Genomic DNA, 111,588 nt, shown 5'->3' on the forward strand with positions numbered 1-111,588 from the left:
GACTGGCCGGCGGAGAACAACCCGCTGGTCAACGCCCCGCACACCATGGCCGACCTGATGGACGCACAATGGGAGCGCCCCTACTCCCGTGAACTCGGCGCCTTCCCCTCCGAGGCGACCCGGGCGGCCAAGTACTGGCCGGCGGTCAATCGCGTCGACAACGTCTTCGGCGACCGGCAGCTGATCTGCTCCTGCCCGAGCATCGACGAATACCGTGACTGAAGGACGCGATTGAACGACGCGGCCGAACCGTCGAGGCGGCGCCCAACCGGCGCCGCCTGATCGTCAACGCCGGATCACCAACGTTCGTTCACCAACGCCTGATCTGCAACGCCTGATCTGTAACGCAAAGGGCCCCGCTTCGGCGGGGCCCTTTACGTCATGGCCTCGATCCCCTTCTCTCCGATCGAAGCCCTCTGGCGTCGTGTCAGCTCTCGATCGCCTCGCCATAGCCGAGGCGCTCGTGGCGGCGCTGCTCGCGGTAGCCCTCGAGCAGGCGCACATAGCGGCGCGGCATGTGCGCGCCGGCGCGACTCACCAGGTAGAGGTACTCGTGGGAGGCGTGGGCCAGGGAGAGCGCCTTGACCTGGCGCTGCCAGGGCGAGGTCTCCAGCACCACCCGCGAGACCACGGCGAAACCCAGGCCCCGCGCCACCGCATCCAGCACCATCCCCACCTCGTTGGTGAAGCCCTGGCGCGGGAAGTGGCTCATCGAGCGGAAATCGGGGAAATTGGCGCGCAGCAGCGCCCCGGCATGATCGTCGCCGCCCGGATAGTCGATCACCCCGAGCGCCATCAGGTCGCCCAGCCCGCTGCCGGCGAAATCCGCCGGCACCACCAGGCAGAGCGGCTCCTGGTGCCAGGGCTCGCAGTCGAGCTCCGGATGGCGCACCGGGTCGGTGACGATGCCGAGGTCGTGACGCCCGGAGAGCACGTCGGCGACGATCTCGCCGTTGAAGGCGAAGCTGTAGCTGACCGTGAGACCCGGCTGCATCTGCTGCTGGCCGAGGATGAACGGATAGAGCATCAGCCCGACGCTGCCCGGCGAGGCGAGGCGGCACTCGCCGCTGTCCAGGCTGTCGTTGTCCAGGGAGTGACGGAACTGCTCGTGCTCGGCGAACAGCTTGAGCGCGTAGTCGTAGGCGCGCCGACCGGCCTCGGTGAGCACGAAGCGACGCCCCTGGCGATCGAGCAGCGACTTGCCGAGATACTGCTCGAGCTTGCGGACGTGCTGGCTGACGCCGGGCTGCGTCATCTCGAGACGCCGGGCGGTACGCGTGAAGCTGCCGGTCTCGACCAGCGTGATGAAGGTGCGAAAATAGCGGGCGTTGAACATGGGATGTCACGTCGAGGGCAATGGCCGGGCAGCGATGATTCTACCAGCTCGCCGCCGGGGCCGCAGCGCTGCCCGCCCGACGGCGGCCGTGGTAGCATCGAGGCACGACCAATCCGGCCATGACGACAGGGAACGCCACGGATGCCCGACACCATTTCCACCACCATCTCACCGGAAGGCAGCCTCGAGATCCTCTCCCAGCAGGAGGTCGAGCGGCTGCACGATACCTCCCGCAGCGGGCTGCACGACCTGCTGCGCAACTGTTCGCTGGCGGTGCTCAACTGCGGCAACCTCACCGATGACGGCCTGGCCCTGCTCGAGACCTACCCGGACTTCGATATCGAGGTGCAGCAGCAGGATCGCGGCGTACGCCTGAAGATCACCAACGCCCCCGCCGAGGCCTTCGTCGACGGCAAGATGATCCGCGGCATCCGCGAGCACCTCTCGGCGGTTCTGCGCGACATCGTCTACGTCTACAACGAGATCCAGACCCGTCATCGCTTCGACCTGAATACTGCGGAAGGCACCACCAATGCGGTGTTCCATATCCTGAGAAAGGCCGGCACCCTCAAGCCCGGCCGGGATCCGAGCCTGGTGGTCTGCTGGGGCGGGCACTCGATCTCCCGCGAGGAGTACGACTACACCAAGTCGGTGGGCTACCACCTGGGGCTTCGGGAGCTCGACATCTGCACCGGCTGCGGGCCCGGCGCCATGAAGGGGCCCATGAAGGGCGCCAACGTGGCCCACGCCAAGCAGCGGCGCAGCCAGGGCCGCTACCTGGGGGTCTCGGAACCGGGCATCATCGCCGCCGAGGCGCCCAACCCCATCGTCAACGAGCTTGTCGTGATGCCCGACATCGAGAAGCGCCTGGAGGCCTTCGTGCGACTGGGCCACGGCATCCTGGTCTTCCCCGGCGGCGTGGGCACCGCCGAGGAGATCCTCTACCTGCTGGGAATCCTGCTCCACCCGGACAACACCGACATGGAGCTGCCGGTCATCTTCACCGGCCCGGCGAGCGCCGCCGATTACTTCAAGCGCATCGACGAGTTCCTGGTCTACACCCTGGGCGAGGAGGTACGCCGGCACTACCGCATCATCGTCGACGATCCCGTCGAGGTGGCGCGCGCCATGCGCATGAACATCGATCGCGTTGCCGAGTATCGCCGCAGCCGCCAGGACGCCTTCTACTACAACTGGCGCCTGACCGTGGCGCGCAACTTCCAGGAGCCCTTCGCACCCACCCACGAGGCCATGGCGAGCCTGGCGCTCCACCGGGAGCAGCCGGTGCACGAGCTCGCCGCCAACCTGCGCCGCGCCTTCTCGGGCATCGTCGCCGGCAACGTCAAGGAGCAGGGCCTGCGCGCCATCGAGGCCCATGGCCCCTTCCGGCTGCACGCCGAGCCGGAGCTGATGGCGCGCCTGGACGAGTTGCTCTCCTCCTTCGTCGATCAGGGACGCATGAAACTCGCCGGCGATTACGTGCCCTGCTACACGCTGGGCTAGCGCCGAACGCCGCTGGCTCATTTCATGACGGCATCGACAAGAAACCCGCCAAAAGGCGGGTTTCTTGTCTCTCGCGACCGGCATGGCGAGCCCACCTGCCGAGGTGGCCGGAGGCCGTTGCTAGGCGCTCACGGGACGCCACCACAGCCAGACCGCATGCAGCAGCAGGCCCAGGGTAGCCCCGTGAGAGGCGATCAGCTCCCAGCCGAAGAAGTCGCTGGTCAGGGCGTGCCAGGCCGTCATGCCGACCGCCCCCATCCCCAGGCAGAGCACCAGCCGCCGCACCAGCCCCGGCAGGCGCTTGCGCGCCTCGTCGCCGAGCATCCGCCACTGCACCAGGGTCGCGAGGGCGACCACGGCGAGGGCCATCAGCATCAGCGACTGGCGCGTCTCGAGACCGGCGGCCAGATAGCGCGGCAGGGTCGCCAGCATGAGCACGCCGAGCCCCAGCAGCAGGCTGACGCGCTCCGCGCTCGGTGTGGCGCCCATCTCAGGCCACCTTCAGCTGCTGGGCGTCGATCCACTCCTCGACCCAGGGCAATGCGGCGTCGTCGGCCATGAAGGTCTCCATGGCGTCGACTTCGAGGCGCTCACCGAGCCGCTGGGCACCCTGTCCCTCGAGCAGTTCGTCGAGGTAGCGTCCCGCGCCACAGAAGGTGTCCCCGTAGGAACTGTCGCCCAGGGCGATCAGGCCGTAGCGCAGGCTGCCGAGGCCGGGACTCTGTTCCTCGAGGGCCCGGGCGAACGGCACGATGTTGCCGGGCAGATCGCCACTGCCGGTGGTGGAGACGCAGAACAGCGCCAGGTCGGTGGGGGTGCCGATGAGGTCGTCCAGGGTCGGCTGGTCGAAGATCGCCACCTCATAGCCGGCCTCCTCGAAGAGCGGCTTGACCTGTTCGGCGACGTCCAGGGCGCCGCCATACATGGTGCCTACGATGATCTTGAGCATGGGCATGTCATGGATTTACCTGAGAATTTCACTCGGATATTAACATGAGGGTGCGGCATGGGGCCACGCCGGGATGACTGCCCTGGCCGAGGAGTCCGAGTATAATGGTCGGACATTCGCCCTTCCTGCTAGGAGAGACCATGCGGCATGCCTTCGAGACCTGGATCACGCCGATCATGATCGGCGCCCTGATCCTCTTCATGTGCTTCATCATCTGGGATCTGGCCAAGCAGTCCCAGGCCGGACGCTTCGGCACCATCATGCTGTTCGTGGTGCTGGGCGCCGGGATGCTGGGCTATGTGCTGAAGGTGGTGATCACCTGGACACTGGAGAGCGGCGTCGGCGTCTAGCCCTTGCCCTACACGGCGCCATCGGAGCGCCAGCGCAAAGACGCCACTCCGGGGAGTGGCGTCTTGCATGACGATCGGCGCTTTCAGTGAACCTCGCCCTCGTACCCTTCGACCTGGCTCTTGAGCTTCTGACCGGGCCGGAAGGTGACGACGCGCCGGGCGGAGATGGGAATCTCTTCGCCGGTCTTCGGATTGCGACCGGGGCGCTCGCGCTTGTCGCGCAGATCGAAGTTGCCGAACCCCGACAGCTTGACCTGCTCGTTTTCGCGCAGACAGCCACGGATCTCCTCGAAGAAGGCCTCCACCATGGACTTGGCCTCGCGCTTGGAGAGGCCAAGCTCGGCGTGCAGATGTTCGGCCAGTTCCGCCTTGGTCAACGCACCCATGTTGTCGTCCTCGTGGCGCTGGTCCTGCCGATCGCTTGAGCGAGCCTCGCTTGCGTGCGCCGCCGTATCACGCGACGTGGTCATGAACGCAGCTCGGCGCCCAGATGCTGGTACGATTCCGCGACGATGGCATCAACCAACTGATTGATTTCCTCGTCATTAAGCGTGCGCGATGGATGCTGCCAGGTCAAGCCCAGGGCCACGCTCTTGCGCCCCTCCGGCACGCCCTTGCCCTGATAGACATCGAACAGGTGCGAGTCCACCAGCCACTCGCCGGCCTGGCCGCGAAGGGTGTCCAGCAGCGACTGCACCGGCAGGTCGGCATCGACCAGGAAGGCCAGATCGCGACGCACCTCGGGATGGCGCGACAGCGGCGTGAAGGCCGGCACCCGACCCTGGGTGAGCGCATCGAGGCGCACCTCGAAGAGCAGCGCATCGACCTTGAGGCCCAGCTTGGCGCGCACCGCCGGGTGCAGGGTGCCGATCCAGCCGGCCTCCTCGCCACGGTGCAGGATGCGCGCGCACTGCCCCGGGTGAAGCGCCGGATGCTCACCCGGCTCGAAGCGCCAGGCCTCGGGCTCGCCGAGGGCCAGCAGGCTCTCCAGGTCGCCCTTGAGGTCGAAGAAGTCGACCGCCGCCTTGTCGCCGGACCAGCCCTCGGGCTCACGGGGGCCGCAGACCAGCGCGCCGAGCATCGGCAGCTGGTGCAGGTGGTCGAGCTCGCCGCGGAACACCAGGCCGGTCTCGAACAGCCGTACCCGACTCTGCTGACGGTTCAGGTTATGCTGCAAGGCACGCACCAGGCCCGGGAAGAGGCTCGCACGCATCACCGACAGGTCGCTGGAGATGGGGTTGGCGAGCGCCGGCGAGACGGCCTCGGGATGCAGCGCCTGCTGCAGGTCCGGGGCGACGAAGCTGTAGGTCACCGCCTCCTGGTAGCCGCGAGCGACCATCTGGCGACGCAGCCGGCCGAGCGGCGTGTGGGCCTCGTCGGCCGGGCGCAGCGCCAGGCGCAGCTGGGGACGACGCACCGGCAGCCGGTTGTAGCCGTGGATCCGCGCCACCTCCTCGATGAGGTCCTCCTCGATGGCGATGTCGAACCGCCAGCTCGGCACCTGCACCGCCCAGCCCTCGTCGATGGCCGTGACGCCAAGCCCCAGGCGCTCGAGGATCTCGCTGACCTCGTCACCCGGCAGCGACTTGCCGAGCGCCTGCTCGAGACGTGCCTCACGCAGCGTCGTCTGGCGGGCGCCGGGCAGGTGCGCCTCGCTTGCCACCTCGACCAGCGGTCCCGGCTCGCCGCCGGTGATCTCGAGCAGCAACGCGGTGGCGCGCTCGGCGGCCTCGCGGGCGAGTGCCGGGTCGACGCCACGCTCGAAGCGGTGGGAGGCATCGGTATGCAGGCCATAGCGACGGCCCTGGCCGGCCACGGCCAGCGGCGAGAAGAAGGCCGACTCGAGGAAGATGTCCCGGGTCTCGGCCGACACGCCGGAGTGCTCACCGCCCATGATGCCGGCGATGGCCAGCGGGCCGCGCTCGTCGGCGATCACCAGGGTGTCGTCAGACAGCGTGATCTCCTGGCCGTCGAGCAGTACCAGGCGCTCGCCTTCCCGTGCCAGCCGCACGATCACGCTGCCGTGCAGGTTGGCGCGGTCGAAGGCGTGCAGCGGCTGGCCGAGCTCGAGCATCACGTAGTTGGTGACATCCACCACCGGGTCGATGGCGCGGATGCCGCTGCGGCGCAGCCGCTCGACCATCCACAGCGGCGTCTCGGCGGTGACGTCGACGCCCTTGATCAGGCGGCCGAGGTAGCGTGGGCAGCGCTCACCATCCTCGACGCGCACCGGGAAGGTCTCGTCGTGGACGGGCGCCACCGGGGAAAGCCCGGGCCCTTCGACCGCCAGGCGGTTGAGCACCCCCACCTCGCGGGCCAGGCCCTTCAGGCTCAGGCAGTCGCCGCGGTTGGGGGTGAGGTCGACCTCGATGGTGTGGTCGTCCAGCCCCATGAAGCCGCGGAAGTCCTCGCCCACCGGCGCATCCGCCGGCAGCTCGAGGATGCCCTCGGAGGTCTCCTCCGCGAGGCCGAGCTCGGAGGCGGAGCAGATCATGCCGCGTGACTCGACGCCGCGCAGCTTGGCCTTCTTGATCTTGAAGTCGCCGGGCAGCACGGCGCCGACCCGGGCGAAGGGCACGCGCTGGCCCTCGGCCACGTTGGGCGCGCCGCAGACCACCTGCACCCGCTCGCCGCTGCCGTCGTCGACCTGGCAGACGTTGAGCTTGTCGGCGTCCGGGTGCGGGGCCTTGGCCACCACCTGGGCGACTACCACGTCGCTGAAAGTCGCGGCCACGGGCTCCACGGCATCGACTTCGAGGCCGGCCATGGTGATCTGATCGGCAAGCGCCTGAGTGGAAAGAGCCGGCGAGACCCAGTCGCGCAGCCACTGTTCGGAAAATTTCATGACAACTCCTGTGTTCTGCGTATCCGGTGGTCGATCAGGCGAACTGGCGCAGGAAGCGCAGGTCGTTGTCGAAGAACAGCCGCAAGTCGTTGACACCGTAGCGCAGCATGGCCAGGCGCTCGGCGCCCATGCCGAAGGCGAAACCGGTATAACGCTCGGTATCGATGCCGGAGTGGCGGAACACCTCGGGGTGCACCATGCCGCAGCCCATCACCTCCAGCCAGCCGCTGTGCGAGCAGACTCGGCAGCCGTCGCCCGAGCACATCACGCACTCGATATCGACCTCGGCCGAGGGCTCGGTGAAGGGGAAATAGGAGGGGCGGAAGCGCACCGAGAGATCGTCGCGCTCGAAGAAGGCGTGCAGGAAGTCCTGGATGGTGCCCTTGAGGTCGGCGAAGCTGACGTCCTCATCGACCAGCAGGCCCTCGACCTGATGGAACATCGGGGTGTGGGTCAGATCGGAGTCGCTGCGATAGACGCGGCCCGGGCAGACGATGCGGATCGGCGGCTCGGCCTCCTTCATGGTCCGCACCTGCACCGGCGAGGTGTGGGTGCGCAGCAGCCGGGTGGCGTCGAAGTAGAAGGTATCGGCCATGCCCCGCGCCGGGTGATGGGCGGGAATATTGAGGGCCTCGAAGTTGTGGTAGTCGTCCTCGATCTCCGGACCGACCGCCACGTCATAGCCGATGCGCGTGAACAGCGCCTCGATGCGCTCCAGGGTCAGGGTCACCGGGTGCAGGCCGCCGCTGGGCTGGCCGCGCCCCGGCAGGGTCACGTCCAGGCGCTCGGCGGCCAGGCGCGCTTCCAGCGCCGCCTTCTCCAGCGCCTGGCGGCGCTCGTCGAGTTCCTGGCCGAGCGCCTGCTTGGCCTGGTTAATCCGCTCCCCGGCGGCCGGGCGCTCCTCCGCGGGCAGCTTGCCGAGCCCCTTGAGCAGGGCGGTGATCTCGCCCTTCTTGCCGAGATAGCGGACACGCAGCTCGTCCAGCGCGGCCAGGCTCTCGGCGGCGTGGATGGCGTCGCGGGCCTCGGCAACCAGAGTGGGAAGGTGGTCCATCCGTTGAGCTCCGAAGTCTTTCAAAGAAGTCTTTCAAAAAAACAGGGGAAGAGCGGCTGCTCTTCCCCTGCGACGATCACGGACCGGCGGCGCGACACGAGCCGCTCACCGGCCAGGGTCGACTCCCTTACTGGGCAGCCTTGGCCTTCTCGACGATGGCGGCAAAGGCAGCCTTCTCGTGAACGGCCAGATCGGCCAGCACCTTGCGGTCGATCTCGATACCGGCCTTCTTCAGGCCACCGACGAAGCGGCTGTAGGACAGGCCGTGCTGGCGGGCACCGGCGTTGATACGCTGGATCCAAAGGGCACGGAACTGACGCTTGCGCTGGCGACGGTCGCGGTAAGCATACTGGCCGGCCTTGATGACGGCCTGCTTGGCGACGCGGAAGACGCGCGAACGGGCACCGTAGTAACCCTTGGCCTGCTTGAGAATCTTCTTGTGACGACGACGTGCGACGACACCACGCTTGACGCGAGTCATGGCTATCTCCTGACGTTAGAGGGGTTCACCCGGGAAGTTACAGAGTCGGCAACATCCGCTGGATGAGCGGCTTGTCGGCGGCATGGATCTGCTTCATCCCACGCAGCTGGCGCTTCCGCTTGGTGGACTTCTTGGTCAGGATGTGGCTACGGAACGACTGCTTGTGCTTGAAGCCGTTGGCCGTCTTCTTGAAGCGCTTGGCAGCGCCGCTGTTGCTCTTGATCTTCGGCATGAGACTAACTCCGCTCGAGGTTTTTTCAGAAAATTCGGGGCCGCCGGAAGGCACTCTTGCCTTCCGGCCGTTGGACGGGCCGTCGAATCACTTCTTCTTGGGGGCAATGATCATGATCATCTGGCGCCCTTCCATCTTCGGGAAGGACTCCACGGTACCCAGCTCCTCGAGGTCGTTGGCAATCCGTTCCATCAGCTTGCGGCCGATGTCCTGGTGCGCCATTTCACGACCGCGAAAACGCAGGGTGACCTTGCCCTTGTCGCCACCTTCGAGGAATCGAATCAGGTTCTTCATCTTGACCTGATAGTCACCCTCGTCGGTGCCAGGCCGGAATTTCACTTCCTTCACCTGGATCTGCTTCGTCTTCTTCTTCTGAGCAGACTTCTGCTTCTTCTGCTCGAAGACGAACTTGCCGTAATCCATGATCTTGCAGACGATGGGATCGGCGTTGGAAATCTGTACGAGGTCCATTCCGGCCGCTTCGGCTCGTTCCAGCGCCTCGCTGGTGGGCACGACGCCCAGCTGTTCGCCGTCGCTGTCGATCAGGCGAACCTGATCCTCGGTAATGCGCTCGTTCATCGGGGGGCGTTTATCCTGAACGCGCCCTCTAGGGTTGCTTCTCTTGATGGTTCCGTCTCCACTATCGCTTGGAAGATGTCGCTATTGCCGTTCGGTCTGAATCCGCTCGATGAAGGCGTCTACCGTCATCGTCCCGAGATTCTCGCCGCTGCGGGTGCGCAGGGCCACCGAGTCGGACTCGACTTCCTTATCTCCCACCACCAGGAGATAGGGGACCTTCTGCAACGTATGCTCACGGATTTTAAAGCCGATCTTCTCGTTCCTCAAGTCCGACTTGACGCGCAGACCGACTTTCTGCAGCCGTTCGACCAGCGAAACGGCGTAATCACGCTGAGCATCGGTGATGGTCATGACCACCGCCTGCTGCGGCGCCAGCCACAGCGGCATGGCCCCGGCGTAGTGCTCGATCAGGATGCCCAGGAAGCGTTCGAAGGAGCCGAGGATCGCGCGATGCAGCATGACCGGCGTCTTGCGCGCGCCATCCTCGTCGACGAACTGCGCCCCCAGGCGACCCGGCAGGTTGAAGTCGAGCTGCAGGGTACCACACTGCCAGACACGGTTGAGGCAGTCGCGCAGCGAGAACTCGATCTTGGGCCCGTAGAAGGCGCCCTCCCCCGGCTGCAGCTCCCAATCGAGACCGGTGGCGTTCAGGGCCGCCTCGAGACCCGCCTCGGCGCGATCCCACAGGGCAGGCTCGCCCATGAAGCCCTCGGGGCGCGTGGAGAGCTTGAGTTCCACGTCGTCGAAGCCGAGCTCCTTGTAGACCTGCAGGGTCAGGGCGATGAAGGCCTCGGCCTCGGCCTGGATCTGCCCCTCGGTGCAGAAGATGTGCGCGTCGTCCTGGGTGAAGCCGCGCACCCGCATCAGGCCGTGCAGCGAGCCGGACGGCTCGTTGCGATGGCAGCTGCCGAACTCGGCGAGGCGCAGCGGGAGGTCGCGATAGCTCTTCAGGCCCTGGTTGAACACCTGCACGTGGCAAGGACAGTTCATCGGCTTGACCGCGTACTCGCGCTTCTCCGACTCCGTGGTGAACATCAGCTCGCTGTAGTGCCCCCAGTGACCGGAGGCCTTCCACAGCGAGAGATCGACGACCTGAGGCGTCTTGATCTCCTGATAGCCGTGCTCGATCTGCACGCGGCGCATGTACTGCTCGAGCGCCTGGTAGATCGTCCAGCCGTTGGGGTGCCAGAAGACCATCCCCGGGGCCTCTTCCTGGAGATGGAAGAGATCCATCTTCTTGGCCAGCTTGCGGTGGTCACGCTTCTCGGCCTCCTCGAGGCGCTTGAGGTAGGCCTTGAGCTGTTTCTTGTCCCCCCAGGCGGTGCCGTAGATACGGGTCAGCATGGGGTTCTCGGCGTTGCCGCGCCAGTAGGCCCCGGCCAGCTTGGTCAGCTTGAACGCCTTGAGGTGCCGTGTATTGGGCACGTGAGGGCCCCGGCACATGTCGAGGTATTCCTCATGATGATAGAGACGAATGGTCTCTCCCTCGGGAATACCGCGCACCAGCTCCTGCTTGTAGGGCTCGTCGCGATGCAGGAACTGCAGCATGGCATGATCGCGATCGACATACTCGCGCACCACGTCGTACTCGTGATCGATCAGCGCCTTCATGCGCGCCTCGATGGTCTCGAGGTCCTCGGGAGTGACCGAGCGTCCGAAGTCGACATCGTAATAGAAGCCGTCCTCGATCACCGGACCGATGGCCATCTTGGCGTCGGGATAGAGCTGCTTGACGGCATGGCCGATCAGGTGGGCACAGGAGTGGCGAATGACCTCGAGGCCCTCCTCGTCACGAGCGGTGAGGATCGCCACCTCGGCGTCGTGATCGATGATATCGGCGGCATCCACCTGAACACCGTCGATCTTGCCGGCCACACAGGCCTTGGCGAGACCGGGACCGATACTCTCGGCCAGCTGCATCACGCTGAGGGGTTCGTCGAAGGTTCTCTGACTGCCGTCGGGCAGGGTCACGATGGGCATGAAGGCTTCCTTGTGCGCAGTGGTGATCCATACCAGGGATCACGTGTCGCCAGACGAATGGTCGTGGTCTGAAAGACGCATAGCCTAGCAGAAGCGCCCCCGGTGGCGCCACGGGGGGAGTGGCCAGGGGGACGACACCGTGACACGAAAGAAGGCGCCCGCAGGCGCCTTCTCTCGTACTCGCATCACGCCCCGGGGACCGGGGCGGTGGATCGGGTCAGGGCAGGATCACTCCCACTCACCCAGCTCCACGCGACGGTTCTCGGCGCGGCCAGCGTCGGTCTCGTTGCTGGCCACCGGCTGGGTCTCGCCGTAGCCGATGGTGCGCATGCGATCCATCGAGACGCCCTGGCTCGCCAGGTAGTCGGCGACGGAGTCGGCACGACGCTGGGAGAGGTCCTGGTTGTAGCTGTCGCTACCCACGGCATCGGTGTGGCCTTCGATGCGTACACGAACGCTCTCGTTGGCACGCAGCTTCTCGGCGACACTATCGAGAATGTCCTCGGCGCCCATGGTCAGGACGGCAGAGTCGAACTCGAAGTTGACGTCGCGCAGCACCAGGTCTTCCTCGCAGCCCAAGGCGTTGACCTCGGCACCGGCCGGGGTACCCGGGCACTGGTCCTGATAGTCCGGCACGCCGTCACCATCGGAGTCCAGCGGGCAACCCACGGCATCCACGGCCACGCCGGCCGGCGTGCCCGGGCACTGGTCGTCGGCATCGTAGACGCCATCGCCGTCGGTATCGCGCGGCGCCTCCACGGGCGTGCGGTTGGGCTCGGCACAAAGCAGGCCGCCGATCACGGCGCCAGCGGTGCCGCCGATGGCTGCACCGCTGTCCTCGTCGGACTCACCGCTGGTCGCGTAGCCGATGCCGCCGCCGATCAGGCCGCCGGCGAGGCTGCAGACGAAGGGAGATTGATACCAGGCACGGTCAGAGGACACGCCGCTGTCCATGCTGGAGGATTGTGACCCCGAGCTAGCACAGCCGGAAAGCCCGACCACCAGCGCGGAACCAAGCAACAAACCAGTCGTTGATTTTTTCATGCAAGACTCCTTCTTCTTAACTACATCCCGGCACGGCAAGCAGTGCCATGGCCAGGGGGTTCCGAGGAATGAACCGAGGGAAACGGCCCCCGAACCGCTTCCTGCACTCTCCAAGAAAGCACGTAAAGCCTTTCTCGGCCAGTTCCAGGCACGGCGGCTAGCGCATCCCATGCATATTAGCCGTCAACGTGAAGGGCCAAGCTTGCCGCAGAGCCTGGTCGGTTGCAATCGTTGGATGGCCTCGCCTCGGGGTGTCTCTGCCGTCGCGACGTAGCTGACAATCAGTGCAGACTGCCCGGCCATCCGCGACGAAATTCGATCACCGCCGTCGCGGCCTTGAGCACCGGTTCGCGCATCTCATCCTCGACCGCCAGACGCTCACGGTCCTCCTGGAACCGCGCCTTCGGCGTCAAGGCCTTGCGGGCGGCATGGGTATGCAGGTGCTGGGTACGGCGGTGAACCTCGTCGAAGGCCTGGAAATCGGGGCGCTTGGTCAGGTCCTGATCGAGAATCTCCAGCAGCACCTTGCAGCGCCAGGAGCCCTCGGTGATGTCGACCTGCTCCTGGGCCAGCGCCGAGGCCACCATCTCGAGATTCTCCAGACAGTTGTCATGGGCACGCCGAAGCTCCTCTTCCCGGAAGGTCCGACGCCGGCGCACTTCCTTCCAGAGCGTGAAGGCATAAGCCCCGAGACCGGCGATGATCGCCAGCCCCAGGCCGAGGAGTATGAGGGCCAGGGTCGAGTTCATGGGCTTGTCCCGTATCGGTTCGTGTCAGGGGCCTTCATTCTACACGCCGCCCGGCGGGGCCCGAAATCGCCCTGCTCCGGGCCGGCGAGGCAGCGCGAACTGCATGCCGCAAGAGTCGGCAGGCGGCCTGCGCCTTGGGTAGAATTGCCCCTTCACCCACCGTGCATGGAACGATGGAACGACGATGCCCACACTCGACGACACTCAGACCACGCCCTCGGGGCCATCTCTCTCAGCGCGGATCGGCCTGTGGCTGGGCCCGCTCTGGGTGCTGCTGACCCTGCTTGCGCCGGCCCCCACCGGCATGTCCGACCCGGCCTGGGCCTGTGCCGGCCTGGCGCTGCTGATGGCCACCTGGTGGTCGACCGAGGCCATTCCGATCCCCGCCACGTCGCTGCTGCCGCTGGCCCTGGTGCCGGCGCTGGGCATCGGCGACATGAAGGAGACCGCGGCCAGCTACGCCAACCCGATCATCTACCTCTTCCTCGGCGGCTTCCTGCTCGGCATCGCCATGCAGCGCTGGGCCCTGCACCGGCGCATCGCCCTGCACGTCCTGCGCGTGGTCGGCCACCAGCCACGTCGCCAGATCGGCGGCTTCATGCTGGCCACCGGCTTTCTCAGCATGTGGGTCTCCAATACCGCCACCGCCATCATGATGCTGCCCATCGGCATGTCGGTGATCAGCCTACTGGACGACGCCGACCCGGCAGAGCTCAACCGCTACGCCACGGCCCTGCTGCTGGCGATCGCCTACTCCGCCAGCATCGGGGGCGTGGCGACCCTGATCGGCACCCCGCCCAATGCCCTGCTGGCCGGCTACCTGGCCGAGGACCGTGGCATCGATCTGGGCTTCGCCCAGTGGATGATGATCGGCCTGCCGATCAGTGCGGCCATGATGGTCTGCGCCTGGTGGTGGCTGACGCGCCGCGACTTCAACCTTGAGGCCGGTGACGACAGTGCCGGCATGGTGAGAGACGAACTGGCGAAGCTCGGCCGGATCGGGGCACCCGAGCGCCGCGTGGGCATCATCTTCCTGCTGGCGGCGATGACCTGGATGCTGCGGCCGCTGCTCAACGATGCCGGCATCGACTGGCTCTCCGACACGGGCATCGCCATCATCGCCGGCATCGCCCTGTTCCTGGTGCCGGCGGGCCGCGACGATGGCTCACGCCTGATGGACTGGGACGCCGCCAAGGAGCTGCCCTGGGGCATCCTGCTGCTGTTCGGGGGCGGGCTGGCACTGGCCGGGGCCATCAGCCACTCGGGGCTGGCGGAGTGGATCGCCCAGCAGCTCGGCATCTTTGGAACCTTTCCCCTGCTGGCGATGGTCGGCGTGGTGGTGCTGGTGATCATCTTCCTCACCGAAGTGACCTCCAACACCGCCACCGCGGCCGCCTTCCTGCCCCTGCTCGGCGCCCTGGCCCTATCGCTGGACATCTCCCCCCTGTTGATCACGGTGCCCGCGGCGATCGCCGCCAGCTGCGCCTTCATGATGCCGGTGGCCACGCCGCCCAATGCCATCGTCTTCGCCACCGGTCGCATGAAGATCCAGTCGATGATCCACGCCGGCTTCATGCTCAACCTGATCAGCACGCTGGTCGTGACCCTGATGGCCTACTTCCTGATCCTCGCCTTCTGGTGAGAGATCAATCGCTTGGACACGCAGAGAGCCCGGCCGCCAGGCCGGGCTCTCTTCATCTGGGCTCCAGACATCCGCGCTGGTGTCGTTCCGGCACGGCTCGCCGCCTGACTCAGCCGGCGAGCATCCAGGCCTCGGCATAGTGATCCAGCAGCAGCACGCCGAACACGCCCAGGATATAGCGGATGGAGAACCAGAAGGCCGCCAGCGGGGCCTTGGGATCCCGGCCGCGCCAGACCCGCCAGTTCCAGACCATGAAGCGCGCGTTGAGGGCCGTCACCCCGACGAGATAGAGCGCCCCGCTCATGCCGATGGCGAACGGCAGCAGCGTGACCGCCACCGTCAGCCAGCCATAGAGCCAGACCTGCAGGCGCGTGAACGCCTCGCCGTGGGTGACCGGCAGCATCGGCACGCCGGCCCGGGCGTACTCGTCGCGCTTGTGGATCGCCAGCGCCCAGAAGTGCGGCGGCGTCCAGGCGAAGATGATCAGCATCAGCAGCAGCGGCTCGGGGCCGAGCTGTCCGGTGACCGCCGTCCAGCCGAGCAGCGGTGGCGCCGCCCCGGCGACCCCGCCAATCACGATGTTCTGGGGCGTGGCATGCTTGAGGAAGGCGGTATAGATCAGCGCATAGCCGATCAGCGACCCCAGGGTCAGCCAGGCCGTGAGCGGGTTGACCTGCCAGGCCAGCAGTCCGATGCCGCAGACCGAGAGCAGCGTCGCCCAGCCAAGCGCCAGCCCCGTGGGCAACCGCTGGGTCGCCAGGGGACGGCCCGCGGTGCGCAGCATCAAGGCGTCGAGGCGGCGATCGACCACGTGGTTGAAGGCCGCCGCGCCACCGGCCGCGAGGCCGATTCCGGCCAGGCCGAAGATCACCGCCGCGGCTCCAGGCAACGGTGCGGCCAGCAGCATGCCGACCAGGGTGCAGACCAGCATCACCGCTACCACCCGGGGCTTGCACAGCGTGTAGAGATCCCGCCAGCTCCAGCCGGCGAGCGGACCGACCGCGGCACGTTCCATCACGATCTCAGACATGAGCCCACTCCTTCTTCGTTTCCGAACCCTTCGCCTTCGTTGCGGCGACACCCTGCGCCACACTCGACCAGCGCCAGTGCCACAGGGCGAGCGTCATGGCGGCCACCAGCGCCACCGCGCCGGCGGTATGCAGCAAGGCAAGCCATAGCGGCAGCCACGCCAGCACGTTGGCAATGCCCAGCCCCAGCTGCACAACGAAGGCACCGATCAGCAACGCCAGCCAGGGGCGCATCCCGGCCGCGTGGCGATGACGCTTGGCCAGCAGCAGCAGGCCGAGACCGAGCGCCAGGGCGCCGAGCCGATGCCCGACCTGGATGGCGCTGCGCGCCTCGGCATGCAGCTGCCCGTGCAGGTAGTTGGGCCCCACCGTCTGGGTCAGGTGGAACCCCTCGCTCCAGTCCAGGCTCGGCCACCACTGACCGTTGCAGGTGGGAAAGCCCTGACAGGCGATCCCGGCATAGTTGCTCGAGGTCCAGCCGCCGAGTGCCAGCTGGGCAACGAGAATCACCAGCGCCACCCGCCACAGAGGGGTCAGCGGCCGCGGGCGTCCGCGCTGCTGCTCGCCGGGCCGGAAGCGCCGCAGGCGCAGGTGAAGCCAGAGGAAGAGCACCATCACGCTGAGCCCGCCCAGCAGGTGCAGGGTGACCACCTGGGGCCACAGCTTCAGCGTGACGGTGAAGGCACCGAAGGCGCCCTGCATCAGGATCACGCCGAGCAGCGCCAGGCTGGTACGCCATGGATACCCCGCCGCGCGGCGCCAGCGAGCGCCCAGCACGATCAGCGTGATCACCAGCAGCCCGAGCAGGGAGGCGAGATAGCGGTGCACCATCTCCACCCAGGCCTTGGCCGACTCCAGCGGCACCGCCGGCGAGTGAGCCAGGGCACGATCGGCATCCGGCACCACCAGGGCACCGTAGCAGCCCGGCCAGTCGGGGCAGCCGAGGCCCGCATCCACCAGCCGCGTCCAGGCGCCCACCAGCACCACCAGGGCGGTGAAGATCACTCCCGCGAGACTCAGCCTCACCAGCCAGCGACGGCGGGCCTCCAGGCGCTCGACTCGCTCATCCCCGACCATCGGCAGCGTCTCCCGAGGCTGGTTCGCTCACTGCGGCGTCGCCCGCGCCTGTCGTTTCCCGGGCCGTCTGGGCCGGGTCTGTCTCCGTGGTGGCCGTGGCATACTTCGCCAGGGGTGACTCGGGATTGAGACGCAGCAGGCGGCGCAGATCGGTCAGGACATCCGAGGCCGCCACCCCGGGGCCGTAGCCGAGCACCGCGCGCCCCTCGGGATCGAGAATCCACAGACGATGAGCGCCGCGCCACTCGGCCGCATCCGTCCACTCCGCCACGGCGGCCCCGGGCAGCGGCGTGCCGTCGCCGCCGATCCGCAGGCGACTGACCCGGTCGGCCTCGCGCCCCAGGGCGCGATGCAGCCGCCACCAGCGATCGGCGTCCTCGCCGCAGGCCTCGCCGCAGTCGAAGACCAGCAGCCAGTCGCCCTCCCCGTCCTTCTCCACCGCCGTCAGCGGCCACTGCGCAAGCCTGGGCAGCTTGGGCTGAAGCTCGCCGTGGGCGGTGCGACCCTCGGGGATGCCCAGGCGCCACTGCACCATGCCCCAGGCCAGCACCACGGGCAGCGCGAAGATCGCGAAGAAGGCCAGCAGCTTCAGGCGCTGGCGTCCGGAATGGGTCATCGGGAAGGCTCCTTGCTCGGGGAGGGGATCGAGTCGGGCCGCGCGAGGCGACGCGCGCCCACCAGCATGATCACCAGGGCAGCCAGGGCGAGCCCCCACCACTGGACGGCGTAGCCCAGGTGGCGGGCCGGCGGCACGACGCTGGGTTGCCACCAGGAGGCGAGGTGGCCAGGCCCCTGCTCGAGGTGCAGCCAGCCGTCATGGGCGAAGCGGTCGTCGAGACGCCAGGCCGCGAGATCCATGCGCTGCAGGCGATTGCCCTCGCGATTGGGGCCATAGAGGGGCGCCGCATCGCCCGACGCCTGCCAGCGCCCTTCCAGTCGAACCCTGCCATTGGGCGTCTCGACCCTCGGGTCGTCCCGGGTCGGGCCGGTCGCCAGGAAGCCCCGCTGGATGAGCCAGAGCTGGCCCTGCTGATCGCGAAAGGGCGTGAGGGGCGCCACGCCGAGCTGCCCCTCATGGGTGCGGTTATCGAGAAACAGCGTCTCCTCGGCCAGATACTCCCCGCGCAGCACGACGCGGGCGCCGGGCGGCGGGGTCTCGGTCGGCGATTCCAGTCGCGGCGCCGCCTCAAGGCGCGCCAGGTACTCGCGCTTGTCGGCGGCCCGCTCCCACTGCCATAGTCCCAGAGCGAGACCCGCCATCACCAGGCAGGACCAGAATCCCCACCAGCCGAGCAGACGCGCCGGAAGTCGGCGACGATGCCGCTTCGCTGCCGACGCTTTCATGGAGCCGTGAATGTTACTCAAGATAATGATTGCTCTCGTCTTTCTCGCCATGGTGATCAGTCTCGCCGCGGGCGCCGGCTTCCTGATCCGGGACGGGGGACGCTCCCGCCGCGTCCTGGTCTCGCTCAAGCTGCGCGTGGGCCTGGCGACGCTGCTGCTGGCCCTGCTGTTCTTCGGCTTCTATCTCGGCGACCTCGGCGCCTGAGGGGTTCAAAAGACATAGACGAAGGTGAAGAGCCCGATCCACACCACGTCGACGAAGTGCCAGTACCAGGCCCCCGCCTCGAAGGCGAAGTGATCATCGGCGGTGAAGTGCCCGCGATACACGCGCCATAGCATCACCGCCAGGATGATGGTGCCGATGATCACGTGCAGGCCGTGAAAGCCGGTGAGCAGGAAGAAGGTCGCGCCGTAGATCCCGGCCTGCAGGGTGATCCCGTAGTGCGCATAGGCCTCGTAGTACTCGACCCCCTGAACGGTGATGAAGGTGAGGCCCAGCAGCACCGTGACGGTGAGCCAGAAGCGGGCGCTGTCGCGAAAACCCTCCTTCAGACCTTCGTGGGCGATGGTCAGCGTAATGCTGGAGCTCACCAGGATCAGGGTGTTGACCAGCGGCAGATGCCAGGGGCTGAAGGTCTCACTCGGGCCCTCGATGCTCGCATCCGGCGGGTTCAGCAGCGGCCAGGACGCGGTGAAATCGGGCCACAGCAGCGAGGCCACGCCCTTGGCGCCCTCCCCGTCCAGCCACGGCAGCGCGAAGGTACGCACGTAGAAGAGCGCGCCGAAGAAGGCCGCGAAGAACATCACCTCCGAGAAGATGAACCAGCCCATTCCCCAGCGGAAGGAGCGATCCATCTGGGCATCGTATAGCCCACCCCGCGACTCGCGGATGACATCGCGAAACCACAGCGTCATCACCGCGAGGATGGCGAGCAGGCCGACCACCATCACCGGCATCCCCGCCAGGCCGTGCACCAGCAGGGTGCCCGTGCCGATCATCATCGCCCCCAGCGACAGCGATCCCAGGATCGGCCACTTGCTGGACTCGGGTACGTAGTAGCTGCCACCACTCATGCGCTATCTCCTTCTGTGATCGGCCCACGGAGCGCGACCTCGGACTGCGTCGACGTAACGGGATAGAGGGTGTAGACCAGGGTCACCGTCTTGATATCAGCAGGCAGATCCCGGGTCAGCTGGAAGACCAGGGGCGCCTTCAACCGCTCGCCGGCCGTCAGCTGCTGCTCCTGGAAGCAGAAGCAGGTCAGCTTGCGCAGATGCAGCGAGGCCGCCGACGGCGAAACGCTGGGCACCGCGCGAGCACGGGTCGTCTCGTCACCGTTGTTGCGGAAGGTGAAGAACACCTCCTCGCGCTGCCCGGGATGCAGGCGGATCTGGCGGGTGTCCACCTCGAGATGCCAGGGCAGGCCCTGACTGCCCCGGGTAATGAACTGCACCGTCACGGTTCGCGAGGCGTCGACCTCCTGCTCCACCAGCGGCTGGGCTCGCGCGCTGGTCTTGCCGTTGAGGCCGGTCAGATCGCAGAAGACGTCGTAAAGCGGCACCAGGGCGAAGGCGAAGACGAACATGCCGGCGAGCACCACCAGGGTGCGCATCACGGTGCGCCTGACCCCTTCTCGGCCCGCGGCCTGCTCATCACGGCTGCTCATGGCTGCCTCCTCTGCCCGTGCGGGCTCGCTCAATGCTCGCGGGGGTGAAACGTCGGGGGCGTCTCGAAGGTGTGCAGCGGCGCCGGGCTCGGCACGCTCCACTCAAGATCCTCGGCCCCCTCCCAGGCCTTGGCCGGTGCCTTCTCACCGCCGCGCACGCACTTGATGATCACCAGCACGAAGAGCAACTGGGAGGCACCGAACAGGAAGCCACCGAGACTCGAGGCGAGGTTGAAGTCGGCGAACTGCAGTGCGTAGTCGGGAATGCGGCGCGGCATGCCGGCCAGCCCCGAGAAGTGCATCGGGAAGAAGGTCAGGTTCACGCCGATCACCGACAGCCAGAAGTGCCACTGCGACAGGCGCAGCGGCGGATAGTGGCCGGTCCATTTGGGGAGCCAGTAGTAGGCCCCGGCGAGGATCGCGAAGAGCGCCCCGGGCACCAGCACGTAGTGGAAGTGCGCCACCACGAAGTAGGTGTCGTGGTACTGGAAGTCGGCTGGCGCGATGGCCAGCATCAGCCCCGAGAAACCACCGACCGTGAACTGCACCACGAAGGCCAGGGCGAACAGCATGGGCGGTTCGAAGCTGATCGAGCCGCGGAACATCGTCGCCACCCAGTTGAAGACCTTCACGCCGGTCGGTACCGCGATCAGCATGGTGGTGTACATGAAGAACAGCTCGGCCACCAGTGGCAGGCCGACGATGAACATGTGGTGCGCCCAGACCATGAAGGAGAGGATCGCGATGGCCGCCGTGGCGTAGACCATGGAGGCGTAGCCGAACAGGCGCTTGCGAGAGAAGGTCGGAATGATCGCCGAGACGATGCCGAACGCCGGCAGGATCATGATGTAGACCTCGGGGTGCCCGAAGAACCAGAACAGGTGCTGGAACAGCACCGGGTCACCGCCGCCGGCGGCATTGAAGAAGCTGGTGCCGAAGTTGATGTCCATCAGCATCATGGTGATCACCCCGGCGAGCACCGGCATCACGGCGATCAGCAGGAAGGCGGTGATCAGCCAGGTCCAGACGAACAGCGGCATGTCCATCATGCGCATCCCCGGCGCCCGCAGGTTGAGGATGGTCGCGATGATGTTGATGGCCCCCAGGATCGAGCTGATGCCGGCAAGGTGCAGCGACAGGATGAAGAAGCTGGTGGAGGGCGGCGCGTAGGTGGTCGAGAGCGGCGCGTAGAAGGTCCAGCCGAAGTTGGGCCCGCCCCCCGGCATGAGCAGGGTCGAGAGCAGCAGCAGGAAGGCCACCGGCAGCAGCCAGAAGCTGAAGTTATTGAGTCGCGGCAGGGCCATGTCGGGGGCGCCGATCTGCAGCGGCACCATCCAGTTGGCCAGGCCAACGAAGGCCGGCATGATCGCACCGAACACCATGATCAGGCCGTGCATGGTGGTCATCTGGTTGAAGAACTCGGGCTGCACCAGCTGCAGGCCGGGCTGGAACAGCTCGGCACGCACCACCAGGGCGAAGATCCCGCCGATGAAGAACATGGTCAGGGAGAAGAGCAGGTAGAGCGTGCCGATCTCCTTGTGGTTGGTGGTCAAGAGCCAGCGCATCAGCCCGCGTGGGCGAGCATGCCCGGCCTCGGCCATGCCACCGGCGGTGGTTGTGCTGTACTGCGGAGTCGGCTTGGGTGGCAGGTGGGAAGCCATCGGACATCTCCTGTTGGCCGTCACGAAAGAGGAGCGGAAGAGCCGGTCATTCGCCCTGGGCGGCGAGGCGCTCGGCGATCTCCGACGGTTGCACGGCGTCACCGGCCTCGTTACCCCAGGCGTTGCGCTCGTAGGTGACCACCGCGGCGATCTCGACAGGGCTGAGCGTGTTGCGGAACGCCGGCATGGCAGAGCCCGCCACGCCATCGATCACGGTGCTGATGTGGCGATCCCGCTCGCCCAGCAGCGCCTGGTTGCCCGCCAGCGCCGGGAAAGCCGGCGGACTGCCACTGCCATCCGGCTGGTGGCAGGCGGCACATACCGCGCCATAGGTCTGCTCGCCGCGGGCCATCAGCTCATCCAGGCTCCACTCGCGGTCGGCGCTCATCGCCTCCTGCTGGGCCGCTTGCTTGCGCTGGGCCATCCATTCCTCGAAGCGCTCCGGCTCGACGGCCTCGACCACCACCGGCATGAAGCCGTGGTTCCGACCACAGAGTTCGGCGCACTGACCGCGATAGATGCCGGGCTCGTCGATGCGCACCCAGTTCTCGTTGACGAAGCCGGGCACGGCATCCTGCTTGACGGCGAGATCGGGCACCCACCAGGAGTGAATGACGTCGTCCGAGGTCAACAGCAGACGCACCTTCTGACCCACCGGCAGCACCAGGGGCTCGTCCACCTCGAGCAGGTAGTTCTCGCCCTTCTCGCTGGTGCCGCTGATCTGCTCGCGCGACGTGCTCAGGTTGGACGTGAAGGCGACATCCTCGCCCAGGTAGTCGTAGCGCCAACGCCACTGCTGCCCGGTGACCATCACATCGAGGTCGGCTTCCGAGGGGTCATACATGGTCTTGAGAGTCGCGGTGGCGGGTACCGCCATGGCCACCAGGATCAACAGCGGTATCGCCGTCCAGATGACCTCCACGCTGGTGTGCTCGTGGAAGGTGGCGGCCTTGGCGCCGCGCGAGTGGCGGTACCGGAAGAGGGAATAGAACATCGCCCCGAAGACGATCACCCCGATGACCACGCAGATCCAGAAGATGATCATGTGCAGAGAGTAGATATCGCGACTCACCGCGGTGACACCCTCCGGCATGTTCCAGCCGTTGGCGAGCGCCATCGGGGTCAGGGCTGCCAAGCTCCCCACTCCCGTCATCCACACAAGCAGCCAGCGCATCGGCGCCTCCTCGATCATTGTTGTATTAGTCAGCGCTTGAAGGAGTATAGAAGAGCGCAACCGTTCTTCACGCATACCACCCCGGCGAGATAAACGCGGGCGTCAACGCTTGCGATCAGCGCGCGGCCATCACCGCCACGAAGGCCACCAGCAGCACGAACAGCAGCCCCAGGATCACCCCCGCGACGATGAAGGTTCCGGGTCGCTCGGAGCGAAAATCTTCACGGCGGCGCTCGTCTTTCTGCACGCCCAGAAAGGCTGCCAACACCGACTTGATCGCCTGCCACATCACCGTTCTCCGCTGCCGTGTCGAGACCTGCCTCTGACCCTAGCTCAGATGCGCGCGAACAGGCGTGAGGGCATTTCACGCTGGCACCGAAAAAAGGCCGCAGGCGAGCTTCGCTGCAACGCACCATCGCCGGATAGTCTTCTATACTCCAAGAGCCCGCAGACACGACGTGGCCTACCATCCGCCCGCCTGGAGGAGACCAATCATGACCCAGCACGATGACACCGCGACCAATCCGGCGCTGGCCGCCGCGGAACCGATGATGGAGTGGTGGCAGAAGCAGTGGAGTCAGGGCGTGACGCCCATGGCGCGCATGCAGCTGGCCTGGATGCAGAGCATGGCCGAGGCCATGCAGTTCGAGGCCCAGTTTCTCAAGACCCTCGCCGAGAGCGGCCAGAAGATCGCCGAATCCTTCGAAGGCGAGCCCCCGCAGACTCCGGCCGAGATGCAGCAGCGCTACCAGGCGTTGATCTCGGAGCTCACCGATGCGCAGATGGATCGCATGAAGAAGGCCGCAGAGCTGTCACACGACTTCCGGCGCCGCGTCTGGGAAGAGCTCTGACGGCGCGAGGCTCATCCCACGCCGAGAAGGCCGGTGATCAGCGGCAGCAGGAAGGCCGTCACCAGCCCCGAGAGCCCCATGGCCAAGCCTGAGAAGGCGCCAGCGACGGCGCCCATCCGCGCGAAGGCGTGAGCGGTGCCGAAACCGTGTGCCGCGAGCCCCATGGTGAAGCCCTGAACGGCCGGGTCGGTGATGCGCAACAGCCGCAGGATCCAGGGGCCCAGGGCGCAGCCGATGGAGCCGGTCAGCAGCACCAGGCCGGCCGCCAGCGAGGGAATGCCGCCGATCTGCTCGGCGATGCCCATGGCGATCGGCGACGTCACCGAGCGGGGGGCCAGCGACAGCAGCGTCTTGGTATCGGCGCCGAGCAGCATGGCGAGCCCGAGCGTCGTCGTTACCGCCGTGAGCACCCCCGCCCCACAGGCCAGCAACAGCGGCCACAGCAGACGGTAGACGCGCTGGCGATGGTCATACAGGGGGATCGCCAGGGCCACCGTGGCCGGCCCCAGCAGGAAGTGGATGAACTGAGCCCCCTCGAAGTAGGTGGCATAGTCCATATCCACCAGCAGCAGCAGCACGATCAGCATCGCGATGGCCAGGGTGACCGGATGCAACAGCGGCGTGCCGCCCACGGCGCGATTGATCCTGACCGCCAGGGCGAAGACCAGCAGCGTGGCCAGCAGAGAGAGCAGCGGATTGCCGGAAAGATAGACCCACAGCTGATCGAAGGAGGCGAGGTTCATGCGTCCTCCTCTGCCCGACCGCCGTGCGCGGCGTTGCGGCGCTGCAGGCGTTCGAGAACCCAGGCCGTCACGGTGAGCGTCACCGCCGTGGACACCACCAGGGTCACTGCGATCGGCAACAGGTCCGCACCGATCAGCTCGAAATGCACCATCAGCCCGACCCCGGCGGGCACGAACAGCAGCGTCAGATAGCGCAGCAGCCCCTCCCCCGCCAGGCGCAGGCATGAAGGCACCTTGCCGCGCACCAGCAGCGCCACCAGCAGGATCACCATGCCGATCACCGGCCCCGGTATCGGCAACAGCAAGCCCTTCGCCAACAGCTCCCCCGCGAACTGGCACGCCAGGAGCATGCTCATTCCCATGATCAGCGGCATCGTGTCTTCCTTTTTGCGGCTCCCGGGGAGCCCTTCCTCGTTGCCGATAGTGTGACAGAACCTGCGTGATCCGGGGACCTCACGCACCTGCTGGCCAAGCGATTGAAAAGAAAGCGCAAAAAGGACTTTTCATTTTCCGCGAGCCGCGCTAGTATACGCCTCGTTCTCGGGGGCCAGGCAGCAAGGCCAACAGACCCGAAAACACCGTCGGAGCGTGGCGCAGCTTGGTAGCGCGTTGCAATGGGGTTGCAAAGGTCGCAGGTTCGAATCCTGTCGCTCCGACCACGAACATCAAGAGAAACCGCCACTTACGGGTCATGCCGGGTGGCGGTTTTTCGTTGTGGCTTCCATGGGTTCCCTATGGCGGCCATCAAAACGTCGTCGATGCTACCTGAGCGAGACGGCCGGCGCTGTCGATGGCCACAGGCCGGACCTGGATCCCGGCATCGCCGCGTAGCCGAGCATAGGCGCGCCGAGGTCGGGGCCAGACTGCACGTGAAAGCGGCGGCGATGTGCAAAAAGTGCCAACGCCCTGGCCGCTATTTGCTGTTTCGCTTCATGGTTCGCAGCAACTCGTTCTGCTCCCTCAGCAGGGCAAGAATTTCTTCGTTCTGTGCCTGCAGTCTCGGCATGACCGTCGATATCACTCTCGGCGGCGCATCCTCGGGCATGGCCTTCATCATCCGCTCGAACATCGAATGATGCATGCTGCCCGGGGCGCACTCCCGTGTCTTGCGGTGAGTCAGAAGACAAGCCCCTGCGGCCAGTGCCGCGCAAGACAGCACGGCACCAATAGATTTGCGGTGCATCTGCATCTCCGTGTTTTCCTGGGCCCAAGCATTGGAGTGGCCGTGGCAGCATCGTCACTCCTGTCGCCCAGGCGATGGCTGAGACAACATGCGCATCGCCCAGGGTCGCTTCTCCATCCGCCCGCGGCGTGCCACCCTCCTGATCCCGACGTGAGACACCGATGGCTCATTCACACTACCGGCGTTTCGCGCCCGTGTTTCTGAATCCCGGCAAGCGTGCGGTCTGGCAGGGTCATGGGCCGACTTCAAGCCGGTTTTCCCCCGTCATCGAGGAAGTCGACGAAACAGCGCCCCTTGCTCGCCAGGGGCTGACGGTGAGCATTCACCGCTATAGAGCGGCATCGGCTCGGGCGCATGCCGAGCCAGGATGACACGCAGTGCTCCTGCCTTGATCGCGGGGCCGGAAATGATAGTGGGCAGCAGGGAGATGCCAACGATCTCAGCTTCAACCAGCACGTCACCGTTGTTGCTCACCATATCGCAGCGCCGTGATGAGGCTCTCGGCTCGATCACCACCTGGAAATCGTCTCGCAGGCCGCCAGTTCCATGTAGCTATAGCGCAGATCACGATGGGCTTCGAGATCTTCCAGACGCCGCGGGGTGCCGCGACGCTCCCGGCAGGCCGGCGACGCGCACATCAGCAGGCGTACCGCCGCGATTCGCCTGGCGCTCAGCGAGAAGATGTTCAGGTGGCCGATCCGCAACGCAACATCGAAGCCCTACCCCGACGATATCGCCCTTGCGATCGATCAGCTGCGGGTCGATGTCGACGGCAGGATGGGCACGCTGGAAGTCACTCAGCAGCAGGGCCAGGGGGCGTATGGCGAAGCTCACCAGCGCACTGATCCGCAGCCGCCCTCTGGAGTGGATGTGCAGGTCACCGAGTTCGAGCTCCATGTCATCGGCGTCGTCGAGCACAGACGGGTGAATCATAAGCGGGTCCACGCCACCCAGGCCGTCATTCGGGAGATACGCGCCAGCGCGGAGAGCCTCTCCGACACCATGCGATAGCTCTGACGGCCGCCTAACCTCAGCGCGAGTCGTCGAGTGCCGTCAGGAACGCCTCGGCGGGCTGGGGGCGCGCGAACCAGAAGCCCTGCCCCATCTCACAGCCCATGGCCGCCAGGCTGACCGCCTGCTCCGGCGCCTCGATCCCCTCGGCAACCACCCGGCAGCCCAACCCATGGGCCATGGCGACGATCGACTCGACCAGCCGGTGGCTCTCGGCGTCTTCCAGCAGGTGGGTCAGGAAGCTGCGATCGATCTTGATGGTGTCGACCGGCATCCGCCGCAGGTAGGCGAGCGACGAGTGGCCGGTACCAAAATCGTCGATCGCGATGCTGACCCCCAGGTCGGCCAGCTGCTGGAGCTGCTGCAAGGCCGCCTCCAGGTCGGTCATCACGGCGGACTCGGTGACCTCCACCTCCAACGCCGCCGGGGGCACGTCGTGGCGCGCCAGGGCCTTTTCCACCTCGGCGACGAAGCCCGGCTGGCAGAGCTGGTGGGCGGAGACGTTCACGGCGAGGCTGAACGCCCGCTCGACGCGACCCGCTCGCCGCCAGTGACTCAACATGGCGAGAGCAGACTCCAGCACCCAGGCGCCCAACGCCAGGATATCGCCACTCGCCTCGGCCATCGGAATGAACTCGGCCGGCGAGACCGTCCCCAGCGCAGGGGGCGTCCAGCGCACCAGCACCTCGGCGCCAGAGACCCGCCCCGTGCCGAGTGCCACCTTGGGCTGGTAGTGAAGCGAGGTCTCGCCGCGCTCGACGGCCTGGGGCAACGCCTGGCGCAACTGCAGGCGTCGCTGTTCGGAGGCTTCCAGCGCCGGGCTATACACCTGAATGACGCTTCCCTGTTGCGCGTGGGGCACCGCCAGTGCCGCCATGTGCACCAGCCGCTCCGGCTCCAGATCGTGTCCGCCGGCAACGCCGATCCGGCCATCGACCTGCAGCCGCAGGCCGCAGGTGGCCAGGGGGCGCTTGAGCTGCCCGCAGACGCGTGCCGCCAACAGCTCGAGCTCGGCGGTCGAGGTCCGGGGCTGAATCAGCAATAGCTCATGGCTGCCCCAGACGCCGATCACGCCCTGCTCCGGCAGGGCGGCCTCCAGGCGCCGGGCCAGCGCGTGCAGGAAGGCCTCGGTCACCCGGTGCCCCTGATAGCGCATGATGGCGTCGATCCCCTCCAGCACGATGAACAGCACGCCCGCCTCGATGCCGTCTCGCTGCCACTCGCCGAGCGACGCGGTGAGCCCGCGGCGGTTCGGCAGCTTCGTCACCGGGTCGGTGCAGGAGAGCCGCTCCAGCTCCTCCGTGCGCTCGGCCACCAGCCGTTCCAGCGTATAGGCCTGCTCACGGCGCCACAGGTAGCGGCTCTGGTCGCGCAACGCATTATGAATGCGTGCCAGCACCTCGTCGTGGTCGAACGGCTTGGTCAGGAAATCGCGCACGCCCATGGCAAGCGCCCGCCGGCGGGTCTCGTCGTCGACCTGGGCGGTCAGCACGATGGTGGGCGGCGCCTCGACGCCGAAGGCCTCCTGCAGGCCCTCGAGCACCGCATAGCCGTCCAGGTGAGGCATGCGGATATCCAGCAGCAGCAGGTCGGGCACCTGCGCCCGGCAGTACGCGAGCACCTCGCGCGAGTCGGTGAGTCCGGCGACGTGCTGATAGCCATGATCCTCCAGCAGGTCCTGGAGCAGCTCGATGTTGACGGCATGGTCGTCCACGACCAGCAGCCGCTTGTGGTAGAGGGCGGGATCAGAAGGCATCCACATTTCCTTCCAGCAATGAGAGGTGGCGGGTGAGGGTCGCAGAGAACGACACGAGCTCGAGGGGCTTGGTCAGGTAGTCGTCGAACCCCGCCGCCAGGCCGCGCTTGATGTCGCCCGGCATGGCGTTGGCGGAGAGCGCGATCACCGGCAGCGATCGTGGTAGCTGCCGCAGTCGCTCCAGGGCCGCATAGCCGCTCATCCCCGAGAGGTTGAGATCCATCAGCACCAGGTCCGGCGGCCTTGCCTCGATCTGCGGCAGGGCGAGCTCGGCGCTGGGGTAGATGCGCAACTCGCAGGCCGGCCACTGTGCGAAGACATCCTCCATCAGGCGCTGGTTGGCGGGATTGTCCTCGATATAGACGATCCGCGCCGCCACCTCGTCCGACGTGCCGGCCCCCGCCTCCACCTCGGCATGGCTGACCGCGGGTTGGCCGTTTTCCGTCAGCGCCAGACGGCAGTGAAAGGCGCTGCCCTGCCCTTCTACGCTCTCGACCTCGATCGCGGCGCCCATCGCCTCGAGCAGCTGGCGCGTGATGGCAAGGCCGATGCCGGTGCCCTCTATGCCCTGATGCTCCGCTCCCAGCCGCTGGAAGGGCTGGAAGAGCCGCTCCAGATCCTCGTCACGCACGCCCTGACCGTTATCGCGCACGGTGACGCGAAGGCACTCCTCCTCCTGGGCGGCCTCCAGACACACCCAGCCGCCCGCGCGATTGTATTTGATGGCGTTGCTGAGCAGGTTGAGCAGCACCTGCTTGAGCCGTGTGTAGTCGGCGTAGACCGGCGGCAGCGGGCCGCCGATCCGCTGATGGATCACGACGCCGTGGGCCTGAGCCGTCGCTTCCAGGGCGTTCGCTGCATCGTCGGCCACCTCGGCCAGCGAGATCGCCTCCATGGAGAGGCTCAGCTGGCCAGCCTCGACCCGGGCCAGGTCGAGGATCTGGTTGATCAGCTCCAGCAGGTGCTGGCCGCTGCGCTCGATCTGGGCGACCTGGCGCTGCTGGCGCGCCTCCAGCGGGTGACGCTTGCCGCTGCCCAGCAGCTGGGCAAAGCCTAGGATCGCGTTCAAGGGCGTGCGCAGCTCATGACTCATCGACGAGAGGAACTCGCTCTTGGCGCGATTGGCCTGGTCGGCGCTGTCCCGTGCCTCGGAGAGGGCCGCAATATAGCCCTCGCGTTCCGCCATCTGCCGATAGAGGTTGATCAGCAGGGCGCAGGTCGCCGTGAAGGGCTGCAGCCACTCCAGAAGTTCCTGATCATAGCGACGACGTCCGTTGGCGATGGCGAACATCCCGATCAGGCGCCGGCCATCGAAGATCGGCACCCCCAGGTAGTTGTGCAGCGGTGGGTGACCGGGCGGGAAACCGCTGCGATTCGGGTGGCCATCCAGATCATCGGTCATCACCACCTCGCCATGGGCAAACACCCGGCCGAGCAGCGAAGCGGGGTTGGAGAGGGTCATATCGCCGCTGCGCAATCGCTCCATCAGCAACCGCGACTCCTCGTTCCAGGAGAGGTCGGTGATGGCGTGGATCTTCAGCGCCGGCACGCCCGCGTCCTCGATCACCTCGCCGATCAGGGCGTAGTCGCTGTCGGTGAGCTCGCGCAGCGCCTCCATCAGGAAGTCCCACAGCCGGTGACCCGACATCAGCGCCTGGTAGTCAGTGATCCCGCGATGCAGCACGCGAATCAGGCTCGCCTGGCGCACCGCCTCGGTGGTGTCCCGGGCCACGCCAACCACGCCGCGAATGGTGCCGTCGTCATCCCTCAGCGGCCCGAGCTGCAGGTCGTGATACCGGCCCTGCAGGGGCGGCAGCGACACACGCTGCGGCGCGCCGCTGGCGATCACCTCCGCTTCGGCGGCATCAACGCGCGCCTGAAGCTCATCGGGCAGTTGCGGCGACTCCTCGTCGACTGCCGTGCCGGAGGTGCCCTCCAGCAGCGACAGGCAGGCGGTATTCGCGGCCAGGTAGCGCCCGCTGCGGCTGCGGGCATAAATGGGATCGCTACTGCCGTCCAGCACGGCGCGCAGCAGCTGGCGCTCCTTGGCCAGCCGATCGCCGGCCTCGGAGAGGCGCATGTTCAGCGTTACCAGCTCGCGCTGCTGGGCCTCCTGTGTCACCTGCAGTCGATGCTTTCTCAGCAAGGCTTCGGCCTGGCTGGCCAGGCGTTTCAACAGCTGGCGGTCGCGCGCGGAAAACTGCCGAGGCCGGATATCGATCAGGCAGAGGGTTCCCACGGCATGCTCCCCATCGGGAAACAGCGGCTGTCCCGCATAGAAGCGGATACCGGGCTCACCGATGACCAGGGGATTGCCCCGGAAACGTTCATCCTCGCCGACATCCGGCACCACCAGTGGCTGGCCTGCGGCGATGGCATGGCCACAGAAGGAGACCTCCCGCGACGTTTCGCGGACCTCCAGTCCGGCACAGGCCTTGAACCACTGCCGGTCCTCGGCGACCAGCGAGACCAGTGCGATGGGTACCTCGAAGAGCTCTCGCGCCAGCTCGACCAGCTGGTCGAAGCCCGCATCGGGTGCGGAATCGAGGACGCCCAGCGCCGCCAGGGCGGCCAGGCGGGCGGCGTCATTGTCAGGAAGGGGGGGCTTCTGCATGAAAGCGCTCACGATCAGGCGTTAGGTAGTTATCGGCCTAGTAATATATCCGGCTTGAGCACCGGCCGATCCGTCGGCTCAGCGTCCCATGCGCCGTGCCTGCTTGCGCTCGTACATCGCCGCATCGCAGAGCTGCAAGACAGTATGTGTATCATGCTGCCGCGGGGAGGTCGCGATCACCCCCACACTGGCTCCCGGATAGTCGATCAGATCGTCGCAAGCGTGAAACTCGCCCGCCGTCAGGCCCTCGAGATAGCGCTTGAAGGCATCGAGCGCCGCCGCGGAATCGGCTTCGGCCTGGCGCACCACCACGAACTCATCGCCTCCGTAACGGGCGACCAGATCATCTGCACGGCAGCCCGCCTTCAGGCGGTTGGCCATCTCGATCAAGAAGCGGTCGCCGGCGTCGTGCCCGAAGCGGTCATTGATGGCCTTGAAGCCGTCCAGATCGATAAAGGCCACGTGCAGCAGCCGATCCTCTTGGGCTGACTGGTCGAGGCGCTGACCCAGCTCATGCAACAAGGCTCGGCGGTTGGCGATGCCGGTCAACGGATCCGTGTTGGCATGCTGCGCCAGGGTACGGTTCTCGGTGGCCAGCAGATTCAACAGCCGCTCGCTCTCGATATAACGCGAGATCAGCTGACCAAACAGCGTCAAGTACTGCTGGGCCTCCGCCGTTACCGGGATCGCCTCATCGCTCGCACCGCACAAGGTGCCATAGAGGGCATCGTCGATCAGGCGGATGGGCTCGCTCAGATAAGTCTTCAGCCCCAATTCTCGCGCCGCCGCGGAATCGCCCCAACAGGAGGCGACGTCCTGGGTATAGCGCCTGCCTTCCAGGACGGCCCGTCGACACAGCGTGTCCTGCCAGGGCACCGTCAGCCCTTCCGGGATGATCAGGCGTCCGGTGTTGCGGGCATAGATCACGGTCTGCACCTGACCAATTTCATCGATCATCGTGAAGTAGGTCGAGTGCAGCCCGGTGACCTCTTCCAGCAGCTTCAGCAGTGGGCGGACTACCGCCTCCAGCCGCGTACTCACCTCCGGGGCGACCTCGAGGCGCTTGAGCACCGCTGCCAATCGCTTGGCATGTCCCGTCATGGCAGATCCTTGTGATGATCTTGCATAAGTTGCCCCTGCACCTGGAGCGTTGCGGTCACGCTGACGGTTCAATGCATGCCGCACGAGGAACATATCGAGGGTCCGCGATTAAGTGGCGACAGTCGTCTAGATCGCGTTTTTCGGCCTTCCACCTGCCAGGATGGCGGGCACACACGATGAGCAGAGCGGCGGCGTGACTACACGGACAATATCAGGGGCCAGACGGAGTCGCGACCGCGTACTGGCAGAGTGTTGTCAAGCAACGAGATAGGTTATCGGCCAGTCGCGAAAATGCTTTAGGCCACCGTGCGTAGCGGAGATAGGGTAAATGGCACTGAAGAATGATAGGTGTCGGGCGAGATGTCGCCGTCCTGCACGGTGGGCTCCCAACAGCAACGGAACGGACGAATACACTGAGGATATGAGACGCCAGACGCATCCAAGAGGACAACGTCTGACGGCCCGTCATGAGGAGGATCGAGCGCCTCCAAAACACTCAATAATCAACGTCGGCAACGGCTCGGTTGCCGAGCTCCGGTCCAGGCGTTTCAGGGTAATTCGCCGGTGCCCGACACTCTCAGCTACCGCCCTTGGTGGTGGGCTTCAGGGAGGCGGTGGCTTTAGCTTCCTTGTCCGCTTCAGCGGCTTCCTCGAACTTGGCACCCTCCTGCTCCTCGGCTTTCGTGTTTTCCTCGGGCTTGTCCTTATCCTCGGAATTGGCCTCTTCCTCGGGCTTGGCGTCTTTCTCGGCGGCGGCCGCGGCTTCGGCCTCCTCGGCTTCTTCCGCCAGGTCCGCCGCGGGGTGGAGCGGCTCGCCCTCCTCATCCTGCAGCTGGTAATCGTAGGCCGCCTGGAGACCGGACTCTTCCTCGGCCTCTTCCTCTTCGGCCTGGGCGATGTAGCCAGGGTAAAAGGGCGAGAGGATGGCAAAGAGAATGCCCAGCGCGGAGAACATGGAAAACGCCGTGGCGTAGCCGAAGCTGTTCACCAGCGAGCCGACGACCGGCGAGCCGGTCGCCTGGCCCAGCGAGACCGCCATGAAGGGCAGCACCGGCCCCACCGCCAGCCGACCCGGCAGCAGGCGGATGCCGGTCATCAGGTATAGCCCGGTCAGACTCATGTAGGCCAGGCCGAAGACCAGCGCGGAAAAGGCCGCCAGCACCGTCTGCGCGGGGCTGGCCGCGAGCAGGGCCAGGCTCGCGGAGAGCATCATCAGCATCAGCGAGTGCGTGATGGGCGGATTGTTGCGATCGGCCAGGTCGGCCACCACGGCACCGCCCAGGCCGGCGATACCCACCGCCAGCCACAGCCAACCGGTCGCGCCGGACGGCAGACCGCCGAGGGTGACCACCAGGTCGGGAGCGAAGATCCAGTAGGCGGCGGAGACGAAGCCCATCACATAGGCGAACAGCGAAAGCCTGACGAGACGCGACCATGGCAACTCGTTGAGCGGCGGCGGTGGTGCGGCGTTGGCCGGCGTGATCCTCGACACCGAGGGCAGGAAGAGCCAGGCGGCAACCACCCCGGCACCCGCCAGAAGGGCGAAGGAGATGTACGCGAGACGCCAGGCGCCGGCCATGAACAGCACCGTCGGCACGGCCACGATCACGCCGATGCTGGTCCCGGCGTTCATGACCGAGCTGACACGCCCGTGCAGCGAGCGTTTCACCAGAGCCTGCATGGCGGCCGTCAGCGCCGGCATCATCAAGCCGGTGCAGATGCCGCAGGCGAATACCCCTGCCCCGAGCACGAGTGCACCGGGCGCCTGACTGATCAGCGCCAGCCCGGTAACGCCGAACGCACCGGAGAGCACCGCCGCATTACGAGCACCAAAGAGGTGGGTGACGAGCGGCGCGATCAGCGTCGCCAGCAGGAAACTGATCAGCGGCAGCGCGCCGATGATACCGATCACCGACGGCGTGAGGCCCAGCTCCTCACGGATGGGAGGGACGAACAGACCGAAGGCGAAACGCGCGAGGCCATAGCTGATCGCGATCAGCGCCGCGCCAAGCAGCGCGAATTCCGTGCTGGAGGGTGACCTCATACGACTTCCTCCATTCTCGTCATGAGGATGCTGGCTCGTGTCATGTTCAGGCTTCGTTCCCTGCGCGCGAATCCCGCCCGCGGCTGCTCGATATGGTTATTGGCGTTGATCACCATCACTCCCTCACCTTCTGGATGCATAGGTACGCTGCAGCAGTCGAGAGCAGCAGACATGGGCAGGCAGACCGTGCTCGGCTCACCGGTCAAGGTAGAGCAGAGGACGCCATACCGGCATTGAGCACGCCACCCACGGTATCAAACACAGCCTAGAGCTGACGCCAACAGTACATATTGATACATCATCCAATGGTTGAAGGACCGGTATTGCGATCGGCAACCTGTTGAACACGACGCCCCCGGGTCGTCATCCGCACCTCCAGCTTGTACATCGCGCTAGCCGGGTATAGCTTTTTCTTGCCACCCCCGCTGCACAGGATTCCCGCATGTCGGCAAAAACTGCTCCCCTGCCCGACCGCGTGACCCTCGAGGCCCTCGGCGACTGGTTGCGGGTCGGCCGGGCGTCCAGTGTCGACGTTCCCACCGTCGAGGTGCGCTCGATCGACCAGGGCTACTACCTGGTGCGCCTGCACCATGAAGATGGCGTCAGCCAGCTGGTCGACGCCGACGGCCAGGCCAGGCCAGGCGCTTCACCGGCATCCAGTGGGCGAGCCGGGCGCTGTAGCCGCTCGGCCTCACCCACGGCGTACTGACCTGGGCCGAGGTCACCGACGAGATGATCGGCCTGCCGGCCGTTCCCAGCGACCCGCAGAGCGTGCTTACCCACGGCACCCGGGTGGCCTTCCAGACCCGCTAGCGTGTCTGTCTCACATATCTGTCTCGCCGCCGATCGCCCCTTCCCGCCCCTTCCCGCCACTTCCCGCCACTTCCCGCCGGGCGCCTCCGGGTAGCCGGATCGCCGCCTTGCCCCTATTCTCATGCCAGTCCCCGCCATTCGGGGGTGGCATCATCATCTTCAATAATTGGCATTTTGGATCGTCATCTATATCAATAACAACTGGCTATGTGTCTCTGATACGCTACTTCGGTTTTCGCGCCCCAACCCCTGACACTGCCCCGCACGCGGTGCCGACGCCGTACGCCCCCCGGCCGCCCCGAGCGATGTTGCGGGCCGGCATAGAGGCAAAGAATAAAGGAGACGTCGATTGGAACTGTTTCAGTACGCCCTGGATAACCTGGAGCTCCTGTTATCCCGCACGATCGAGCACATCTCGCTGGTGGGCGTGGCCGTCGGCATCGCCACCCTGACCGGGGTGCCGATCGGCATCGCCATCACCAAGAACGAGCGCGCCGCCCGGACCGTGCTCTACATCGCCTCGATCATCGTGACGATCCCCTCCATCGCGCTGTTCGGGATCATGATCCCGATCCTCTCGCTGATCGGTCAGGGCATCGGCTACCTGCCCGCGGTCATCGCGGTGCTGCTCTACTCGCAGCTGCCGATCATCCGCAACACCTACACGGCGATCAACAACGTCGACCCGGCCCTGCGCGAGGCCGCCCGCGGCATCGGCATGAGCCCCAACCAGCGCCTGCTCATGGTCGAGATCCCGCTGGCCGTGCCGGTGATCATGGCCGGCGTGCGCACCGCCGTGGTGCTCAACATCGGCGTGATGGCGATCGCCGCCTATATCGGCGCCGGGGGCCTGGGCACCTTCATCAGCCGCGGCATCTCCCAGTCCGATCCGCGCCAGCTGATCATCGGCGCCGTGGCCGTCAGCGTGCTGGCGATCATCGTCGACTACTCGCTGCTGGCCCTGCAGAAGCGCCTGACGCCCAAGGGCATGGAGCGCGCCGCCGCCACGGCCTGAGCCGTTCCTGCGCCACGCTCCGTCGATCAGACGCCACTGCCCGATCCGTTAACGCTGCTGACCTGACAAGACGGCCACCCCGACAAGGCCGCCGCCCCAGACAAGGACCGCTACATGATTCGACTCGATAACCTGACCAAGGTCTTCGACACGCCCAAGGGCGCCGTGACCGCCGCCGACCACATCAGCATGGAGGTGCCGACCGGCGAGATCTGCATCCTGCTCGGCCCCTCGGGCTGCGGCAAGACCACCACCCTGAAGATGATCAACCGCATCATCCGCCCGACCTCCGGCAAGGTGTTCATCAACGGCGAGGACACCACCAGCCTCGATACCCAGGATCTGCGCCGTAACATCGGCTACGTGATCCAGCAGATCGGCCTGTTCCCCAACATGACCATCGAAGAGAACATCACGGTGGTGCCCAAGCTCCTGGGCTGGAACAAGGCGAAGTACAAGGAGCGCGCCCGGGAGATGATGCGCATGATCGCGCTGGAGCCCGACGCCTTCCTCAAGCGCTACCCGAGCGAGCTCTCCGGCGGGCAGCAGCAGCGCATCGGCGTGGCCCGGGCGCTGGCCGCCGACCCGCCCGTGATGCTGATGGACGAGCCCTTCGGCGCCATCGACCCGATCAACCGGGCGGTGATCCAGGATGAGTTCCTGAAGATGCAGCAGGATCTCAAGAAGACCATCATGTTCGTCAGCCACGACATCGACGAGGCGATCAAGATGGGCGATCGCATCGCCATCTTCCGCGCCGGCAAGCTGGTGCAGTACTCGCAACCCGACGAGCTGCTCGCCGCGCCCAAGAACGAGTTCGTCGAGTCCTTCCTCGGCGAGGACCGCGCCCTGAAGCGCCTCAACCTGGTCAAGGTGCGCGATCTGGCCAGCGACGAGATCGGCCTGGTGCGCCCCGACGACACCCTCGAGACGGCACTGGCGCGCATCGGCGACTACGGCTACCAGAACAGCATCGTGATGGTGAACGCCAAGCGCCAGCCGGTGGGCATCATCAACGCCGCCGTGGCCCGCACCACCAAGGGCCACTGCCGCGATCACTTCCAGAGCGTGCCGGTGGTGGTGAGCCTCGACGACGACCTGCGCAAGGTCGCCTCGCTGATGTTCTCCAACGACATGACCTGGGTGCCCTGCGTCGATGACGAGGGGCGCATCGTCGGCCAGATCACCCAGCGGGCGATCACCCACCACCTGGGCTCGCGCTATCGCGCCCACTCCGGGCCCGACGCCGCGGCCAGCGAGACGTCACCGTCATCATCGGCCAGCGAGGAGTAAGCCCATGCCGACGCTGAACCTCTCCGGGGCCATGCGCCTGCTGGTGCTCGTGGCGGTCTTCATGGCCGGGATCTGGAGCCAATCCAGCGGCGTGATCGACGACTTCATCTTCTATCTGCCGGATATCCAGTTCCTGGCGGTGCAGCACCTGTGGCTGACCGCCATCTCCGGCAGCCTGGCGATCCTCGTCGCCATCCCGCTGGGCATCGTGCTGTCGCGCCCCAGCATGGCGCGGGTCGCCGAGTCCGCGATGCAGGTGCTCAACGTGGGCACCACCATCCCGACGCTGGCCGTGCTGGCGCTGTCGATGAGCTTCCTCGGCATCGGCACCGTGCCAGCCGTGTTCGGGCTCTTCGTGGCGACGCTGCTGCCGATCACCCGTAACACCTACACTGGCCTCAAGGGGGTCTCGCCGGCCCTCATGGAGGCCGCCGCGGGCATCGGCATGTCGCCCGCCCAGCGCCTGCTGAAGGTCGAGCTGCCCAATGCGCTCTACGTGATCTTCGCCGGCATACGCACGGCGCTGGCCATCAACGTCGGCACCGTGCCGCTGGCCTTTTTGATCGGTGCCGGGGGCCTCGGCGAGCTGATCTTCACCGGCATCGATCTTTACGATCCGGTGATGATGCTCTCCGGCGCCATCCCCACGGCCCTGCTGGCGGTGGTGGTCGACATGCTGATCGCCGTCACCGCCTTCCTGCTAGTGCCGCGAGGCGTGAACCCGAGCCGGGCCTGACCCGCCCGGCGCAGTACCCGACACATCGCGATGTGCGGCAGCGAGATCGCCGTATCGAGACAACACGATTCATCACGACCGGCCACGAGGCCGGTACGCAACGACCCGGCAATCACAACAAGGAGCGACTCCATGAAGACTCTGATGACCCTGCTCACCGGCGCCGCACTGGCCGGCAGCCTGACCACCGCCCAGGCCAACGAGATCGTGGTGGGCGGCAAGAACTTCACCGAACAGCAGATCCTCGCCAGCATGACCAGCCAGTACCTCGACGCCCTGGGCTACGACGTCGAGAAGCGCTCCGGCATGGGCTCCGCGGTGCTGCGCCAGGCGCAGGAGAACGGCCAGATCGATCTCTACTGGGAGTACACCGGCACCTCGCTGATCAACTACAACGACGTCACCGAGCGCCTGTCACCGGAAGAGACCTATTCGCGCGTCAAGGAGCTCGACGCCGAGAAGGGTCTGGTGTGGCTCGAGCCCTCCGAGGCCAACAACACCTACGCCCTGGCCATGCGCGAGGACGACGCCGAGGAGCGCGGCATCGAGTCCCTCTCCGACCTCGCCCAGGCGGTCAACGAGGAAGAGGAGCTGACCTTCGCCCTGAACGCCGAGTTCTACGCCCGCGAGGACGGCTGGCGCCCGCTGCAGCAGGCCTATGACTTCCGCATCGGCCGCGGCGACGTCAAGCGCATGGACTCCGGTCTGGTCTACCAGGCGCTGCGCGACGGCCAGGTCGAGGTCGGCCTGGTGTTCGCCACCGACGGACGCATCCCGGCCTTCGACTTCCGCGTGCTCGAGGACGACCAGAACTACTTCCCGGCCTACGCCCTGACCCCGGTGGTGCGCGAGGAGACCCTCGAGGCCAATCCCGAGCTCGCCGAGCAGATGAACACCCTCTCCGGCCTGCTCGACGACACCACGATGTCCAACCTCAACGCCCAGGTCGACGTCGAGAAGGTGACCATCGAGCGCGTCGCCGAGAACTTCCTCGAGGAGAACGACCTGCTGTGATCGGCGTTTGAGCCAAGGCTCGTCCTCATCGCCTGATCGCCACGAAGGCCGCCTGCGGGCGGCCTTCTCTCTGTCAGCACCGTTTCCACCCGCCCGCTCGCGAGTCGACCGCCATGAATGAGTTCACCCACCTCGAGCCCACCCCGCACGAAGCTGGCCCGCTGGAATGGATGCACCGGGTCGATCTCTCGACCCTCGACGATGCCCATCTTCATCAAGCCAAACGCTGTCTGCTCGACCTGCTGGGGGTCGCCGCCGGCGCCACCCGCACCCCGCTTGCCGACAAGGCCGCCCGCTTCGCGACCACCCAGCACGGTGGCGAGCGTCCGCTGCTGTTCGCTCCCGGTCACGCCTCGCCCAGCGGGGTCGCCCTGCACGGCGCCTGGCTGATCGATGCCCTGGACGCCCACGACGGCCAGGTGCTGACCAAGGGCCATGCGGGCGTGGCCCTGCTGCCGGGCCTGCTGGCGCTGCCGGAGATCGACACGCTCTCGGGGCGCGACTTCCTGGCCCTTCTCGTCGTCGGTTACGAGATCGCCACTCGGGCCGGCATCGCCCTGCATGCCACGAGCCCGGACTACCATACCTCGGGTGCCTGGAATGCCCTGGGCGTGGCCGCGGTGGCGGCGCGCCTGCGCGGTGTCGATGCCGAGACCCTGCATCATGCACTCGGCATCGCCGAATTCTATGGGCCGCGCAGCCAGATGATGCGCTGCATCGATCATCCGACGATGCTCAAGGACGGCTCCGGCTGGGGCGCCATGACCGGCCTCTCGGCGGCCCTGCTCGCCGTGGACGGCTTCACCGGTGCACCGGCGCTGACCTTGACCGCGCCGCAGGCGTCCGCCGTCTGGCGCGATCTGGGCTCGCGCTGGTACGTCCATGAGCAGTACTTCAAGGCCTACCCGGTCTGCCGCTGGGCCCAGCCGGCGGTGGAGGCCGTGCTTGCCCTGGCCGGGGAGATTCGCGATCCGGCGCGCATCTCCCGCATCGAGATCGTCACCTTCCATGAGGGCAAGCGCCTGCATGTCACGCATCCCGAGACCACCGAACAGGCCCAGTACAGCCTGCCCTGGTCGGTGGCCTGTGCGCTGGGTCGCGGCAGCGTGGATGTCGCCGGCGTCTGCGATGAGCTCGATGCCCCGGACCTCAAGGCGCTGGCCGGCAAGGTGGAGATCCGAGAGGACGACGCCTTCAACGCCCGCTTCCCCGCCGAGCGTTGGGCCCGCGCTCGTCTGCATCTCGACAGTGGTGAGGTCCTCGAGAGCCCGGACCTCGAGGCCCGCGGCAACCCGGACAGCCCGCTCACCGATGCCGAGGTGCTGGCCAAGTATCGGGCGCTGGCCGAGCCCGTGCTGGGTGAGCGCGCGGCCAGGCTTCGCGACGTGGTGATGAGCCTGGAGACACGCCCGGCAAGCGAGCTGCTGGCCCTGCTGGGCGCACCTTGAAGCACCGACGGCCGGGTGCGATGATCCGCGCCGTCCCCTTGCCCGCCCGGTGGCCGACAGGCCCCGGCTGATCCCCTAACCCCGCCATAGCGAGACTCGACCATGCACTATCAGGACCACCTGCGTGTCGGCGCCGCCCAGATCAACGCCGCCCTGGGCGATGTCGATGCCAACCTCGAGCGTCACCGCGAGATGATCGCCCAGGCCCGCCAGGCGGGACTGGAGTTGCTGGTGTTCCCGGAACTCTCGCTGACCGGCTACAGCCTCGGCAACCAGGTGATCGAGCTGGCCTGTCCCGCCCACGACCCGCGGTTGACCAACCTCGCCCAGGAGGCCGGCGAGATGCAGACGGTGGTCGGCTTCGTCGAGGAGGCGAGCCCCGGCGAGTACTACAACGCCCTGGCGATCCTCCAGCACGGCGAACTGCAGGCGGTGCATCGCAAGCTCAACCTGCCCACCTACGGCGGCCTGGAGGAAGGCAAGCTCTTCACCCACGGCAGCGAGTTCACCCAGGGCACCGTGCAGCCGGGCTGGTCGGCGACCTCGCTGATCTGTGCCGACCTCTGGAACCCGGGGCTCGTGCATGCCGCCCTGCTGGCACGGCCCGCGGTGCTCTGCGCGCCGATCAACTCGGCCTCGGGCATCGTCAGCGAGGACTTCTCCAACGAGCAGAACTGGTCGGTCAACCTGCACTTCTACGCCATGACCTACGGCACCCCGGTGATCATGGCCAACCGCTACGGCCCCGAGGGCGAGAGCCACTTCTGGGGCGGTTCGCGCATCCTCGGCCCGCGCGGCGAGATCCTGGCCCAGGCCGAGGATCGGGAGATGCTGATCGAGGCGACGCTCTCGCGCACCGCCATCGCCCGCGCCCGCTTCGAGCTGCCCACCCATCGCGACGCCGACACGCCGCTGGTGCGCGACCTGATGGCCGGCTACCGCTGAGCCGAGCGATGCGGCCGGCTTAGGACGGCTTTCGACCGGCGAGGGAAACTGCTAGCGTAGTAGCGGAACCCGCTCATACAGGAATGTCGAATGGATACCTCGGTCAACAACGTCGTCGCCCAGTCCCAGGCACTGTCGCAGGCGCAGACCGCCCAGCAGGCCCAGATGAAGATCTTCAAGGAGGCCCTGGACAACCAGCAGCAGCAAGTCACGGCGCTGCTCGATTCGGCCGCCATCAGCCCGCAGCTTGCCAACGAAGGCAGCGTCGGCACCCAGATCAATACCTACGCCTGAGCGTCCCTCGCGCCGCCGCCCGGCGGCGCGAATCATGCCAGGCTCGCTCGTCTCGAGCGCGCCCGGCATCTCACCTCACTCCTCCCGCCGCCCCGGCATCACGTTCGCCCGTCTCGCGGCGCCTTTTCGCTCGTCCTCTCCCTGCGGCCTCCCGCGCAGTCTCGCCCGGCATCACTCCACACGCGGCAACAGGCCTCCCTCGAACGTGAACACGCGCTGGCCTTGGGAATCCCTGGATATCGACCGATCCTTGGGCAGCAATAACCTGCTATTTCCCGATGATCGACGGAATATCTCCACGCGAATGACGATATTTTCAGTGATCCTTGCCATTTATTCTTAATCATGAAGAATGACGCCCCGAATTCATCGCGCATACGGGCAATCACGACACCATGGACCTCACCCTCCCCTCGTTCTTCACGGACCTCGTGGCCGCCGGTAACGGCCTGATCTGGGGCAGCCTGCTGATCTACCTGCTGATCGGCGCCGGCCTCTACTTCACCGTCATGACCCGCGGCATCCAGTTCCGCTACTTCGGGCACATGTTCAAGCTGCTGCGCCACTCCCGGGAGGCGGACGGCGGCATCTCCTCCTTCCAGGCGCTCTCGACGAGCCTGGCGGCCCGGGTCGGCACCGGCAACCTGGCGGGCGTGGCCGTCGCCATCTACTTCGGCGGCCCCGGCGCCATCTTCTGGATGTGGATGACGGCGTTGGTCGGCATGGCCACCAGCTTCGTCGAGTCGACCCTGGCACAGGCCTACAAGGTCGACCACGGCGACCGCACCTTCCGCGGCGGCCCGGCCCGCTACATCGAGCGCGGCCTCGGCTCGCGCTGGCTGGCGGTGGCCTTCTCGGTCTGCCTGATCATCGCCTTCGGCCTTGCCTTCAACAGCGTGCAGTCCAACTCCATCGCCCAAGCCATGCAGGAAGCCTTCGCCCTACCCACCTGGAGCGTCGGCGTGGCGCTGGTCGTGGTGGTCGCACCGATCATCTTCGGCGGCCTCAAGTCCATCGCCCGGGTCGCCGAGCTCGTGGTGCCGCTGATGGCGGTGCTCTACCTGCTGCTGGCCGTGGTGGTGGTGCTGCTCAACGCCGCCGAGCTGCCCGCGGCGCTGATGACCATCATCAAGAGCGCCTTCGGCCTCGAGCAGGCCGCCGGCGGCGCCATGGGCTACGCCGTGGCCCAGGCAATCATGAACGGCATCAAGCGTGGCCTCTTCTCCAATGAGGCGGGCATGGGCTCGGCGCCGAACGCGGCCGCCACCGCCTCCACGCACCCGAACCATCCGGCCGCCCAGGGCTTCGTGCAGATGCTCGGCGTCTTCCTCGACACCCTGGTGATCTGCACCGCCACCGCCGCGATCATCATCATGGCCGGCCCGGAGCTTCTGGCGAGCGATGAGGCCAACGGCATCCAGCTGACCCAGATCGCCCTCTCCCAGCAGGTCGGTGACTGGGGCGGCCAGTTCATCGCCATCGCGATCCTGCTGTTCGCCTTCACCTCGGTGATTGCCAACTACTCCTACGGCGAGTCCAACATCGAGTACCTGGCCGGTCCCAAGCGCGCGGCGCTGGCGATCCTGATCTATCGCCTGGCGGTACTCGCCATGGTGATGATCGGCGCGGTGGCGAGCCTCACGCCGATCTGGAGCTTCGCCGACCTCTCCATGGGCCTGATGGCACTGATCAACCTCGTGGCCATCCTGCTGCTCTCGCCGATCGCCTTCGCGCTGTTCCGCGACTACGAGCGCCAGCTCAAGGCCGGCCAGGAGCCGAGCTTCGACCCCGACCGGTTCCCGAAGCTGGCCGACAAGGTCGACCGTAAGGCCTGGCCGGGTAGCGGCAAGCGCGACTGACGCGCTTTCCCCACCGCAAACGAAAAACGCCACGGCAGAGCCGTGGCGTTTTCGTTGGGGTGACGGGCGTGTCGCGATCGCGGCGCGATCAGTCGCGGCGATAGCTGCCGACCAGGCGGTTCATGCCCAGCAGGTGCGGCTCGAGCTTCTCCAGCAGCTCCGGCAGGCTCAGCCCCTCGGGCAGCTCGGTGGCCGTATCCAGCGCCAGCACCCAGAAGTAGTAGAGGTGCACGCCGTGGCCCTCCGGGGGCATGGGCCCGCCGTAGCCGAGGCTGCCGGTGTCGTTGACGCCGGGGGTGCCCACCGTGGTGGCCTCGTCGAGCGCGGTGACCTCGGCCGGCAGGTTGTAGAGCAGCCAGTGCACGAAGCCGTAGCTGCCGTTTTGCACCAGCGGGGCATCCGGGTCGTGGCAGATCACCGCGAAGCCCTTCGTGCCCTCGGGGGCGTCGCGCCAGGCGAGCGCCGGCGACACGTTCTCCCCCTCCCCGGTGTGGCGGGTGGGAATCGCCTCGTGGTGGGCAAACGCAGTGCTGGTGAGCTGCATGCTCGAGGGTGCAAAGGCCATAGGGCAACCTCCTCTGTCGACGTGTCGGATAAACGGTCGAGCGTCATGGCAAGGCCACGACGCTCTACTCACTGCATGATGGTCGAAGGCGACGGATTCAACCCGGGCGACCAAACTCCAGGCACCCTGGCGCCCATATCCCCCGGACTCTTTCGCTCCAGCCCTCTTCGAGCTGCACCCGGCCGGGGCGGATCAAGGCGTGAACTCGCCTAGCATCCGCAGGGTATCGACCTTCAACCGATCCTCCTCCATGGCTTGCCGGGCCTCGTCGGAGGCCATGAAGGCCTGGAAGCGCTCCATGTCCGGCACCTCGAGGATCAGCCCCACCGAGTTCGGATGCTCGGGGTTCTTGAAGGTGCGGGCGGAGACCCCGATCCGGGCGAACATCTCGTGGCGGCTGCCCGGCCCCTCCCGCCAGGCCTTGGCCCAGTGCTCGCCATCCTCGACCTCGTGAAACACGATCAGCGTAGCCATCGCTTGTCACTCCTATGACGCGTATGACGCGAACGCCACGTCCCGACGGCGACGCCGTAAGGTATCCGACCGTGCCGGCCGATGCCGGCAGGCCGGGGGGCATCCAGGCGCCGCCGTCGTCATGGCTAGCCCAAGAATAGGCCGCCGCCCCCGCCGTCGCCTCGGCCTCGAATCGGCGAGCGGCATGGAAAACGTCATCGAAAAGCATCAGGACGGCACGGCGGCCTCCCGGGGACAAGGCCTCAGGCGAGACACAGCTCGTCGATCAGCGCCGCGAGGCGCCGGCGCCCCTCGCCACCGAGCGCCTCTAATGGCAGCGGCAGGCACGGCGCCTCGACGAGCCCCGAGAGCTCCGCGGCGGCCGCGATCACCCGCAAACTGCCGCCCTGCTCGGCGAACAGCGACCACAGCGGCTGCAAGCGTGCCGAGAGCCGCGCCGCCTCCTCGGCGTGCCCCGCCTGGGCCGCGCGGGTGATCGCCAGCGCCTCTGCGGGAAAGAGCCCACCGATCACCGAGTACCAGGCCTCGCAGCCGGCATTGAGGCCGGTGGCGCCGAAGGCATCGCCGCTGACGCCGAGTGTGACGTGGCCGGGCAACCGCGCGCGAAGCCGCTCCACCCGTGCTCGCGCCTCCGAGGGATTTGCCGGCACGCCGGGAATCTTGATCGAGGCGACGTTGGGGAGTCTTGCGATCTCGCCATGCAGGTCATCGCTGAACGAAAACCGCGTGGTGCCGGGGTTATCGTAGACGCAGAGCGGCACCGAGAGCGCCCGGGTGACCGTCTCGTAGAGCCCGAACACCTCATCGTCCCTGAGCTTCTGGTACGACACCGGCGCCAGCAGCACCCCGCGCGCGCCGGCGGCCTGGGCATCGTCGGCCAGCGCAAGCACCTCGCGGGTGCGCAACGCGCCGATGCCCGCCATCACCGGCACCTCGCCGGCGTGTTCCACCGCAAGCCGAACCACCCGCGCCCGCTCGGCCCGGGTCAGGTAGGCGTAGTTGCCGGTGGAACCCAGCACGCCGATGGCGTCGACCCTGGCGGCGACCAGCCGCTCGATCAGGCGCACGAAGGCCGCCTCGTCCAGGCCTTGCTCGTTCATCGGGGTCAGGGGAAAGGCGCTGAGGCCGGTAAACATGCGAGTAGCTCCCGTTGAGATGAAATCAGGGTCGCGGCGCGAGCGAGACGGCATCGGGCCGCCCGCCTCGTCCAATGCCATTGGGTCGTCAGTAGGTCACGCGAATGTCGTGGTGGCGCACGAAGGTCTCCGCATAGAGGCTCGCCGCCACCGTGCCGATCGAGAGCGCGAAGGCCACGACGAAGCAGACGGCCGTCGCCTGGGGGACGTCCGCCATGTGGCGCGCCAGGAAGGAGAACGCGACCGCCAGCACAAACATCGCGATGGCGGTTTTATTCAGCAGGAAGTGCATGGGGATCTCGAAGGCCCAGACCTCCTCGCGGGCCTTGAAGCCTGCCAGGCCGACGCGGGCGTAGACCAGCGCCAGCAGCACGCCAACAATCATCAAGGCGGAGACATAGAGCAGCGGCTTGCCGACGGTCCATAGCGAATACCACAGGAAGACGGCATAGCCGGCGCCCGCCAGCCACGCCGCCAAAAGGGGAAGCATTATCAGGCCCATGGGTTCTCCTTTGCTTTTTTTAACGTTTGGGATAACCGGAAGAAAAAAGTGAAACAACAAGGGAGTGACGCTTTTTACTGTCCTACTTGATGGCATTGTTATGCATTTTCACTTTCTCGTTATCAGGCTATTAATCGACAAAGACCGTCCGTTAAAAATAAGCCATATAGGTTTTCCGTCATTCCTTGCCTCAATATGCAGGTGCGGCTCAAGTGTATTTCCTGAATTTCCAATTTCAGCCAAAAGCTGTCCCGTGGCCACGGTGTCCCCTGGCGCTACCTCAATGCTGCCTCTCCTCAGGTGAGCCATTAATATGTCCCCCATCAGACACTGCAGCACAATGTAATTGCCTTCCGGGTGATTTGTATCGGGGTTTCCTGGGGGGTTATCCGGCAAGCTGTCGCGAACCTTTAAAATAGCCCCCTGGCACGGACTATAGAGTTTCTCTCCAAATATTTGGTAGTTACTCAACACTCGCGGGGCCAAATTGTCTGCCTGATTACCGAGCAAGCTGAGCTTAACGATGTCTATGGCCAGCTTGTTGCCGGCCAGCGCGTGAAAAGGGTTCGTCACTATACTGGCGCCGCCTTGTAGCACGTAATAGGCGCCTGATCGAAGTGGGAATGTTGCGTCAAGCGTTTTACCAGAGGGATAATACGACGCAATGGCCAAGGTGTTCAGCAGCGCAAAAAGAAGAAAAATCAATACAGAGGCAACCGAGATTCGGTTATCATGCCTTCGAGAATAAGGACTACCGCACTTCATTCGGCAATATGAGAAAACGGCGGTCAAGGCGAATAGCGCTGTAAGAATATACCGCAAGTAATAGCTCGTGAAGACCCAAGGCCCCGTCATAAAAACGAAGGCAATGATGCTGCCGCATGCCAATACCCACACTGCCCAATTCGGCCAACTGCGATCCCGAAGACGGAGCAGCCATATTAGAGCAATTCCGGACAGAAGCACTGGGTAAAGCCCGAATAAAACGGGAAGATTTTTACTCATGATCTTGGCTCAGAAATGCATAACACTGATCACACCTCACGCTCGCAAATCAACTTGCACCTGCACGCGCGTATAAGAACACCATCCTGTCGACCGAACTCTGGATAACCCATTGAATCTCAGTTGGATTAACAAGTATTAGGCCACATCCTCCCTCCAATCATCGCGCACGCTGCATAACAAGGATGGATGAACCAGTGGTCTTTCACGTAATGGGCGTTATGGGCTATAGCTGACCGAGCCCCTGCGAGCATCGCTCGGCACAAGCCTCCCCACGCTACCGCCGGGTGAGGCCTTAGCGGGCACCACCCTCCTGGCAGCCGTGATCTGGTGTGGATCACGCCCCTTCCCTGGGGGAAATCAATGCTTAAGTGCTGCCTAATCTAGCGTGCTTTCGCATCGATTTACATGGCGCTTCATTTAAAAGGCTGACGGCGTGCGGGCGATGGGCCTAAGCGACACCATCACTCGGCCCGATCCAGCAGAAGGGGTTGAAGGCCACCTCCCACAGGTGACCGTCGGGGTCGGCGAAGTAGCCGGAATAGCCGCCCCAGAAGACCGGCTGCGCGGGCTTGACCAGGGTGGCGCCCGCGGCCACCGCCTGGGCGATGAGGGCGTCGACTTCCGCCTCGGAGCCCAGGTTATGAGCCAGGGCTACCCCGCGAAAGCCGCTGCCTTCGGCCGGCACGCCGGCATCCTCGGCGAGTGCCTCGCGGCCGTACAGGCCCAGCCAGCTGCCGTTGAGCGGAAAGAAGGCCACCTCGGGAGGCGAGTCCATGCGCGGCAGGCCCAGGCCCTGCTCGTAGAAGCGGATCGAGCGGGCCAGGTCAACGACGCCGAGGGTGATCATGCTGATTCTTGGATTCATGCGGTCTTCCCCCCTCACCGTGACCCGACACATCACGCTTTCAGCGTGGTCGGCCTGGCCAAGCGGCACAAGTCGGGCCTGGTGATGGGGCACAAAAACGCCCGCCCCGGCGTACCGGGGCGGGCGTGGAGCTCGGCCGCTATCGGCCGATTGGCTACCTCAGGAGGGGAAGCTGAACTGCGCGCTCTCCTGAGCGCTGCGCTCGGGCCAGCGCTGGGAGACGGCCTTGCGGCGAGTATAGAAGCGCACCGCATCGGGGCCGTAGGCGTGCAGGTCGCCGAACAGCGACTCCTTCCAGCCGCCGAAGCTGTGGAAGGCCACCGGCACGGGCAGCGGTACGTTGATGCCGACCATGCCCACCTCGATGGCATCGGCGAAGCGGCGCGCGGCCTCGCCGTCGCGGGTAAACACGCAGGTGCCGTTGCCGTACTGGTGGGCGTTGATCAGCGCGATGGCCTCCTCATAGGTGTCGACGCGCACCACGCAGAGCACCGGGCCGAAGATCTCGTCGCGATAGATGCCCATCTCCGGGGTCACCCGGTCGAACAGGGTGGCGCCGAGGAAGTAGCCTGGCGACTGCTCGACCAGCGGGTGGCTGCGGCCATCGACCACGAGCTCCGCCCCGGCGGCGGCGCCCTGCTCGATGTAGCCGGCGACCTTGTCGCGATGCGCGGCGTTGACCAGCGCGCCCATGTCGAGGCCGCGCTCAGTGCCGGGGCCGATCTTCAGGGTGCGCGCCTCGGCGGCAAGCTTGCCGACCAGGGCGTCGGCGGTGTCGTCGCCGACGCAGACGGCCACGGAGATCGCCATGCAGCGCTCGCCGGCGCTGCCGTAGGCGGCGCCGATCAGGGTGCTGGCGGCGTTGTCGAGGTCGGCGTCGGGCAGCACCACGGCGTGGTTCTTGGCCCCGCCCAGGGCCTGCACGCGCTTGCCATTCTCGGCGCCGCGGCGATAGATCGACTTGGCCACCGGGGTGGAGCCGACGAAGGAGAGCGCCTTGACGTCGGGGGCGTCGATCAGCGCCTCGACGGCCTCGCGGTCACCGTGCACCACGTTGAAGATGCCCCGCGGCAGGCCCGCCTCGTCGAGCAGCTCGGCCATCTTGATGGCGGCCGAGGGCACCTGCTCGGAGGGCTTGAGGATGAAGGCGTTGCCGCAGGCGATCGCCATGGGGTACATCCACAGCGGCACCATGGCCGGGAAGTTGAACGGCGTGATGCCGGCGACGATGCCCAACGGCTGGTGGTTGGACCAGGTATCGATGCCCGGGCCGGCGTTGTGGGAGTACTCGCCCTTGAGCAGCTCCGGCACGCCGCAGGCGTACTCGACGTTCTCGATGCCGCGCTTGAGCTCGCCCATGGCGTCCTCGAGCACCTTGCCGTGCTCCTCGGCGACCAGTTGGCAGATCTCGTCGGCGTCGCGCTCGAGCAGCATCTTGAAGCGGAACATCACCTGGGCGCGCTTGGCCGGCGGCAGATCGCGCCAGGCCGGCTGGGCCTCGCGGGCGGCGGCGATGGCGCGCTCCACGGTGGCCACGTCGCCCAGGGCGACACGGCGGATCGCCTCGCCGCTCGCCGGGTTGAACACGTCGATCCTGCGCTCGCCGGCCACGCGGTCGCCGGCGATCCAGTGGTTCACGTCTGTCATGGGGTCTCTCTTGAATTGAGCGGGAAGACGCACGCAGGCGTCTTCCTGGAACGTATTTCATCACGGAACCGATGAGCTGTGCCGGCAACAAGCCCCGGAGTGCCGGACCATCGCGAGGGCGCTGTAAACCCTTCCCTGGGCACTACTTTTGCCATCCATGGCAAAAGACCCTCGCTTCGCCTTGTCCCCGGCGCTCATCGAGCCGGGCAGGAGCTGTCAGACCTCCCGGTCGAGCAGCGCCTCGTCGAACGGGTAGCGCGAGAGCTTCTCGATGCCGGTCTCGGTGACCAGCACCTCCTCCTCCAGCTTGACGCCGTCGGCGGCGCCGACCTCGCCGATGTAGCTCTCCACGGAGACCACCATGCCGGGCTCGAGGATGCCGTCCTTGGAGAAGCGGTCGAAGTCCATGTGGTGGGCGACCAGCGGCGTCTCGCCGTGCATGCCCACGCCGTGGATGATCGACGGGTAGCGGCGATCGAGGAAGCGCTCGGGAATCTTCCAGGCGCTCTCGGCGATCTCGCGGTAGCTCATGCCCGGCTTGAGGATGCCCATGTTGTGGTGCACCTGATCAAAGGCCATGCGGTAGAGGCTCTTCTGGTAGGCGCTCGGCTTGCCCGGGCCGACGTGGAAGGTGCGCGAGAAGTCGGAGTAGTAGCCGTGACAGCCGATGGTGTCGGTGTCCAGCGCCACCAGCTCGCCGGGGCGGATCACCCGGTCGCTCGCCTCGTTGAACCAGGGATTGGTGCGCGGGCCCGACGAGAGCAGGCGCGTCTCGATGAACTCGCCGCCCTGCTTGATGATGTTGCCGTACATGGTGGCGAACAGATCGTTCTCGGTGACGCCCGGCTTGATGGCGGCCTCTACCTCGGCCACGGCGGCCTCGGCGCCGGCCATGGACTGGGCCAGGCAGGCGATCTCTTCCGGGGTCTTGATGCGCCGGCAGTGCAGGGTGTCCTGCATGCAGTCGAACACCTCGAGCCCCTGGGCCTCCAGCGAGCGCGCCAGGTTCAGGGCGCAGCGATCCAGACCGATCTTCTTGTTGCCGCGGCCGTGCTCCTCCATCAGCTCGGCGATCTCGATGCCGAAGGGGTCGGAGGACATGTTGTCGCGCTGGTTGACCGCCGACCACACCACCTTGGAGGTGCGCGCCTCGTCGATGGTCTCGAGCCAGGTCGAGACGTGGGCGCTGCCCGGGTACTCGAAGAGGATCACCGGGCCGTCGAGCGGCACGTAGATGTAGCGCGTGGAGTTGCGCAGGAAGTAGCCGAACATGTTGCGCGAGCCGGTGGCGTAGCGCTGGTTGTAGGGGTCGAACAGCACCACCGCGGCGTAGCCCTGCTCGTCCATCATGGCGCGCAGGCGCGACAGGCGTCCGGCGCGCAGCTGCACCGGGTCGAAGGCGGTGGGGATGCTGTCGCCGTTGGCCATGGGGGCCGAGGGGATCACCGGGATCTGGTCCGGCTCGTGGTCGGTCAACTTCTCGAAATCGACGATGCTCATGTCAGGGTCTCTCTTGTGGGGCTCGCGTGGGGGGCTGTCTCAAGCGGCGCCGGGTAAGCGGCGCCGCGAGCGCCGAGGTCAATCGGCCAGGCTGTCACTGCGCTCCATCCCTTCCTCGAGCAGGCGCTCGTGGACGGGGGCCATGCGCCCGAAGATGCGCTGGGCGCGCTCGGGGCGGCCGATGAAGCCGGGCTCCTTGGCGTAGGCAAAGATCACCGTGTGGCGCTCCTTGTCGCCCTCCACCGGGGTGACCCGGTGCAGCGAGTAGCGGCCGAAGAAGACCTGCAGGTCGCCGGGCTGAAGGTCCAGCGACTTGAGCCGCGAGCGGTCGCCGTCGATCACCCGTTCGACCTCGTCGAAGTTCTCGCCCTCGGGGCTGCGGATGCCGGGGGCGTACTCGAAGCGTCCGCCGCCGTGGGACTGGCGGGTCATCATGGTGACGATGAATTCGTTGGTGTCGTAGTGCCACGGATGCTGGCAACCCTCGCGCAGCACGTTGATGACGAGCCCCGCCAGCGGATCGGCGTAGGGGTGGATCTCCTCCTGCTCCACCACGCTGGCGATGAAGCGCTGGAAGCCCTCGTGCTGGTAGACCCGACGGATGATGGTGTCGTCATCGATACGGTCGCCGGCGACGAAGCCGTTGGTACGGTCGTCGAAGCGGTTCTTGGGGTGGCTGTCCGGCAGGCTCGGGTCGCCGGCGCTGTTGTAGGGATTGGTCTCGGTCTGGTTGTAATGCGCCTCCGGCGAGAGCCGCTCGGTCTCACGCTCCAGACGCGCCAGCGCCTCATCCGGTACGAAGCCCTTGAGCACCACGCAGCCATCATGGCCAAGCTGGCGGCGGCACTCGGCGATCATCTCGCGGCCGCGCTCGCTGTCGAGCTGGTGGATCGGGTAGCGCTCCAGATCGATCAAGCCGTGAAGTGAAGCGTCGTCTTCCTGAATGAGGGTGTCTTGCATGGCGAATCTCCTGCCTAAATCATAACGTCTGGACAGGGTAATCAGCCGAGTTTAATAATAGAAATGAATGGTTCAGATAAAACGCATTGCAAAGGCTCATAGATCATGGACACCGACCTGCTTCGCGCCTTCGTCACGGTGGCCGAGTGCGAAGGCTTCAGCGCCGCCGGCAAGGTACTCCACCGCACCCAGTCGGCGGTCAGCCTGCAGATCAAGCGCCTCGAGGATCAAATGGGCGAAATGCTCTTCGAGCGCACCAGCCGTAGCGTGGTGCTGACCACACCGGGGGGACGCCTGCTGCCCTACGCGCGCCATATCCTCAAGCTGCAGGACGAGGCGCGCCAGGTGATGGGGCTGGACCGCCAGGGCGAGCTGATTCGCCTCGGCACCTCGGAGGAGCAGGCCAGCACCTACCTGCCGGAGCTGCTGCCGCGCTTCGCCGCCCGCTTCCCCGAGGTGCGCCTGGAGGTGATGTGTGGCATCAGCGGCTCACTGGTCAACGACTTCCAGGAGGGATTGCTCGACGCCGCCCTGGTGGTGCGCCACGGCCCCACCCACACCGGCCGGCTGCTGGGGCGCGAGCAGATGGTCTGGGTGGTGGCCGAGGGCCGATCGATCGACGACTGGGAGACTCTGCCGCTGGCGCTGAACCCCGAGGGCTGCACCTTTCGCGCCCATGCCTTCGCGGCACTGGGGGCCTCGGAGCGCCGCTGGGACGTGCGCTACGCCAGCCAGTCGCCCACCGGCATCAACCTGCCGGTCCAGGCCGGGCTCGCGGCCACGGTGAAGACGCCGCGCAGCATTCCCGAGGGCTGTCGCATCGTCGGCGACGACGAGGGCCTGCCGCCTCTGGGGTACGTCGAGATCGAACTGCACCGCACGCCGGGCGCCACCAGCGACGCCTTCACCGCCTTCTGCGACGAGCTGGAGGCGATCGTCACCGGCACCGACTCGCTGGAGTCGCTCGAGTACGTGACGGGCGAAGGCTGAGGAAGGCAACAGACGCTGATGGTGCTTGCGGTTACAGACGAAGCCGCGGCGCGATGTGATCGAGAAAAGCGCCAATGCGCGCCGAAAGTGTCGTGTTGCGATAGTACACCGCCTGGATCTGTTCTCGTGGATGGGGGCTGATGACGCGATCGGCCATCAGGCTGATCAGTCGCCCCTTGTCCAGATCGTCCTGGATCATGAACCGGGAGAGGCAGGCGATGCCCTCACCGGACAGACACAGCTGGCGCATCACCTCGCCGCTTGTGGTTCTCAACCGGGGAGATATGTTGGCACCCCGCTGAGACAGCCCGTCCAGCGGCCAACGATTGAGGTTTTCCGCATTGAGAAACCCCAGTAGTCGATGCTCGTGCAGGGCCGCAGGACCAGTCGGGACGCCGAAGCGCTCCAGGTAGTGCGGACTGGCCACCACTCGCAACGGGGATCGGCCCAGGTGCCGTGCGTGCAGGGTGGAGTTCGCCAGCTCCCCGATGCGAATGGCCACGTCCGTGCGCTGCTCGAGCAGGTTGATGATGTCGTCAGAGGCCGCTAGCTCGAGCTCGATACCCGGATACTGCTCGTGAAAGTCGCCAATCAGCGGCACCAGCTGGTGCAGGACAAAGGGGGTGGCAGCATCGACACGCAGGGGGCCGCTGGGGCGTTCACGACTCAATCGGGTCTGCTCCTCGGCCTTGGCCAGCACGGCAAGGCCTTCCCGTATGCGTTCGACGAACGCACGACCCTCAGTGGTCAGGGTCACACTCCGCGTGGTGCGGTTGAGTAGCGGCGTACGGAGCTGCCGTTCCAGGCGCTGGACCGCGCGCGACACCTTGGCCACCGGCACGTCCAGCAGGCGCGCTGCAGCACTGAACCCCCCGCTGTCCACCACCGCCAGCAGCAGTTCCAGATCTTCGGTCCGACTCTGCATCCCCCTCCCTCCGGCCGATTATTGCCATAAACGTAAAGGTGTTTTGATTTTATCCCCATTTATCGCATAAACCAGCGGGCGCAGACTCCGCAGCGTTCACATCCCTCGAACGCTCACCAAAGGAGCCACGCCATGCCCATCGCATTGTACGCACTGATGCTCAGTGCCTTTGCCATCGGCACCACCGAATTCGTTATCGTCGGACTGGTGCCCACCATTGCCCAGGATCTGGGCGTCTCGCTGCCCTCGGCAGGCCTGTTGGTCAGCCTCTACGCGACCGGCGTCGCGATTGGGGCCCCGGTGCTGACCGCCCTCACCGGACGATTGAATCGCAAGCTGGTGCTGCTCGGCCTGATGGCCCTGTTCATCGCCGGCAACCTGCTGGCCTGGCAAGCCCCGGGTTATGGCTCACTGATCACGGCCCGCATTCTGACCGGCCTGGCCCATGGCGTGTTCTTCTCCATCGGCTCGACCATCGCCACCAGCCTGGTCAGCAGGGACAAGGAAGCCAGTGCCATCGCGCTCATGTTTACCGGCCTGACCGTGGCTCTGGTGACCGGCGTACCGCTGGGCACCTGGATCGGCCAGAACTTCGGCTGGCGCGCCACCTTCCTGGTGGTCTCCGCGCTGGGGGCCGTGGCTCTGATCGGCAGCGCCTTGCTGGTCCCAAGCAACCTCAAGCAGGCCGTACCGGCGACGCTCGGACAGCAGTTCAAGGTACTGACCCATCCGCGCCTGCTGCTGGTCTATCTGATCACTATCCTCGGCTACGGTGGCACCTTTACCGCCTTCACCTACCTGGTACCGATCCTTCAGGACGTCAGCGGGTTCGGCAACAACGCCGTCAGCCTGATCATGCTGGTCTACGGTGCCTCGGTCGCCGTCGGCAACATCTATGGTGGCAAGCTCGCCGACCGCATGGGCGCGATCCGGGCCCTGACCCTGATCTTCACGGGCCTTGTCGCCATCCTGCTGGTGCTCTCGATCTCGGCTAACCACCCACTTGCCGCCGTATTGACCGTGCTGGTCTGGGGCGCCTTCGCCTTCGGTAACGTGCCGGGCCTGCAGGTCTACGTGGTGCAACAGGCCGAGCGTTTCGTGCCCCAAGCGGTCGACGTCGCCTCCGGTCTCAACATCGCCGCCTTCAATATCGGCATCGCCTTGGGTTCGGTCGTCGGAGGCCACGTCGTCGACGGCATGGCGCTGACCGATACGGCCTGGATCGGCGCCGGTATCGTCATGCTCGCCCTGGTCCTGACCCGCCTGTCGGGCGCCATGGACCGTCGCAGCCAGGCCGCCACCGTCCACGCCTGAGCCCGAGCTTCCCGTCTGCCCGAAGCCGGCACCGGTGCTGGGCAGGCCCTCCCTCGCTTGCCGGGTCAACAGGCCCCGCGCCTCATCGACGACTCGATACGCTGTCGTCCCGCCTCCGATAGCCTCGAGGCGGGACGAGATCCGAGCACCGCCGAGCGGCCGTGACAAACAAAAACCCCCGGCGATGCCGGGGGCAATGATCAGCGCAGGCTAGCCGGGGCATTACTCCTGGCTGGCCGCATCCACGCCGCTGTCGGGCGCGACCTCGTCATCCTCGAGCGACGCGTCATCCGGCGTCTCTGCCTCGACCTCGTTGGCGCTATCGACGCCGCCCTCTTCGACGACCGCATCATCTTTCAGCATGCCGTCATCGGGGGTCGTCCCCTCGGTGACCTCGTTGGCGGAATCGACACCGGTCGGGTCGGTCATCTCTTCATTGTGGTGATCCGCCAGGGCGGCACCCGAGAACATCATCATCAGTGTCAGGGCTGAAGCAGTGGTCACGATGCGTTTCATGGTGAACCTCTCATTCAGTGGATGGCACGTCTGGTGAATAGCACTTGCGGTGAAGAGCAAGTCAGTACACTCGATCTCTTGTATAAATGCTGTACACAAACTATTCAAACATTAGACATAACGCAACCCCTCGATCCTGGAGGAGTTATCTGTGCGTACCAGTCGAGACATCCTTCCGACGGCGTGAGTTCCTGACACCCTGCGGCAGTGCCTGAGCCGGCGAGTAGATCGAAGGCGAAGAGGCGCGTGGCTACTGGCGGCGCGCCACCCGCGGCGAGACGCCGAAGTACGCCTTGAAGGCGCGGGCGAAGCTGGAGCCGGAGGTAAAGCCGCAGGCCAGTCCCACCGAGAGCACCTCCATGTCCGTCTCCACGAGCAGATGGCGGGCACGCTCGAGGCGCAGCTTCAGGTACCACGCCCGGGGGGAGCTATCGATATGCTGCTCGAAGAGGCGCTGCAGCTGGCGAAGCGAGACCCCGCTGCGACGGGCCACTTCGGCGAGCGACAGCGGCGTCTCGAGGTGGCGCTCCATCAGCGCCACCGCCTCGACCAGACGACGATGGTGCACCCCCAGACGCCGGGCCAGCGACATGCGCTGCTGGTCGCGCCGGGTGCGAATGCGCTCGTGGATCAGCTGCTCCGAGACGTCGATGGCCAGGCGCGAGCCGTGCCGGCGGGCGATCACCTCCAGCACCATGTCCATGGCCGCGGTGCCGCCGGCGCAGGAGAAGCGCCGCTTGCCGAGCTCGAAGAGCTCGTCGGAGGTCTCGATGGCCGGGAAGCGCTCCTGGAAGGCCGGCAGGCTCTCCCAGTGCAGCGTGACCCGCTCGCCCGCGAGCAGGCCCGCCTCGGCCAGCAGGAAGCACCCGGTATCGAGGCCGCCGAGCACGCAGCCGGCCTGATCCAGGCGATGCAGCCAGGCCATCAGCGGGCGACTCAGGGTGTCCTCCGGGCCGAAGCCGCTGCACACCGCCAGCGACGGCAGGTGATGCACCTCGCCGATGGCGCGATCGGCGAGCAGCGTCATGCCATTGGAGGCCGTGACCGGCCCGCCGTGCTCGCTGATCAGCTGCCAGTCGAACAGCGGTCGCGCTGCGATCCGATTGGCGATGCGCAGCGGCTCGACGGCCGAGAAGAAGGCCATCATCGAGAAGCGAGGCAGCAGCAGGAAGCCGACGGCTTCGGGCAGCAGCCCATGGTAGTCCAGACGCATGGCGACTCCTTTCGAACGATCAGGCCCCTGTGACAACAGGGCGCGCGACCGATATGCGTGTCCACGGCGACGAGGATACCCGCTGTGAGACAGGTGATCACGAAGCGCGCCTCCCCCCTCGCATCGCGAGCCGCCGGGCGGCTAGACTGAACGCCAGAACTCCCGATGCGAGGCGTCACCGTGTCCGACCACGAGAAAACCATCCTGGCCTTCGATGAGGCCGGCAACGAATACTTCATCGACATGTTCGTCAGCGTCCGCGATCTCTCCGATCTGCAGCATGCCGGCGCGGCCGGTAGTGGCCTGCCCTCCTTTCGCACCCGCGAGGGCCACGCGGTCACCCACCTGGGCGGTGGAGAGTTCGCCGTGACGGTCCCCGGCGAGGAAGAGTCCCTCACCGTCCGCACGCAGGATTCCGAGTTCGTGTGAGCGACACCGGGTGCGCGCGGGGAACGACGCCGGCGGCAAAGCGCATGCCGCGCCCGAGCCAGTTCGACCCTCTCGCGCCCTTCCTCCGGGATCACTCGCGGTCGCGTGAAACGCTATACTGAAGGTTGTGTCATCTCGACAGCGCCCACCGCACAGGAGGGACGAGAGTCATGCCTTCATCGACCCATCACGTCATACCCAACCCCGAGGGGGGCTGGAGCGTGCATCGCCACGGCGCGCAGCGCGCGAGCCGTCATTTCGCCACCAAGAAGGCCGCCGAGGCCTACGGAAGACGCGTCAGCTTCAACCAGCAGACCGTGCTGATCATCCATCACGAGGACGGTTCCAGGACCGCCTCCGACGATGCCGCCTCCGATCCTCCGAAGGCACGCCGGAAGACCTCGAACGGCGATCGCTGACGCGCCGCTAGCCGAACGTCCAGCGCCTGGCCCTCCGCCCATCCCCCGCTAGGTAGCACTGAGGTAGACTCCCCTTCATCATGCGTCACTGATCTAACCGGTGAGGGGAACACCCATGAACTATCTCGGCGCTCACGTCAGCGCGGCGGGCGGAGTCGACAAGGCGGTCGAACGGGCCGTGGCGATCGGCGCCGACGCCTTCGCCCTGTTCACCAAGAACCAGCGCCAGTGGCAGGCCAAGCCGCTGGCCGACGAGACCATCGAGGCCTTTCGCGCGGCCTGCGACGCCCACGGCTTCGGCCCCGGCCAGATCCTTCCCCACGACAGCTACCTGATCAACCTGGGCCATCCGGAGGCCGAGGGACTCGCCAAGTCGCGCGCCGCCTTCCTCGAGGAGTTTCGCCGCTGCGAGCAGCTCGGGCTCTCGCTGCTCAATTTCCATCCCGGCAGCCACCTGAGAAAGATCAGCGAGGGCGACTGCCTCGCCCGCATCGCCGAGTCGATCAACCTGGTGCTCGCCGAGACCCGGGGCATCACCGCGGTGATCGAGAACACCGCGGGCCAGGGCAGCAACCTCGGCTGGCGCTTCGAGCAGCTGGCCGAGATCATCGAGCAGGTGGACGACAAGGGCCGCGTCGGGGTGTGCATCGATACCTGCCACGCCTTCGCGGCCGGCTACGACCTGCGTACCGAAGAGGCCTGCACCGCCACCCTCGACGAGCTCGACCACGTGGTGGGGCTTGGCTACCTGCGCGGCATGCACCTGAACGATGCCAAGAGCGAGTTCGCCAGCCGGGTGGATCGCCACCATAGCCTCGGCCAGGGCAACATCGGCCTGACGGCCTTCACCACCCTGATGCGCGAGCCGCGCATCGACGGCATCCCGATGATCCTCGAGACCATCGACCCCTCGATCTGGGCCGAGGAGATCGCCTGGCTGCGCGGCCAGCAGGCGAGCCGCGAGCGCGCCAGTTGACCCCCGGCAGTGGCCTCGGGCATGCTCAGCAAGCGATTGACACACCAAGGAAAAACGATAATGAAAGGTTTTGCACGCACGACGCTGGCACTCGCCGTCTCGCTGGCCATGACCGCCGGCGCCCACGCCGCCGAATTCGACGACATGGACCCGATCACCCTGCGCCTGGCGCATGTGGTCAACGAGCAGGATGGCTTCCACATCGCCGCCGAGAAGTTCGAGGAGCTGGTCGAGGAGCGCACCGCGGGCAAGGTGGACATCGAGCTCTATCCCAACGCCACCCTGGGCGACGAGCGCACGCTGCTCGAGGCGATGCAGATCGGCGCCGTGGACATGGGCGTCATCACCAACGGCCCGGTGGCCAACTTCGTCGAGGAGATGGCGGTCTTCGAGCTGCCCTTCCTCTTCCCCTCCCCGGACGCCGCCTATGAGGTGCTGGACGGCCCGATCGGCCAGGAGCTGCTCGCCAAGCTCTCCGAGGTCAACCTCAAGGGGCTGGCCTACGCCGAGCGCGGCTTTCGTAACCTGACCAACAGCGAGCGTGCCGTCACCTCGCCCGCGGACCTCGACGGGCTGCGCATCCGCGTCATGGAGAACCCGGTCTACGTCGACACCTTCCGGGAGCTGGGCGCCAACGCCATTCCCATGGCCTGGACCGAGGCGCTGACCGCGATGCAGCAGGGCACCATCGACGGCCAGGAGAACCCGGTCAACGTGATCCACTCGTTCAAGCTCTACGAGACCCAGGACCACATGACCCTGTCGCGCCACACCTATGCCCCGGCGATCTTCGTCATGGGCATGCCGGCCTGGAGCCAGCTGCCCGAGGCGGCCCAGGCGGTGCTGGTAGAGGCCGCCCAGGAGGCCGCCGAGCACGAGCGGCGCGTCAATGGCGAGATGGCCGCCGAACAGCTGGCGGCGCTGCGCGAGGCCGGCATGCAGATCGTCGAGGAGCCGGATATCGCGGCCTTCCAGGAGGCCGTGGCGTCGGTCTACGAGCAGTACGGCGAACAGTTCGGCGACTACCTGCCGCGCATTCAGGAGGCGCTGAAGTAAGTGTCTCGTAGGTCCCTGTCCGTGCTAACCGCCGCCCTGACGACCCTGCACCGCATCGAGCGCCTCATCGACGCCGCCCTTCGTCCCGTGGTCTTCGCGGGCATGGCGGCGTTGATCGGGGTGATCACGCTGCAGATCATCTCGCGGGTGTTCTTCCAGGCGGTGGGCTGGACCGAGGAGGTGGCCCGTTTCCTGCTGGTCTGGATCACCTTCCTCGGGGCCACGCTGGCCTTCCAGCGTGGCCGCCATATCGCCGTGACCTTCCTGGTCGACGCCCTGCCCGGCCGGCTCGCGCGGCTCGCCCGCATCGTCGCGGTGCTGGTGGTACTCGGCTTCATGATCGCCCTGGTGATCATCGGCTGGGAGTACATGCAGGTGCAGAGCTTCCAGAAGTCGGCCTCGCTGCGCCTCTCCATGACCTGGGTCTATGCCGTGATGCCGCTGTGCGCCGCGCTGATGGCCTGGTACGCCTTCGTCGACCTGATCGGCCTGATCACGACCGGCAACGTCGACGGCGACGCCGACGATGATGCCGCACCTCACTCCCCCGAGGACCCTCCGGCATGACCGCCCTGCTCTTCGTGCTGTTCTTTCTCTTCATGCTGCTCGGCGTGCCGGTCGCCCTGGCGATCGGCGCGAGTACCCTGCTGGCCCTGCAGGCCCAGGGCGTGCCGCTGATGGTGGTCACCCAGCAGATGTTCCAGGGCATCAACTCCTTCGCCCTGGTGGCGGTGCCCATGTTCATCCTGGCCGGCGACCTGATGGCCCAGGGCAAGGTCAGCGAGAAGCTGGTCGACTTCGCCGACGCGCTGTTCGGCTTCCTCAAGGGCGGACTCTCCATCGTCTCGGTGCTGGCCGGCATGTTCTTCGCCGCCATCTCCGGTTCCGGGGCCGCGACCACCGCCGCGGTGGGCTCGAGCCTGGTGCCGGAGCTACGCAAGAAGGGCTACGAGCCCGCCTCGGCGGCCAGCCTGATCGCCGCCAGCGGCACCATCGGCGTGGTGATTCCCCCCTCGGTGCCGATGATCATCTATGCGGTGATCGCCCAGCAGTCGGTCTCCCAGCTCTTTCTCAGCGGCTTCCTGCCCGGCCTCGCCATGGGGCTGGGCCTGGCCACCATCGCCATCGTCCAGGCCTACCGCCGCCAGTATCCCCGCGGCACGACTTTCTCTCTGGCGACCATCTGGCGGACCCTGAAGAGTGCCAGCTGGGGGCTCGCCACGCCGGTGATCATCCTCGGCGGCATCTTCTCCGGCATCTTCACCCCCAGCGAGGCCGCGGTGGTGGCGGTCAACTACGCGCTGATGGTCTCGCTGTTCGTCTATCGCGACCTCGGCATCAAGGACGTCTACCGCATCCTGATCCGCTCGGCGATCACCACCTCGGTGATCATGCTGGTGATCGCGACCTCGGCGGTGCTCAGCTGGACGCTCTCCAGCTGGCAGGTGCCCGGCGCCATCGCCCAGGCGGTGCTGTCGATCTCCACCGATCCGTACGTGATCATGCTGCTGGTGGTCGCGGTGATCCTGCTCACCGGGGTGTTCATCGAGACCGCCAGCGCCCTGATCATCCTCACCCCGGTGCTGCTGCCGCTGGTCACCCAGCTCGGCATCGACCCGATCCACTTCGGCCTGATCATCGTGGTGGGGCTGGCCATCGGCATGATCACCCCGCCGGTGGCGATCAACCTCTACGTGGCCTCCTCGGTCACCCAGCTGCCGCTGGAGCGCATCACCCGCGCGATCATTCCCTACCTGCTGGGGCTGGTCGCGGTGCTGCTGCTGGTGGTCTACGTCCCGATACTGCTCGGCCTCTCCGGCTAGAAGAGCCGGCACGCCTCGCGCCAAGGAGAACCCCGTGATGCCTCGAATGCTCATCGTGACCGCCGCCCTCGCCCTCGGCCTGCTCGCCGGCTGCACCACCTACACCTGGGAGGACGGCCGCCGGGAGACCGTGTGGGGCGTGCCCGCCGAGGACGAGACCACCACCCGCCAGGAGCGCGAGACCCAGGGCGTGCGCTACCGCGTGCCGGGCGAGCTACCGGAGTGAGGAAACGACGCGAAAGACCGGGGAGAGACAGGAAGCGGCACTTAATACGCGGCTAACCATGAGCAGGCATGCTGAGCGCACACTCCCCGACGACGTGACTCGCCATGAATCTCCTCGACCAGAGCGTGGCCCTCGGACCGCTGGGCCTGAGCCTGGGACAGCTGCTGATCGCTTTCTCCCTGGTAGTCGCCCTCGTGACCGGACAACTGCTGGGACGACGCCAGCGCCTGCGCATCGGCGACAGCCTGTCGACGCTCGCCCTGGTGATGCTCACCGGCGCGCGGCTGGTCTTCGTGGCGCGCTACCTCGAGGACTATGCCGGCCCGCTCCAGATGCTCGACATCCGCGACGGGGGCTTCGATGCGATCGGCGCCCTGGTAGCCGGCGGCGCCTATGCGGGGTGGCGCCTGTGGCGGCATCCCGAGCAGCGCAAGGCCCTCGGCGGGGCCCTGGCCGCGGGGCTGCTGACCTGGGGCGTAAGCGCCGGCAGCCTTGGCCTGATGGCCGCACAGAGCCGCCCGATGCCCGATACCGAGCTCATCACCCTGAGCGGTGAATCCCTCGTCCTGCCGACGCTGCAGGCCGCCGAGGAGCGGCCCATGGTGGTCAACCTCTGGGCGACCTGGTGCCCGCCCTGCCGCCGCGAGATGCCGGTGCTCGCCGACGCTCAAGAGGCGACCCCGGAGATCACCTTCGTGTTTCTCGATCAGGGAGAGGACCCGGCGCAGGTCCAGCGCTTCCTGGAGCACCAGTCGCTGGACCTCGATCACCTGCTGATCGACCCAGAGCTGGCGTTCGGCGAACGAGTCGGGGCCAGGGTCATGCCGACCACCCTCTTCTACGACGCCGACGGCCAGCTGCTCGACACCCACTTCGGCGAGCTCTCCCGGGCCACCCTCAACCGCGCCCTGGACGAGCTTTACTAGGCGCCTTGGGCGTCGAGCCGGCGAAAGACCAGGCTCAGGTTGTTGGCGGGCATCTCCACCACCCGCTCGAGCAGGAGCTCGCGCGCCGCGGCCGCCTCGACGACCGCTTGCAGGTCGCGGATGCCGAAACGCGGGTCGCGCTCACGCAGGTCGGCATCGAAGGCGGCGTTGCTGGGTGCCGTGTGCTGGCCGTCGCGCTTGAAGGGGCCGTAGAGGAAGAGCACGCCGCCCGCGGGCAGTCGTCGTCCGGCGCAGTCGAGCAGCGCCTCGCCGACCGCCCAGGGCGCGATATGCAGCAGGTTGATGGCCACGACGGCATCGACGGGCTCGTCCGGGCAGAGCGCGGTCACGTCCAGCGCCAGGGGCGGGAGCAGGTTGGCCAGGCCTGCATGTGCGCGCCAGGCCGCGATCGAGCGGCGCGCATGGGGGTTGGGGTCGCTGGGCTGCCAGCGCCAGCCCGGCATCGCGCCGGCGAAGTGCACGGCATGCTCGCCACTGCCGCTGGCCACCTCCAGCACCCGAGCGCGCTCTGGCAGCACCGCCTTCAGCACCTCGAGGACCGGCTGGCGATTGCGCGCCGCGGCGGGGCTCTGGAGTCGCTCATCGTTCATGCCATTCTCCTGATCGCGCGGTGGCGACTCGGCTGATCACTTCTTGCCCCGCGCCTTGCGCGCCGCGTTGCCGGGCTTCTGGCGCTGGCCGGCCCCGCGAGACGGCTGCCCCGACCCCTTGGCCTTGACCTTGCGACCGCCCGGCGCGGGCTTGCCGCCCTTGGCCTGGCGGGGAGGCGCCTTGCCGGCGGCGGCCTTGGCTCCCTTGGCCGGCTTGGCGCCCTTGGCAGGGGCGCCCCGCCTGGTCGACGCCCCGGCCTTGGCCGCGCCGGCCTTGGCCGCCCCGGCGCGCCTGGCGCCCTTGCCCGGGCTCGCCGGCGTCGCCTTGGCGCCGCCTTGCCTGCTCGAGGTCCTGGTCTTGGCCTTGTTCCTGGCCTTGGCCGGCGTCTGGGCCTGGGACGAGGAGTGCTCGGTCTGGGCCAGGATCGTGGCCACCTCGTCGTGCGTCAGGTCGCGCCAGTCCCCCAGTGCCAGCCCCTTGAGCGAGACGTTCATGATGCGGATGCGTTCGAGCTTGACCACCTCATAGCCGAACACCTCGCACATGCGCCGGATCTGGCGGTTCAACCCCTGCACCAGGGTGATGTTGAAGACGAAGCGCGACTCCTTGACCACCCGGCAGGGCTTGGTGGTCTCGCCGAGGATCCGCACGCCGCCGCTCATCCCGGCGAGGAAGTCATCGGTGATGGGCTTGTTGACGGTGACAAGGTACTCCTTCTCGTGGTGGTTGCTCGCACGAAGGATGCGGTTGACCAGATCGCCGTTGTTGGTCAGGAAGATCAGGCCCTGGGAGTCCTTGTCCAGGCGGCCGATGGGGAAGATGCGCGCGCCATGCTTGACGTAGTCGACGATGTTGGCCTTCTCGCTGGACTCCGTGGTGCTGACGATCCCGACCGGCTTGTTCAGGGCGATGAATACCAGGTCCTCTTCCTCCAGGGGCTCGACCACCTGGCCGTTGACCTTCACCACGCTGCCCGGGAAGACCTGGTCGCCGGTGGTGGCGCGACGGCCGTCGATGGTGACGTTGCCCTGCTCGATATAGCGGTCCGCATCCCGTCGGGAGCACATGCCGCTCTCGCGGATGTACTTGTTGATGCGCTTCGAGAGGTCTTGGGCCATGGGATCACTACCGGGCTGCTGGAGGAAAGGGAGAAGGCCGTGAAGGCACGACCGCTGGCCGGGCAGTGTAAGGGCTGCCCCGCCCGGCGGCCAGTCGCAGGCCCGTCGGGCCAGCGCTTTCGAGGCGCATGGCGATCAGCCGAGGCCGCAGCAGGCCTTGAACTTGCGCCCGCTGCCACACGGGCAGGCATCGTTGCGACCGGGCTTGAACCGGGTCACCGTGGGTTCGCCGTCGAGGTAGACCCAGCGCTGCTCGTCGCCCATGCGCTCGCGCACGAAGCGGGAACGCTCCTCCAGCACGCCCCAGCGCCGCCCTTCCTGGAAGGTGGCACGAAAGTGCACCTGGCCGCGGTCGTCCTGCGCGTCGTGATCGAGGATCTCCAGGCGCCGCCAGCGGGTGGCATCGTCGCCCGTCAGGTTCGAAGGCCGGGTGCTCGAATGCCAGGTCCCGAGCAGGTAGTCGGTGAGGTCGAAGGCGAAGGCGCTGTAGCGCGAGCGCATCAGCGCCTCGGGGCTCGGCGCCGGCTCGCCCCGGTGATAGCGACCGCAGCACTCGGACAGCGGGCGATCGCTGCCGCAGGGGCAGGCCGGGTCGGCGGGCGTGGCGGAGGTCATGGCGGTTCTCCCGGGAAATGACGCCATTGTGCCAGCTCGACCGTGCCGGCTCGACTGCGCCATCGCGAGGGAAGTGTAGAGACAAGCTCGAAGACTTGTCCCCGGTCACCGCACTGCAGCATGGCGTATGGTAAACCTGCTCGGGGTAGAGTCCCCGGATACGGACACGAGGAGATCGGGATGCCACACCATGCGCCCTCCCAGGATCGCTCCTGGCATGCCCTGTCGCCCGAGGTGGCGCTGACGGCGCTCGACGCCACCCCGGAGGGGCTCTCGGAACACGAGGCCCGCGCGCGCCTGGGACGACACGGCCCCAACCGGCTCCAGCAGGGCCAGGGCCGGCCCGCCTGGCGACGCCTGCTGGCGCAGTTCAACAACCTGCTTATGCTGATCCTGCTGGTCGCCGCGGCGGCGAGCCTCGCCCTCGGCCATGCGCTCGACGCCATCGCCATCGCGGGGGTGGTGCTGATCATCGCGCTGATCGGCTTCCTCCAGGAGGGCAAGGCCGAGCAGGCGCTGGAGCGCATCCGCGACATGCTCTCGCCCCGCGCCCAGGTGCTGCGCGACGGGCGGCGCCACGAGGTCGACGCCGAGGCGCTGGTGCCCGGCGACATCGTGCTGCTGGAGAGCGGCGACCGGGTGTCCGCCGACCTGCGCCTGCTCGAGGCCAGGCGGCTGCGCCACGAGGAGGCGGCGCTGACCGGGGAGTCGACCCCCGTGGACAAGGCGATCGACGCGGTAAGCGAAGAGAGCGAGCTGGCCGAGCGCGGCTCGATGGCCTATGCGGGCACCCTGGTGGTCCAGGGCAGCGCCCGGGGGCTGGTGGTGGCGACCGGCGAGCGCACCGAGATCGGTCGCATCTCCGAGCTGCTGCGCGGGGTCGAGACGCTACGTACGCCGCTGCTGCGCCAGCTCGACCGGGCCGGCCGCGTGCTGGGGCTGGTCATCACGGTGATGGCGGTGCTGACCGCGGCCTTCGGGGTGCTGGTGCACGACGAGGCGCTCGGCGAGATGTTCATGGCCGCCGTGGGGCTGGCCGTGGCCGCGATCCCGGAGGGCATGCCGGCGATCGTCACCATCGGCCTGGCGCTGGGGGTGCAGGCGATGGCACGACAGCGCGCCATCATCCGTCGCCTGCCCGCGGTGGAGACCCTGGGCTCGATCTCCACCATCTTCTCCGACAAGACCGGCACCCTGACCCGCAACGAGATGACCGCCCGGGCGATCTGGCTGCCCGACGGCGAGATCCGCCTCACCGGCAGCGGCTTCGCCCCCGAGGGGACGCTGCACGAGGTGCACGAGGGCGAGGCGCTCGTCGCGCCCCTCGACCTCGCCGACCACCCTGCCCTGCGCCACTTCCTCGAGGTCGGGGTGCTCTGCAACGACGCCGAGATCGCCCGGGACGAGGGCCGCTGGCACATCCACGGCGATCCCACCGAGGGCGCCCTGGTGGTGGCCGCCGCCAAGGCCGGCCTCGTGGCCGGCGAACTGCGCGGCGACCATGATCGCCATGACGCCATCCCCTTCGAGTCCGAGCGCCAGTACATGGCCACCCTCCACGCGGTGGACGGCGAGCCGTGGCTACTGGTCAAGGGCGCCCCGGACCGCCTGCTGGCGCGCTGCCACCGGGTGCGCACCGCCACCGGCGACGCCGCGCTCGATCTCGAGGCCTGGCAGGCGCGACTCCACGCGCTGTCGGCCCAGGGGCTTCGCGTGCTGGCGCTGGCCGAGAAGCCGGCCGATGAGATCGATGCGCTGGCCGACGAGCATGCCGAGGATGGCCTGGTGCTGCTCGGCCTGGTCGGGCTGCAGGACCCGCCCCGGGACGAGGCCGTGGCCGCGGTGAGGGACTGCCTCACCGCCGGCATCCGCCCGGTGATGGTCACCGGCGATCATGCCGTCACCGCCCAGGCGATCGCCCGCCAGCTCGGCTTCCTGCACACCGACCGGGCGCTCTCCGGACGGGAGATCGAGGCGATGTCCGACGCCGAGCTCGAGGAGGTCATCCTCGAGGTCGACGTCTACGCCCGCGCCTCACCGGAGCACAAGCTGCGCCTGGTCACCGCCATGCAGGCCCAAGGCGGCGTCTGCGCCATGACCGGCGACGGCGTCAACGACGGCCCGGCGCTCAAGCGCGCCGACGTGGGGGTGGCCATGGGCGTGCAGGGCACCGAGGCGGCCAAGGAGGCCGCCGAGATGGTGCTGGCCGACGACAACTTCGCCACCATCGTCGGCGCCATCCGCGAGGGGCGTAAGGTCTACGACAACATCCGCAAGACCATCACCTTCCTGCTGCCCACCAACGGCGCCCAGGGGCTCGCCATCCTGATCGCCGTACTGGCCGGCAGCGTATTGCCGGTCACGCCGTTGCAGGCGCTGTGGGTCAACATGGTGGTCGCGGTGACCCTGGGGCTGGCACTGGCCTTCGAGCCCGGCGAGCGCGACCTGATGCGCCGACGCCCCCGCGACCCGGACGCCCCGCTGCTCGACCTCTTCCTGCTGTGGCGGGTGGTGTTCGTCTCGATCCTGCTGCTGCTCGGCGTGTTCGGGATCTTCTCGTGGCTCTTCAATGGCCAGGGCGAAAGTCTCGCGCTGGCCCGCGCCGCGGCCGTCAACATGCTAGTCACCGGCTGCGCGGCCTACCTGATCAACAGCCGCTTCCTGCACCGCAGCAGCCTCTCCGTCGAGGGGCTCTTCGGCAGCCGCCCGGTGTGGATCGCCATCGCCCTGGGGATGCTCCTGCAGCTCGGCTGGACCTACCTGCCGATCATGCAGCGGGTGTTCGGCAGCGCCGCCCTGGGGCTTTCGCAGTGGCTGGCGATCCTCGCCATCGCCGTGGCGATCTTCCTCGCGGTAGAGATGGAGAAGGGAGTGCGGCGCCGCCTGCATCGCCGGGGCGACGCCAGTGGCGATCGCGGCGGCGCCTCGGCCCGCAAAGACGCACGAAACGACGAGCGCGCCGAGGCACGCTGAGGCGCATGTGCCGTGCTCAGCCGCGCCGCTTGGTGCGGGCGGTCGCCTCGGCGGCGAGCGGATCCTCCGGCCAGGGGTGCTTGGGATAGCGGCCGCGCATCTCGCGGCGCACCTCCGGGTAGCCGTTGGCCCAGAAACTCGCCAGGTCGGCGGTGACCTGCAGCGGCCGCCGCGCCGGCGAGAGCAGGTGCAGGAGCACCGGCTCGCGGCCGTCGGCCACCCGCGGCGAGCCCTGCCAGCCGAAGCACTCCTGCAGCTTGACCGCGAGCACCGGCGGCTTTCCCGCAAGGCACGGCGTGTAGTCCAGCCGGTGGTGGGCGCCGCTCGGCACCGCCAGGCGCGGCGGCGCCAACTCATCGAGGCGCGCGCGCAGCGACCAGGCCAGGGAATCGAGCAGGATGCGCGCCAGCGGCAGCTTCTCCACCGCGTCGAGGCGGGTCACGCCGTCGAGGTAGGGCCCGAGCCACGCTTCCAGGGACTCGAGCAGGGCCGGCATCGACCAGTCCGGCCACGCACCCTCCTCGTCGCTGACACCGTCCTCGTCATCATGGGCATTGAGAGTCCGGCGCAGCAGCGCCACCCGCCCGCGCAGCTGCTCGGCCTCCTCATCGAAGGGCAGCCGTTCGCGCCGCCGCAGGGCCGCCAGCAGGGCCGCCTTCACCGCCTCCGGCGGCAGCGTCTGGAGCGGCCGGCGCTCGAGCACCAGGGCATCGAGCCCGCGCACCTGCTCGCCGAGCATCCGCCCCTGGGCGTCGGACCACTCGAGGCTCGCCCGCCACTCGCGGGTCTCGGGATAGAGCGCCTCGAGGCGCTCGGGCGCCAGCGCCACGGCGCGGAAGATCCGCGCGCCGCTCGCCTCGCCGTCGAGCTCGGCGGCCACCAGCAGCGGCGCATGGGCCAGCGGGTGCGCCTCGGGCAGGGTCGCCAGCGTCCCGCCCGCCAGGCGAAAGCGACCGGGCTCGAGGCGCTGCCCGATGCGCTCCGGGTAGGCCAGCGCCAGCAGCTCCCCCAGCGGCGCCAGCCGGGTCGTGCCCTCTCCCGCCGTGGGCAGCTCGACGCCGGCGATCCGCGCCAGGCGTTTCGCCTCCTGCTGCCACTGACGATGTGCCTTCAGTGCGGCCAGCCGCGCGGCGAGGGCCCGCTCCAGGTCGCGCTCCTGATCGAGATCGCGACCCTCCAGGGCGGCCACCAGGGCGCAGGCGAGCGGCCGGGCCTCGAGCTCGGCCGCGCGCTCCAGCATCACCGCCAGGCGCGGATGGGTGGGCCAGCGCACACAGGCGCGGCCCAGCGCGGTGAGATGACAGGCGTCGTCCAGCACGCCGAGGCGCGTCAGCAGCGCGCGTCCGGCCGCGAGTGCCCCGGCGGGCGGCGGCGTCACCCAGGAAAGCTCACCCGGGTCGGTGATGCCCCAGCGCGCCAGCTCGAAGGCCAGTGGCGAGAGATCCGCCTGGCGGATCTCCGGCTCGCCGTGGGGAATCAACGGCTGCTCCTCGGCCCATAGCCGCAGGCAGCGGCCCGGGCCCTGGCGGCCGGCGCGGCCGCGGCGCTGGTCGGCGCTGGCGCGGTTGACGCGACGCGTCTCGAGCCGGGTCAGCCCGGTGCGCGGCTGGAAGACCGGCACCCGCTCCTGGCCGGCGTCGACCACCAGGCGCACGCCGTCCACGGTGACGCTCGACTCGGCGATGGCGGTGGCGAGCACCACCCGCCGCCGGCCCTCGGGATCCGGGCGCAGGGCGCGCCGCTGGGCCTCCAGCGGCAGGCGGCCGTGCAGCTCCATGATGGCGAGATCCGGCGCGCGAGCCGTGAGCTCCCGGGCCAGGCGGCGGATCTCGCCCACCCCGGGCAGGATCACCAGGGCATCGCCCGGTCCCTCTTCATCCGGGAGCTTCTCGTCCAGCGCCTCGTCCAGTGACTCGAGGACCGCCGCGGCCTGCTGGCGGGCGGCGTCCTCGCGCGGTCGCAGCGGGCGATGGCGCGTCGTGACGGGGAAGCTGCGCCCCGGGCAGTCGATCACCGGCGTGGCCTCGCCGAGCACCCCCAGCAGGGCATCGACATCGAGCGTCGCCGACATCACCAGGAGGCGCAGGTCGTCACGCAGCCCCTGCTGGGCGTCCAGGGTCAGGGCGAGCCCCAGGTCGGCCTCCAGGCTGCGCTCATGGAACTCGTCGAAGATCACCCCCGCCACCCCCTCGAGCATGGGGTCCTCCTGGAGCATGCGGGTCAGCACGCCCTGGGTGACCACCTCGAGCCGCGTGCTCGGCCCCACCCGGCTCTCGCCACGCATGCGATAGCCCACCGTCTCGCCGACCCGCTCACCCAGCGACTCGGCCATGAAGCCGGCCGCCAGCCGCGCCGCCACCCGCCGCGGCTCCAGCAGCAGGAGCCGCCCGTCACGACACCAGGGCGCATCGAGGAGTGCGAGCGGCACCCGGGTGGTCTTGCCGGCGCCGGGCTCGGCGACCAGCAGCGCCCGTGAATGAGCCGCCAGGGCGGCCTGGATCTCGTCCAGGCGCGCGTCGATGGGCAGGGAGGCCGTTGAAGGATCGTCAACGCTGTTCATGCATTCACTCTGGTTGGTCGCCCCCGCCCAGCGGCCTCAGGGCTCGCAAGGACGGCAGGGGTCGTTGAAGGTCGCGTCGCGCGGCCGGATTGCCGGCGAACTCATCCGGCACTAGCCTTGACTCTCGCGACTTGACCGATAGGTCAGGAAATGTCAGTTTCGGTTTTCCGTACACAACAACAATAGGTTTTGGTATGCAACAGACCTCCACCTCCCACGCCGACGGGCACCCCCGCTCGGCATCGTCTCCCGGCGCCGGATTGCCGGTGCTCGACCGCTGGTTCGGCGTCAGTCGGCGCGGTTCGACGCTGAAGACCGAGATCCTGGCCGGCATCGCCACCTTCCTGGCCGGGATGTACATCATCGTGGTCAATCCGGCCGTGCTCTCGGATGCCGGCATCCCCTTCTCCGCGGCGCTCTCGGCCACGGTGCTGATCAGCTTCATGAGCAGCCTGGCCATGGGGCTCTATGCCCGTAACCCCATCCTGGTGGCGCCGGGCATGGGCATGAACGCGCTCTTCACCTATACCCTGGTGCTGGGCGCGGGCCTCTCCTGGGAAGTGGCGCTGGGCTGCGTCTTCTGGTCCGGGGTGATGTTCGCGGTGCTGGCGATGTTCAACGTGCGCCGCGCGATCATCGAGGCCATCCCGCTGTCGCTGCGCTACGCCATCACCTGCGGCATCGGGCTCTTCATCACCTTCATCGGGTTGCAGAACGCCGGCTTCATCGTCGGCAGCGACGCGACCCTGGTCACCCTGGGCAACATGGACGCGAGCCTGGCGACCTTCTTCCTCGGCCTGGTGGCCACCGGGGTGTTCGTGATCCTGCGCTTCAACGGCGCGCTGATCATGGGCATCGCCCTGACCACCCTGATGGCCGCGCCGATGGGCCGGGTATGGGGCGACGAGGTGATGGTCGCCTGGAACGGTCTGGCCGCCTGGCCCGACTTCGGCGCCGTGATGCAGGTCGATATCCTCGGCGCCCTGAAGGTCGCCTACCTGCCGTTCATCTTCGTGATGCTGTTCACCAACTTCTTCGATGCGCTCTCCTGCTTCATGGCGCTGTCGGAGTCGGCGAACCTGAAGGACGAGGACGGCAACCCGCGCAACCTCAAGCGCTCGATGACGGTGGATGCCTTCGCCTCGATGATCGCCGCGCCGCTCGGGACCAGCGCCGCCCAGACCTTCATCGAGTCCGGCGCCGGGGTGGCCCAGGGCGGACGCACGGGCCTCGTGGCCGTGGTCATCGCCCTGCTCTTCCTGCCCTTCCTGTTCCTGTCGCCGCTGCTGTCGCTGGTGCCCGGCATCGCCACCGCGCCGGCCCTGGTGCTGGTCGGGCTGTTCATGATGGCGCCCATCGCCAAGATCGACTGGGCCCACTTCGATCAGGCGCTGCCGGCCTTCCTGGCGATCATCCTGATGCCGCTGACCTACTCGATCACCCTCGGCATCGCCTTCGGCTTCATGAGCTTCGTGCTGATCAAGGCGCTGACCGGACGGATCGGCGAGATCAAGCCGGCGATGTGGATCTCCGCCGCGCTCTCGGTGCTGATGCTGCTCACCGCCCAGTGAGGGAGACCGGGTCCTCGCCGCGGGCTGCGGGGTGCTTCACCCCGCAGCCCTTGATCACCACCCGGGTCAGGAAGTCGGTGATCTGCTCCAGGTCATCGTCGTCGAGGGACTCGCGGCCGGTGATGCCCAGCACCTGGGCCTCGAAGTCGGCGTAGTGCTGGGTAGAGGACCAGATCAGGAAGATCAGCCAGACCGGGTCGACCGGATCCATCAGCCCCCGTTCGGCCCACTCACGAAAAACCGCCGCGCGGCTCTGCACCCAGTCGCGCAGCTCGCCGCTCAAGTATTCCTGCAGGAAGGGTGCCCCGCCGAGGATCTCGCTGGCGAACAGCCGCGACCCCTCGGGATGACGCCGCGACAGCTGCATCTTGGAACGAATGAAGGCGGAGAGCACCTCGGCCGGGTCGTCCTCCGCGGAGATGTCGTCGAGCATCACGTTCCAGCGCTCCATCATCCGCTCGAGCAGACGGACGTAGAGCGTGCGCTTGCTGCCCATGTAATAGAGGACATTGGACTTCGGCAGGCCGGCCGCCTCGGCGATCGCCTGGAGGCTCGCCCCCCGGTAGCCGTGTCGGGCGAAGACTCGCTCCGCGGCCGCCAGGATCGCCTGTTCGTTGCGTCGGCGGATGGCGCCGCCTTCCTGTTCGCTGGGGTGTTCTGCCTTGGCCATGGGCCCTCGCTGCTGTCGACCGGGACGTTCCGGCCATGAGCTTGCCTGAGAGGCGCCCCACTAGGCAATTCGCGCCGCGTCCAGCCAAAAAATCTGCCGACGGACCTTGCTAAAGCTGACCGACTGGTCAAGAATTGAAGTATTCCCTGCTTCGGCCACTACAACCACAAACGGAGCCGACCATGATCGACTTCTATCTCAACGGAAAGCGGCAGCGCTGCAGCGACGTGACCGCCGACACCAGCATCCTCGAGCTGTTGCGCACCCACCTCGGCCAGACCGGCACCAAGGAAGGCTGCGCCTCCGGTGACTGCGGCGCCTGCACCGTGGCGATCGGCGAGCCCGATGCCGGCGGCGGCGAGCTGCTCTACCACAGCGCCAACGCCTGCATCACGCCCGCCCACCAGCTCGACGGCTGCCACCTGGTCACCGTGGAGGGGCTGGCCTCGGGCGAGCGCCTCCACCCGGCCCAGGCCGCGATGGTCGACTGCCACGGCAGCCAGTGCGGCTTCTGCACCCCGGGCATCGTGATGTCGCTGTTCACCCTCTACGAGGAGCAGCGCCGCACCCCCGCCCCGCTGACCCAGGAACGCCTGGAGGCGGCGCTCGGCGGCAACCTCTGCCGCTGCACCGGCTACCGGCCGATCCGCGATGCCGCCCTCTGCATGAACGACTACCCGGCGGCGGACCCGGCCTGGGCCGAGGACCCCGGACTGGCCGGCAGCGTCGCCTGGCTGCGCCGTCCGCGCAGCGGCGAGCCCGCCGCCCAGGGCCACTACGTGGCGCCCCAGGACCTCGCTGCCCTGCGCGCCCTCAAGGCCAAGCGCCCCGCCGCGCGACTGGTGGCCGGAGGCACCGACCTGTGGCTGGAGACCACCCAGCAGCTCAAGTCGCTGGACGATCTCATCGATGTGCGCCAGGTCGCCGAGCTGAACGCCATCGAGGAGGTGGAGGCGGGCTGGTGGATCGGCGCCGCCGTGACCCTGGCCCGGCTGATGCCGCTGCTCGCCGAGCCCTATCCGGCCTTCGAGCACCTGATGCACCGCTTCGCCTCGTCGCAGATTCGCCACCGGGCGACCCTGGGCGGCAACGTCGCCAACGCCTCGCCGATCGGCGACACCCCGCCGGTGCTGCTGGCCATCGACGCCCGGGTACGCCTGGATGGCCCGCGGGGAGAGCGCGAGCTGCCCCTGGGAGACTTCTTCCTCGACTACAAGCGCACGGCGCTGGCCGAGGACGAGTTCATCGCCGCGATCTTCCTGCCACGCCCGGACAGCGCCGCTCATCTCAAGGTATGGAAGCTCTCCAAGCGCCGTGAGGACGACATCTCCGCGGTGCTCGGCGCCTTCGCCTGGCGCCTGGAGGACGGCGTGATGCGCGACGTCCACCTGGCCTTCGGCGGCATGGCGGCGATTCCCCGTCGCGCCCCGGCGGCCGAGGCCGCCCTGGAGGGCCGCGCCCCGGATGCCGAGGCCTTCGCCGCCGCCCGCAAGGCGCTCGCCGAGGAGCTCACGCCGATGACGGACGTACGCGGCAGTGGGGATTACCGCCGCGTCGCCGCCGGCAACCTGCTCGAACGCCTGCGCCTGATGATCGCCGCCGATGGCGACCCGGCCGACAACAACAGCGACAAAAGCGACTCCGCGACCAAGGTGACTCTCGATGCGTACGCTCACTGACACAGCCCACGACACCTCCCGGCGCAACCAGGGCGATGCGCCGCTGGCCCGCGAGACCGTCGCCCCCCAGGGAGGCGCCGGCCACTCCCGCGCCCACGAGAGCGCGGTCAAGCACGTCACCGGGCGTGCCGCCTATATCGACGACCTGCCGGTCCCGCGAGACTGCCTTCACGTGGCGCTGGGCCTGTCGCCGGTGGCCCATGGCTGGCTGAACCGACTCGATCTGGAGAAGGTCAAGGCCGCCCCCGGCGTGGTGGACGTCATCACCCTGGCCGACGTGCCCGGCCATACCGACATCGGCCCGGTATTCCCCGGCGACCCGCTGTTCGCCAGCGACGAGATCAGCTACGTCGGCCAGTGCCTGTTCGCCGTGGCCGCCGAGAGCCATCATGCCGCGCGGTTGGCGGTGAAAGAGGCGGTGATCGAGATCGACGAGCGCCCGGCCAGCCTGGACCCGGTGGCGGCCGCGGAGCGCGGCGAGTTCGTGCGCCCCACTCACCATCATGAACGCGGCGACTGGCAACGGGCCCTTAACGAGGCCTCCCATGTGCTGGAGGGCGAGCAATTCGTCGGCGGCCAGGAGCACTTCTACCTGGAGGGCCAGGCGTGCCTCGCCCAGCCCACCGAGGACGAGGGGGTGATGGTCTACACCTCCAACCAGCACCCCAGCGAGACCCAGAAGCTGGTCGCCGAGGTGCTCGACATCCCTTTCCACGCGGTGACCATGGAGATGCGCCGCATGGGCGGCGGCTTCGGCGGCAAGGAGACCCAGGCCTCGCCCTGGGCCTGCATCGCCGCCCTCATCGCCCGGCGCACCGGCCGGGCCACCAAGCTGCGCCTGCCCCGGGCCGAGGACACCCGCGCCACCGGCAAGCGCCACCCCTTCCACAACCGCTACCGGCTCGGCGTCGACGACCAGGGCGTGCTCACCGGCGGCGAGATCACGGTGATCGGCGACTGCGGCTACTCGCCGGATCTCTCCGACGCCATCGTCGATCGCGCCATGTTCCACGCCGACAACGCCTACTCCCTGGGCGCGGCGCGGGTCACCGGCCACCGGGCCCGCACCAACACCGCCTCGAACACCGCCTTCCGCGGCTTCGGCGGCCCCCAGGGCATGATGATCATCGAGAAGGCCATGGACGACATCGCCCGTCACCTGGGCGAAGACCCGCTGACCATCCGCAAGCGCAACCTCTATCGCGCCACCGACCCGGATGGCACGCCCCGCGACGTCACCCACTACGGCCAGCGGGTCGAACAGCTCGGCCTGCTGCGTGACATCGTGTCCCAGCTCGAGACGAGCAGCGACTACTGGGCGCGCCGGTGCGAGATCACGGCGTTCAATGCCAAAAGCCCGATCGTCAAGAAGGGCCTGGCGCTGACGCCGGTGAAGTTCGGCATCTCCTTCACCGTGCAACACTTGAACCAGGCCGGCGCCCTGCTGCTCGTCTACACCGACGGCAGCGTGATGATCAACCACGGCGGCACCGAGATGGGACAGGGCCTGCACACCAAGGTCTGCCAGGTGGTGGCCCGGGAACTTGGACTCGATCTCGAACGGGTGCGCATCAGCGCGACCCGCACAGACAAGGTGCCCAACACATCGCCCACGGCCGCCTCCAGCGGCGCCGACCTCAACGGCCAGGCCGCCCGGGATGCCGCCAGCAAGCTGCGCGAGCGGCTCTTCGACTTCGCCGCCGCGCACTTCGACCGCGAGGCCGGCGGGCTCGACCGCGAGGCCATGCGCCTGGAGGATGGCCATCTGGTGGCCGGCATCGGCGAGGCCGAGCAGCGCATCCCCTGGGGCGAGCTCATCCAGGCGGCCTACCTGGGCCGGGTCTCGCTCTCCGAGAAGGGCTTCTACGCCACCCCGCTGATCCACTATGACCGTGCCACCGGTCGCGGGCGGCCCTTCTACTACTACGCCTATGGGGCCGCAGTGGCCGAGGTGGAGGTGGACACCCTCTCCGGCGAGTACCGGCTGAGCCGAGCCGATATCCTCCATGACGTCGGCGACTCCCTGAACCCGGCCATCGACATCGGCCAGATCGAGGGCGCCTTCATCCAGGGCATGGGCTGGCTGACCAGCGAGGAGCTCAAGTGGAACGATGATGGCCGGCTGGTCTCCGACGGCCCGGCCACCTACAAGATCCCGGCCTTCGGCGACCTGCCGCCAACCTTAAACGTCGACCTGCTGCAGGGCCACCCCAACTCCCAGGCCAGCATCTATCGCTCCAAGGCCGTGGGCGAGCCGCCCTTCATGCTCGGCATCTCGGTATGGTCGGCACTGCGCGATGCCCTGGCGAGCCTGGTCGACTACCGCGAGTGTCCGGCGCTGGACACTCCGGCCACCCCGGAGCGGGTGCTGATGGCTGCCGAGGCGCTGCGCGCCCGCCACGAAGCGCGGCCGGTGGACCAGGAGGAGCCCGCATGAGCGCCGCGGACACGCGCCCGGAGAGCTGGCACGCCGCCCTGCACCGCCTGCAGCGCGAGGGGCTGCCCCACGTGCTGGCGACCCAGGTCACCAGCGCCGGCTCCACCCCCCGAGAACCCGGAGCGCGCATGGTGATCACCGCCGAGGCGGTGTATGACACCCTGGGCGGCGGCACCTTCGAGTGGCAGACCATCGAGGCCGCCCGAGCCCGCCTGGCGGGCGTCGATGGCAGAGCCGAGGGCCGGGGCGAAGGCAGAGCCGAGGCCGGCATGAGCCTGGAGGCGTTCTCCCTGGGCGGGCGCAGCGGCCAGTGCTGCGGCGGTTTCGTCAACGTGCTGCTCGAGGTCTTCCCCGGCAGCGCCGCGACGCTGGCGATCTTCGGTGCCGGCCATGTGGGCCAGGCGCTGGTGCGCCTGGCCGCCCCGCTGCCCTGGCGGCTGCTGTGGCACGACAGCCGCGAGGGCGTCTTCCCCGAGTGGGCCGCCGACACGCCGCGGCTCGAATGTCGCCAGGCGCCCGATCCGGCCGCGGCCGTGGCCGCCCTGCCGGCCGGCGCCCACGCCCTGGTGCTGACCCACGATCACGCCGAGGACCGCGCCCTGGTGGATGCCCTGCTCGCCCGCGGCGACACGGGCTCGCTGGGGCTGATCGGCTCGCGCAGCAAGTGGACGAGCTTTCGCCGCCGGCTGGGCGAGGCCGGCCACGACGAGGCGGCGCTGGCCACGGTCCGCTGCCCCATCGGCACGGCGGCCGGCGGCACGGGCGGTGACAAGACCCCCTACGCCATCGCCCTGGCCGCCATCGCCGAGCTGCTGCCCTTGATGTCCGGCGAGGAGCGCCCCGAGCGGCGCGGCCTCGACCCGGCCGAGCTGCGCAACGTACTGACAATGATTCCCCAGCAGTAGATACACACCTAGGGGCGGCGGGGGCAGGCTGAAGAGGAGGTCCTACGCCAAGGAAGGCGTCGGTAGCGTACATGGAAGTATTCACAGCGCCTCCTCGCCGGCCTGCCCCAGATCGGCCCCGACAACCCCGGCACAGAAGAGCCTGACGAGATGACCCACAATGACTCGCGCGTGCTGCGCGCCGACCTGCTGAGCTTCGATGCCGACCCCGGCGAGGGCGACAACCCCGTTCCGGGGAGCGTGCGCCATCTCGAGGATGGTGCCCTGTGGATCGAGAACGGCCGCATCCGCGCCATGGAGCCCTGGGCGCGACTGGCCCCCGAGCTGCCCGAGGGCATCGAAGTGGTCGACCATCGCGGCAAGCTGATCGTGCCCGGCTTCATCGACAGCCACGTGCACTACGTGCAGCTGGAGATCATGGCCTCCTGGGGCCGCCAGCTGCTCGACTGGCTCAACGACTACACCTTCCCCGAGGAGTGCCGCTTCGCCGCCCACGAGCACGCCCGGGTCCAGTCGGCGGCCTTCCTCGACGAGATGCTGCGGGTCGGCACCACCACCGCCCAGGTGTTCTGCTCGAGCCACCCGGTCTCGGTGGACGCCTTCTTCACCGCCTGCCGCGAGCGCGGCCTGCGCATGCTCGCCGGCAAGGTGCTGATGGATCGCCATGCCCCCGAGGCGCTCTGCGACGACACCCGGGGCGGCATCCGCGACACCGAGCGGCTGATCGCCGACTGGCACGGCCGGGACCGGCTCGGCTACAGCCTGACGCCGCGCTTCGCGCCCACCTCCACCCGGGCGCAGCTCGATGCCACTGGCGGGCTCCTGCGCAACGATCCGAGCCTGTGGCTGCAGACGCACCTCGCCGAGAACACCGGCGAGCTCGACTGGGTGGCCGAGCTCTTCCCCGAGAGTCGCGACTACCTCGAGGTCTACGAGCAGTCGGGGCTGGTGGGCCCCCGCAGCACCTTCGCCCACGGCATCCACCTCGACCAGGAGATGCGCGGGCGACTGGCGGCGCGGGGCGCCAACCTGGCCTTCTGCCCGAGCTCGAACATGTTCCTGGGCAGCGGTTTGTTCGATCGCCTCGCCGCCCGGGAGGCCGGTCTCGCCATCAGCTACGCCAGCGACGTGGGCGGCGGCACCGACCTCTCGGGCCTGGCCACCCTCAAGGCCGCCTATCAGGTCGGCCAGCTGCGCGGCCAGCCACTCACCGCCTGGCAGGGCTTCTACGGGCTGACCCTGGGCAATGCCCGGGCGCTCTCCCTGGACGACCGCATCGGGCGATTTGCTCCGGGCATGGAGGCGGACCTCGTGGTGCTCGACCCCGCCGCCACCCCGCTGATGGCCCGGCGCACGGCCCGCAGCAAGAGCCTCGCCGAAACGCTCTTCGCGCTGATGATGCTCGGCGACGATCGCACGGTGGCCGAGACCTGGAGCGGCGGGCGCCGCCAGCATCGGCGCGACGCCCCGGCGCCCAGCTGATCGCCGAGCAGGCTTCCCCGAAGCCGACGACAGCCACGATGCAAAGAACCCCGGCCAGGCCGGGGTTCTTTGCATGGGCGTGAGATCAGGGGCCGGGCCGCCAGCAGAGGTGCCGGCGATTCCTCAGCGCATCTCGGCAAGCTGGCGCAGCAGCTCCTGGCGGCGCTCGTCGCTCATGAAGGCGGCCTCGAGGGCGTTCTTGGCCAGTGCCGTGAAGGTCTCCCGCGACCAGCCGAAGGCGTCATGGCAGGCCGTGAAGTTGGCCAGCATGCCGCCGCCGAAGTAGGCGGGATCGTCGGAGTTCAGCGTCAGCTTCAGGCCGGCCTCGAGCAGCTGCGGCAGGGGATGGTCGGTCATCTTGTCGACCACGCGCAGGCGCACGTTGGAGAGCGGGCAGACGGTGAGCACGACCTGGTCGTCGCGCAGCCGCGCCACCAGCGTCGGGTCCTCCAGGCAGCGCACGCCGTGATCGATGCGACAGACGTCCAGCAGATCCAGTGCCTGACGGATGTACTCCGGAGGGCCCTCTTCCCCGGCATGGGCCACCCGGGGAATCCCCAGCTCGCGGGCGAAGCGGAAGACCGCGACGAACTTCTCGGGCGGGTTCCCCTGCTCGGCACTGTCCAGGCCCACGCCATCGAGCATCTCCCAGTAGGGAGCGGCGCTCTCCAGCGTCTCCATCGCCTCCTCGGCCGGACGGTCGCGCAGGAAGGCCAGGATCAGCGCGGAGGAGAGGCCGAACTCCCGCCAGGCCCGGCGCCGCGCCAGGGAGAGTCCCTCCATCACCACCGGCAGCTCGACGCCGCGCGCCAGGTGCGCCTGGGGATCGACGTGCATCTCCACGTGCACCACCCCCTCGGCGCTGGCGCGGCGGAAGTAGTCCATGGCGAGGTCATGGAAGTCCTCGGCGGTGCGCAGCACGCTCATGCCCTGGTAGTAGAGATCGAGGAAGGACTGCAGATCGGTGAAGTCGTAGGCCTGCCGGACCTCCTCTACCGAGTCATAGGGCAGGCGGATCCCGTTGCGCTCGGCCAGGGAGAACATCAGCTCGGGCTCCAGCGAGCCCTCGATGTGCAGGTGGAGTTCGGCCTTGGGCAGGCGCCTGAGGAAGTCATGCATGGCACACCTCATGAAGAATCTTCGGTCCTATCCTGAAACATCCTGACCATCCGTGCAAAGCGTGCCTTCGCAGAGGGTCAGGGCGTGATCGATGGCCGGCGGATCGACCGCCTGGCCGAGCTGGTGCACCAGGTAGACGACGCTGCGCCCGGCAAGCCAGGCATCGAGGCGCTCAGCCAGCCGCGCCGCGGTGGCGGCATCGAGCCCGGCGAAAGGCTCGTCGAGGATCACCAGGTCCGGCTCGCGCAGCAGCAGCCGGGCGAGGCCGAGCCGGCGGGCCTGACCGCCGGAGAGCCGGCGACCGCCCTCGCCCACCCGGGTCTCGAGGCCCTCGGGCAGCGCGGCGGCCCAGTCGGCGAGCTCGACCATCGCCAGCACCCGCCACAGCCGCGCCGCGTCCGCCTCGGGATCGCCCAGGCGCAGGTTGGCCGCCAGGCTGTCGTCGAAGAGCTCGACCCGCTGGGTGAGGCAGGCCACCCGCTCGCGCAGCGTCGCCTCGTCGATCGCCTCCAGCGGCACCCCACCCAGGCTGATTCGCCCGGCGCTCGGCGCGAGCTGGCGCGTCACCAGTTGGGCCACGCTCGACTTGCCGGCGCCCGAGGCGCCGCACAGCGCCAGTCGCCGGCCCGCCGGCAGCGTCAGGTCCAGCGCCGAGAGGGCCGGCTGCAGGGCGCCGGGATAGTGCAGATCGATAGCATCCAGAGTCACATCGAGAGGCCCCGGGGACGGCGCCTGGCCCGCGGTGCTCGTCTCGCTCGAGACGGCGTCGCTCGGGCGACGGGCGGCCTCCAGGGCGTTGAGGCGCTCGGCGGCGGCTCGCGTCGCGCCGAGCCGCGTGAAGGCCATGGGCAGCGCCGCCAGTGCTTCGTTCAGCGCCATCACCGCCAGCGGCATCAGCACCATCACCGGGCCGGACAGCGCCCCGGCCTGCCAGGCCAGCGCCGCCAGCACCAACACCGCGAGCCAGGTGGCGCCCACGGCGAGCCCGGCCAGGGCCGAGCCCAACCCCGCGACGCGTGCCAGGCGCCATTGATCATCCTGCAGCCGGCGTTCGATGGCGTCGAGCCGCGCGCGATGGGCGGCCAGGCTGCCATAGGCCTCGAGCTCGGCGAGCCCGCGCAGGTGCTCGAGCAGCCGGCCGCGCAGCGCCTCCAGCGCCTCGACCTGGCCGCGGCTCGCGGCCATGCCGCGCCGCGCCTGGCCCACCGTCAGCCACAGCCAGGCCGACAGCAGAAGCGCCAGCGCCGCGAGGCCGGCGCGGGGCAACCACAGGGCGAGCAGGCCCGACAGCGCCAGGATCGCCAGCAGCGCCACGCCGGCCGGGGCGACGAGGCGCAGGTAGAGGCCGTCGAGGGTGTCGATATCGGCGGTGAGGCGATCGAGCCAGTCGCTGGCGCGGCGCCGCGACAGGGTGTGCCCCTCGAGCCCGGCCATCACGCCGAACAGCCGGCCGCGCAGGTCGGCCAGCAGGCGCAGCACGGTATCGTGGTTGTAGAGCCGCTCGACGTAGCGCGCCACGGTGCGCGTGACCGCGAAGAAGCGGATCCCGCCGCCGGGCACGTAGACATCCAGGCCCACCGAGAGCCCGGCGGCGAGCGCCAGGCCGGTCAGCGCCGTGGCGGTGATGAACCAGCCCGAGAGCGCCAGCAGGCCGATCCCCGCGGCCACCGTGAGCAGCAGCAGGCCCGCCCCGGCGAGCAGCCGACCGCGACGTCGATCGAGCAGCCGCCACCAGGGGCGCAGGGTGGCGATCAGCGAGGCGTCTCGCGCATCAGGCATCGACGCTCTCCCGAACGGGGGCCGCCTCGAGGACCAGCCGACGATCGGCCAGCGCCAGGAGCGCCGGATGGTGGGTGGCGATGACCAGGGAGCGTCCCTCGGCGGAAAGCTGCCCCAGGGCCTCGATCACCCGCGCCTCGGTCCGGGCGTCCAGGCTCGCGGTCGGCTCGTCGAGCAGCACCAGCGGCGCCGAAGAGAGGAACACCCGGGCGAGTGCCAGGCGCTGCACCTGGCCCCCGGAGAGCCCTTCGCCCCGCTCGCCGAGCGCCGTCTCGAGCCCGTCGGGCAGGCGCTTGAGCAGCGCGGCGAACCCGGCACGAGCGAGCGCCTCGCGCATCCGGCCGTCGCTGGCCTCCGGCGCGGCCAGGCGCAGGTTGTCGGCGAGGCTGCCCTGGATCAGCAGCGGGCGCTGGTCGAGCCAGGCGAAGGAGGCATCTGCGGCCAGGCGCCGCTCGCCCTGGGTCGGAGCGAGAAAGCCCGCCATCAGCTGCAGCAGGCTCGACTTGCCGGCGCCCGACGGCCCCGTCACCACCAGCGTCTCGCCGCGCGCGAGACGCAGATCCAGCGGCCCCAGTACCCGGCCGCGCCCGGCGTGGGAGAGCGTGACGCCGTCCAGCTCGAGCAGGCTCTCGGGCGCCACCGGTCGCGCCGGCTCTGCGTTCGTGACGGGCTTGGTGACGGCGGTAGTGAAGGGATTGGCACCGCGCCCTTCGTCGGGCGCTTCCTGAAGCAGCGTCACCAGGCCCGCGGCGGCACCCAGGGCCGCGGCCCGGTCGTGATAGTGCTGGGCGAGGCTGCGCAGCGGCTGGAAGAACTCCGGCGCCAGCAGCAGCACCAGCAGGCCGGTGAAGAGCGTCAGCTCATCGGCCGGCCCGTAGTCGATATAACCCAGCAGCCCGAACCCCACGTAGATCGCCACCACCGCGATGGCCACCGAGGAGAAGAACTCCAGCACCGCCGAGGAGAGAAAGGCCAGGCGTAGGGTGCGCATGCTGCGTCGCCGGTAGTCGTCGGCCACCTCCTCCACCTCCCGGGTGGCCCGGGCGGTGCGCCCGAAGAGCTGCAGCGTGGTGATGCCGCGGACCCGGTCGATGAAGTGCCCGGACAGGCGCGCCACCGCCACGAACTGCTCCTGGTTCAGCCGCTCGGCGCCCATGCCCACCAGGGCCATGAACAATGGAATCAGCGGTGCGGCGACCAGCAGGAAGAGCGCGGCCAGCCAGTCGAGCCAGGCCACCACCGCGAGGATCATCAGCGGGATCGCCACCGCCAGCACCTGCTGGGGCAGATAGCGCGAGAAGTAGCCGTCCAGCGCCTCGACCTGGTCGACCAGGCGCTGGGCGAGTCCCGCGCCGTGGTGACCGGTGAGGCGCACCGGCCCCAGGCGCTCCAGGTGATCGAGCAGCTCGGCGCGGGCCCGCCGGCGGATACGCAGGCTCGCCGCCTGGCCGGCCACCTCCTGCCCCCACTGGGCCAGCGCCCGCAGGAACAGCGTGGCCGCGAGACTCAGCAGCCAGGGGGTGAGCTCATGGAGCGATCGCTCGTCGACCAGCAGGGCGCTGATCAGCGCGGCGAGCAGCGCCATCTGGACGATGGTCGCGGCCCCCACCGCCCCGCCGGCCAGCAGGGCGAGTCGCTGGTAGCGGCGCTCCCCGGCGGCGAGCCGCGACAGCCATGCCCGGGCCGTGGGCCCGGGCGCCTCGCTATCGGTATCGGCCCTCACCTCAGTGATAGCCCTCGCCGGGGCGGACCTTGCCGCGGAACACCCAGTAGGACCAGGCGGTATAGGTCAGCACGATGGGGATCACGAAGAGCACCCCGATCAGCAGGAAGAGCTGGGAGCCGGGATCGGAGGCGGCGTCCCAGATGGTGTAGTCCGGCGGCACGATGACCGGCCACTTGCTGACCACCAGCCCCAGGTAGGTGAAGAGAAAGAGGCCCAGGGTGGCGATGAAGGGTTGGCCCTCGCGCCGCTGGCGGACGGCGCGCCACAGGAGGCCCGCGCAGGCGAGCGCCAGGGCCGGGAAGATCCAGATCAGCTGCAGATGGCCGAACCAGCGATCGCGCACGCCGGTGTCCACGAAGGGCGTCCAGAGGCTGATGATCGCGAACACGCCGAGCACCGCCAGCAGCAGGCGCGGCGCGAGTCGATAGGCCCACGCCTGGAGCGAGCCCTCGGTCTTGAGGATCAGCCAGGTGGCGCCGAGCAGCGCATAGCCGGCCATCAAGCCCAGGCCCGTGAGCACGCTGAACGGCGTCAGCCAGTCGAACGGGCCGCCGACGTAGACGAAGTCCTCGACGGGGAAGCCCTGGATATAGGCCCCCACGACCACGCCCTGGGCGAAGGACGCCACGGCGGAGCCCCAGCAGAAGGCGCGGTTCCACCAGTGACGATTGCGATGGGACTTGAAGCGGAACTCGAAGGCGATGCCGCGAAAGATCAGCCCGGCAAGCATCAGGAAGACGCCGAGGTAGAGCGCCGGCAGGAAAACCGAGTAGACCAGTGGGAAGGCCCCCAGCAGCCCCGCCCCGCCGAGCACCAGCCAGGTCTCGTTGCCGTCCCATACCGGCGCCACCGTGTTCATCATCACGTCCCGGGCCTCCTCATCCGGGGCGAAGGGGAAGAGGATCCCCACCCCCAGGTCGAAGCCGTCCATCAGCACGTACATGATCACGCCGAACCCGATGATCACGGCCCAGATGAGACTCAGATCGAACATGCCCATGGTTCAGCTCCTTCCCGGTTGACTGGAGGCGTCCTCGAAGGGCACGTCGGCGGCCGACAGCGGTCGCTTGGGTCGATGCACCTCGTCGTCGTGGGCGGTCTCGGGCAGCATGCCCTGGCGGACCACCCGGGTCAGGTAGTAGACCCCACACAGGAACACCACCGCGTAGACGGCCATGTAGCCGAGCAGCGTGAACAGGGCCATGCCGCCGGTCAGCGAAGGCGTCAGCGCCTCGGCGTGGCTCATCAGGCCGTAGACCACCCAGGGCGCGCGGCCGGTCTCGGTGACGACCCAGCCGGCCAGCACCGCCATGAAGGGGGTGATGGTCATCACGCGCATCAGCTGCAGGAAGCCGCGGTGTTCATAGACCCGGCCGCCGCGACGCAGCCAGAGACCGGTCAGGGCCACGGCGATCATCGCCAGGCCCAGGGCGACCATGATCCGGAACGACCAGAAGACGATCCACACCGGTGGCTGCTCCTCGGGCGGCACCTCGCTGATGCCCGGCACCTCGCCCTCGGCGTGGTGGGTCAGGATCAGGCTGGCGAGGCTCGGAATGCCCACCTCGAAGCGATTCTCCTGGGCCTGCTGATCGGGCCAGGCGAACAGCAGCAGCGGCACGTGCGAGCCGCGCTCCCAGTTGCCCTCCATGGCGGCGACCTTGGTCGGCTGGTGCTCCAGGGTATTGAGGCCGTGGAAGTCCCCCACCACCGCCTGGGTCGGCGCCAGCACCAGCAGCAGCCACAGGCACATCGAGAGCGCCTTGCGGTTGGCCTCGCGGTCGCGGCCGATCAGCAGGTACCAGGCGCTGACCCCGGCCACCACGAAGCCGCCGGTGAGAAACGACGCCAGCACCATGTGCGCGAAGCGATACGGGAAGGAGGGGTTGAAGATCGCCTCGCTCCAGTCGGTGACGTGGAAGCGCCCCTCGATCAGCTCGATGCCGGCGGGGGTCTGCATCCAGCTGTTGGCCGAGAGGATCCAGAACGAGGAGATGAAGGTGCCGATGGCGACCATGATGGCGGCGAAGAGGTGAACGCCCTGGGGCACCTTGCCGCGACCGAACAGCAGCACCCCGAGGAAGGCCGCCTCGAGGAAGAAGGCCGTGACCACCTCGTAGCTCAACACCGGGCCGAGGAAGTTCGACGCCGCCAGGGAGAAGTTGCTCCAGTTGGTGCCGAACTGGAAGGACATGACGATGCCCGAGACCACACCCATGCCGAAGACCACGGCGAAGACCTTGGTCCAGAACAGCGCCAGGCGATCCCAGGCGGGGTTGTCGGTCTTGAAGAAGAGCCCGTTGAGCAGGGCGATGTAGGACGCCAGGCCGATGGTGAACACCGGAAAGATGGCGTGAAAGGCTACCACGAAGGCGAATTGCAGCCTCGATAGCAGCAGGGGATCCAGTTCCATGAGGCACTCCTCGTTCCTGCGGGTCGGGGGGTACGAGATGCGTCGGGCACTGGACGTGCTCTTGTGCGTGGGGGCGCTGGCACCCTGCCGCATTCTTGTCGATCGGGGAACGGTCATGCAACGTCGCTGTGCGGCCCCCCAGGGGGGCCGGCGATATCGACAGCGGATGACCGCACTCCTCAGATCATGAAAGCATCATACTCCTCGGACTCAGCTCGAGGGAGACCGTTCGGGTCGCCGCGCCGTGTCGCGTTGTCGCAGCCAGGCGTCAGGCCGAACCGCCGCCAATCACCAGGTTCACCATGTAGGCGGTGTAGCCGAGGAACATCGCCAGCAGCACGGCGCCCTCGACGCGGTTGATGCGCCCCGCCCGGCCGCGCCAGCCCATGGCGAAGACCGCCAGTATCACGGTCATGACCATCATCAGGCTCCAGTCACGCAGCAGCACCTCGGGGCCGGCCTCGATGGGCATGATCACCGCGGCCAGGCCCACGACCCCGAGGGTGTTGAAGAGGTTCGAGCCCACCACGTTGCCGAGCACCAGGTCGTGCTCGCCCCGGCGCAGCGCGCTGATCGAGGAGGCGAGCTCCGGCAGCGAGGTGCCCACGGCCACCACCGTCAGGCCGATCACCAGGTCGCTGACGCCGAAGCCCTGGGCGATGGCCACCGCGCCCCATACCAGCACCCGCGAACTGATGACCAGCAGCACGAGGCCCACGCCGGTCCAGACCAGCCCGGCCTTGAGCGACATGGGGTGCGTCTCCAGACTCTCCTCGGTCTCGCTCCCCAGCACATCGCCACCCTGGCGCAGGCCCAGGTAGATGCTGTAGCCGATGAAGGCCGCCAGCAGCCCCAGCAGCAGCGCGCCCTCGAGCCGGTCGATCATGCCGCCCCACAGCAGCGCGGCGGTGCCCAGGGTGACGGCCCCCAGGACCGGCAGCTCACGGCGCACCACCCCGGAGTGCACCGCCAGCGGAGAGATCAGCGCCACCAGGCCGAGAATCAGGCCGATATTGGCGATGTTGGAGCCGAAGGCGTTGCCCAGCGCCAGGCCAGGATTGCCCTGGCTCGCCGCCAGGGCGGAGACCACGAGCTCCGGGGCGGAGGTGCCGAAGCCGATCACCAGCATGCCGATCAGCAGCGGCGACAGCCCCAGCCGGGCCGAGGTCGCCGCGGCCCCGTCGACGAAGCGCTCGGCGCTCCACACCAGCAGGACCAGGCCTGCCACCACCGCCATCGCGGGCACAATCATGTCGTCTCCTCGGGTACATTCAGGCGTGCATGTTTGACTATGGTGCCCCCCGCGTCAACGTGACACACTTTCCCAGTGACGACTTCATCGCCAGGAGACCCTACATCGTCGTGCCCAGGCCTGCCCTACGTGCCCCGACCCTGCCCCGGGGGACCCCGCTGGTGGATCGCTCGCCGCCGGAGACGCGCACCTCACGGCGTCGACTGCGCGCCTGCCATGAATGCGACTGGCTGACGGCGCTGCCCCCGCTGCACGGCGGCGAGAAGGCCGAGTGCCCCCGCTGCGGGTACGTGCTGGCCAGCCGCCACCACCGCCCGGCCCAGCGCAGCATGGCGCTGGCACTCGCCTCGCTGGTCGCGCTGGCGCTGGCCGTCTCCTTCCCCTTCATCAGCTTCACCGTCAGCGGCATCGGCAACCGCATCGAGCTGACCCAGACCGCCACCACCCTGATCGGCTTTCACCAGCCGCTGGTGGCGATCGCGGTGGTGCTGACCATCGGCGTGCTGCCCGCCGTCTACCTGCTGGGCGTGGTGTGGCTGCAGGCCGGGCTGCTGCGCGGCTCCCCGCTGCCGGCCAGCCGCAGCATCGCCCGCTCGCTCTCGCACCTGCATCCCTGGATGATGGCCGACGTGTTCATCGTCGGGGCCCTGGTGAGCCTCATCAAGATCGCCGGCATGGCGGAAGTGGGGCTCGGCATCTCCTTCTGGGCCTTCTGTGCCTTCGCCCTGCTGCTGCTGTTCACCACGCAGTCGCTGGACGCCGACTGGATGTGGTTCTCGCTGGCCGGCGAGCCCCTGGCGCCGGAGGGCGCACGCACCGGCGAGACCGCCGCGCCCCAGGGACTGGCCGGCTGCGCCACCTGCGGCCTGGTCAACCGCCTGGACGACGCGGGCCACGGCCGCTGCCGTCGCTGCAGCGAGCGCCTGCATGCCCGCAAGCCCGACAGCCTGCAGCGCACCTGGGCGCTGCTGGCGGCCGCCACCCTGATGTACCTGCCGGCCAACCTCTACCCGATCATGACCACCACCAGCCTCGGCCACGACACCCCCTCCACCATCATCGGCGGCGTGGTGCAGCTGCTGCAGATGGGCTCCTGGCCGGTGGCGGTGGTGATCTTCGTCGCCAGCGTGATCGTGCCGGTGGGCAAGCTGGTGGCCCTGGCCTGGCTCTGCCTGGTGGTCAAGCGCAGCGACGAGCTCAACGCGGCGACGCGCACGCGGCTCTACCGCCTCACCGAGTTCATCGGCCGCTGGTCGATGGTCGATGTCTTCGTGGTGGCGATCCTGGTGGCGCTGATCCGCGCCGGCGCGCTGCTGTCGATCACCCCCGGGCCCGCGTCCCTGGCCTTCGGCGCCGTGGTGGTGATCACCATGCTCGCCGCCATGACCTTCGACCCCCGACTGCTCTGGGACGCGCCGTTGCCGCGTGATGCCCGACCCGCCCAAGGACACTCGACATGACCGACACCCCCGCCCCGCCCGAGCGAGACAGGTACCGCGCCCGCGCCACGCCCCAGGCGCGGCTGTCGCCGATCTGGATCGTGCCCATCGTGGCGATCCTGATCGGCGCCTGGCTGGTGTTCGACAACTACCGCAGCCGCGGGCCCGAGATCACCCTGGTCACCGACAGCGCCGAGGGGATCGAGGCGGGCAACACCCTGATCAAGACTCGCAACGTCGAGGTCGGGCGGGTCGAGCGGGTGCACCTCTCGGACGACCTGACCCGGGCGGTGATCACCGCCCGCATGAGCCCGGATACCGACGACATGCTGGTCGAGGACAGCCGCTTCTGGGTGGTCAAGCCACGCATCGGCCGCGAGGGGATCAGCGGCCTGGGCACGGTGCTCTCCGGCGCCTACATCCAGCTCGAGCCCGGGCAGAGCGAGATCGATGCCCGGGAGTTCGAGGTCAGCGACCAGCCGCCGGTCGCTCCGGCCGGCGCCGAGGGGCTGCGGGTCAACCTGATCAGCCAGCTCGGTAACGCGCCGAGCGTCGGCGACCCGGTCACCTTCCAGGGGCTCACCGTGGGCCGCGTCGAGGAGGCCACCTTCGATGGCACCACCCGGCGCATGCACCATCGCCTCTTCATCGAGAGTCCCTATCACGACCTGGTCACCGACGGCACCCGATTCTGGGCCGCCAGCGGCGTCGACCTGCGCCTCGACTCCGAGGGTTTCCGGGTCAAGGTCGACTCCATGGAGACGCTGCTCGGTGGCGGCGTCACCTTCGGCGTGCCCGAGGACCTCCCCCAGGGACAGCCCGTGGACGAGGACACCACCTTCACCCTCTACGCCGACGAGGAGAGCGCCCGCCAGGGCACCTTCAGCCGCTACCTGGAGTACGTGCTGCTGATCGAGGACACCGTGCGCGGCCTCTCCGGGGGGGCGCCGGTGGAGTTTCGCGGGGTGCGGATCGGCACCGTGGCCCGGGTGCCCTGGCAGTTCACCGCGCCCCAGCCCGATTCCCGCGACAATTTCGCCATCCCGGTGCTGATTCGCATCGAACCCCAGCGCCTGGGCATCGACGCCGAGTCGCTCGACCTCGAGCAGTGGCGGGAGCGCTTCGAACGGCTCTTCGGGCTGGGCCTCACGGCGTCGCTGAAGAGCGGCAGCCTGCTGACCGGGGCGCTGTTCGTCGACCTCAACTTCCAGCGCGACGAGGACGGTGACGCCGAGGTCGACTACGTCGCCGAGACCTTCGCCGAGCGCACCGTCTTCCCCACCACCTCCAGCGGCCTCGCCCAGATCCAGGCCCAGGTGACGGCCCTGCTCGACAAGCTCAATGGCCTGGAGATCGAGCCGCTGCTGGCCGGGCTCGACCGCAACCTCGACGCCTCCCAGGCCACCCTCGAGGAGGTCAATGCCCTCACCGCCAGCGTGCGCGGCCTGGTCGAGGAGCCCGGCATGCGGGAACTGCCCGGCAACCTCAATGCCACCCTCGAGGCGCTGCGCACCACCCTCGAGGGCGTGTCGCCGGAGTCCCGCGCCTACCGCGACGTCAGCGCGACCCTCGAGCAGCTGGAGCGCCTGCTGCGCGACCTGCAGCCCACCGCACGCACCCTGCGCGAGAACCCCAGCGCCCTGCTCTTCGACCGCCTGGACACCGAGGACCCGATCCCCCGGGCGCCGACCTCCACCCCGCAAGGAAGCTCGCCATGACCGTCATCAAGGGCCTGGCCGCCGCCCTGGCCACGCTGTGGCTGGCCGGCTGTGCCACCGATGCCCCGCCCTCCAACCGCTACACCCTCCCGGATGACGCCATGGCGGCCCCCGCTCGCGTCGCCGGGGCGGAGGCCGCCCACCAACTGGTCGTCGCCCGGCCGACGCTCGCCCGGTTCCTGTCGGTCGACGGCCTGGTCCTGCAGCTCGACGACATCACCCTCAACGAGGCGAGCCAGCACCTGTGGGCCGAGCCCCTCGGGCTGCAGCTCGAACGCCGCCTGAAGGAGCGCCTGGCCGCCCGCCTGCCGGACACCCGGATCCTGGGGGAGGCCGCCGGCGAGTCCCGGGAGCCCGCCGCCACCCTGCGACTGACGGTGGACCGCTTCCACGGTCGCTTTGATGGCCAGGCGGTGGTGGCGGGCCAGTGGCAGCTGCGCGACGGAGAGGGCTCGCTCGAGGCGCTGGCGCCTTTCGCCGTGGAGGTGCCCCTGGCGCGGGACGGCTATCCCGCCCTGGTGCGCGCCCTGGGCCGCGGCTGGGACGGCGTGGTCGACGAGATCGCCGAAGAAATCAAACGGCTGCGCTAGCCCAGGCGCTATGGCATAATACGCACCACGCGGCGATCGATGGTCCCTCCTGCCGCGATTCCTTTTTCACGCCTTGGCCAGGGACTGACCACGTCGGATCGACGTGGCGCGACCAAGGCGTCTCTGCGGAGACCGCATGACCTTTTCCGACCTCGGCCTGCGTGCCGAACTGCTCCGTGCCGTCGAGGCACAGGGCTATACCACCCCGACCCCGATCCAGCATCAGGCGATTCCCGCCGTCCTCAAGGGCGGCGACCTGCTGGCCAGCGCCCAGACCGGCACCGGCAAGACCGCCGGCTTCACCCTGCCGATGCTGCAGCGCCTCGCCGAGGGCCCGCGTCCGGCCCCGCGCCAGATCCGCGCCCTGGTGCTGACCCCGACCCGCGAGCTCGCCGCCCAGGTGGGCGAGAGCGTGGCCGACTACGGCCGTCACCTGACGCTCTCGTCTCACGTCATCTTCGGCGGGGTCGGCCAGCAGCCCCAGGTCGACGCCATTCGCAAGGGCCTCGACGTGCTGGTGGCCACCCCCGGCCGCCTGCTCGACCTGCAGCAGCAGAAGCACGTCGACCTCTCCAAGGTCGAGATCCTGGTGCTCGACGAAGCCGACCGCATGCTCGACATGGGCTTCATCCACGACATCAAGAAGATCCTGCGCGTGCTGCCCCAGAAGCGCCAGAACCTGCTGTTCTCGGCCACCTTCTCCAACGAGATCCAGGCGCTCGCCAACAAGCTGCTCGACGACCCGGCGATGATCGAGGTGGCGCGTCGCAACACCACCGCCGAGCTCGTCGACCAGGCGATCTACCGCGTCGATCGCGAGAAGAAGCGCGACCTGCTGGCGCACCTGATCACCCGCCACGACTGGCAGCAGGTGCTGGTGTTCACCCGCACCAAGCACGGCGCCAACCGCCTGGCCGAACAGCTGTCCAAGCAGGACATCCCGGCCATGGCGATCCACGGCAACAAGAGCCAGTCGGCGCGCACCAAGGCGCTGGCCGCCTTCAAGACCGGCGACCTGCAGGTGCTGGTGGCCACCGACATCGCCGCCCGCGGCCTGGACATCGAGGAGCTGCCCCACGTGGTCAACTTCGAGCTGCCCAACGTTGCCGAGGACTACGTGCACCGCATCGGCCGCACCGGCCGGGCCGGCAGCGAAGGCAAGGCCGTATCGCTGGTCTGCGTCGACGAACACGGCCTGCTCAAGGGCATCGAGCGGCTGATCAAGCGCGACCTCGAGAAGCACATCGAGCCGGGCTTCGAGCCCGACCCCAACGCCAAGCCCGAGCCGATCGAGAACGGCCGCGGCAAGCGCGGCGGTGGTGGCGGCCGCGGCGGCCAGGGACAGCGTCGTCAGGGCCAGGCTGCCGGCCAGCGCAACGGCGGCGACGAAGCCCGTGCCCCGCGCCGTCGGCGCGGCGGTCGCGGCGGCTCGCGCCAGGCCTGACGGCCTGCCTGGCGGATTGCATCATGATATGCGAATGTAGTCCGCCGGGCGCCGTCCCCCGGCGCGTCTCCCATCCACCCTCCACGCCTGGATGCCTCCATGGATGACACGACCCTGATCAGCGACTACCGGCGCTGGCTGAGCTTTCAGCATCAGGCCCGGCTCGACCGCGAACACCAGGCGGCGAGCCAGCGCCTCGAGACGTCGAAGGTCTCCGCCACGCGCATGACCGAGGCCTATCGCAGCATGGCCGAGAAGGGCGCCAGCGAGGGCGCCAGCTATCGCACCCTCTTCCTGCGTGATCACGGCGACACGGCACTGGCCTGCGAGGGCTGGCTGTTCGTTCGTCGCGTGCTGGCCGAAGGCGGATCCACCCGGGTGCGCGCCACCCTGCTGACCACCTTCACCCTCCCCTCGGGGCGCATCGAGCCCGGGAGCCAGCCGGCCGAGAAGCTCACCCTGGAGATCTTCGACCAGCTGAACATCGATCGCGGCATGAGCAGCGTGGTACGCGTCGACCGCACCGATGGCGGCCGCGACACGCGCTTCATCACCCTGCTCGACACCGTGCGAGGCGACCTGCGCCGCCATATGGTGTAGTGCCGGCATGTTCAAGAAGCTGCTCGGCAAGACGCCCGTCAAGGTCTGGGTGATCAAGCAGATCGATCGGGACGTGCTGCACCTCTGCGGCCAGGCCGAACTGGATCACGATGCCAAGCGCAAGCAGGTGCTCGCCGAGCTGGCGCGCGGCGAGTACCGAGGCCCGGTGCGCATGGCGGGTGGCGGCCTGGTCTTCAACGCGCGGCTGTTCGCGGCCCTGATCCCCCTGGATGAACTCACCCTCACCGACGACGGCCAGGCCCACTGGCAGGATCGCCGGTGGCGCGTCAGCCAGGTGCCCCAGCGCTGCTGGAGCTTTGATGGGCCGCTGATCGTGGAGGCGGCGAGCCACGCCGGCGGCTCGGGCCTGGTGAGCAGTGAGGATGTCTCGGGCATCCGCTCGCGCATCGATCCCGATACGCCGACGCCGCCCGGCACGGTCACCTTCCGGGCCGACAACGAGCTCGAGACGCCCGATCCTTTCGATAAGCGCCGCGCCTCCCGATCGCCGGTGCGACCCAGGGGGCATCATTAAGACGCTACGCAGCGAGGCCTCGCGGCCCGTTTCCCAGCAGCCCGATGCCCGCCGGCTGGCGCTGTTCATCGGCCTGATGGTGCTGGTCGGGCTCAACCTGCGCCCGGCCCTCTCCACGCTGGCCCCGGTGCTCACCCGCATCCAGCAGGACACCGGGCTCTCGGCGCTGGCCATCGGGGCCCTGACCACCCTGCCGGTACTCTGCCTGGGGATCTTCGCCCCGCTGGCTCCCTGGCTCGCCAAGCGCCTCGGCCCGGAGAACACCCTGGCCGCCGCCCTGCTGCTGCTGGCCGGCGGCCTCGCGCTTCGCGGCGTGCCGGCCGTGGTCGCGCTTTACGGCGGCACCCTGATGGTCGGCGCCGCCATCGGCGTGGCCGGCACCCTGCTGCCGGCACTGGTCAAGCGCGAGCTGCCGGCCGGTGCCGACCTGATGACCGGCGTCTATACCATGGCGCTGTGCCTGGGCGGCGCCCTGGGGGCGGGGCTCAGCGTGCCCCTGGCCGACTGGCTGGGGAGCTGGTCGATGGGGCTCGCCAGCTGGGCCCTGCTGGCGGTGGCCGCCCTGGTGGCCTGGCGGCTGTTGATGCCGCGCCATGACGCCACCACGGCCACGCCCGAGACCGGTGGCTCCGTGAGGGAGCTGCTCGGCCAGCCGCTGGCCTGGCAGGTGATGCTCTTCATGGGCAGCCAGTCGTCGCTCGCCTATATCGTCTTCGGCTGGCTGCCGACCCTGCTGATGGCCCGCGGCTACAGCGAGGCCGAGGCCGGCTGGATGATGGGCGCCTCGGTGATGGTGCAGCTGGTCTCGGCCCTGTCGGCCCCCTGGCTGGCGCGCCTGGGACGCGACCAGCGCCCTGCCCTGCTGATCGTGCTGGCCATGGTCGCCGGCGGCTTCTGGCTGCTGCTCCAGGCGCCCGCCGTGTGGCGCTGGCCCGGCGCCGTGCTGCTGGGCCTCGGTCAGGGCGGCGGCTTCAGCCTCGCGCTGACGCTGATCGTGCTGCGCACCGCCACCTCGCGCCTGGCCGGCAAGCTCTCGGGGCTGGTGCAGGGGGGTGGCTACACCCTGGCCGCCCTGGGCCCGCTGGCGATCGGGGTGATGCTGCAGTTCGACGTGGGGCTGACCGCTCTGACCCGCGTGCTGCTGGGCATCGTCACCGTCAGCATGGGCTTCGCGCTGTTCGCCGGACGCAATCGCCGCCTGGAGGTCGACGACGCGGGACGGCTGCGCACCCGCTAGACTCCAGTCGAGAGACGGCAGGAGCGCGGCGGATGGCGAACGACAGGGACGTGGTGCTGACGACCCGGGGGCTGACCCGGCACTACCGCATGGGCGAGGTCACCATCCGGGCGCTGCGTGGCGTCGACCTCGACCTGCACCGCGGCGAGCTGATCGTGATGCTCGGCGCCTCGGGTTCCGGCAAGTCGACCCTGCTCAACATCCTCGGCGGCCTGGACCGCGCCTCGTCCGGCAGCGTTCACTACGGCGACGACGACCTGACCCACGCCTCACAGCGTCGACTGACGGCCTACCGGCGCCATCACGTGGGCTTCGTGTTCCAGTTCTACAACCTGATCGCCAGCCTCACCGCCCGCGAGAACGTCGCGATGGTCACCGACATCAGCCACGACCCGCTGACGCCGGAATCGGCCCTCTCCCGGGTCGGCCTCGAGGATCGGCTCGACCACTTTCCCTCCCAGCTCTCCGGCGGCGAACAGCAGCGGGTGGCGATCGCCCGGGCGATCGCCAAGCGACCCTCGCTGCTGCTCTGCGACGAGCCGACCGGCGCCCTGGATTCGCACACCGGCATCCGCGTGCTCGAGGTGATCGAGACCCTCAATCGCGAGTCCGACACCACCATGGCGATCATCACCCACAACGCGGTGATCGGCGAGATGGCCGATCGGGTGGTGCACCTGCGCGACGGCCGCGTGGAGGGCATCACGGTGCCGAGCCGGCGTCGCCGCGCCGCGGAGCTCCAGTGGTGAGCCCATGAGGGCCCTGCGGCGCAAGCAGCTGCGTGACCTCGGGCGGCTGAAGGGGCAGGCGCTGGCCATCGCCGTGGTGATCGGCGGCGGGGTGATGACGCTGATCCTCGCGGTGACGATGCTCGACGCCCTGACCCGGGCCCAGGCCCGCTTCTATGCCAGCCACCACTTCGCCGAGGTGTTCGCCGACGTCACCCGTGCCCCGCTGAGCCTCGTCGAGGGCCTGCAGCGCCTGCCCGGGGTCAACCTCATCGAGGCCCGGGTGGGCGCCCCGTTGCGCCTCACGGTGCCCGACTTCGAGGACCCGGTGCGCGGCCAGCTGGTGTCGATTCCCGACGGCCGCCAGCCGACGCTGAACCGCCTTCACCTGCTGGCCGGCCAGCTGCCCACGGCCGGGCGCGAGCATCAGGTGGTGGCCAGCGACGCCTTCGCCGCGGCCCACGGGCTCGTCCCGGGCGACCACGTCGAGGCGATCATCGATGGCCGCCGCACCCGCCTGACGCTGAGCGGCATCGCCCTAAGCCCCGAGTTCCTCTACCAGGCCGGTCCCACCGACCTGGTCCCCGACTACCGGCGCTACGCCATCCTCTGGATGAACGAGACGGCGCTGGCCGACGCCTACGGCATGGAGGGCGCCTTCAACCAGCTCTCGCTGACCCTGCAGGCCGGCGCCGACCGGGAGGGCGTCATCGACGCCCTGGACCTGGCCCTCGCCCGTTACGGCGGCACCGGCGCCCGCACCCGACACGACCAGCCGTCGCATCGCTTCCTCGAGGAGGAGCTCGACCAGCAGCGCGCCCAGGCCACGATCCTGCCCACCGTCTTCCTGCTGGTCTCGGCCTTCCTGCTTCACGTGGTCATGACGCGCCTGATCGGCACCCAGCGCCAGCAGATCGCCCTGCTCAAGGCCTTCGGCTATCGCGACGGCGAGCTGGCCCGCCACTATGCCGGGCTTGCCCTGCTGATCGTGCTGCTGGGCTGGGGTCTGGGGGTGGGGCTCGGCGCCTGGAGTGCGCGGTGGATGGCCGGGCTCTACGCCGAGTACTTCCGCTTCCCGGAGATGCACTTCCCGATCCCGCCCTGGGCGCTCGCCCTCTCGCTGCTGCTGGCCGGCCTGTCGGCGCTGGCCGGCACCGGGCGGGCGGTCTGGCAGGCGGTCGGCGCGCCGCCCGCCGAGGCGATGCGCCCGCCGGCCCCGCAGCGCTTCCGGCGCACCTGGCTCGAGCGCTCGCCGCTTGGCCATGCACTCGGCAGCGAGGGGCGCATCGTGCTGCGCCACCTGGCCCGGCAGCCGGCCAAGACGGCGCTCTCGGTGATCGGCATCGCCCTCTCGGCGGGCCTTTTGATGATGGGCGCCTGGCAGATCGAGGCGCTCGACCGGATGCTCGACCGCCAGTACCGGGAGATCCTGCGCATGGACATCGAGCTGACCTTCAACGACCCTACCCCGGAACGGGCCCTGGGCGAGCTTCGCCACCTGCCCGGCGTGCTGGCCGTGGAGCCCTGGCGCCGCGTTCCCGCCACCCTGATCCACGGCCACCGCCGCTACCGCAGCGCCCTCACGGGCCTCGAGGCCACGCCGCGCCTGCGCCCGATCGTCGACGCGGCCGGCAACGCGCGACCGCTGCCCCCGGAGGGCCTGGTGCTGACGCGCTATCTCGGCGAGTGGCTGGGGGTCGGGGTCGGCGATCATCTGGAGGTCGCGATCATGGAGGGCCATCGCCGCCGAGCGTCGCTGCCGGTGGCCGCCCTGGTCGACGAGCCGGTCGGGGTCGGCGCCTACCTGCGTCGCGATCGGCTCAACCGCCTGATGCGCGAGGGCCCCGCCATCGGCGGGGCCTGGCTGCTGATCGACGCCGCCCATCGCGAGGCGCTGATCGCGGCCCTCGACGAGCTGCCGGCGGTGGCGGGTATCGGGCTGATGGGCGAGGCAGAGCGCGGCGTGCGCCGCTATCTGGACGAGACCCTGCAGGTCTTCGCCCTGGTGTTCGTGACCCTGGCCGGCTCGATCGCCTTCGGGGTGATCTACAACAACGCCCGGATCAGCTTCGCCGAGCGCGCCCGGGAGCTGGCCACCCTGCTGGTGCTGGGCTACACCCGAGCCGAGGTCTCGCGCATCCTGCTCGGCGAGATCATGCTGCTGGGGGGGCTCGCCATCCTGCCCGGCTGGGCCGTCGGCGCGGGCTTCTGCGCCCTGCTCAGCGAGGCCTTCAGCAGCGACCTGTTTCGCATTCCGCTGATCTTCACGCCGCGTATCTTCGGCGTCTCGGCCCTCGGCGTGATCTCGGCCTCGGCCCTGGTGGGGGGGCTGATGCTCCGCCGCCTCTGGCGCCTGGATCAGGTCGCCGTGCTCAAGGCGCCGGAATGAACCCGCTCGTCATCATCGTCTGCCCCGGAGTCCGTCATGCCTCGCTCCTCGCCTAGCGCCCTCCTCCGTCGGTGGTTCACCCCGCGCCGCCTGCTCTGGGGTCTGGTCGCCCTCGCCGCGCTGGGCCTGCTGGTCTGGGCCCTGCGCCCGGCCCCGGTCGGCGTGACCACCGCCACGGTGGCGCGCGCGCCCTTCGTGGACGCGGTCGACGAGGAGGGGCGCACCCGCCTTCGCGACACCTGGCACGTCACGGCGCCGATCACCGGCTACCTGCGGCGGGTGATGCTGGAGGTGGGCGATGCGGTCGACCGGGGCCAGGTGCTGTTTCGTCTCGAGCCGAGCCCGGCCCCCGCCCTGGACGCCCGCAGCCGTGAGCAGGCCGAGGACGCCCTGCAGGCCGCCCGGGCCCGGCTCCACGCGGCCGAGGCCAACCTGGAGACGGCCCGGGCCGAGCGGCGCTTCGCCGAGGCCGAGTACCAGCGCTACCGTCGGCTCCACGAGCGCAACCTGGTCTCGACCGCCGACCTGGAGCATCGCGAGAGCCTGCGCGACCGCCAGCGCGCCCTGGAACGCGCCGCCGCCTCGAGCGTCGAGGCGGCAAGCTTCGAGGTGGAGAGCGCCCGGGCGGTGCTGGCGGTGACCAGCGGCCAGCGGAGCCCCGCGGATCAGCCGACCCTCGAGGTGGCCGCCCCGGTGGCCGGCGTGGTGATCGAGCGCTTCCGCTGCTGCGAGGGGACGGTGGACGCCGGCCAGCCGATCCTCGAGATCGGTCGCCTGGCGGACATGGAGATCCTCGTCGATCTGCTCTCGATGGACGCGGTGCGCCTGCGTCCGGGCATGGCGGTGCGCATCACCGGCTGGGGCGGCCAGCCGCTCGATGGCAGGGTGCGACGCATCGAGCCCGCCGGCTTCACCCGCACCTCGGCGCTGGGCGTCGACGAGCAGCGGGTGCCGGTGATCGTCGATTTCGCCCCCGATACCGATCCCGCCGCCCTGGGGCTCGGCAGCGGTTTCCGGGTCGAGGTGGAATTCCTGATCTGGCAGGACGATGACGTGCTCCAGGTGCCCACCAGCGCGCTCTTCCGCGACGATGGCCGCTGGGCGGCCTTCGCGGTCGAGGACGGTCGCGCCCGGCTTCGCCACCTGGAGATCGGCCGCCAGAGCGGACTCGTCAGCCAGGTCCTCGACGGGCTCGACGCCGGGGAGCGCATCGTGACCCACCCGAGCGAGGTGCTCGTCGACGGCGCGCCGGTTCGCGAGGACGCCTGACCCTTGAGCCTCACACCGAGGCTTGCCTGGCGCCGCGCCGGCCGTATCATGGGGCCCCCGACCACCCGACCCGCCAGGAGCCCCCCATGACCGCCGGACCCGACCTCGACGCCCCCGTACTGGTGATCTACACCGGCGGCACCCTCGGCATGGTGCCAGGCCCCCGGGGGCTCACGCCGGGCCATGACATCGAGGCCCGCCTGCGCCGGGCGCTGGCCACCCTGCCCCCGGCCCGTCAGGCCAGCCTGCCCGCCTTCGAGGTGCTCGAGACCGACCGCCCCATCGACTCCAGCAGTGCCACGCCGAGGGACTGGCAGGCGTTGGCCGCGCTGGTGGCCCGCCACTACCGCCGGCATGCCGGCATCGTCATCCTCCACGGCACCGACACCCTGGCCTGGACGGCCTCGAGCCTCGCCTTCCAGCTGCAGGGCATCGATCGCCCGGTGATCCTCACCGGCGCCATGCGCCCCCTGGAGGCCGAGGGCAGCGACGCCATCGCCAACGTCGCGGATGCCCTGCGCTTCGCCGTGACGGCGCGCCTCAAGGAGGTGGCGCTCTGCTTCGCCGGCCAGCTGCTGCGCGGCTGTCGCACCCGCAAGTGGCAGACGCAAGACGCCGCGGCCTTCGAAAGCCCTAACCTGACGCCGCTTGGCGAGCGGGTCGACGACGAGGTGGTGCTCTACCCCGGCCGCGGCCTGGCGGATCACCAGCGCGGCGCACCGCGCTTCGAGCTGCCGGACTATGCGCCGCTGGCGGCGGGCGGCGTGGTCCGCCTGGCCCTGTGGCCCGGTATTGAAGCCTGGCAGGTCGAGGCCTGGCTCGGCGACGAGCGCGTCAAAGGCGCGGTGCTGGAGGTGTGGGGCGGCGGCAACGTGCCGGACGACCCGTCGCTGACCGGGGCGCTGGCCCGGGCGAGCGGAGAAGGCAAGCTGCTGGCCGCGCTGAGCCAGTGCCCCCATGGCGCGGTGGCCTTCGGCGGCTACGCCGCCGGCCAGGGGCTCGAGGACGCCGGCGTGCTCTCGGCCGAGGACATGACCCCCGAGGCCGCCTTCGCCAAGCTGGTCCACCTGCTGGCCCAGCCCCTCGAGGAAAGCGAACGCCGGCGGCGCTTCCTCACGCCGCTGGTCGGCGAGCGTTGACGCGGGTCATGCACGCCGGCGCGTAAATCGCTAAGGTGGGAAGACCCTCATCGGTCAGCAGGAGTCAGTCCATGGAACACCCCGACCACCCCTTCACCGAACTCTTCGAGCAGCTCGGCCTCGCCTCGGATCACGCGGCGATCAAGCGCTTCATCGATCGCCATGCGCCGATTCCCGAGGAGATTGCGCTGCCGGACGCGCCCTGCTGGAACGAGGGCCAGGCGGAGTTCCTGCGCGAGGCCCTTCAGGAGGATGCCGACTGGGCCGAGGTCGTCGATCACCTCGACGCCTCGCTGCGCAAGGGCTGAGGCTCAGACGTCGAGAGCAGCGCCGAAGGCCAGGCCTCACGACACGACGCCGCCCGTCACGATGACGGGCGGCGTCGTTTTAGATCAGGAATAGCGCGTGAGGCGCGGCAACCGCCTAGCGGGGGTGGGGTAGAAGCGCTAGAGCCGCGACTCGACGCGCTCCAGGATCTGTCGGCTCACCTTGCCCACCAGCGGCCTGGCCGCGCGGTTGACGGCCTTCTCCAGCAGCCGATTGCGGATCGTGTAGGTCAGGGTCAGGGCCACCTCGGTGCCGTCCTCGACCGGGGTCAGGCGGTAGCAGCCCCGGTTGTGGACGCCGTCCAGCGACTCCCAGGCCAACACCTCCGGCGAGCGCGCCTCGGTGATGGCGACATCGAAGGTCCAGTCCATCCCCACCGCGTGCACGTGCCAGCGGTAGCGATCCTGGCCCAGCGGCTCGATCGCCTGGATCAGGTCGGAGTAGTCGGCGAAGTCCTCGACCCGCTCGAGCAGGGCGAAGACCCGCTCCGGGGGTGCCTTGAGAATCGCGCTGTGTTCGATGGTCGCCATGACGCTCCCTGTGTGACTGCCAACGGCTCGTTCGCCAATCGTCCCCTACCTTGTCGCCGACGGCCGGGGATGTCCAGCCGCGTGTCGGCTCAGAGGTCGCGCATCAGCAGCGCAAACTCGATGCGCTCGGGCGAGATCGCCTCGCCCGGCACGGGGATGCGCACCACGTGGCCGGAGCCCGGGGCCGCACCCACCGACTCGCCGCGACGGTTCTCGATGTGCTCGAGCACGAAGCGACGGTTGCCGCCGGGCAGCATCAGCTCCATGGAGTCGCCGACCTCGAAGCGGTTCTTGACGTCGATCTCCAGCACGCCGCGATCCGGGTCGTAGGCGGTGACCTCGCCGACGAACTGCTGGTGCACGCCCACCGAGTTGCCCTGCTCGTAGTTCTGGTACTGGTCGTGGACGTGGCGACGGTAGAACCCCTCCGTGTAGCCGCGGTTCGCGAGGTTATCGAGCTCGTCCATCAGGCGCATATCGAAGGGACGGCCGGCCACGGCGTCGTCGATGGCGCGGCGATAGACCTGGGCGGTGCGCGCCACGTAGTAGGGCGACTTGGTGCGCCCCTCGATCTTCAGCGAGGTGACGCCCATCTCGGCCAGGCGCGGCACGTGCTGCACCGCGCGCAGGTCCTTGGAGTTCATGATGTAGGTGCCGTGCTCGTCCTCGTAGACCGGCATCAGCTCGCCCGGCCGGCTGCGATCCTCGATCAGCGCCGAGAGCTCGTCCTGCCCCTCGGTGCCGCCGGCGGTGGCGGTGCTCATCTCGGCACTGCCGCCGCCCGAGGCGATCAGCCCGCCGCCCTGCGCTCCATCCTGACCCGGGGTCCAGATGCCGCTGGCGGCGTGGGCACGGGCCGAGTTGGCCGGCACCAGGTCGCCGCTCTCGTCCTCGGACGCCGCCACGGTGTTGTACTTCCAGCGGCAGGCGTTGGTGCAGGTGCCCTGGTTGGGATCGCGGTGATTGAAGTAGCCGGAGAGCAGGCAGCGCCCGGAATAGGCGATGCACAGCGCGCCGTGGACGAAGGTCTCGATCTCCAGATCCGGGCACTCGGCGCGGATCTGGGCGATCTCCTCCAGCGACAGCTCACGCGACAGGATGATGCGGCTGATGCCCTGCTGCTGCCAGAACCGCGCCGCCGCGTAGTTGACCACGTTGGACTGCACGGAGAGGTGGATCACCTGCTCGGGCCAGCGCTCGCGGATCATCATGATCAGCCCGGGGTCGGACATGATCAGCGCATCCGGCCCGGCCTCGATCACCGGCTCCATGTCGCGCAGGTAGGTCTTGAGCTTGCTGTTGTGGGGCGCGATGTTGGAGGCCACGTAGAACTGCTTGCCCCGCTCGTGGGCGTAGGCGATGCCCTTGTGCAGGTTGTCGATCTTGAAATCGTTGTTGCGCACGCGAAGCGAGTAGCGCGGCTGGCCGGCATAGACCGCGTCCGCCCCGTAGGCGAAGGCGTAGCGCATGTTCTTGAAGGTGCCGGCAGGCGACAGCAGTTCAGGGGCTTTCATGGAATTCACCGTTGTCAGGACGATGGCACCGTCGACGGCCGGGGCCGCGGGGGTGCAAAGGGGTGTGGAAAGGCGCGAAAGTCTAGCAATTGGCAGCGATTCTGGCCAGATACGGCGGCCTTGCGTACACTGTCGCGCGCCGGACCGGACCCCGGCGCCCTCTCCCGCCGCGACACTGGATACGCAGCGGGGGCGACAAATTCTCCGACCAGAGTTTCCGACATGACCCACTCCCCCGATTCCGCCACCGTGGTGATCTACTCCGGCGGCATGGACTCCTTCACCGTGCTGCACCGTGCCCTGCGCGAGGGGCTCGACGTCCACGCCCTCTCCTTCGACTACGGCCAGCGCCATCGCCGTGAGCTCGAGGTGGCCACGCGCGTCTGCCGCGAGCTCGGCGTGCCCCATCAGGTGGTCGACATCACCGCCATCCACGGCCTGATCGACAACTCGGCCCTCACCGACGCCAGCCGCGAGATGCCCGAGGGCGACTACGCCGAGGACAACCTGTCTGCCACCGTGGTGCCCAACCGCAACATGGTGCTGCTCTCGCTGGCCATCGCCAAGGCGGTCAACATCGGCGCCGACCGGGTCGACTACGGCGCCCACGGCGGCGACCACGTGCTCTATCCGGACTGTCGCCCCGCCTTCGTCGAGGCGATGAACGACGTGGCCGGCATCGCCAACTTCGCGCCGGTGACGATCCACGCGCCCTACCTGCGCGCGAGCAAGGCCGAGATCCTCGCCGAGGGCCTGGCCATGGGCCTCGACTACGCCGACACCTGGACCTGCTATCGCGGCGAGGCCCTCGCCTGCGGCCGCTGCGGCAGCTGCCGGGAGCGCCTGGCGGCCTTCGCCGCCAACGACGCCGTCGATCCCCTGGGCTATTCACAGCGGCCCGAACCCGCCGCCGATTTACAGCTGCCCGACCCCACCGCCGATGCGACACGTCCTGACGACGACGCGGGAGAGAGCTGATGTACAGCGTCAAGGAAGCCTTCTACTCGCTGCAGGGCGAGGGGGGCCAGGCGGGTCGCGCCAGCGTCTTCTGTCGCTTCAGCGGCTGCAACCTCTGGTCGGGACGCGAGGCGGACCGCGCCACGGCGGCCTGCCGCTTCTGCGATACCGACTTCGTCGGCACCGACGGCCAGCACGGTGGTCGCTTCGCGGATGCCGCCGCCCTGGCCGACCACCTGACCGCGCTGTGGCCCGATCACAGCGGCGTGGCCACGCCCTACGTGGTGTTCACCGGCGGCGAGCCGCTGCTGCAGCTGGACGAGGCCCTGGTGGCCGCCATGCACGAGCGGGGCTTCGAGGTCGCGGTGGAGACCAACGGCACCCTGCCCGTCCCCAGCGGCATCGACTGGCTCTGCGTGAGCCCCAAGGGCGACAACCCGCTGGTGGTCACCGGCGGCGACGAGCTCAAGCTGGTCCACCCCCAGGCCGAGATCACCCCGGAGCGCTTCGCGCGGCTGGATTTCGCTCACTTCTTCCTGCAGCCGGTGGACACCGATCCCGGTGGCCTCTCGGGCGACACCGTTTCCGACCCCCTGGCCGAGACGGTGGCCTACTGCCTGGCCCATCCCCAGTGGCGGCTGTCACTGCAGACCCACAAGATCGCAGGAGTCGACTGATGACCCTCTTCGTCAACCGCCTCACCCAGCTCGATGCGTCGCTGTGGTGCCCGCGACGCGGCCTCGTCGGCGCGAGCTGGCAGGTCGACGTCGAGCTCGACGGCGAGCTCGGCGAGGACGGCATGCTCTTCGACTTCGGCGAGGTGAAGCCCTGGATCAAGGGCGCAATCGACGCCGGCGTCGATCACACCCTGCTGGTGCCCACCGAGGCGCCGGGCGTGACGCTGCACGACTGCCGGGAGGGCCTCTGCCTGCGCAGCGACACCCCCTACCCGCTGGAGATGCGCGCCCCGCGCCAGGCCATGAGCCTGCTGCCCTGGTCCGAGATAACCCCGGAGCGCCTCGCCAGTCACCTGGCTGACGAGCTGATGCGCCGACCGCCGCCGCGGGTCGACGACATCCGCCTGACCCTGCGCGAGGAGGCGATCGACGGGGCCGCCTACGGCTACAGCCACGGCCTCAAGCGCCACGCCGGCAACTGTCAGCGCATCGCCCACGGCCACCGCTCGCGGCTGCATGTCTGGCAGGAGGGACGACGCCAGCCGGCGCTGGAGGCGCGCTGGGCCGAGTGGCTCAGCGAGCGCTACCTGGTCGACGAGGCGGACATCGTCGCAGACGACGACCCGGGCCTCGACGACCGGCTGACCACTCGCTACCGCGCCGAGCAGGGGCAATTCTTCCTGCGCCTGCCCCGCCGCCGCTGCGCCGTGCTGCCCACCCCCACCACCGTCGAGCAGATCGCCGCCTGGCTGGCCGAGGCCATCGCCCGGGAGAGCGGCCGCGCCACCCGGGTCCAGGCCTTCGAGGGGATCGACAAGGGCGCCATCGCCGAGGCGCGCCCGTGAGCACGCCCCGGTCGCCGGGCGAGTGTCGCCCTGGCTGCGGCGCCTGCTGCATCGCGCCCTCGATCAGCTCGCCGATCCCCGGCATGCCCGAGGGCAAGCCGGCCGGCGTGCGCTGCGTCCAGCTCGATGACGCCAACCTGTGCCGGCTCTTCGGGGATCCGCGCCGCCCGGCGGTATGCGAACGCTTCGACCATGACCCTGAGCTCTGTGGCGACGACCGCGACGAGGCGCTCGCGCGCATCGCGGCCCTGGAGCTCGCCACCTGAGCGTCGAGACGCCCGATCGATCCCGACGCGACAGGAAAGCGCGACGGGCCCGGAACGACGGCGGCGCCTCTCGGGGCGCCGCCGTCGTTCCGGGCTCAATGGCAAGCGTGGCCTGGCTTCAGGAGGAGAGATCCTCGGCGTGGGGCAGGCGACGGTCGAGCAGGCTTCGCCAGCGCATCAGCACCGGGGCATCGCCGTGGCTCACCACGCCCAGCAGGCGACGGAACTCCGCCTGGGCCGCCTCATCACGCGGGTCGATCAGCGTCAGCCAGAGCTCCAGTGATGAGAGCTGCTGGTGCAGGTTGCCGTCCTCCCGGGCATGCTCCAGGGCCTGCTCGGCCAGGCTCTTGACCTCCTCGCGAGAGTGTCCCAGGCGATGCCGGATCCGCGCCAGGTTGAGCGCCAGCTCCGAGACGAACAGCGTGGTGCGCTCGCGGGCGATCATCAGGCATTGATCCAGGTAGTCCTCGGCGCGGGAGAGCTCGCCCAGGGCGACGCAGGCATCCACGTACCAGAGGGCCGGGCGCTGGTAGGGATCGCGCCCGGTCACCTCGGCCAGCTCCTCCAGGGCCGACTCGATCTGGGCCAGGCCATCCCGATCGCCCGCCAGCGCCCGCTGCCAGCCCAGCACGCAGCGCGAGGCCACCTGCCAGAGGTGCAGGTCCGGCGTGCCGGTCAGCTCGAAGGCGCGCTCGGCGCGAGCGGTGGCCAGATGCACGTGGCCCAGCTGACGGTAGAGGGCCGCGGCGTACATCAGCGCCATGGCGAGGCTGCCCGGGTGATTGATGCGCTCGGCCAGGCGGATGGCCGACTCTACCTGCCGCTCCGCCCGCTGGTAGTCGCCGCGCAGGCAGAGCGCCCAGCCCTGGAAGCAAGCCGCGGCCACCTGGGGATGATCGGAGAACGGCAGCCACTCGATCATCATCGAGGCGTTGAGCGGGTCGATCTCCTCGAGGTGGTCGTAGGCCTGGGAGATGCGTCCCGCCCAGTATTCGCAGCTGGCCCGGGCGAAGTCGGCCAGGCGCCGGTAGCGGGGATCCTCCAGGCGATCGGCGAGGCCGGCCAGCCGCGAGGCCAATGAGAAGGCATCGGCATGGGCATGGCGCTGGCTGCAGCCCACCCACAGCCCCCACTTGACCAGGAAGACCTGCTCCAGGTCGCCGCCCTCCTCCGGGCCGCCCGGCTGCTGGGCCAACAGCTCCCGGGCGCGCACGAAGCTCTCGTGGGCGGTGGGCGAGCCATGCCCCTCCAGGGCGAAGGCCGCCTGGCCGCGCACGGTGAGCAGGCTGATCTCGCGCTCCGCCTGATCCTCGACGTGGCGCAGGCTCGCCAGGCCGAAATCGGCCATCTTCAGCGCCGTGCGGTTGGCGCTGACCTTGAGGGCCTCCCGGGCGGCCAGCTCGAAGTAGCGGGCGCCGCGGGCATAGTGGCCGCTGCGCCGCAGGTGGGTGGCGAAGTCGCCGGGATGGCGACTGATCCACATCGGGAAGTGCTCCTCGATCAGGCTGACCACCTGGCGGTGGATGCTCACCCGCACGTCGCGGGGACAGGCCAGGTAGGCGGCCTCCTGGAGCAGCTGATGGGTGAACTGGTACTCTCGCTCGGCCGACTCGCCGTCGGCCGGCTCGATGATCTCCAGGCGGCGCATGTGCTCCAGGGCCGTGGAGAGGCGGCTCATCTCCCAGCCGCTGCACTCGGCGAGGAAGTCGAGGCGGAAGCGGCGCCCCAGCACCGCCGCCACGTGGGCGACCTCGCGGTCGCCGTCGAGCTGGTCGATGCGGCTGGCCAGGAGCCCGAGCAGGCCGTGGGGCAGCTCGTCGAGCTGCACGCTGCGCCCCTCGCGGCGATCCATGTCCACCCGCCGGCAGATCTCCTGCAGGTAGAGCGGCACCCCGTCGCAGCGCTCGATGATCTGGCCACGCAGGCGCGGGCTGAGGTGGATCCGGTAGCGACGCGCGAGCTGCGAGAGCAGCCGGGAGGACTGGGTGGGATCGAGCCGCCCCAGCGAGATCTGCTGGTCCCAGTGCAGCCGTGCCGGCAGTGCCTCGCGGCCATGGTGGCTGGCCACCAGCAGGAAGGGGCAGTTGATCGGCAGCCGCGCCTGCAGGCCGGCCAGCACCTTGAAGGAGGGCTCGTCGAGCCACTGCAGGTCGTCGATCATCAGCACCAGGGTGCGCTGGCGGGTCAGCTCGCCGATCAGGCGGTGCAGCAGCCCCACCACCAGCTCCACGGCCTCGCCGCTCTGGGCCAGCACGGCCATCTCGCGGGGCTCGCGCACGCCGAGCGCCTCCTCGAGCAGCAGCCGCGGGTCGGTGTCCGGCGCCAGCGCCTCGTCGTCGGCCAGCAGGCGGGACACCGCGGCCTCCTCGATGCGCCCGCCCAGGTGCCAGCGCAGCAACTGGCGCGCCACCCCGTAGGGCTCCTGCACGGAGAGCCGGGTGGTCGGCTGCCAGCAGATCGCCGCCTCGCGGCTCTGCTCGAGCTGGCGAAACCCCACCAGCAGCGCCGACTTGCCGAGCCCCGAGGGGCCGCGCACCAGCACGCTCTGACGCAGGCCGATGCCGGCGCGGGCCAGGGCATCGCGCAGCGTACGCAGCGAGGTCTCGCGACCCACCAGGCTCGGCGGCAGCGCCTCGCGTCCGCCTTCGTTCGCGCCGAGCACCAGCGCCCGCAGGCGCACGCGGCCGTCGCTGGCCACCAGGCGCGTGGAGAGCCGCGGCTGCAGGTCCAGGGCCGGCGGCATGTGCTGGCTGGCATCCTGGGAGATCACCAGCTCGCTGCCGCCGGCGGCGCTCATCAGGTCCAGGGAGCCCTGGGTCACCTGCCCCAGCGGATCGACCAGGTGGCGCTCGGGCAGATAGACCACGCGCCCGCTGTCGAGGCCTGCGGCCAGCTCGATGCTGGGCGGCTCGCCCTCGCCGCTCCAGTGGCGCAGCGACTCCTCGGGCAACACCCGGCGGCAGTGTTCATAGAGCGCGACCAGCTCGGCCAGCTGATGGGCCGGGCCGTGGGTGCCGAAGCAGGCCAGACCCAGGCCGCCGGTCGCCCCGGGCAGCCAGAAGCCGCCCAGGTGGTGACACTGCTGTTCGAGCCAGCGCATCAGTTCGACCTGCAGCGCCAGGCAGGCGCGGGCGTCGGCGCGATCCGAGAGATCGGCCTTGAGGCGCAGGCGAATGGCCATCACCGAGAGCTGGCGCTGCTCGATCTCATCCTCGCGCAGCGGCGCGCTGTCCGTGGCCAGGGTCCGCGAGAAGGCGCCGCTGGGACCCAGCGGCGAGCCCTCGGCCGGCGCATCGGACCAGTAGCGGGCGAGCTGCAGGAAAGCGGGTTCGGGCTGCTGGCCAGAGAGCGCCAGCAGCTGCAGGTAGGCGTTGTACTGCTCATGGGCGGCGGCCAGCTGTCCCTGCTCGGCGAGCTGGCGCACCAGGCGTTCGTGGAAGGGGCCATAGCCCGAGAAACGGCTGACCAGCGCCTCCAATACCTCGGCGGGCACCGGCTCATCGCGCTCCAGCACGCCCTCGGCGAAGCGGATCACGCGCTGGCGCCATTCGTTGCGCACCTGCACCAGCCAGCGCTGATACTCGGCGCAACTGGATAGCTGCAGCTCCTCGACCAGATCACCCCGGTAGCAGGCGAGCGCCGCCTCGAGGGTGGCCACCTCGCCGGGGCCGTCGAGCAGGGTCTGCAGGCGGTGCATGTCGAAGCGCCAGGCCTCCGGCAGCCGGAAGGCGATGGTCTGGCGCGAGACCGCCAGCACCCGCTCGGCCTCGTCCCCCAGCGACTGGCGCAGGCAGTGCAAGGCGTGGCGCAGATTGGTGCGCCCCGACGACAGCCCCTGGTCGGGCCACAGCAGCTCGGCCAGGGTGGCCCGGTTGACGGGCTGGTCATGCAGCAGCAGATAGACCAGCAGCGCCTTGACCTTGTCGTAGCTGAACTGGGTCAGGACGTCGTCGCCCAGGTTCAGTGAAAAGTGGCCGAAGAGTGCCAGGTGATCCCGGTCGTTCTCGTATACGTCGTCGGCTGCATCCCGCATGTTGAGCATTCCTGCGTGGCGGAAGTGATGGCCTCAGGCCGGCACACCGCTGTGAAAACGAAAGACCGTGTCCGGCATGGTGACGAGCTCGGCCTCGCGATCGGAAAAGAAGGCGATGCGCGCGTCGATGGGCGCCGGGGCCAGGCGGCGCGCCAGCATCAGATAGTCCTCGAAATGGCGGCCTTCCGACTTAACCAGACTGCGATAGAACTTGGCAAGTTCATCGTCCAGATGCGGGATCAGCCGCGCGAAGCGCTCGCAGCTGCGTGCCTCGATCAGTGCCCCGATGATCAGGATATCGATCAGCCGTTCGGGCTCCTCGCCGCGCACGTGCCGGCGCAGCCCCTCGGCATAGCGCGACGCGCTGATGTGGCGATAGACGATGCCTCGCGCCTCCATCAGCTTGACGACCTGCTCGAAGTGCAGCAGCTCCTCCCGGGCGAGCTGGCTCATCTTGGTCAGCAGCAGCGGCTGGTCCACGTAGCGATAGAGCAGGCTCATCGCCGTGGAAGCCGCCTTCTTCTCGCACTGGGCGTGATCGATCAGCAGCAGTTCGGGGTTGGCGAGCGCCCACGCCACCCAGGCATCCGGGGTGGCACAGGGCAGGAAGGCCAGCAGCTCGGCGGGCAGCAGGTCCTGGCAGGCGGGCAGTTCGAGGGTGTCGGTCGAGGGCATCATGGTGTCGGCAGGTCGGTGGAGTCGAAGGAGGTAGAAAGGCGCCGATCCGCGTCGGCGAGCAGGTCACGGGCGATCGCCGCGTGCAGCGAGACGGCGTCCTGGTGGTCGAGGCCCGCCAGGCCGTAGCGCGTAAGCTCCCGGATGCGGCCGCGGCCCACCCGCAACAGCTCCACGGCCCGGGAGAGCGCCGGCTGATCCTCGCGGAAGCGGATGCGGTGGCGCTGCAGCTGCGTCTCGAGAAGCGCGGCGTCCTCGACCACCAGGTAGCGGGCGGCGACCTCGGCACGCAGCCGGTCGATGTCCGCCAGGCGGGCGCGTCGCTCGCCGCCGCTGTAGGCCGGCCAGTCGCGGATCTCGCTGTCGGTGCGCTGACAGCCGCGACACACCCGGTCGCCCAGGGTGGTCGAACAGACGCCGACGCAGGGCGAGACGATGCGCTCTCCCATGTAACCTCCCGTTGACGTTCAGGTGCATTGGCAAACGATCATGGTACCGCGCAGGGCGGCGCTCTGGCATCCCGAAGTTGCCCCCGTCTTGCACCGCCGACCAAAGTTCAAGGCCTCAACCACGGGCTCAACTTAACATTGTCGACAGTTTCCTCTATCATCTCGGCACCGCTGACACCCTGGCCGATCGGGCGGGTCTGCCGAACCCGTTTCCGTGCCGAAGCGTGCCATTCGTCGATATCTCGACGAGCATCGCCGGCCTTGGCCACCACCACCGATGAGGGTCCCAACGTGCTTGAAGCCTATCGCCAACATGTCGAGGAGCGCGCCGCCGACGGCGTGCCGCCCAAGCCGCTGAACGCCGAGCAGGTCGCCGCTCTGGTCGAGCTGCTGAAGAATCCGCCGGCCGGCGAGGAGGAGTTCATCCTCGA

General features: G+C 68.4%; 106 protein-coding genes and 1 tRNA gene (1 of these 107 only partly in view). 50 read left to right on the top strand and 57 right to left on the bottom strand.

Annotation, left to right across the window (positions count from 1 at the left end; genetic code table 11):
• The coding region (locus ACGTNG_RS14345) for a hypothetical protein (protein WP_394797208.1) at positions 1-222 on the top strand (222 nt) is incomplete at its 5' end.
• Between the two features lie 205 nt (positions 223-427).
• Here the strand turns inward: ACGTNG_RS14345 and ACGTNG_RS14350 are convergent.
• Entirely contained in the window at positions 428-1,336 is a 909-nt protein-coding gene (locus tag ACGTNG_RS14350; protein ID WP_394797209.1) for a LysR family transcriptional regulator, read from the bottom strand.
• Positions 1,337-1,477: 141 nt separating this feature from the next.
• Between ACGTNG_RS14350 and ppnN the strand changes: the two genes are divergently transcribed.
• The gene (ppnN, locus tag ACGTNG_RS14355; protein ID WP_394797210.1) at positions 1,478-2,839 is read left to right on the top strand and encodes a nucleotide 5'-monophosphate nucleosidase PpnN; all 1,362 of its coding nucleotides are present in this window, start codon (positions 1,478-1,480) and stop codon (positions 2,837-2,839) included.
• Between the two features lie 120 nt (positions 2,840-2,959).
• Here the strand turns inward: ppnN and ACGTNG_RS14360 are convergent, their stop codons facing one another.
• Both ACGTNG_RS14360 and ACGTNG_RS14365 read right to left on the bottom strand, forming a co-directional pair.
• Positions 2,960-3,328 carry a hypothetical protein gene (locus ACGTNG_RS14360; protein WP_394797211.1) on the bottom strand — a complete coding sequence of 123 codons (369 nt, stop codon included), beginning with the start codon at positions 3,326-3,328 and terminating at the stop codon, positions 2,960-2,962.
• Between the two features lies 1 nt (position 3,329).
• A complete protein-coding gene (locus ACGTNG_RS14365; RefSeq protein ID WP_394797212.1) occupies positions 3,330-3,794 on the bottom strand; it encodes a flavodoxin in 465 nt (154 codons plus the stop codon).
• Between the two features lie 134 nt (positions 3,795-3,928).
• Between ACGTNG_RS14365 and ACGTNG_RS14370 the strand changes: the two genes are divergently transcribed.
• Complete coding sequence (locus tag ACGTNG_RS14370) at positions 3,929-4,138, top strand: DUF2788 domain-containing protein (RefSeq protein WP_394797213.1); 210 nt, start codon at positions 3,929-3,931, stop codon at positions 4,136-4,138.
• An 83-nt stretch (positions 4,139-4,221) separates the two neighbouring features.
• Here the strand turns inward: ACGTNG_RS14370 and ihfA are convergent, their stop codons facing one another.
• The 9 genes from ihfA to ACGTNG_RS14415 form a co-directional block, all read right to left on the bottom strand.
• Positions 4,222-4,524, bottom strand: coding sequence for an integration host factor subunit alpha (gene ihfA, locus ACGTNG_RS14375; RefSeq protein WP_108446744.1), 303 nt, complete (start codon positions 4,522-4,524; stop codon positions 4,222-4,224).
• Positions 4,525-4,604: 80 nt separating this feature from the next.
• Positions 4,605-6,983: a phenylalanine--tRNA ligase subunit beta gene (pheT, locus tag ACGTNG_RS14380; protein WP_394797214.1), complete on the bottom strand. Its 2,379-nt coding sequence runs from the start codon at positions 6,981-6,983 to the stop codon at positions 4,605-4,607.
• 34 nt (positions 6,984-7,017) lie between these two features.
• Complete coding sequence (pheS, locus tag ACGTNG_RS14385; RefSeq protein WP_394797215.1) at positions 7,018-8,037, bottom strand: phenylalanine--tRNA ligase subunit alpha; 1,020 nt, start codon at positions 8,035-8,037, stop codon at positions 7,018-7,020.
• Positions 8,038-8,164: 127 nt separating this feature from the next.
• On the bottom strand, positions 8,165-8,518 hold the full coding sequence (gene rplT, locus ACGTNG_RS14390) for a 50S ribosomal protein L20 (RefSeq protein ID WP_021817421.1): 354 nt from the start codon (positions 8,516-8,518) through the stop codon (positions 8,165-8,167).
• A gap of 37 nt (positions 8,519-8,555) precedes the next feature.
• Positions 8,556-8,750, bottom strand: coding sequence for a 50S ribosomal protein L35 (gene rpmI, locus ACGTNG_RS14395; RefSeq protein ID WP_089848836.1), 195 nt, complete (start codon positions 8,748-8,750; stop codon positions 8,556-8,558).
• Between the two features lie 87 nt (positions 8,751-8,837).
• A complete protein-coding gene (gene infC / locus ACGTNG_RS14400; protein WP_394797525.1) occupies positions 8,838-9,377 on the bottom strand; it encodes a translation initiation factor IF-3 in 540 nt (179 codons plus the stop codon).
• A gap of 33 nt (positions 9,378-9,410) precedes the next feature.
• Entirely contained in the window at positions 9,411-11,309 is a 1,899-nt protein-coding gene (gene thrS / locus ACGTNG_RS14405; RefSeq protein ID WP_394797216.1) for a threonine--tRNA ligase, read from the bottom strand.
• 228 nt (positions 11,310-11,537) lie between these two features.
• Positions 11,538-12,353: an OmpA family protein gene (locus ACGTNG_RS14410; RefSeq protein ID WP_394797217.1), complete on the bottom strand. Its 816-nt coding sequence runs from the start codon at positions 12,351-12,353 to the stop codon at positions 11,538-11,540.
• Positions 12,354-12,634: 281 nt separating this feature from the next.
• Complete coding sequence (locus tag ACGTNG_RS14415; RefSeq protein WP_394797218.1) at positions 12,635-13,102, bottom strand: DUF2489 domain-containing protein; 468 nt, start codon at positions 13,100-13,102, stop codon at positions 12,635-12,637.
• Between the two features lie 184 nt (positions 13,103-13,286).
• Between ACGTNG_RS14415 and ACGTNG_RS14420 the strand changes: the two genes are divergently transcribed.
• On the top strand, positions 13,287-14,744 hold the full coding sequence (locus ACGTNG_RS14420) for an SLC13 family permease (RefSeq protein WP_394797219.1): 1,458 nt from the start codon (positions 13,287-13,289) through the stop codon (positions 14,742-14,744).
• Positions 14,745-14,853: 109 nt separating this feature from the next.
• Here the strand turns inward: ACGTNG_RS14420 and cyoE are convergent, their stop codons facing one another.
• The 4 genes from cyoE to ACGTNG_RS14440 are packed head-to-tail and all read right to left on the bottom strand — an operon-like array spanning position 14,854 to position 18,214.
• A complete protein-coding gene (cyoE, locus tag ACGTNG_RS14425) occupies positions 14,854-15,774 on the bottom strand; it encodes a heme o synthase (protein WP_394797220.1) in 921 nt (306 codons plus the stop codon).
• Entirely contained in the window at positions 15,767-16,849 is a 1,083-nt protein-coding gene (locus ACGTNG_RS14430) for a COX15/CtaA family protein (RefSeq protein ID WP_394797221.1), read from the bottom strand. Before ACGTNG_RS14430 ends, cyoE begins: the two co-directional genes overlap by 8 nt.
• Complete coding sequence (locus ACGTNG_RS14435) at positions 16,836-17,465, bottom strand: redox-active disulfide-containing membrane protein (protein ID WP_394797222.1); 630 nt, start codon at positions 17,463-17,465, stop codon at positions 16,836-16,838. The genes ACGTNG_RS14430 and ACGTNG_RS14435 overlap by 14 nt, the downstream gene beginning before the upstream one ends.
• Positions 17,462-18,214, bottom strand: a complete 753-nt coding sequence (locus ACGTNG_RS14440) for an SURF1 family protein (RefSeq protein WP_394797223.1) — start codon at positions 18,212-18,214, stop codon at positions 17,462-17,464. The genes ACGTNG_RS14435 and ACGTNG_RS14440 overlap by 4 nt, the downstream gene beginning before the upstream one ends.
• On the opposite strand from ACGTNG_RS14440, the gene ACGTNG_RS14445 reads away from it, so the two are divergent.
• Complete coding sequence (locus tag ACGTNG_RS14445) at positions 18,204-18,398, top strand: DUF2909 family protein (protein WP_394797224.1); 195 nt, start codon at positions 18,204-18,206, stop codon at positions 18,396-18,398. The genes ACGTNG_RS14440 and ACGTNG_RS14445 overlap by 11 nt on opposite strands.
• Positions 18,399-18,403: 5 nt before the next feature.
• Here ACGTNG_RS14445 and ACGTNG_RS14450 read toward each other — a convergent pair whose 3' ends face one another.
• The 5 genes from ACGTNG_RS14450 to ACGTNG_RS14470 all read right to left on the bottom strand — a co-directional run bounded on the left by ACGTNG_RS14450 (position 18,404) and on the right by ACGTNG_RS14470 (position 22,984).
• Positions 18,404-19,267, bottom strand: a complete 864-nt coding sequence (locus ACGTNG_RS14450; protein WP_394797225.1) for a cytochrome c oxidase subunit 3 — start codon at positions 19,265-19,267, stop codon at positions 18,404-18,406.
• The gene (locus tag ACGTNG_RS14455) at positions 19,264-19,860 is read right to left on the bottom strand and encodes a cytochrome c oxidase assembly protein (RefSeq protein ID WP_394797226.1); all 597 of its coding nucleotides are present in this window, start codon (positions 19,858-19,860) and stop codon (positions 19,264-19,266) included. Before ACGTNG_RS14455 ends, ACGTNG_RS14450 begins: the two co-directional genes overlap by 4 nt.
• 29 nt (positions 19,861-19,889) lie before the next feature.
• Positions 19,890-21,521 (bottom strand): cytochrome c oxidase subunit I, encoded by a 1,632-nt coding sequence (ctaD, locus tag ACGTNG_RS14460; protein ID WP_394797227.1) that lies wholly within the window; start codon positions 21,519-21,521, stop codon positions 19,890-19,892.
• Between the two features lie 46 nt (positions 21,522-21,567).
• Positions 21,568-22,695 (bottom strand): cytochrome c oxidase subunit II, encoded by a 1,128-nt coding sequence (coxB, locus tag ACGTNG_RS14465; protein ID WP_394797228.1) that lies wholly within the window; start codon positions 22,693-22,695, stop codon positions 21,568-21,570.
• Between the two features lie 115 nt (positions 22,696-22,810).
• Positions 22,811-22,984 carry a DUF2970 domain-containing protein gene (locus ACGTNG_RS14470; protein ID WP_394797229.1) on the bottom strand — a complete coding sequence of 58 codons (174 nt, stop codon included), beginning with the start codon at positions 22,982-22,984 and terminating at the stop codon, positions 22,811-22,813.
• 205 nt (positions 22,985-23,189) lie between these two features.
• On the opposite strand from ACGTNG_RS14470, the gene ACGTNG_RS14475 reads away from it, so the two are divergent.
• Positions 23,190-23,546 carry a hypothetical protein gene (locus ACGTNG_RS14475; RefSeq protein WP_394797230.1) on the top strand — a complete coding sequence of 119 codons (357 nt, stop codon included), beginning with the start codon at positions 23,190-23,192 and terminating at the stop codon, positions 23,544-23,546.
• A gap of 11 nt (positions 23,547-23,557) precedes the next feature.
• Here ACGTNG_RS14475 and ACGTNG_RS14480 read toward each other — a convergent pair whose 3' ends face one another.
• A complete protein-coding gene (locus ACGTNG_RS14480; RefSeq protein WP_394797231.1) occupies positions 23,558-24,289 on the bottom strand; it encodes an LrgB family protein in 732 nt (243 codons plus the stop codon).
• Positions 24,286-24,663, bottom strand: coding sequence for a CidA/LrgA family protein (locus ACGTNG_RS14485; RefSeq protein ID WP_394797232.1), 378 nt, complete (start codon positions 24,661-24,663; stop codon positions 24,286-24,288). The genes ACGTNG_RS14480 and ACGTNG_RS14485 overlap by 4 nt, the downstream gene beginning before the upstream one ends.
• Before the next feature lie 208 nt (positions 24,664-24,871).
• Here ACGTNG_RS14485 and ACGTNG_RS14490 point away from each other — a divergent pair.
• Positions 24,872-24,948 (top strand) — tRNA-Pro (locus ACGTNG_RS14490).
• Positions 24,949-25,202: 254 nt separating this feature from the next.
• On the opposite strand, the gene ACGTNG_RS14495 is transcribed toward ACGTNG_RS14490, so the two are convergent.
• Positions 25,203-25,478 (bottom strand): hypothetical protein, encoded by a 276-nt coding sequence (locus tag ACGTNG_RS14495; RefSeq protein WP_394797233.1) that lies wholly within the window; start codon positions 25,476-25,478, stop codon positions 25,203-25,205.
• 258 nt (positions 25,479-25,736) lie between these two features.
• Positions 25,737-25,949, bottom strand: a complete 213-nt coding sequence (locus ACGTNG_RS14500; RefSeq protein ID WP_394797234.1) for a type 2 periplasmic-binding domain-containing protein — start codon at positions 25,947-25,949, stop codon at positions 25,737-25,739.
• Positions 25,950-26,072: 123 nt separating this feature from the next.
• On the opposite strand from ACGTNG_RS14500, the gene ACGTNG_RS14505 reads away from it, so the two are divergent.
• Positions 26,073-26,483 carry a hypothetical protein gene (locus ACGTNG_RS14505; RefSeq protein ID WP_394797235.1) on the top strand — a complete coding sequence of 137 codons (411 nt, stop codon included), beginning with the start codon at positions 26,073-26,075 and terminating at the stop codon, positions 26,481-26,483.
• Between the two features lie 19 nt (positions 26,484-26,502).
• Here ACGTNG_RS14505 and ACGTNG_RS14510 read toward each other — a convergent pair whose 3' ends face one another.
• The 4 genes from ACGTNG_RS14510 to ACGTNG_RS14525 form a co-directional block, all read right to left on the bottom strand.
• Positions 26,503-28,239: a putative bifunctional diguanylate cyclase/phosphodiesterase gene (locus ACGTNG_RS14510; protein WP_394797236.1), complete on the bottom strand. Its 1,737-nt coding sequence runs from the start codon at positions 28,237-28,239 to the stop codon at positions 26,503-26,505.
• Positions 28,229-30,853: a GAF domain-containing protein gene (locus tag ACGTNG_RS14515; RefSeq protein ID WP_394797237.1), complete on the bottom strand. Its 2,625-nt coding sequence runs from the start codon at positions 30,851-30,853 to the stop codon at positions 28,229-28,231. Before ACGTNG_RS14515 ends, ACGTNG_RS14510 begins: the two co-directional genes overlap by 11 nt.
• Before the next feature lie 78 nt (positions 30,854-30,931).
• Positions 30,932-31,954 carry a GGDEF domain-containing protein gene (locus ACGTNG_RS14520; protein WP_394797238.1) on the bottom strand — a complete coding sequence of 341 codons (1,023 nt, stop codon included), beginning with the start codon at positions 31,952-31,954 and terminating at the stop codon, positions 30,932-30,934.
• Between the two features lie 577 nt (positions 31,955-32,531).
• Complete coding sequence (locus ACGTNG_RS14525; protein WP_394797239.1) at positions 32,532-33,998, bottom strand: MFS transporter; 1,467 nt, start codon at positions 33,996-33,998, stop codon at positions 32,532-32,534.
• Positions 33,999-34,440: 442 nt separating this feature from the next.
• Here ACGTNG_RS14525 and ACGTNG_RS14530 point away from each other — a divergent pair, with 442 nt between their 5' ends.
• The 9 genes from ACGTNG_RS14530 to ACGTNG_RS14570 all read left to right on the top strand — a co-directional run bounded on the left by ACGTNG_RS14530 (position 34,441) and on the right by ACGTNG_RS14570 (position 43,415).
• A complete protein-coding gene (locus tag ACGTNG_RS14530; RefSeq protein WP_394797240.1) occupies positions 34,441-34,707 on the top strand; it encodes a hypothetical protein in 267 nt (88 codons plus the stop codon).
• Between the two features lie 453 nt (positions 34,708-35,160).
• The gene (locus ACGTNG_RS14535) at positions 35,161-35,826 is read left to right on the top strand and encodes an ABC transporter permease (RefSeq protein WP_394797241.1); all 666 of its coding nucleotides are present in this window, start codon (positions 35,161-35,163) and stop codon (positions 35,824-35,826) included.
• 114 nt (positions 35,827-35,940) lie between these two features.
• Positions 35,941-37,119: an ABC transporter ATP-binding protein gene (locus ACGTNG_RS14540; protein WP_394797242.1), complete on the top strand. Its 1,179-nt coding sequence runs from the start codon at positions 35,941-35,943 to the stop codon at positions 37,117-37,119.
• Between the two features lie 4 nt (positions 37,120-37,123).
• Positions 37,124-37,855, top strand: coding sequence for an ABC transporter permease (locus tag ACGTNG_RS14545; RefSeq protein ID WP_394797243.1), 732 nt, complete (start codon positions 37,124-37,126; stop codon positions 37,853-37,855).
• A 132-nt stretch (positions 37,856-37,987) separates the two neighbouring features.
• Positions 37,988-38,869, top strand: coding sequence for a glycine betaine ABC transporter substrate-binding protein (locus ACGTNG_RS14550; protein ID WP_394797244.1), 882 nt, complete (start codon positions 37,988-37,990; stop codon positions 38,867-38,869).
• Between the two features lie 113 nt (positions 38,870-38,982).
• The gene (locus ACGTNG_RS14555; protein ID WP_394797245.1) at positions 38,983-40,317 is read left to right on the top strand and encodes an MmgE/PrpD family protein; all 1,335 of its coding nucleotides are present in this window, start codon (positions 38,983-38,985) and stop codon (positions 40,315-40,317) included.
• A 102-nt stretch (positions 40,318-40,419) separates the two neighbouring features.
• Complete coding sequence (locus ACGTNG_RS14560) at positions 40,420-41,262, top strand: nitrilase-related carbon-nitrogen hydrolase (RefSeq protein WP_394797246.1); 843 nt, start codon at positions 40,420-40,422, stop codon at positions 41,260-41,262.
• 90 nt (positions 41,263-41,352) lie between these two features.
• Positions 41,353-41,556, top strand: a complete 204-nt coding sequence (locus ACGTNG_RS14565) for a putative motility protein (RefSeq protein ID WP_394797247.1) — start codon at positions 41,353-41,355, stop codon at positions 41,554-41,556.
• 395 nt (positions 41,557-41,951) lie between these two features.
• Positions 41,952-43,415: an alanine/glycine:cation symporter family protein gene (locus ACGTNG_RS14570; RefSeq protein ID WP_394797248.1), complete on the top strand. Its 1,464-nt coding sequence runs from the start codon at positions 41,952-41,954 to the stop codon at positions 43,413-43,415.
• A gap of 88 nt (positions 43,416-43,503) precedes the next feature.
• Here ACGTNG_RS14570 and ACGTNG_RS14575 read toward each other — a convergent pair whose 3' ends face one another.
• From ACGTNG_RS14575 to ACGTNG_RS14615, 9 genes are all read right to left on the bottom strand, one after another.
• A complete protein-coding gene (locus tag ACGTNG_RS14575) occupies positions 43,504-43,980 on the bottom strand; it encodes a YbhB/YbcL family Raf kinase inhibitor-like protein (RefSeq protein WP_394797249.1) in 477 nt (158 codons plus the stop codon).
• Between the two features lie 192 nt (positions 43,981-44,172).
• The gene (locus tag ACGTNG_RS14580) at positions 44,173-44,454 is read right to left on the bottom strand and encodes a hypothetical protein (RefSeq protein WP_394797250.1); all 282 of its coding nucleotides are present in this window, start codon (positions 44,452-44,454) and stop codon (positions 44,173-44,175) included.
• A 242-nt stretch (positions 44,455-44,696) separates the two neighbouring features.
• Positions 44,697-45,590, bottom strand: a complete 894-nt coding sequence (locus ACGTNG_RS14585; protein ID WP_394797251.1) for a dihydrodipicolinate synthase family protein — start codon at positions 45,588-45,590, stop codon at positions 44,697-44,699.
• 88 nt (positions 45,591-45,678) lie between these two features.
• On the bottom strand, positions 45,679-46,092 hold the full coding sequence (locus ACGTNG_RS14590) for a hypothetical protein (RefSeq protein ID WP_394797252.1): 414 nt from the start codon (positions 46,090-46,092) through the stop codon (positions 45,679-45,681).
• Positions 46,093-46,200: 108 nt separating this feature from the next.
• On the bottom strand, positions 46,201-47,097 hold the full coding sequence (locus ACGTNG_RS14595) for a M23 family metallopeptidase (protein WP_394797253.1): 897 nt from the start codon (positions 47,095-47,097) through the stop codon (positions 46,201-46,203).
• A gap of 451 nt (positions 47,098-47,548) precedes the next feature.
• Positions 47,549-47,965, bottom strand: a complete 417-nt coding sequence (locus ACGTNG_RS14600; protein ID WP_394797254.1) for a VOC family protein — start codon at positions 47,963-47,965, stop codon at positions 47,549-47,551.
• Positions 47,966-48,124: 159 nt separating this feature from the next.
• Positions 48,125-49,612 carry a CoA-acylating methylmalonate-semialdehyde dehydrogenase gene (locus ACGTNG_RS14605; RefSeq protein WP_394797255.1) on the bottom strand — a complete coding sequence of 496 codons (1,488 nt, stop codon included), beginning with the start codon at positions 49,610-49,612 and terminating at the stop codon, positions 48,125-48,127.
• A 216-nt stretch (positions 49,613-49,828) separates the two neighbouring features.
• Positions 49,829-51,112: a M24 family metallopeptidase gene (locus ACGTNG_RS14610; protein WP_394797256.1), complete on the bottom strand. Its 1,284-nt coding sequence runs from the start codon at positions 51,110-51,112 to the stop codon at positions 49,829-49,831.
• 78 nt (positions 51,113-51,190) lie between these two features.
• Positions 51,191-52,072, bottom strand: coding sequence for a HalD/BesD family halogenase (locus ACGTNG_RS14615; RefSeq protein ID WP_394797257.1), 882 nt, complete (start codon positions 52,070-52,072; stop codon positions 51,191-51,193).
• Positions 52,073-52,177: 105 nt separating this feature from the next.
• On the opposite strand from ACGTNG_RS14615, the gene ACGTNG_RS14620 reads away from it, so the two are divergent.
• Entirely contained in the window at positions 52,178-53,062 is an 885-nt protein-coding gene (locus ACGTNG_RS14620) for a LysR family transcriptional regulator (protein WP_394797258.1), read from the top strand.
• Positions 53,063-53,093: 31 nt separating this feature from the next.
• On the opposite strand, the gene ACGTNG_RS14625 is transcribed toward ACGTNG_RS14620, so the two are convergent.
• Positions 53,094-53,987 (bottom strand): LysR substrate-binding domain-containing protein, encoded by an 894-nt coding sequence (locus tag ACGTNG_RS14625; RefSeq protein WP_394797259.1) that lies wholly within the window; start codon positions 53,985-53,987, stop codon positions 53,094-53,096.
• A 132-nt stretch (positions 53,988-54,119) separates the two neighbouring features.
• On the opposite strand from ACGTNG_RS14625, the gene ACGTNG_RS14630 reads away from it, so the two are divergent.
• Positions 54,120-55,301, top strand: a complete 1,182-nt coding sequence (locus ACGTNG_RS14630) for an MFS transporter (RefSeq protein ID WP_394797260.1) — start codon at positions 54,120-54,122, stop codon at positions 55,299-55,301.
• Between the two features lie 222 nt (positions 55,302-55,523).
• Here the strand turns inward: ACGTNG_RS14630 and ACGTNG_RS14635 are convergent, their stop codons facing one another.
• Together ACGTNG_RS14635 and ACGTNG_RS14640 are read right to left on the bottom strand one after the other, a co-directional pair.
• Positions 55,524-55,817, bottom strand: a complete 294-nt coding sequence (locus ACGTNG_RS14635; protein ID WP_394797261.1) for a hypothetical protein — start codon at positions 55,815-55,817, stop codon at positions 55,524-55,526.
• Between the two features lie 250 nt (positions 55,818-56,067).
• Positions 56,068-57,030, bottom strand: a complete 963-nt coding sequence (locus ACGTNG_RS14640; RefSeq protein ID WP_394797262.1) for a GlxA family transcriptional regulator — start codon at positions 57,028-57,030, stop codon at positions 56,068-56,070.
• A gap of 180 nt (positions 57,031-57,210) precedes the next feature.
• On the opposite strand from ACGTNG_RS14640, the gene ACGTNG_RS14645 reads away from it, so the two are divergent.
• From ACGTNG_RS14645 to ACGTNG_RS14680, 8 genes are all read left to right on the top strand, one after another.
• Complete coding sequence (locus tag ACGTNG_RS14645; RefSeq protein WP_394797263.1) at positions 57,211-57,459, top strand: hypothetical protein; 249 nt, start codon at positions 57,211-57,213, stop codon at positions 57,457-57,459.
• A 170-nt stretch (positions 57,460-57,629) separates the two neighbouring features.
• The gene (locus tag ACGTNG_RS14650; RefSeq protein WP_394797264.1) at positions 57,630-57,878 is read left to right on the top strand and encodes a DUF2188 domain-containing protein; all 249 of its coding nucleotides are present in this window, start codon (positions 57,630-57,632) and stop codon (positions 57,876-57,878) included.
• A gap of 115 nt (positions 57,879-57,993) precedes the next feature.
• A complete protein-coding gene (gene nfo, locus ACGTNG_RS14655) occupies positions 57,994-58,854 on the top strand; it encodes a deoxyribonuclease IV (RefSeq protein ID WP_394797265.1) in 861 nt (286 codons plus the stop codon).
• A gap of 60 nt (positions 58,855-58,914) precedes the next feature.
• Positions 58,915-59,910: a TRAP transporter substrate-binding protein gene (locus ACGTNG_RS14660; protein WP_394797266.1), complete on the top strand. Its 996-nt coding sequence runs from the start codon at positions 58,915-58,917 to the stop codon at positions 59,908-59,910.
• 21 nt (positions 59,911-59,931) lie between these two features.
• Positions 59,932-60,477, top strand: a complete 546-nt coding sequence (locus ACGTNG_RS14665) for a TRAP transporter small permease (protein ID WP_394797267.1) — start codon at positions 59,932-59,934, stop codon at positions 60,475-60,477.
• Positions 60,474-61,733, top strand: a complete 1,260-nt coding sequence (locus ACGTNG_RS14670; RefSeq protein WP_394797268.1) for a TRAP transporter large permease — start codon at positions 60,474-60,476, stop codon at positions 61,731-61,733. The genes ACGTNG_RS14665 and ACGTNG_RS14670 overlap by 4 nt, the downstream gene beginning before the upstream one ends.
• Before the next feature lie 37 nt (positions 61,734-61,770).
• Positions 61,771-61,959, top strand: a complete 189-nt coding sequence (locus tag ACGTNG_RS14675; RefSeq protein ID WP_394797269.1) for a hypothetical protein — start codon at positions 61,771-61,773, stop codon at positions 61,957-61,959.
• Between the two features lie 104 nt (positions 61,960-62,063).
• Positions 62,064-62,885 carry a prolipoprotein diacylglyceryl transferase family protein gene (locus ACGTNG_RS14680; RefSeq protein ID WP_394797270.1) on the top strand — a complete coding sequence of 274 codons (822 nt, stop codon included), beginning with the start codon at positions 62,064-62,066 and terminating at the stop codon, positions 62,883-62,885.
• Here the strand turns inward: ACGTNG_RS14680 and ACGTNG_RS14685 are convergent.
• The 3 genes from ACGTNG_RS14685 to ACGTNG_RS14695 all read right to left on the bottom strand — a co-directional run bounded on the left by ACGTNG_RS14685 (position 62,882) and on the right by ACGTNG_RS14695 (position 65,230).
• Positions 62,882-63,496 (bottom strand): DUF938 domain-containing protein, encoded by a 615-nt coding sequence (locus ACGTNG_RS14685; protein ID WP_394797271.1) that lies wholly within the window; start codon positions 63,494-63,496, stop codon positions 62,882-62,884. The two genes, ACGTNG_RS14680 and ACGTNG_RS14685, sit on opposite strands and share 4 nt — an antisense overlap.
• A gap of 36 nt (positions 63,497-63,532) precedes the next feature.
• On the bottom strand, positions 63,533-64,615 hold the full coding sequence (rluF, locus tag ACGTNG_RS14690; RefSeq protein WP_394797272.1) for a 23S rRNA pseudouridine(2604) synthase RluF: 1,083 nt from the start codon (positions 64,613-64,615) through the stop codon (positions 63,533-63,535).
• A gap of 135 nt (positions 64,616-64,750) precedes the next feature.
• Positions 64,751-65,230, bottom strand: a complete 480-nt coding sequence (locus tag ACGTNG_RS14695) for a YchJ family protein (protein WP_394797273.1) — start codon at positions 65,228-65,230, stop codon at positions 64,751-64,753.
• Positions 65,231-65,410: 180 nt separating this feature from the next.
• Here ACGTNG_RS14695 and ACGTNG_RS14700 point away from each other — a divergent pair, with 180 nt between their 5' ends.
• Positions 65,411-68,203 carry an HAD-IC family P-type ATPase gene (locus tag ACGTNG_RS14700; RefSeq protein ID WP_394797274.1) on the top strand — a complete coding sequence of 931 codons (2,793 nt, stop codon included), beginning with the start codon at positions 65,411-65,413 and terminating at the stop codon, positions 68,201-68,203.
• Between the two features lie 16 nt (positions 68,204-68,219).
• On the opposite strand, the gene hrpB is transcribed toward ACGTNG_RS14700, so the two are convergent.
• Complete coding sequence (gene hrpB, locus ACGTNG_RS14705; protein ID WP_394797275.1) at positions 68,220-70,763, bottom strand: ATP-dependent helicase HrpB; 2,544 nt, start codon at positions 70,761-70,763, stop codon at positions 68,220-68,222.
• Positions 70,764-70,957: 194 nt separating this feature from the next.
• Here hrpB and ACGTNG_RS14710 point away from each other — a divergent pair, with 194 nt between their 5' ends.
• Complete coding sequence (locus ACGTNG_RS14710) at positions 70,958-72,334, top strand: NCS2 family permease (protein ID WP_394797276.1); 1,377 nt, start codon at positions 70,958-70,960, stop codon at positions 72,332-72,334.
• On the opposite strand, the gene ACGTNG_RS14715 is transcribed toward ACGTNG_RS14710, so the two are convergent.
• The gene (locus ACGTNG_RS14715) at positions 72,321-73,004 is read right to left on the bottom strand and encodes a TetR/AcrR family transcriptional regulator (protein WP_394797277.1); all 684 of its coding nucleotides are present in this window, start codon (positions 73,002-73,004) and stop codon (positions 72,321-72,323) included. The genes ACGTNG_RS14710 and ACGTNG_RS14715 overlap by 14 nt on opposite strands.
• 182 nt (positions 73,005-73,186) lie before the next feature.
• Between ACGTNG_RS14715 and xdhA the strand changes: the two genes are divergently transcribed.
• From xdhA to guaD, 4 genes are all read left to right on the top strand, one after another.
• Positions 73,187-74,683, top strand: a complete 1,497-nt coding sequence (xdhA, locus tag ACGTNG_RS14720) for a xanthine dehydrogenase small subunit (RefSeq protein WP_394797278.1) — start codon at positions 73,187-73,189, stop codon at positions 74,681-74,683.
• Positions 74,667-77,120, top strand: coding sequence for a xanthine dehydrogenase molybdopterin binding subunit (gene xdhB / locus ACGTNG_RS14725; RefSeq protein WP_394797279.1), 2,454 nt, complete (start codon positions 74,667-74,669; stop codon positions 77,118-77,120). The genes xdhA and xdhB overlap by 17 nt, the downstream gene beginning before the upstream one ends.
• Entirely contained in the window at positions 77,117-78,025 is a 909-nt protein-coding gene (gene xdhC, locus ACGTNG_RS14730; RefSeq protein WP_394797280.1) for a xanthine dehydrogenase accessory protein XdhC, read from the top strand. The genes xdhB and xdhC overlap by 4 nt, the downstream gene beginning before the upstream one ends.
• Before the next feature lie 150 nt (positions 78,026-78,175).
• Positions 78,176-79,507 (top strand): guanine deaminase, encoded by a 1,332-nt coding sequence (gene guaD, locus ACGTNG_RS14735; protein ID WP_394797281.1) that lies wholly within the window; start codon positions 78,176-78,178, stop codon positions 79,505-79,507.
• Between the two features lie 123 nt (positions 79,508-79,630).
• Here guaD and ACGTNG_RS14740 read toward each other — a convergent pair whose 3' ends face one another.
• The 6 genes from ACGTNG_RS14740 to ACGTNG_RS14765 all read right to left on the bottom strand — a co-directional run bounded on the left by ACGTNG_RS14740 (position 79,631) and on the right by ACGTNG_RS14765 (position 87,796).
• Positions 79,631-80,626, bottom strand: coding sequence for an adenosine deaminase (locus ACGTNG_RS14740; protein ID WP_394797282.1), 996 nt, complete (start codon positions 80,624-80,626; stop codon positions 79,631-79,633).
• A gap of 27 nt (positions 80,627-80,653) precedes the next feature.
• The gene (cydC, locus tag ACGTNG_RS14745) at positions 80,654-82,405 is read right to left on the bottom strand and encodes a thiol reductant ABC exporter subunit CydC (RefSeq protein ID WP_394797283.1); all 1,752 of its coding nucleotides are present in this window, start codon (positions 82,403-82,405) and stop codon (positions 80,654-80,656) included.
• Positions 82,398-84,128, bottom strand: coding sequence for a thiol reductant ABC exporter subunit CydD (cydD, locus tag ACGTNG_RS14750; protein WP_394797284.1), 1,731 nt, complete (start codon positions 84,126-84,128; stop codon positions 82,398-82,400). The genes cydC and cydD overlap by 8 nt, the downstream gene beginning before the upstream one ends.
• A 1-nt stretch (position 84,129) precedes the next feature.
• Positions 84,130-85,131 carry a cytochrome d ubiquinol oxidase subunit II gene (gene cydB, locus ACGTNG_RS14755; protein ID WP_394797285.1) on the bottom strand — a complete coding sequence of 334 codons (1,002 nt, stop codon included), beginning with the start codon at positions 85,129-85,131 and terminating at the stop codon, positions 84,130-84,132.
• Between the two features lie 3 nt (positions 85,132-85,134).
• Positions 85,135-86,544 (bottom strand): cytochrome ubiquinol oxidase subunit I, encoded by a 1,410-nt coding sequence (locus ACGTNG_RS14760; RefSeq protein WP_394797286.1) that lies wholly within the window; start codon positions 86,542-86,544, stop codon positions 85,135-85,137.
• 268 nt (positions 86,545-86,812) lie between these two features.
• Positions 86,813-87,796 carry a calcium/sodium antiporter gene (locus tag ACGTNG_RS14765; protein ID WP_394797287.1) on the bottom strand — a complete coding sequence of 328 codons (984 nt, stop codon included), beginning with the start codon at positions 87,794-87,796 and terminating at the stop codon, positions 86,813-86,815.
• A gap of 140 nt (positions 87,797-87,936) precedes the next feature.
• On the opposite strand from ACGTNG_RS14765, the gene ACGTNG_RS14770 reads away from it, so the two are divergent.
• The 12 genes from ACGTNG_RS14770 to ACGTNG_RS14825 all read left to right on the top strand — a co-directional run bounded on the left by ACGTNG_RS14770 (position 87,937) and on the right by ACGTNG_RS14825 (position 101,192).
• Positions 87,937-89,256, top strand: coding sequence for a PqiA/YebS family transporter subunit (locus ACGTNG_RS14770; RefSeq protein WP_394797526.1), 1,320 nt, complete (start codon positions 87,937-87,939; stop codon positions 89,254-89,256).
• Positions 89,253-90,953 (top strand): intermembrane transport protein PqiB, encoded by a 1,701-nt coding sequence (pqiB, locus tag ACGTNG_RS14775; protein WP_394797288.1) that lies wholly within the window; start codon positions 89,253-89,255, stop codon positions 90,951-90,953. Before ACGTNG_RS14770 ends, pqiB begins: the two co-directional genes overlap by 4 nt.
• The gene (locus tag ACGTNG_RS14780) at positions 90,950-91,543 is read left to right on the top strand and encodes a PqiC family protein (RefSeq protein ID WP_394797289.1); all 594 of its coding nucleotides are present in this window, start codon (positions 90,950-90,952) and stop codon (positions 91,541-91,543) included. The genes pqiB and ACGTNG_RS14780 overlap by 4 nt, the downstream gene beginning before the upstream one ends.
• Before the next feature lie 136 nt (positions 91,544-91,679).
• On the top strand, positions 91,680-92,987 hold the full coding sequence (locus ACGTNG_RS14785) for a DEAD/DEAH box helicase (RefSeq protein WP_394797290.1): 1,308 nt from the start codon (positions 91,680-91,682) through the stop codon (positions 92,985-92,987).
• Between the two features lie 99 nt (positions 92,988-93,086).
• Positions 93,087-93,587 (top strand): hypothetical protein, encoded by a 501-nt coding sequence (locus ACGTNG_RS14790; protein WP_394797291.1) that lies wholly within the window; start codon positions 93,087-93,089, stop codon positions 93,585-93,587.
• 7 nt (positions 93,588-93,594) lie between these two features.
• Complete coding sequence (locus tag ACGTNG_RS14795; RefSeq protein WP_394797292.1) at positions 93,595-94,122, top strand: hypothetical protein; 528 nt, start codon at positions 93,595-93,597, stop codon at positions 94,120-94,122.
• Between the two features lie 76 nt (positions 94,123-94,198).
• Positions 94,199-95,359 (top strand): MFS transporter, encoded by a 1,161-nt coding sequence (locus ACGTNG_RS14800; RefSeq protein ID WP_394797293.1) that lies wholly within the window; start codon positions 94,199-94,201, stop codon positions 95,357-95,359.
• A gap of 32 nt (positions 95,360-95,391) precedes the next feature.
• A complete protein-coding gene (locus ACGTNG_RS14805) occupies positions 95,392-96,108 on the top strand; it encodes an ABC transporter ATP-binding protein (protein WP_394797294.1) in 717 nt (238 codons plus the stop codon).
• A 4-nt stretch (positions 96,109-96,112) separates the two neighbouring features.
• Positions 96,113-98,476 (top strand): ABC transporter permease, encoded by a 2,364-nt coding sequence (locus tag ACGTNG_RS14810; protein WP_394797295.1) that lies wholly within the window; start codon positions 96,113-96,115, stop codon positions 98,474-98,476.
• 36 nt (positions 98,477-98,512) lie between these two features.
• Entirely contained in the window at positions 98,513-99,745 is a 1,233-nt protein-coding gene (locus tag ACGTNG_RS14815; RefSeq protein ID WP_394797296.1) for an efflux RND transporter periplasmic adaptor subunit, read from the top strand.
• Positions 99,746-99,831: 86 nt separating this feature from the next.
• On the top strand, positions 99,832-100,884 hold the full coding sequence (locus ACGTNG_RS14820; protein WP_394797297.1) for an asparaginase: 1,053 nt from the start codon (positions 99,832-99,834) through the stop codon (positions 100,882-100,884).
• 71 nt (positions 100,885-100,955) lie between these two features.
• On the top strand, positions 100,956-101,192 hold the full coding sequence (locus ACGTNG_RS14825) for a DUF2789 domain-containing protein (protein WP_315585083.1): 237 nt from the start codon (positions 100,956-100,958) through the stop codon (positions 101,190-101,192).
• A 138-nt stretch (positions 101,193-101,330) separates the two neighbouring features.
• Here ACGTNG_RS14825 and ACGTNG_RS14830 read toward each other — a convergent pair whose 3' ends face one another.
• Together ACGTNG_RS14830 and trhP are read right to left on the bottom strand one after the other, a co-directional pair.
• Positions 101,331-101,741 carry an SRPBCC family protein gene (locus ACGTNG_RS14830; protein ID WP_394797298.1) on the bottom strand — a complete coding sequence of 137 codons (411 nt, stop codon included), beginning with the start codon at positions 101,739-101,741 and terminating at the stop codon, positions 101,331-101,333.
• 89 nt (positions 101,742-101,830) lie between these two features.
• Positions 101,831-103,255 (bottom strand): prephenate-dependent tRNA uridine(34) hydroxylase TrhP, encoded by a 1,425-nt coding sequence (trhP, locus tag ACGTNG_RS14835; RefSeq protein WP_394797299.1) that lies wholly within the window; start codon positions 103,253-103,255, stop codon positions 101,831-101,833.
• A gap of 222 nt (positions 103,256-103,477) precedes the next feature.
• Between trhP and queC the strand changes: the two genes are divergently transcribed.
• Genes queC through ACGTNG_RS14855 form a run of 4 tightly spaced genes read left to right on the top strand, consistent with a single transcriptional unit; the run spans position 103,478 to position 106,000 of the window.
• Complete coding sequence (gene queC, locus ACGTNG_RS14840) at positions 103,478-104,233, top strand: 7-cyano-7-deazaguanine synthase QueC (RefSeq protein ID WP_394797300.1); 756 nt, start codon at positions 103,478-103,480, stop codon at positions 104,231-104,233.
• Positions 104,233-104,889, top strand: a complete 657-nt coding sequence (gene queE, locus ACGTNG_RS14845; RefSeq protein ID WP_394797301.1) for a 7-carboxy-7-deazaguanine synthase — start codon at positions 104,233-104,235, stop codon at positions 104,887-104,889. Before queC ends, queE begins: the two co-directional genes overlap by 1 nt.
• Positions 104,889-105,734, top strand: a complete 846-nt coding sequence (locus tag ACGTNG_RS14850) for a 6-carboxytetrahydropterin synthase (protein ID WP_394797302.1) — start codon at positions 104,889-104,891, stop codon at positions 105,732-105,734. The genes queE and ACGTNG_RS14850 overlap by 1 nt, the downstream gene beginning before the upstream one ends.
• Positions 105,731-106,000 (top strand): YkgJ family cysteine cluster protein, encoded by a 270-nt coding sequence (locus ACGTNG_RS14855; RefSeq protein WP_394797303.1) that lies wholly within the window; start codon positions 105,731-105,733, stop codon positions 105,998-106,000. Before ACGTNG_RS14850 ends, ACGTNG_RS14855 begins: the two co-directional genes overlap by 4 nt.
• Positions 106,001-106,118: 118 nt before the next feature.
• Here ACGTNG_RS14855 and ACGTNG_RS14860 read toward each other — a convergent pair whose 3' ends face one another.
• The 3 genes from ACGTNG_RS14860 to ACGTNG_RS14870 are packed head-to-tail and all read right to left on the bottom strand — an operon-like array spanning position 106,119 to position 111,157.
• A complete protein-coding gene (locus tag ACGTNG_RS14860; protein ID WP_394797304.1) occupies positions 106,119-110,033 on the bottom strand; it encodes an ATP-binding protein in 3,915 nt (1,304 codons plus the stop codon).
• Between the two features lie 33 nt (positions 110,034-110,066).
• Positions 110,067-110,708, bottom strand: a complete 642-nt coding sequence (locus tag ACGTNG_RS14865; RefSeq protein WP_394797305.1) for a MiaE family protein — start codon at positions 110,706-110,708, stop codon at positions 110,067-110,069.
• On the bottom strand, positions 110,708-111,157 hold the full coding sequence (locus ACGTNG_RS14870; protein ID WP_394797306.1) for a DUF1289 domain-containing protein: 450 nt from the start codon (positions 111,155-111,157) through the stop codon (positions 110,708-110,710). Before ACGTNG_RS14870 ends, ACGTNG_RS14865 begins: the two co-directional genes overlap by 1 nt.
• A gap of 291 nt (positions 111,158-111,448) precedes the next feature.
• Between ACGTNG_RS14870 and acnB the strand changes: the two genes are divergently transcribed.
• Positions 111,449-111,588, top strand: partial view of a bifunctional aconitate hydratase 2/2-methylisocitrate dehydratase gene (gene acnB / locus ACGTNG_RS14875; protein WP_394797527.1) — the start only. It continues 2,464 nt past the right edge of the window; only the first 140 of its 2,604 coding nucleotides appear in the window; the start codon lies at positions 111,449-111,451; its stop codon lies beyond the right edge, outside the window.

Source organism: Halomonas sp. B23F22_3 (assembly GCF_043496965.1).
Taxonomy (GTDB): Bacteria; Pseudomonadota; Gammaproteobacteria; order Pseudomonadales; family Halomonadaceae; genus Halomonas.

Excerpts from the sequence above, each read along its gene's own strand:
- ACGTNG_RS14580 (WP_394797250.1), bottom strand. The coding sequence starts at position 44,454 with ATGGCTACGCTGATCGTGTTTCACGAGGTCGAGGATGGCGAGCACTGG.
- cyoE (WP_394797220.1), bottom strand. The coding sequence starts at position 15,774 with ATGTCTGAGATCGTGATGGAACGTGCCGCGGTCGGTCCGCTCGCCGGC.
- ACGTNG_RS14430 (WP_394797221.1), bottom strand. The coding sequence starts at position 16,849 with ATGGTCGGGGATGAGCGAGTCGAGCGCCTGGAGGCCCGCCGTCGCTGG.
- ACGTNG_RS14575 (WP_394797249.1), bottom strand. The coding sequence starts at position 43,980 with ATGGCCTTTGCACCCTCGAGCATGCAGCTCACCAGCACTGCGTTTGCC.
- queC (WP_394797300.1), top strand. The coding sequence starts at position 103,478 with ATGACCCACTCCCCCGATTCCGCCACCGTGGTGATCTACTCCGGCGGC.
- thrS (WP_394797216.1), bottom strand. The coding sequence starts at position 11,309 with ATGCCCATCGTGACCCTGCCCGACGGCAGTCAGAGAACCTTCGACGAA.
- ACGTNG_RS14825 (WP_315585083.1), top strand. The coding sequence starts at position 100,956 with ATGGAACACCCCGACCACCCCTTCACCGAACTCTTCGAGCAGCTCGGC.
- ACGTNG_RS14710 (WP_394797276.1), top strand. The coding sequence starts at position 70,958 with ATGCAACAGACCTCCACCTCCCACGCCGACGGGCACCCCCGCTCGGCA.
- ACGTNG_RS14695 (WP_394797273.1), bottom strand. The coding sequence starts at position 65,230 with ATGACCTCCGCCACGCCCGCCGACCCGGCCTGCCCCTGCGGCAGCGAT.
- ACGTNG_RS14450 (WP_394797225.1), bottom strand. The coding sequence starts at position 19,267 with ATGAGTGGTGGCAGCTACTACGTACCCGAGTCCAGCAAGTGGCCGATC.
- ACGTNG_RS14740 (WP_394797282.1), bottom strand. The coding sequence starts at position 80,626 with ATGCATGACTTCCTCAGGCGCCTGCCCAAGGCCGAACTCCACCTGCAC.
- ACGTNG_RS14620 (WP_394797258.1), top strand. The coding sequence starts at position 52,178 with ATGGACACCGACCTGCTTCGCGCCTTCGTCACGGTGGCCGAGTGCGAA.
- rluF (WP_394797272.1), bottom strand. The coding sequence starts at position 64,615 with ATGGCCCAAGACCTCTCGAAGCGCATCAACAAGTACATCCGCGAGAGC.
- ppnN (WP_394797210.1), top strand. The coding sequence starts at position 1,478 with ATGCCCGACACCATTTCCACCACCATCTCACCGGAAGGCAGCCTCGAG.
- xdhC (WP_394797280.1), top strand. The coding sequence starts at position 77,117 with ATGAGCGCCGCGGACACGCGCCCGGAGAGCTGGCACGCCGCCCTGCAC.
- ACGTNG_RS14830 (WP_394797298.1), bottom strand. The coding sequence starts at position 101,741 with ATGGCGACCATCGAACACAGCGCGATTCTCAAGGCACCCCCGGAGCGG.
- ACGTNG_RS14765 (WP_394797287.1), bottom strand. The coding sequence starts at position 87,796 with ATGATTGTGCCCGCGATGGCGGTGGTGGCAGGCCTGGTCCTGCTGGTG.
- rpmI (WP_089848836.1), bottom strand. The coding sequence starts at position 8,750 with ATGCCGAAGATCAAGAGCAACAGCGGCGCTGCCAAGCGCTTCAAGAAG.
- ACGTNG_RS14650 (WP_394797264.1), top strand. The coding sequence starts at position 57,630 with ATGCCTTCATCGACCCATCACGTCATACCCAACCCCGAGGGGGGCTGG.
- ACGTNG_RS14680 (WP_394797270.1), top strand. The coding sequence starts at position 62,064 with ATGAATCTCCTCGACCAGAGCGTGGCCCTCGGACCGCTGGGCCTGAGC.
- ACGTNG_RS14370 (WP_394797213.1), top strand. The coding sequence starts at position 3,929 with ATGCGGCATGCCTTCGAGACCTGGATCACGCCGATCATGATCGGCGCC.
- ACGTNG_RS14350 (WP_394797209.1), bottom strand. The coding sequence starts at position 1,336 with ATGTTCAACGCCCGCTATTTTCGCACCTTCATCACGCTGGTCGAGACC.
- ACGTNG_RS14495 (WP_394797233.1), bottom strand. The coding sequence starts at position 25,478 with ATGCAGATGCACCGCAAATCTATTGGTGCCGTGCTGTCTTGCGCGGCA.
- cydC (WP_394797283.1), bottom strand. The coding sequence starts at position 82,405 with ATGCCTGATGCGCGAGACGCCTCGCTGATCGCCACCCTGCGCCCCTGG.
- ACGTNG_RS14555 (WP_394797245.1), top strand. The coding sequence starts at position 38,983 with ATGAATGAGTTCACCCACCTCGAGCCCACCCCGCACGAAGCTGGCCCG.
- ACGTNG_RS14850 (WP_394797302.1), top strand. The coding sequence starts at position 104,889 with ATGACCCTCTTCGTCAACCGCCTCACCCAGCTCGATGCGTCGCTGTGG.
- ACGTNG_RS14630 (WP_394797260.1), top strand. The coding sequence starts at position 54,120 with ATGCCCATCGCATTGTACGCACTGATGCTCAGTGCCTTTGCCATCGGC.
- ACGTNG_RS14485 (WP_394797232.1), bottom strand. The coding sequence starts at position 24,663 with ATGCCGCTGATCATGGGAATGAGCATGCTCCTGGCGTGCCAGTTCGCG.
- ACGTNG_RS14530 (WP_394797240.1), top strand. The coding sequence starts at position 34,441 with ATGTCGGCAAAAACTGCTCCCCTGCCCGACCGCGTGACCCTCGAGGCC.
- cydB (WP_394797285.1), bottom strand. The coding sequence starts at position 85,131 with ATGGGCATGTTCGATCTGAGTCTCATCTGGGCCGTGATCATCGGGTTC.
- trhP (WP_394797299.1), bottom strand. The coding sequence starts at position 103,255 with ATGAAAGCCCCTGAACTGCTGTCGCCTGCCGGCACCTTCAAGAACATG.
- ACGTNG_RS14590 (WP_394797252.1), bottom strand. The coding sequence starts at position 46,092 with ATGGGCCTGATAATGCTTCCCCTTTTGGCGGCGTGGCTGGCGGGCGCC.
- ACGTNG_RS14865 (WP_394797305.1), bottom strand. The coding sequence starts at position 110,708 with ATGCCCTCGACCGACACCCTCGAACTGCCCGCCTGCCAGGACCTGCTG.
- ACGTNG_RS14550 (WP_394797244.1), top strand. The coding sequence starts at position 37,988 with ATGAAGACTCTGATGACCCTGCTCACCGGCGCCGCACTGGCCGGCAGC.
- ihfA (WP_108446744.1), bottom strand. The coding sequence starts at position 4,524 with ATGGGTGCGTTGACCAAGGCGGAACTGGCCGAACATCTGCACGCCGAG.
- ACGTNG_RS14545 (WP_394797243.1), top strand. The coding sequence starts at position 37,124 with ATGCCGACGCTGAACCTCTCCGGGGCCATGCGCCTGCTGGTGCTCGTG.
- ACGTNG_RS14540 (WP_394797242.1), top strand. The coding sequence starts at position 35,941 with ATGATTCGACTCGATAACCTGACCAAGGTCTTCGACACGCCCAAGGGC.
- nfo (WP_394797265.1), top strand. The coding sequence starts at position 57,994 with ATGAACTATCTCGGCGCTCACGTCAGCGCGGCGGGCGGAGTCGACAAG.
- ACGTNG_RS14360 (WP_394797211.1), bottom strand. The coding sequence starts at position 3,328 with ATGGGCGCCACACCGAGCGCGGAGCGCGTCAGCCTGCTGCTGGGGCTC.
- ACGTNG_RS14640 (WP_394797262.1), bottom strand. The coding sequence starts at position 57,030 with ATGCGTCTGGACTACCATGGGCTGCTGCCCGAAGCCGTCGGCTTCCTG.
- ACGTNG_RS14625 (WP_394797259.1), bottom strand. The coding sequence starts at position 53,987 with ATGCAGAGTCGGACCGAAGATCTGGAACTGCTGCTGGCGGTGGTGGAC.
- ACGTNG_RS14595 (WP_394797253.1), bottom strand. The coding sequence starts at position 47,097 with ATGAGTAAAAATCTTCCCGTTTTATTCGGGCTTTACCCAGTGCTTCTG.
- ACGTNG_RS14520 (WP_394797238.1), bottom strand. The coding sequence starts at position 31,954 with ATGACGGGACATGCCAAGCGATTGGCAGCGGTGCTCAAGCGCCTCGAG.
- ACGTNG_RS14565 (WP_394797247.1), top strand. The coding sequence starts at position 41,353 with ATGGATACCTCGGTCAACAACGTCGTCGCCCAGTCCCAGGCACTGTCG.
- queE (WP_394797301.1), top strand. The coding sequence starts at position 104,233 with ATGTACAGCGTCAAGGAAGCCTTCTACTCGCTGCAGGGCGAGGGGGGC.
- ACGTNG_RS14420 (WP_394797219.1), top strand. The coding sequence starts at position 13,287 with ATGCCCACACTCGACGACACTCAGACCACGCCCTCGGGGCCATCTCTC.
- ACGTNG_RS14600 (WP_394797254.1), bottom strand. The coding sequence starts at position 47,965 with ATGAATCCAAGAATCAGCATGATCACCCTCGGCGTCGTTGACCTGGCC.
- ACGTNG_RS14445 (WP_394797224.1), top strand. The coding sequence starts at position 18,204 with ATGTTACTCAAGATAATGATTGCTCTCGTCTTTCTCGCCATGGTGATC.
- ACGTNG_RS14560 (WP_394797246.1), top strand. The coding sequence starts at position 40,420 with ATGCACTATCAGGACCACCTGCGTGTCGGCGCCGCCCAGATCAACGCC.
- ACGTNG_RS14860 (WP_394797304.1), bottom strand. The coding sequence starts at position 110,033 with ATGCGGGATGCAGCCGACGACGTATACGAGAACGACCGGGATCACCTG.
- pheT (WP_394797214.1), bottom strand. The coding sequence starts at position 6,983 with ATGAAATTTTCCGAACAGTGGCTGCGCGACTGGGTCTCGCCGGCTCTT.
- ACGTNG_RS14435 (WP_394797222.1), bottom strand. The coding sequence starts at position 17,465 with ATGACCCATTCCGGACGCCAGCGCCTGAAGCTGCTGGCCTTCTTCGCG.
- ACGTNG_RS14780 (WP_394797289.1), top strand. The coding sequence starts at position 90,950 with ATGACCGTCATCAAGGGCCTGGCCGCCGCCCTGGCCACGCTGTGGCTG.
- ACGTNG_RS14815 (WP_394797296.1), top strand. The coding sequence starts at position 98,513 with ATGCCTCGCTCCTCGCCTAGCGCCCTCCTCCGTCGGTGGTTCACCCCG.
- ACGTNG_RS14790 (WP_394797291.1), top strand. The coding sequence starts at position 93,087 with ATGGATGACACGACCCTGATCAGCGACTACCGGCGCTGGCTGAGCTTT.
- ACGTNG_RS14800 (WP_394797293.1), top strand. The coding sequence starts at position 94,199 with ATGGTGCTGGTCGGGCTCAACCTGCGCCCGGCCCTCTCCACGCTGGCC.
- ACGTNG_RS14515 (WP_394797237.1), bottom strand. The coding sequence starts at position 30,853 with ATGCAGAAGCCCCCCCTTCCTGACAATGACGCCGCCCGCCTGGCCGCC.
- xdhA (WP_394797278.1), top strand. The coding sequence starts at position 73,187 with ATGATCGACTTCTATCTCAACGGAAAGCGGCAGCGCTGCAGCGACGTG.
- ACGTNG_RS14480 (WP_394797231.1), bottom strand. The coding sequence starts at position 24,289 with ATGAACCTCGCCTCCTTCGATCAGCTGTGGGTCTATCTTTCCGGCAAT.
- ACGTNG_RS14615 (WP_394797257.1), bottom strand. The coding sequence starts at position 52,072 with ATGCAAGACACCCTCATTCAGGAAGACGACGCTTCACTTCACGGCTTG.
- ACGTNG_RS14525 (WP_394797239.1), bottom strand. The coding sequence starts at position 33,998 with ATGAGGTCACCCTCCAGCACGGAATTCGCGCTGCTTGGCGCGGCGCTG.
- ACGTNG_RS14820 (WP_394797297.1), top strand. The coding sequence starts at position 99,832 with ATGACCGCCGGACCCGACCTCGACGCCCCCGTACTGGTGATCTACACC.
- ACGTNG_RS14760 (WP_394797286.1), bottom strand. The coding sequence starts at position 86,544 with ATGGAACTGGATCCCCTGCTGCTATCGAGGCTGCAATTCGCCTTCGTG.
- rplT (WP_021817421.1), bottom strand. The coding sequence starts at position 8,518 with ATGACTCGCGTCAAGCGTGGTGTCGTCGCACGTCGTCGTCACAAGAAG.
- ctaD (WP_394797227.1), bottom strand. The coding sequence starts at position 21,521 with ATGGCTTCCCACCTGCCACCCAAGCCGACTCCGCAGTACAGCACAACC.
- ACGTNG_RS14605 (WP_394797255.1), bottom strand. The coding sequence starts at position 49,612 with ATGACAGACGTGAACCACTGGATCGCCGGCGACCGCGTGGCCGGCGAG.
- ACGTNG_RS14570 (WP_394797248.1), top strand. The coding sequence starts at position 41,952 with ATGGACCTCACCCTCCCCTCGTTCTTCACGGACCTCGTGGCCGCCGGT.
- ACGTNG_RS14685 (WP_394797271.1), bottom strand. The coding sequence starts at position 63,496 with ATGAACGATGAGCGACTCCAGAGCCCCGCCGCGGCGCGCAATCGCCAG.
- ACGTNG_RS14715 (WP_394797277.1), bottom strand. The coding sequence starts at position 73,004 with ATGGCCAAGGCAGAACACCCCAGCGAACAGGAAGGCGGCGCCATCCGC.
- coxB (WP_394797228.1), bottom strand. The coding sequence starts at position 22,695 with ATGCGCTGGCTGCTTGTGTGGATGACGGGAGTGGGGAGCTTGGCAGCC.
- ACGTNG_RS14870 (WP_394797306.1), bottom strand. The coding sequence starts at position 111,157 with ATGGGAGAGCGCATCGTCTCGCCCTGCGTCGGCGTCTGTTCGACCACC.
- ACGTNG_RS14700 (WP_394797274.1), top strand. The coding sequence starts at position 65,411 with ATGCCACACCATGCGCCCTCCCAGGATCGCTCCTGGCATGCCCTGTCG.
- ACGTNG_RS14500 (WP_394797234.1), bottom strand. The coding sequence starts at position 25,949 with ATGGTGAGCAACAACGGTGACGTGCTGGTTGAAGCTGAGATCGTTGGC.
- ACGTNG_RS14810 (WP_394797295.1), top strand. The coding sequence starts at position 96,113 with ATGAGGGCCCTGCGGCGCAAGCAGCTGCGTGACCTCGGGCGGCTGAAG.
- ACGTNG_RS14585 (WP_394797251.1), bottom strand. The coding sequence starts at position 45,590 with ATGTTTACCGGCCTCAGCGCCTTTCCCCTGACCCCGATGAACGAGCAA.
- ACGTNG_RS14795 (WP_394797292.1), top strand. The coding sequence starts at position 93,595 with ATGTTCAAGAAGCTGCTCGGCAAGACGCCCGTCAAGGTCTGGGTGATC.
- ACGTNG_RS14670 (WP_394797268.1), top strand. The coding sequence starts at position 60,474 with ATGACCGCCCTGCTCTTCGTGCTGTTCTTTCTCTTCATGCTGCTCGGC.
- pqiB (WP_394797288.1), top strand. The coding sequence starts at position 89,253 with ATGACCGACACCCCCGCCCCGCCCGAGCGAGACAGGTACCGCGCCCGC.
- pheS (WP_394797215.1), bottom strand. The coding sequence starts at position 8,037 with ATGGACCACCTTCCCACTCTGGTTGCCGAGGCCCGCGACGCCATCCAC.
- ACGTNG_RS14510 (WP_394797236.1), bottom strand. The coding sequence starts at position 28,239 with ATGCCTTCTGATCCCGCCCTCTACCACAAGCGGCTGCTGGTCGTGGAC.
- ACGTNG_RS14470 (WP_394797229.1), bottom strand. The coding sequence starts at position 22,984 with ATGTGGCAGGCGATCAAGTCGGTGTTGGCAGCCTTTCTGGGCGTGCAG.
- ACGTNG_RS14415 (WP_394797218.1), bottom strand. The coding sequence starts at position 13,102 with ATGAACTCGACCCTGGCCCTCATACTCCTCGGCCTGGGGCTGGCGATC.
- ACGTNG_RS14805 (WP_394797294.1), top strand. The coding sequence starts at position 95,392 with ATGGCGAACGACAGGGACGTGGTGCTGACGACCCGGGGGCTGACCCGG.
- ACGTNG_RS14610 (WP_394797256.1), bottom strand. The coding sequence starts at position 51,112 with ATGAGCATCGTCGATTTCGAGAAGTTGACCGACCACGAGCCGGACCAG.
- ACGTNG_RS14475 (WP_394797230.1), top strand. The coding sequence starts at position 23,190 with ATGACCCAGCACGATGACACCGCGACCAATCCGGCGCTGGCCGCCGCG.
- ACGTNG_RS14675 (WP_394797269.1), top strand. The coding sequence starts at position 61,771 with ATGCCTCGAATGCTCATCGTGACCGCCGCCCTCGCCCTCGGCCTGCTC.
- ACGTNG_RS14365 (WP_394797212.1), bottom strand. The coding sequence starts at position 3,794 with ATGCCCATGCTCAAGATCATCGTAGGCACCATGTATGGCGGCGCCCTG.
- xdhB (WP_394797279.1), top strand. The coding sequence starts at position 74,667 with ATGCGTACGCTCACTGACACAGCCCACGACACCTCCCGGCGCAACCAG.
- ACGTNG_RS14635 (WP_394797261.1), bottom strand. The coding sequence starts at position 55,817 with ATGAAACGCATCGTGACCACTGCTTCAGCCCTGACACTGATGATGATG.
- guaD (WP_394797281.1), top strand. The coding sequence starts at position 78,176 with ATGACCCACAATGACTCGCGCGTGCTGCGCGCCGACCTGCTGAGCTTC.
- hrpB (WP_394797275.1), bottom strand. The coding sequence starts at position 70,763 with ATGAACAGCGTTGACGATCCTTCAACGGCCTCCCTGCCCATCGACGCG.
- ACGTNG_RS14410 (WP_394797217.1), bottom strand. The coding sequence starts at position 12,353 with ATGAAAAAATCAACGACTGGTTTGTTGCTTGGTTCCGCGCTGGTGGTC.
- ACGTNG_RS14455 (WP_394797226.1), bottom strand. The coding sequence starts at position 19,860 with ATGAGCAGCCGTGATGAGCAGGCCGCGGGCCGAGAAGGGGTCAGGCGC.
- ACGTNG_RS14785 (WP_394797290.1), top strand. The coding sequence starts at position 91,680 with ATGACCTTTTCCGACCTCGGCCTGCGTGCCGAACTGCTCCGTGCCGTC.
- ACGTNG_RS14660 (WP_394797266.1), top strand. The coding sequence starts at position 58,915 with ATGAAAGGTTTTGCACGCACGACGCTGGCACTCGCCGTCTCGCTGGCC.